General features: G+C 43.0%; 107 protein-coding genes and 3 pseudogenes (2 of these 110 only partly in view). 56 read left to right on the top strand and 54 right to left on the bottom strand.

Going from position 1 to position 115,343, the window contains the following annotated elements:
• Nucleotides 1–1,348: the 3' portion of a BCCT family transporter gene (locus tag GSF04_RS14965; protein ID WP_211857691.1), read on the top strand. It extends 227 nt beyond the left edge of the window; only the last 1,348 of its 1,575 coding nucleotides appear in the window; its start codon lies beyond the left edge, outside the window; it ends in the stop codon at nt 1,346–1,348.
• 61 nt (nt 1,349–1,409) lie between these two features.
• On the opposite strand, the gene GSF04_RS14970 is transcribed toward GSF04_RS14965, so the two are convergent.
• From GSF04_RS14970 to GSF04_RS14985, 4 genes are all read right to left on the bottom strand, one after another.
• The gene (locus GSF04_RS14970) at nt 1,410–2,096 is read right to left on the bottom strand and encodes a 3'-5' exonuclease (RefSeq protein WP_102057868.1); all 687 of its coding nucleotides are present in this window, start codon (nt 2,094–2,096) and stop codon (nt 1,410–1,412) included.
• Between the two features lie 24 nt (nt 2,097–2,120).
• Nucleotides 2,121–4,016, bottom strand: a complete 1,896-nt coding sequence (locus GSF04_RS14975) for a DUF294 nucleotidyltransferase-like domain-containing protein (protein WP_039497644.1) — start codon at nt 4,014–4,016, stop codon at nt 2,121–2,123.
• A 77-nt stretch (nt 4,017–4,093) separates the two neighbouring features.
• Entirely contained in the window at nt 4,094–4,672 is a 579-nt protein-coding gene (locus GSF04_RS14980; RefSeq protein ID WP_211857693.1) for a pyridoxal 5'-phosphate synthase, read from the bottom strand.
• The gene (locus GSF04_RS14985) at nt 4,665–5,159 is read right to left on the bottom strand and encodes a cupin domain-containing protein (protein ID WP_039497639.1); all 495 of its coding nucleotides are present in this window, start codon (nt 5,157–5,159) and stop codon (nt 4,665–4,667) included. Before GSF04_RS14985 ends, GSF04_RS14980 begins: the two co-directional genes overlap by 8 nt.
• Nucleotides 5,160–5,338: 179 nt before the next feature.
• Here GSF04_RS14985 and astB point away from each other — a divergent pair, with 179 nt between their 5' ends.
• Nucleotides 5,339–6,679, top strand: a complete 1,341-nt coding sequence (gene astB / locus GSF04_RS14990) for an N-succinylarginine dihydrolase (protein ID WP_039497635.1) — start codon at nt 5,339–5,341, stop codon at nt 6,677–6,679.
• Nucleotides 6,680–6,741: 62 nt separating this feature from the next.
• Here the strand turns inward: astB and GSF04_RS14995 are convergent, their stop codons facing one another.
• The gene (locus GSF04_RS14995; protein WP_211857695.1) at nt 6,742–7,728 is read right to left on the bottom strand and encodes a hypothetical protein; all 987 of its coding nucleotides are present in this window, start codon (nt 7,726–7,728) and stop codon (nt 6,742–6,744) included.
• 116 nt (nt 7,729–7,844) lie between these two features.
• Here GSF04_RS14995 and GSF04_RS15000 point away from each other — a divergent pair, with 116 nt between their 5' ends.
• Entirely contained in the window at nt 7,845–8,294 is a 450-nt protein-coding gene (locus tag GSF04_RS15000; protein ID WP_211857697.1) for a hypothetical protein, read from the top strand.
• Nucleotides 8,295–8,370: 76 nt separating this feature from the next.
• Here the strand turns inward: GSF04_RS15000 and GSF04_RS15005 are convergent, their stop codons facing one another.
• A complete protein-coding gene (locus tag GSF04_RS15005) occupies nt 8,371–10,641 on the bottom strand; it encodes an acyl-CoA dehydrogenase (protein WP_211857699.1) in 2,271 nt (756 codons plus the stop codon).
• 362 nt (nt 10,642–11,003) lie between these two features.
• Between GSF04_RS15005 and GSF04_RS15010 the strand changes: the two genes are divergently transcribed.
• The 3 genes from GSF04_RS15010 (at nt 11,004) to GSF04_RS15020 (ending at nt 14,696) form a co-directional block, all read left to right on the top strand.
• Nucleotides 11,004–12,824: a M2 family metallopeptidase gene (locus tag GSF04_RS15010; protein ID WP_211857701.1), complete on the top strand. Its 1,821-nt coding sequence runs from the start codon at nt 11,004–11,006 to the stop codon at nt 12,822–12,824.
• A 175-nt stretch (nt 12,825–12,999) separates the two neighbouring features.
• Nucleotides 13,000–13,806 carry an ABC transporter permease subunit gene (locus GSF04_RS15015; RefSeq protein ID WP_039497625.1) on the top strand — a complete coding sequence of 269 codons (807 nt, stop codon included), beginning with the start codon at nt 13,000–13,002 and terminating at the stop codon, nt 13,804–13,806.
• Nucleotides 13,803–14,696, top strand: coding sequence for an ABC transporter ATP-binding protein (locus GSF04_RS15020; protein WP_211857703.1), 894 nt, complete (start codon nt 13,803–13,805; stop codon nt 14,694–14,696). The genes GSF04_RS15015 and GSF04_RS15020 overlap by 4 nt, the downstream gene beginning before the upstream one ends.
• 58 nt (nt 14,697–14,754) lie before the next feature.
• Here the strand turns inward: GSF04_RS15020 and GSF04_RS15025 are convergent, their stop codons facing one another.
• The 4 genes from GSF04_RS15025 to GSF04_RS23380 all read right to left on the bottom strand — a co-directional run bounded on the left by GSF04_RS15025 (nt 14,755) and on the right by GSF04_RS23380 (nt 17,726).
• Complete coding sequence (locus tag GSF04_RS15025) at nt 14,755–16,368, bottom strand: M56 family metallopeptidase (RefSeq protein WP_211857705.1); 1,614 nt, start codon at nt 16,366–16,368, stop codon at nt 14,755–14,757.
• On the bottom strand, nt 16,368–16,760 hold the full coding sequence (locus tag GSF04_RS15030; protein WP_211857707.1) for a BlaI/MecI/CopY family transcriptional regulator: 393 nt from the start codon (nt 16,758–16,760) through the stop codon (nt 16,368–16,370). Before GSF04_RS15030 ends, GSF04_RS15025 begins: the two co-directional genes overlap by 1 nt.
• Before the next feature lie 369 nt (nt 16,761–17,129).
• The gene (locus GSF04_RS15035) at nt 17,130–17,477 is read right to left on the bottom strand and encodes a nuclear transport factor 2 family protein (RefSeq protein ID WP_249122384.1); all 348 of its coding nucleotides are present in this window, start codon (nt 17,475–17,477) and stop codon (nt 17,130–17,132) included.
• A 33-nt stretch (nt 17,478–17,510) separates the two neighbouring features.
• Nucleotides 17,511–17,726 carry a hypothetical protein gene (locus tag GSF04_RS23380; protein ID WP_249122385.1) on the bottom strand — a complete coding sequence of 72 codons (216 nt, stop codon included), beginning with the start codon at nt 17,724–17,726 and terminating at the stop codon, nt 17,511–17,513.
• 472 nt (nt 17,727–18,198) lie between these two features.
• Here GSF04_RS23380 and GSF04_RS15045 point away from each other — a divergent pair, with 472 nt between their 5' ends.
• On the top strand, nt 18,199–19,170 hold the full coding sequence (locus GSF04_RS15045) for a transposase (protein ID WP_211857709.1): 972 nt from the start codon (nt 18,199–18,201) through the stop codon (nt 19,168–19,170).
• A gap of 358 nt (nt 19,171–19,528) precedes the next feature.
• On the opposite strand, the gene GSF04_RS15050 is transcribed toward GSF04_RS15045, so the two are convergent.
• A complete protein-coding gene (locus tag GSF04_RS15050) occupies nt 19,529–21,463 on the bottom strand; it encodes a tetratricopeptide repeat-containing diguanylate cyclase (protein WP_211857711.1) in 1,935 nt (644 codons plus the stop codon).
• Between the two features lie 127 nt (nt 21,464–21,590).
• On the opposite strand from GSF04_RS15050, the pseudogene GSF04_RS15055 reads away from it, so the two are divergent.
• Nucleotides 21,591–21,836 (top strand): annotated as a pseudogene (locus GSF04_RS15055) (transposase family protein); the annotation flags it as partial.
• A 56-nt stretch (nt 21,837–21,892) separates the two neighbouring features.
• Here GSF04_RS15055 and GSF04_RS23385 read toward each other — a convergent pair.
• On the bottom strand, nt 21,893–22,108 hold the full coding sequence (locus tag GSF04_RS23385; RefSeq protein ID WP_249122386.1) for a hypothetical protein: 216 nt from the start codon (nt 22,106–22,108) through the stop codon (nt 21,893–21,895).
• 454 nt (nt 22,109–22,562) lie between these two features.
• Between GSF04_RS23385 and GSF04_RS15065 the strand changes: the two genes are divergently transcribed.
• Both GSF04_RS15065 and GSF04_RS15070 read left to right on the top strand, forming a co-directional pair.
• Nucleotides 22,563–23,534 (top strand): transposase, encoded by a 972-nt coding sequence (locus GSF04_RS15065; protein ID WP_211857713.1) that lies wholly within the window; start codon nt 22,563–22,565, stop codon nt 23,532–23,534.
• A 218-nt stretch (nt 23,535–23,752) separates the two neighbouring features.
• Nucleotides 23,753–24,241 (top strand): annotated as a pseudogene (locus GSF04_RS15070) (transposase); the annotation flags it as partial.
• 333 nt (nt 24,242–24,574) lie between these two features.
• Here GSF04_RS15070 and GSF04_RS15075 read toward each other — a convergent pair.
• The gene (locus GSF04_RS15075; protein WP_211857715.1) at nt 24,575–24,991 is read right to left on the bottom strand and encodes a MerR family transcriptional regulator; all 417 of its coding nucleotides are present in this window, start codon (nt 24,989–24,991) and stop codon (nt 24,575–24,577) included.
• 154 nt (nt 24,992–25,145) lie between these two features.
• Between GSF04_RS15075 and GSF04_RS15080 the strand changes: the two genes are divergently transcribed.
• Entirely contained in the window at nt 25,146–26,066 is a 921-nt protein-coding gene (locus GSF04_RS15080) for an NAD-dependent epimerase/dehydratase family protein (RefSeq protein ID WP_211857716.1), read from the top strand.
• A 137-nt stretch (nt 26,067–26,203) separates the two neighbouring features.
• On the opposite strand, the gene GSF04_RS15085 is transcribed toward GSF04_RS15080, so the two are convergent.
• The 3 genes from GSF04_RS15085 to GSF04_RS15095 all read right to left on the bottom strand — a co-directional run bounded on the left by GSF04_RS15085 (nt 26,204) and on the right by GSF04_RS15095 (nt 30,172).
• Nucleotides 26,204–26,512: a hypothetical protein gene (locus GSF04_RS15085; protein ID WP_211857718.1), complete on the bottom strand. Its 309-nt coding sequence runs from the start codon at nt 26,510–26,512 to the stop codon at nt 26,204–26,206.
• Between the two features lie 113 nt (nt 26,513–26,625).
• Nucleotides 26,626–27,639, bottom strand: a complete 1,014-nt coding sequence (gene sohB / locus GSF04_RS15090; RefSeq protein WP_211857720.1) for a protease SohB — start codon at nt 27,637–27,639, stop codon at nt 26,626–26,628.
• Between the two features lie 103 nt (nt 27,640–27,742).
• A complete protein-coding gene (locus tag GSF04_RS15095; protein WP_211857722.1) occupies nt 27,743–30,172 on the bottom strand; it encodes a VolA/Pla-1 family phospholipase in 2,430 nt (809 codons plus the stop codon).
• Between the two features lie 196 nt (nt 30,173–30,368).
• On the opposite strand from GSF04_RS15095, the gene GSF04_RS15100 reads away from it, so the two are divergent.
• Entirely contained in the window at nt 30,369–31,112 is a 744-nt protein-coding gene (locus GSF04_RS15100; RefSeq protein ID WP_017219153.1) for a YciK family oxidoreductase, read from the top strand.
• Nucleotides 31,113–31,366: 254 nt separating this feature from the next.
• Here GSF04_RS15100 and GSF04_RS15105 read toward each other — a convergent pair whose 3' ends face one another.
• From GSF04_RS15105 to GSF04_RS15130, 6 genes are all read right to left on the bottom strand, one after another.
• Nucleotides 31,367–31,771 carry a GFA family protein gene (locus tag GSF04_RS15105; protein ID WP_211857724.1) on the bottom strand — a complete coding sequence of 135 codons (405 nt, stop codon included), beginning with the start codon at nt 31,769–31,771 and terminating at the stop codon, nt 31,367–31,369.
• 63 nt (nt 31,772–31,834) lie between these two features.
• Complete coding sequence (gene rluB / locus GSF04_RS15110; protein ID WP_039497594.1) at nt 31,835–32,695, bottom strand: 23S rRNA pseudouridine(2605) synthase RluB; 861 nt, start codon at nt 32,693–32,695, stop codon at nt 31,835–31,837.
• A complete protein-coding gene (gene scpB / locus GSF04_RS15115) occupies nt 32,692–33,279 on the bottom strand; it encodes an SMC-Scp complex subunit ScpB (RefSeq protein ID WP_211857726.1) in 588 nt (195 codons plus the stop codon). Before scpB ends, rluB begins: the two co-directional genes overlap by 4 nt.
• A 53-nt stretch (nt 33,280–33,332) precedes the next feature.
• Nucleotides 33,333–34,127, bottom strand: a complete 795-nt coding sequence (locus GSF04_RS15120; RefSeq protein ID WP_039497593.1) for a segregation/condensation protein A — start codon at nt 34,125–34,127, stop codon at nt 33,333–33,335.
• Between the two features lie 11 nt (nt 34,128–34,138).
• A complete protein-coding gene (locus tag GSF04_RS15125) occupies nt 34,139–34,759 on the bottom strand; it encodes an L-threonylcarbamoyladenylate synthase (protein WP_010378577.1) in 621 nt (206 codons plus the stop codon).
• A 4-nt stretch (nt 34,760–34,763) separates the two neighbouring features.
• Nucleotides 34,764–35,609 carry a PHP domain-containing protein gene (locus tag GSF04_RS15130; protein WP_211857728.1) on the bottom strand — a complete coding sequence of 282 codons (846 nt, stop codon included), beginning with the start codon at nt 35,607–35,609 and terminating at the stop codon, nt 34,764–34,766.
• 436 nt (nt 35,610–36,045) lie between these two features.
• Here GSF04_RS15130 and GSF04_RS15135 point away from each other — a divergent pair, with 436 nt between their 5' ends.
• From GSF04_RS15135 to trpA, 6 genes are read left to right on the top strand one after another with little or no spacing between them, the layout of a single operon-like run.
• Nucleotides 36,046–37,623 (top strand): anthranilate synthase component 1, encoded by a 1,578-nt coding sequence (locus GSF04_RS15135; protein ID WP_039497589.1) that lies wholly within the window; start codon nt 36,046–36,048, stop codon nt 37,621–37,623.
• Nucleotides 37,616–38,197, top strand: a complete 582-nt coding sequence (locus GSF04_RS15140; protein WP_211857730.1) for an aminodeoxychorismate/anthranilate synthase component II — start codon at nt 37,616–37,618, stop codon at nt 38,195–38,197. The genes GSF04_RS15135 and GSF04_RS15140 overlap by 8 nt, the downstream gene beginning before the upstream one ends.
• A gap of 9 nt (nt 38,198–38,206) precedes the next feature.
• Nucleotides 38,207–39,211 (top strand): anthranilate phosphoribosyltransferase, encoded by a 1,005-nt coding sequence (gene trpD / locus GSF04_RS15145; protein WP_017219147.1) that lies wholly within the window; start codon nt 38,207–38,209, stop codon nt 39,209–39,211.
• Entirely contained in the window at nt 39,204–40,568 is a 1,365-nt protein-coding gene (trpCF, locus tag GSF04_RS15150; protein WP_211857732.1) for a bifunctional indole-3-glycerol-phosphate synthase TrpC/phosphoribosylanthranilate isomerase TrpF, read from the top strand. Before trpD ends, trpCF begins: the two co-directional genes overlap by 8 nt.
• 7 nt (nt 40,569–40,575) lie before the next feature.
• On the top strand, nt 40,576–41,760 hold the full coding sequence (gene trpB, locus GSF04_RS15155) for a tryptophan synthase subunit beta (protein ID WP_017219145.1): 1,185 nt from the start codon (nt 40,576–40,578) through the stop codon (nt 41,758–41,760).
• Nucleotides 41,757–42,563, top strand: a complete 807-nt coding sequence (trpA, locus tag GSF04_RS15160; protein WP_211857734.1) for a tryptophan synthase subunit alpha — start codon at nt 41,757–41,759, stop codon at nt 42,561–42,563. The genes trpB and trpA overlap by 4 nt, the downstream gene beginning before the upstream one ends.
• Nucleotides 42,564–42,605: 42 nt before the next feature.
• On the opposite strand, the gene GSF04_RS15165 is transcribed toward trpA, so the two are convergent.
• Nucleotides 42,606–42,878: an HU family DNA-binding protein gene (locus GSF04_RS15165; protein ID WP_010374071.1), complete on the bottom strand. Its 273-nt coding sequence runs from the start codon at nt 42,876–42,878 to the stop codon at nt 42,606–42,608.
• 122 nt (nt 42,879–43,000) lie between these two features.
• On the opposite strand from GSF04_RS15165, the gene GSF04_RS15170 reads away from it, so the two are divergent.
• Nucleotides 43,001–43,570: an inner membrane-spanning protein YciB gene (locus GSF04_RS15170; RefSeq protein ID WP_010374069.1), complete on the top strand. Its 570-nt coding sequence runs from the start codon at nt 43,001–43,003 to the stop codon at nt 43,568–43,570.
• Nucleotides 43,571–43,660: 90 nt separating this feature from the next.
• On the top strand, nt 43,661–44,302 hold the full coding sequence (locus tag GSF04_RS15175; RefSeq protein WP_039497574.1) for a CPBP family intramembrane glutamic endopeptidase: 642 nt from the start codon (nt 43,661–43,663) through the stop codon (nt 44,300–44,302).
• 72 nt (nt 44,303–44,374) lie between these two features.
• Here the strand turns inward: GSF04_RS15175 and GSF04_RS15180 are convergent, their stop codons facing one another.
• Nucleotides 44,375–45,799, bottom strand: coding sequence for a sodium-dependent transporter (locus GSF04_RS15180; RefSeq protein WP_211857736.1), 1,425 nt, complete (start codon nt 45,797–45,799; stop codon nt 44,375–44,377).
• Between the two features lie 221 nt (nt 45,800–46,020).
• Between GSF04_RS15180 and GSF04_RS15185 the strand changes: the two genes are divergently transcribed.
• From GSF04_RS15185 to GSF04_RS15205, 5 genes are all read left to right on the top strand, one after another.
• Entirely contained in the window at nt 46,021–46,320 is a 300-nt protein-coding gene (locus tag GSF04_RS15185; RefSeq protein WP_211857738.1) for a YciI family protein, read from the top strand.
• Between the two features lie 108 nt (nt 46,321–46,428).
• Nucleotides 46,429–46,686 (top strand): PepSY domain-containing protein, encoded by a 258-nt coding sequence (locus GSF04_RS15190; protein WP_017219141.1) that lies wholly within the window; start codon nt 46,429–46,431, stop codon nt 46,684–46,686.
• A 2-nt stretch (nt 46,687–46,688) separates the two neighbouring features.
• Entirely contained in the window at nt 46,689–47,363 is a 675-nt protein-coding gene (locus GSF04_RS15195) for a response regulator transcription factor (RefSeq protein WP_010374057.1), read from the top strand.
• A complete protein-coding gene (locus tag GSF04_RS15200) occupies nt 47,357–48,700 on the top strand; it encodes an ATP-binding protein (RefSeq protein ID WP_211857739.1) in 1,344 nt (447 codons plus the stop codon). Before GSF04_RS15195 ends, GSF04_RS15200 begins: the two co-directional genes overlap by 7 nt.
• A complete protein-coding gene (locus GSF04_RS15205; protein WP_010374053.1) occupies nt 48,684–49,118 on the top strand; it encodes a hypothetical protein in 435 nt (144 codons plus the stop codon). The genes GSF04_RS15200 and GSF04_RS15205 overlap by 17 nt, the downstream gene beginning before the upstream one ends.
• Before the next feature lie 124 nt (nt 49,119–49,242).
• On the opposite strand, the gene GSF04_RS15210 is transcribed toward GSF04_RS15205, so the two are convergent.
• Nucleotides 49,243–50,280, bottom strand: coding sequence for an AI-2E family transporter (locus tag GSF04_RS15210; protein WP_039497563.1), 1,038 nt, complete (start codon nt 50,278–50,280; stop codon nt 49,243–49,245).
• A gap of 115 nt (nt 50,281–50,395) precedes the next feature.
• Here GSF04_RS15210 and GSF04_RS15215 point away from each other — a divergent pair.
• Nucleotides 50,396–51,291 (top strand): annotated as a pseudogene (locus GSF04_RS15215) (TIGR01777 family oxidoreductase).
• Here GSF04_RS15215 and GSF04_RS15220 read toward each other — a convergent pair.
• On the bottom strand, nt 51,286–52,632 hold the full coding sequence (locus tag GSF04_RS15220; RefSeq protein ID WP_211857740.1) for a murein transglycosylase domain-containing protein: 1,347 nt from the start codon (nt 52,630–52,632) through the stop codon (nt 51,286–51,288). The pseudogene GSF04_RS15215 and the gene GSF04_RS15220 sit on opposite strands and share 6 nt — an antisense overlap.
• A gap of 41 nt (nt 52,633–52,673) precedes the next feature.
• Nucleotides 52,674–53,252: an LPP20 family lipoprotein gene (locus tag GSF04_RS15225; protein ID WP_039497557.1), complete on the bottom strand. Its 579-nt coding sequence runs from the start codon at nt 53,250–53,252 to the stop codon at nt 52,674–52,676.
• Nucleotides 53,253–53,428: 176 nt separating this feature from the next.
• Here GSF04_RS15225 and GSF04_RS15230 point away from each other — a divergent pair, with 176 nt between their 5' ends.
• The 3 genes from GSF04_RS15230 to GSF04_RS15240 are packed head-to-tail and all read left to right on the top strand — an operon-like array spanning nt 53,429 to nt 56,700.
• Entirely contained in the window at nt 53,429–55,090 is a 1,662-nt protein-coding gene (locus GSF04_RS15230; RefSeq protein WP_211857741.1) for a hypothetical protein, read from the top strand.
• A gap of 4 nt (nt 55,091–55,094) precedes the next feature.
• On the top strand, nt 55,095–55,712 hold the full coding sequence (locus tag GSF04_RS15235; RefSeq protein WP_017219134.1) for a penicillin-binding protein activator LpoB: 618 nt from the start codon (nt 55,095–55,097) through the stop codon (nt 55,710–55,712).
• Nucleotides 55,660–56,700: a hypothetical protein gene (locus tag GSF04_RS15240; protein WP_249122387.1), complete on the top strand. Its 1,041-nt coding sequence runs from the start codon at nt 55,660–55,662 to the stop codon at nt 56,698–56,700. The genes GSF04_RS15235 and GSF04_RS15240 overlap by 53 nt, the downstream gene beginning before the upstream one ends.
• A 36-nt stretch (nt 56,701–56,736) precedes the next feature.
• Here the strand turns inward: GSF04_RS15240 and GSF04_RS15245 are convergent, their stop codons facing one another.
• From GSF04_RS15245 to yejK, 3 genes are all read right to left on the bottom strand, one after another.
• Nucleotides 56,737–57,141 carry a phosphate ABC transporter substrate-binding protein gene (locus GSF04_RS15245; RefSeq protein WP_010374038.1) on the bottom strand — a complete coding sequence of 135 codons (405 nt, stop codon included), beginning with the start codon at nt 57,139–57,141 and terminating at the stop codon, nt 56,737–56,739.
• 10 nt (nt 57,142–57,151) lie between these two features.
• Nucleotides 57,152–58,228 (bottom strand): porin, encoded by a 1,077-nt coding sequence (locus GSF04_RS15250; protein WP_010604987.1) that lies wholly within the window; start codon nt 58,226–58,228, stop codon nt 57,152–57,154.
• 154 nt (nt 58,229–58,382) lie between these two features.
• On the bottom strand, nt 58,383–59,396 hold the full coding sequence (gene yejK, locus GSF04_RS15255; protein ID WP_039497545.1) for a nucleoid-associated protein YejK: 1,014 nt from the start codon (nt 59,394–59,396) through the stop codon (nt 58,383–58,385).
• A gap of 65 nt (nt 59,397–59,461) precedes the next feature.
• Here yejK and GSF04_RS15260 point away from each other — a divergent pair, with 65 nt between their 5' ends.
• The 7 genes from GSF04_RS15260 (at nt 59,462) to GSF04_RS15290 (ending at nt 65,793) form a co-directional block, all read left to right on the top strand.
• Nucleotides 59,462–59,674 carry a DUF1414 domain-containing protein gene (locus tag GSF04_RS15260; RefSeq protein WP_010374035.1) on the top strand — a complete coding sequence of 71 codons (213 nt, stop codon included), beginning with the start codon at nt 59,462–59,464 and terminating at the stop codon, nt 59,672–59,674.
• A 4-nt stretch (nt 59,675–59,678) separates the two neighbouring features.
• The gene (locus GSF04_RS15265; RefSeq protein WP_211857742.1) at nt 59,679–61,199 is read left to right on the top strand and encodes a DUF3413 domain-containing protein; all 1,521 of its coding nucleotides are present in this window, start codon (nt 59,679–59,681) and stop codon (nt 61,197–61,199) included.
• Nucleotides 61,200–61,264: 65 nt separating this feature from the next.
• On the top strand, nt 61,265–61,741 hold the full coding sequence (locus GSF04_RS15270; protein WP_010374033.1) for a hypothetical protein: 477 nt from the start codon (nt 61,265–61,267) through the stop codon (nt 61,739–61,741).
• A 162-nt stretch (nt 61,742–61,903) separates the two neighbouring features.
• Nucleotides 61,904–63,628: a bifunctional isocitrate dehydrogenase kinase/phosphatase gene (gene aceK / locus GSF04_RS15275; protein ID WP_211857743.1), complete on the top strand. Its 1,725-nt coding sequence runs from the start codon at nt 61,904–61,906 to the stop codon at nt 63,626–63,628.
• Between the two features lie 16 nt (nt 63,629–63,644).
• Nucleotides 63,645–64,583: a LysR family transcriptional regulator gene (locus tag GSF04_RS15280; protein ID WP_010374031.1), complete on the top strand. Its 939-nt coding sequence runs from the start codon at nt 63,645–63,647 to the stop codon at nt 64,581–64,583.
• 99 nt (nt 64,584–64,682) lie between these two features.
• Entirely contained in the window at nt 64,683–65,066 is a 384-nt protein-coding gene (locus GSF04_RS15285) for a hypothetical protein (RefSeq protein ID WP_211857744.1), read from the top strand.
• Nucleotides 65,067–65,184: 118 nt separating this feature from the next.
• Nucleotides 65,185–65,793, top strand: a complete 609-nt coding sequence (locus GSF04_RS15290) for a MarC family protein (RefSeq protein WP_039497532.1) — start codon at nt 65,185–65,187, stop codon at nt 65,791–65,793.
• 37 nt (nt 65,794–65,830) lie between these two features.
• Here GSF04_RS15290 and mltG read toward each other — a convergent pair whose 3' ends face one another.
• The 9 genes from mltG to yceD form a co-directional block, all read right to left on the bottom strand.
• A complete protein-coding gene (mltG, locus tag GSF04_RS15295) occupies nt 65,831–66,802 on the bottom strand; it encodes an endolytic transglycosylase MltG (protein WP_211857745.1) in 972 nt (323 codons plus the stop codon).
• Between the two features lie 5 nt (nt 66,803–66,807).
• Nucleotides 66,808–67,581, bottom strand: coding sequence for an aminodeoxychorismate lyase (pabC, locus tag GSF04_RS15300; protein WP_249122388.1), 774 nt, complete (start codon nt 67,579–67,581; stop codon nt 66,808–66,810).
• A gap of 100 nt (nt 67,582–67,681) precedes the next feature.
• On the bottom strand, nt 67,682–68,920 hold the full coding sequence (gene fabF, locus GSF04_RS15305; protein WP_211857747.1) for a beta-ketoacyl-ACP synthase II: 1,239 nt from the start codon (nt 68,918–68,920) through the stop codon (nt 67,682–67,684).
• Between the two features lie 86 nt (nt 68,921–69,006).
• Nucleotides 69,007–69,243: an acyl carrier protein gene (acpP, locus tag GSF04_RS15310; protein ID WP_010374019.1), complete on the bottom strand. Its 237-nt coding sequence runs from the start codon at nt 69,241–69,243 to the stop codon at nt 69,007–69,009.
• Between the two features lie 216 nt (nt 69,244–69,459).
• The gene (gene fabG / locus GSF04_RS15315; protein ID WP_130164254.1) at nt 69,460–70,206 is read right to left on the bottom strand and encodes a 3-oxoacyl-ACP reductase FabG; all 747 of its coding nucleotides are present in this window, start codon (nt 70,204–70,206) and stop codon (nt 69,460–69,462) included.
• Nucleotides 70,207–70,219: 13 nt separating this feature from the next.
• The gene (gene fabD, locus GSF04_RS15320) at nt 70,220–71,146 is read right to left on the bottom strand and encodes an ACP S-malonyltransferase (protein WP_211857749.1); all 927 of its coding nucleotides are present in this window, start codon (nt 71,144–71,146) and stop codon (nt 70,220–70,222) included.
• 53 nt (nt 71,147–71,199) lie between these two features.
• Nucleotides 71,200–72,246: a phosphate acyltransferase PlsX gene (plsX, locus tag GSF04_RS15325; protein ID WP_211857750.1), complete on the bottom strand. Its 1,047-nt coding sequence runs from the start codon at nt 72,244–72,246 to the stop codon at nt 71,200–71,202.
• 11 nt (nt 72,247–72,257) lie between these two features.
• Nucleotides 72,258–72,428, bottom strand: coding sequence for a 50S ribosomal protein L32 (gene rpmF, locus GSF04_RS15330; RefSeq protein ID WP_010374010.1), 171 nt, complete (start codon nt 72,426–72,428; stop codon nt 72,258–72,260).
• 10 nt (nt 72,429–72,438) lie between these two features.
• Nucleotides 72,439–72,963 (bottom strand): 23S rRNA accumulation protein YceD, encoded by a 525-nt coding sequence (yceD, locus tag GSF04_RS15335; RefSeq protein WP_010374009.1) that lies wholly within the window; start codon nt 72,961–72,963, stop codon nt 72,439–72,441.
• Between the two features lie 119 nt (nt 72,964–73,082).
• Between yceD and GSF04_RS15340 the strand changes: the two genes are divergently transcribed.
• On the top strand, nt 73,083–73,685 hold the full coding sequence (locus tag GSF04_RS15340) for a nucleoside triphosphate pyrophosphatase (protein WP_211857751.1): 603 nt from the start codon (nt 73,083–73,085) through the stop codon (nt 73,683–73,685).
• On the opposite strand, the gene GSF04_RS15345 is transcribed toward GSF04_RS15340, so the two are convergent.
• A complete protein-coding gene (locus GSF04_RS15345; protein ID WP_211857752.1) occupies nt 73,671–74,315 on the bottom strand; it encodes an HAD-IIIA family hydrolase in 645 nt (214 codons plus the stop codon). The genes GSF04_RS15340 and GSF04_RS15345 overlap by 15 nt on opposite strands.
• A gap of 1 nt (nt 74,316) precedes the next feature.
• Nucleotides 74,317–75,267 carry a 23S rRNA pseudouridine(955/2504/2580) synthase RluC gene (gene rluC / locus GSF04_RS15350; protein ID WP_010605003.1) on the bottom strand — a complete coding sequence of 317 codons (951 nt, stop codon included), beginning with the start codon at nt 75,265–75,267 and terminating at the stop codon, nt 74,317–74,319.
• A gap of 613 nt (nt 75,268–75,880) precedes the next feature.
• Here rluC and rne point away from each other — a divergent pair.
• Nucleotides 75,881–79,288, top strand: coding sequence for a ribonuclease E (gene rne / locus GSF04_RS15355; RefSeq protein ID WP_211857753.1), 3,408 nt, complete (start codon nt 75,881–75,883; stop codon nt 79,286–79,288).
• A gap of 148 nt (nt 79,289–79,436) precedes the next feature.
• Nucleotides 79,437–81,095, top strand: coding sequence for a SulP family inorganic anion transporter (locus GSF04_RS15360; RefSeq protein WP_211857754.1), 1,659 nt, complete (start codon nt 79,437–79,439; stop codon nt 81,093–81,095).
• Here GSF04_RS15360 and GSF04_RS15365 read toward each other — a convergent pair.
• Complete coding sequence (locus GSF04_RS15365) at nt 81,082–81,957, bottom strand: LysR substrate-binding domain-containing protein (RefSeq protein WP_211857755.1); 876 nt, start codon at nt 81,955–81,957, stop codon at nt 81,082–81,084. The genes GSF04_RS15360 and GSF04_RS15365 overlap by 14 nt on opposite strands.
• A 95-nt stretch (nt 81,958–82,052) precedes the next feature.
• Here GSF04_RS15365 and GSF04_RS15370 point away from each other — a divergent pair, with 95 nt between their 5' ends.
• Together GSF04_RS15370 and fghA are read left to right on the top strand one after the other, a co-directional pair.
• Complete coding sequence (locus GSF04_RS15370) at nt 82,053–83,174, top strand: S-(hydroxymethyl)glutathione dehydrogenase/class III alcohol dehydrogenase (RefSeq protein WP_069022378.1); 1,122 nt, start codon at nt 82,053–82,055, stop codon at nt 83,172–83,174.
• Nucleotides 83,175–83,230: 56 nt separating this feature from the next.
• A complete protein-coding gene (gene fghA / locus GSF04_RS15375) occupies nt 83,231–84,073 on the top strand; it encodes an S-formylglutathione hydrolase (RefSeq protein ID WP_211857757.1) in 843 nt (280 codons plus the stop codon).
• Nucleotides 84,074–84,158: 85 nt separating this feature from the next.
• On the opposite strand, the gene GSF04_RS15380 is transcribed toward fghA, so the two are convergent.
• Entirely contained in the window at nt 84,159–86,057 is a 1,899-nt protein-coding gene (locus tag GSF04_RS15380; protein ID WP_211857759.1) for a beta-ketoacyl synthase, read from the bottom strand.
• A 117-nt stretch (nt 86,058–86,174) separates the two neighbouring features.
• On the opposite strand from GSF04_RS15380, the gene GSF04_RS15385 reads away from it, so the two are divergent.
• Nucleotides 86,175–87,167 carry a helix-turn-helix domain-containing protein gene (locus tag GSF04_RS15385; protein ID WP_211857761.1) on the top strand — a complete coding sequence of 331 codons (993 nt, stop codon included), beginning with the start codon at nt 86,175–86,177 and terminating at the stop codon, nt 87,165–87,167.
• A 30-nt stretch (nt 87,168–87,197) separates the two neighbouring features.
• Here the strand turns inward: GSF04_RS15385 and GSF04_RS15390 are convergent, their stop codons facing one another.
• Nucleotides 87,198–87,674 carry a transcription elongation factor GreAB gene (locus GSF04_RS15390; protein ID WP_211857763.1) on the bottom strand — a complete coding sequence of 159 codons (477 nt, stop codon included), beginning with the start codon at nt 87,672–87,674 and terminating at the stop codon, nt 87,198–87,200.
• Entirely contained in the window at nt 87,671–88,105 is a 435-nt protein-coding gene (locus GSF04_RS15395) for a hypothetical protein (protein ID WP_211857764.1), read from the bottom strand. The genes GSF04_RS15390 and GSF04_RS15395 overlap by 4 nt, the downstream gene beginning before the upstream one ends.
• A 306-nt stretch (nt 88,106–88,411) precedes the next feature.
• Between GSF04_RS15395 and ccoN the strand changes: the two genes are divergently transcribed.
• From ccoN to uspE, 10 genes are all read left to right on the top strand, one after another.
• Nucleotides 88,412–89,845 (top strand): cytochrome-c oxidase, cbb3-type subunit I, encoded by a 1,434-nt coding sequence (gene ccoN, locus GSF04_RS15400; RefSeq protein ID WP_010373997.1) that lies wholly within the window; start codon nt 88,412–88,414, stop codon nt 89,843–89,845.
• Nucleotides 89,846–89,857: 12 nt separating this feature from the next.
• The gene (ccoO, locus tag GSF04_RS15405) at nt 89,858–90,532 is read left to right on the top strand and encodes a cytochrome-c oxidase, cbb3-type subunit II (protein ID WP_010373994.1); all 675 of its coding nucleotides are present in this window, start codon (nt 89,858–89,860) and stop codon (nt 90,530–90,532) included.
• A 5-nt stretch (nt 90,533–90,537) separates the two neighbouring features.
• A complete protein-coding gene (locus tag GSF04_RS15410) occupies nt 90,538–90,723 on the top strand; it encodes a cbb3-type cytochrome c oxidase subunit 3 (protein ID WP_010373992.1) in 186 nt (61 codons plus the stop codon).
• Nucleotides 90,720–91,685 (top strand): cytochrome-c oxidase, cbb3-type subunit III, encoded by a 966-nt coding sequence (ccoP, locus tag GSF04_RS15415; protein ID WP_211857765.1) that lies wholly within the window; start codon nt 90,720–90,722, stop codon nt 91,683–91,685. The genes GSF04_RS15410 and ccoP overlap by 4 nt, the downstream gene beginning before the upstream one ends.
• Before the next feature lie 118 nt (nt 91,686–91,803).
• Nucleotides 91,804–92,295 carry a FixH family protein gene (locus tag GSF04_RS15420; protein ID WP_010605013.1) on the top strand — a complete coding sequence of 164 codons (492 nt, stop codon included), beginning with the start codon at nt 91,804–91,806 and terminating at the stop codon, nt 92,293–92,295.
• 6 nt (nt 92,296–92,301) lie between these two features.
• Nucleotides 92,302–94,677: a heavy metal translocating P-type ATPase gene (locus GSF04_RS15425; protein ID WP_211857766.1), complete on the top strand. Its 2,376-nt coding sequence runs from the start codon at nt 92,302–92,304 to the stop codon at nt 94,675–94,677.
• Nucleotides 94,674–94,874, top strand: a complete 201-nt coding sequence (gene ccoS, locus GSF04_RS15430) for a cbb3-type cytochrome oxidase assembly protein CcoS (protein ID WP_010373983.1) — start codon at nt 94,674–94,676, stop codon at nt 94,872–94,874. Before GSF04_RS15425 ends, ccoS begins: the two co-directional genes overlap by 4 nt.
• Nucleotide 94,875: 1 nt before the next feature.
• Nucleotides 94,876–95,547, top strand: a complete 672-nt coding sequence (locus GSF04_RS15435) for a sulfite exporter TauE/SafE family protein (RefSeq protein WP_069022370.1) — start codon at nt 94,876–94,878, stop codon at nt 95,545–95,547.
• Nucleotides 95,548–95,732: 185 nt separating this feature from the next.
• Nucleotides 95,733–96,467, top strand: coding sequence for an FNR family transcription factor (locus GSF04_RS15440; RefSeq protein WP_010373979.1), 735 nt, complete (start codon nt 95,733–95,735; stop codon nt 96,465–96,467).
• 118 nt (nt 96,468–96,585) lie between these two features.
• On the top strand, nt 96,586–97,509 hold the full coding sequence (uspE, locus tag GSF04_RS15445; protein ID WP_010373977.1) for a universal stress protein UspE: 924 nt from the start codon (nt 96,586–96,588) through the stop codon (nt 97,507–97,509).
• 52 nt (nt 97,510–97,561) lie between these two features.
• Here uspE and GSF04_RS15450 read toward each other — a convergent pair whose 3' ends face one another.
• The 6 genes from GSF04_RS15450 to GSF04_RS15475 form a co-directional block, all read right to left on the bottom strand.
• The gene (locus tag GSF04_RS15450) at nt 97,562–98,758 is read right to left on the bottom strand and encodes a PepSY-associated TM helix domain-containing protein (RefSeq protein WP_211857767.1); all 1,197 of its coding nucleotides are present in this window, start codon (nt 98,756–98,758) and stop codon (nt 97,562–97,564) included.
• A 74-nt stretch (nt 98,759–98,832) separates the two neighbouring features.
• A complete protein-coding gene (locus GSF04_RS15455) occupies nt 98,833–100,986 on the bottom strand; it encodes a TonB-dependent siderophore receptor (protein WP_211857768.1) in 2,154 nt (717 codons plus the stop codon).
• 289 nt (nt 100,987–101,275) lie between these two features.
• On the bottom strand, nt 101,276–102,169 hold the full coding sequence (ttcA, locus tag GSF04_RS15460; RefSeq protein WP_010373971.1) for a tRNA 2-thiocytidine(32) synthetase TtcA: 894 nt from the start codon (nt 102,167–102,169) through the stop codon (nt 101,276–101,278).
• A gap of 163 nt (nt 102,170–102,332) precedes the next feature.
• A complete protein-coding gene (locus tag GSF04_RS15465) occupies nt 102,333–103,469 on the bottom strand; it encodes an ABC transporter permease (protein WP_211857770.1) in 1,137 nt (378 codons plus the stop codon).
• On the bottom strand, nt 103,466–104,200 hold the full coding sequence (locus GSF04_RS15470; protein ID WP_045990628.1) for an ATP-binding cassette domain-containing protein: 735 nt from the start codon (nt 104,198–104,200) through the stop codon (nt 103,466–103,468). Before GSF04_RS15470 ends, GSF04_RS15465 begins: the two co-directional genes overlap by 4 nt.
• A gap of 3 nt (nt 104,201–104,203) precedes the next feature.
• Nucleotides 104,204–105,688, bottom strand: coding sequence for an alpha/beta hydrolase (locus tag GSF04_RS15475; RefSeq protein ID WP_211857772.1), 1,485 nt, complete (start codon nt 105,686–105,688; stop codon nt 104,204–104,206).
• Nucleotides 105,689–105,777: 89 nt separating this feature from the next.
• Here GSF04_RS15475 and GSF04_RS15480 point away from each other — a divergent pair, with 89 nt between their 5' ends.
• From GSF04_RS15480 to GSF04_RS15490, 3 genes are read left to right on the top strand one after another with little or no spacing between them, the layout of a single operon-like run.
• Complete coding sequence (locus GSF04_RS15480) at nt 105,778–106,149, top strand: GntR family transcriptional regulator (RefSeq protein WP_211857773.1); 372 nt, start codon at nt 105,778–105,780, stop codon at nt 106,147–106,149.
• On the top strand, nt 106,149–106,982 hold the full coding sequence (locus tag GSF04_RS15485) for an ABC transporter ATP-binding protein (protein WP_211857774.1): 834 nt from the start codon (nt 106,149–106,151) through the stop codon (nt 106,980–106,982). Before GSF04_RS15480 ends, GSF04_RS15485 begins: the two co-directional genes overlap by 1 nt.
• Nucleotides 106,979–108,232 carry a hypothetical protein gene (locus tag GSF04_RS15490; RefSeq protein ID WP_211857775.1) on the top strand — a complete coding sequence of 418 codons (1,254 nt, stop codon included), beginning with the start codon at nt 106,979–106,981 and terminating at the stop codon, nt 108,230–108,232. Before GSF04_RS15485 ends, GSF04_RS15490 begins: the two co-directional genes overlap by 4 nt.
• A 282-nt stretch (nt 108,233–108,514) precedes the next feature.
• Here the strand turns inward: GSF04_RS15490 and GSF04_RS15495 are convergent, their stop codons facing one another.
• A complete protein-coding gene (locus GSF04_RS15495) occupies nt 108,515–109,075 on the bottom strand; it encodes a TIGR00645 family protein (RefSeq protein WP_017219099.1) in 561 nt (186 codons plus the stop codon).
• 173 nt (nt 109,076–109,248) lie between these two features.
• On the opposite strand from GSF04_RS15495, the gene GSF04_RS15500 reads away from it, so the two are divergent.
• Nucleotides 109,249–109,491, top strand: coding sequence for a hypothetical protein (locus GSF04_RS15500; protein WP_010373953.1), 243 nt, complete (start codon nt 109,249–109,251; stop codon nt 109,489–109,491).
• Between the two features lie 338 nt (nt 109,492–109,829).
• Here GSF04_RS15500 and topA read toward each other — a convergent pair whose 3' ends face one another.
• Both topA and GSF04_RS15510 read right to left on the bottom strand, forming a co-directional pair.
• Complete coding sequence (gene topA, locus GSF04_RS15505; protein ID WP_211857776.1) at nt 109,830–112,475, bottom strand: type I DNA topoisomerase; 2,646 nt, start codon at nt 112,473–112,475, stop codon at nt 109,830–109,832.
• Nucleotides 112,476–112,726: 251 nt separating this feature from the next.
• Nucleotides 112,727–115,343, bottom strand: the 3' portion of a protein-coding gene (locus tag GSF04_RS15510; RefSeq protein ID WP_249122389.1) for a hypothetical protein. Its footprint extends 347 nt past the window's final position; the window shows 2,617 of its 2,964 coding nt (coding positions 348–2,964); its start codon lies off the right edge, out of view; it ends in the stop codon at nt 112,727–112,729.

The following is a 115,343-nucleotide window of genomic DNA, read 5'->3' on the forward strand; positions in this document are numbered from 1 at the left end:
GTGGTCTGGTAATTTCTTTGTGCTATTTTGTTTGGTGCTCGTTTTATCGCCTTACGGTAAAATTCGTTTAGGTGGTGAAAACGCCAAACCAAGCTATACTCGGGCGTCATGGCTAGCAATGCTATTTGCAGCAGGTATGGGTATTGGTCTGATGTTTTGGGGTGTAGCGGAGCCTGTCGCCTACTACACTGGCTGGTATAAAACACCGTTAAATGTTGCTGCAAACACACCTGAAGCGGCTGAACTTGCTATGGGTGCGACCATGTACCATTGGGGTTTGCATCCTTGGGCTATTTACGCCGTTGTCGCGCTTTCTTTAGCATTCTTTGCCTACAATAAAGGCTTACCACTGTCGATCCGCTCAATCTTTTATCCTATTTTAGGAGACAGAGCTTGGGGTTGGCCGGGCCATATCATCGATATTCTCGCCGTTCTTGCTACCTTGTTTGGCCTTGCGACATCACTCGGTCTGGGCGCACAGCAAGCCGGTGCTGGGATCCAACATGTATTTGGTATAGAAGCAGGTCTCGGTCTAGAAATTGCAGTGATTGTGGGCGTTACTGCCCTTGCGATTATTTCGGTTGTTCGCGGTATTGATGGCGGTGTAAAGCTACTTAGTAACGTTAATATGTTAATTGCATTTGTGTTATTAGTATTCGTTGGTATCGCAGGTTTTGCGATTGCCATGGGTAACATTCCGACGACTTTAATGGCCTACCTTGAAAATATCGTTCCACTGAGTAATCCGCATGGCCGTGAAGATGAAGCATGGTTCCAAGGTTGGACCGTATTTTACTGGGCATGGTGGATTTCTTGGTCACCGTTTGTCGGTATGTTTATCGCACGCGTTTCTGAGGGTCGCACCATACGCGAGTTTATTACCGCAGTATTATTAATCCCGACATTGGTAACCGTGATCTGGATGTCAATCTATGGTGGCCTTGCTATCGATCAGGTAAAAAATGGCATTGGCGCTCTAGGTACTGATGGCTTGACTGAAGTGCCACTGGCGATGTTCCAAATGTTTGAAAACCTACCTATGAGCGATTTACTCTCGTTCACGGCGATTGTACTTGTACTGGTTTTCTTTATTACCTCGTCGGATTCTGGTTCTTTGGTTATCGATAGTATTACCGCTGGTGGTAAAATAGACGCTCCAGTACCACAACGTATATTCTGGGCGAGTATTGAGGGTGCAATTGCGGCAGCACTACTGTGGATCGGCGGTAAAGAAGCAATTGAAGCACTGCAAGCTGGTGCTATTTCAACAGGTTTACCGTTTACTTTTGTACTACTACTGATGTGTGTAAGTTTGATCCTCGGACTTAGAACTGAGCCTAAAAGCTAACGGTCGTTAATCTCATTACTGGCGGAGCTTGCTGTATGCTCCGCCTTTTTGTTATTTGGGTTTAGCTCCACCAGCGTTTCACCATGTCTGATGGGTCTAAACAATATTGAGCTTGAGCTTGGAATAGCTCCGCCGTTGCTAACGCATCGGACAAGGCATGATGTGGCTGATAATAAGGAAGCCCATAGCGCTTTCTGCAGTCAGCTAAGCGTACCGAAGGAATAGGTTTACGTTTGAGCTTATCAAGCCAGCTTCTAGCGTTGTTTATCGCTGACTTTTCAATTTCCATCGTATCGATCACTGGAAACTCAATACCCTCACCCAATCTCGCTTTTAGCGCAGAATCGAAAAATGACTTTTCGACAAACTGATAGTGCACCACAATGACTTTACCATGTAGTGAAGCAAACACTTCCTCAAGAATATCCTGCAGATCTGGCGCGCTTTCAACTTGTGAGTGTGTGATCCGGTGCAGTACCACAGACTCTTCAGCCAGCGGACTGGTTGGCTTCACTAACCAATGCTTCGCTTGAGCCAAGCGGATCCGTCGTAAGTCAAATGGCACGACGCCAACGCTCACAATATCATCGGTGTTTGGGTCGAGCCCTGTAGTTTCAAAATCAAGGGCAACAAACTCACACTGACTCAATTGCTGGTAAGGATCTACCACGCCTTGCTGGTAAAATGCTTGAATTCTCGGGTCTTTCGACGTTTCTACCAAATGCTGAAAGCGATTTGGCCATGACATAATCTCGCCTTGCATATTACACCACTACTTCATCATGGATTTGTTTTGATAGCGAAACTTTAAAAAGCTCTGTGCTTTGTCTAACACGCCAAAAGCTTCTTTAAGATTACGCTGTTCAAAATCAGAGAGTGTTTCAGGCGGCAAGCTGTTATCAGGCTTTTCGCCCTGCTCAATTTGCCATGCTTGATGACGAATACGCATGATGGCGATGTATTCAAGCGCAGCTTGCAGATCTAACACTTTGCCCTTTGGCAGTATATTTGCCTCATCAATATCTTCTAATCGTTCAAAGGAGTTTTGTTTTTTAGAGCCAACACCAAGGGCATGCACTCGAACCAAGTCTGAAAGCGGTGCTGTGCCACGGCGTTTAATGTTCATCGAACGCCTGTGCTCACCATCTTGCTCAAGGACAAAACCATTAAAAAAGCCCAAAGGCGGTGTTCTTCTTAGCGCATTATGTGCCATCGCAGCCAAAAATTTAGGGGTGCTTTTGGCCTTTTTACTGATAAAAGCAGTGAGTTTCTCAGCCCATTTTGTTTCACCCCATACGCCTTCCAGATCAAAGAAAATCGAACTATTAAGTAAAGCCTCAGGACTGGGGTTTTCTATCCAGTCTTCAAATTGTGCTAACCATTGACTGTAAGTTAGACGCCAAGCTGGGTTGCTTGCCATGATCCCACCATCGCAATATTTATAGCCGCAATTGGCTAGACCATCACACACAAACTTCGCCAACTTTTCGAAGTAAGCGCCATGCTCAGCGGGTTGATAACTGTCATCCAAGATCAGTGCATTATCCTGATCGGTCACAATTAATTGTTCGTCCCGAGCCATTGAACCAAGGGCAATAAAGCAGTATGGGATTGGTGGCGGACCTAATTTTGCTTCCGCGAGTTCGAGTAACTTGTGTTTAAACGTTTTGCCTATAATCGACATCGCAGAACCAATCATGTGTGAATTGGCGTCTTCATTCACCATCCGAGTAAAAATTGCAGGAAGTTGTTTGGCGTAACTACTCAAGTCTTCAACACTCTGCTGGTCCATTAGCCCTCTAACAAACAACAGGCTGCTTTGAGACTCATAGCGCAAAATATCGGATAGCGCGACTACTCCTATCGGTTTACGCTTATGAACAACGGGCAAATGATGCACATTGTCTCTTAGCATCAGCATCATGGCTTCGAAGACATAGGCATTGGAGTCAACAATAATAAGATCGGTCGACATAATCTCAGAGACCGGAGTTTGATAATTCAGCCCCTCAGCGACTACTTTTGTGCGAAGATCTCTGTCACTGATAAGGCCAACCACCTGACCATCATCTTCATCTGGATCTTCGACAACTGGTTTCTCGGGATCGTAGATAAGTAGTGATGATACATGCTCTTTTGCCATCACTTGAGCTGCCTGCTGTACCGTGGCGTTGCGTTCAACGTATACCACATCGCGTAGCAATAGTTTACGCACTTTGGCCGTGGTCAAATCGTTGCTGTCGGCTTGCTCAGAAACCGTGATTTTTAGTCTAGCATTATCGTCTGCTTCAAAATAATCAGCAAACGCTTCGTAAACGTCGCAATACTCATCAAAAATGCCTACAGGAATACAGTACACCAGCGTATCTTCAAGGCTTTGAGCGCCAAAACGAACTTTGCGATTCATCAATAAACCACGCTGGCCAAAGATCCCACCTGTGGAAATACGATTGTATAACTCACCTGAGCGCCGATAGAGCTCGACAGCACCAGATCGGATCACATACAAGTAAGTGATCTGCTCTCCATATTCCAAAATGCCGCTGCCCGCTCGGTAGTAACCTACTTCAACTTGGCTTGCGAGTTTATGTAGTGCCTCTTGAGGCAAATCCGAAAACGGCGGGTAAGCTACTAAAAAATTGGCAATTTCCTGATGTTCAACTTCCATGGTTTGCCTTGATATAAAAAGGAATTTAACCCTATTGTGGGCAACGAGGGATAAATTTGCAATGAAAGCAGGTTCAACTAAGGCTGCAGCAATTGTTTTTTCCACTGTTCGCCACTACGCTCATAAGACTCTCTAAGATGTAGCCGAGTCTCAGCAAAAGTGAGGAACTCTATGGAAATAGGGTTGATGCAATAGCCACCCCAATTTTCGGGCCTTGGAATTGGGTTCGTACTATATCTTAATTCCGCAATTCTTAATTTTTCAGTCAGCTCGCTTTGATTTCGCATAATTGCACTTTGGTTAAATGACGTTGTGGTTAGCTGAGCATCTCTAGAGCGCCCTTGCCAATAAGTATCTGCATCTTTATCTGAAATCTTCTTTGCTATGCCAACAATACGGACCTGATACCCGACATGATCCCACCAAACTGTCATCGCGATGTTAGGAACATTTTCTAAATGCTTGCCTTTCGCAGAATCGAAATATGAACAAAATACAAAGCCACCCTCATTAACCGCTTTCAAATCAACAAATCTACCTGTAGGAAACCCATTCTCATCAATTGTTGAGACACATACCGCATTGGGCTGATTTAATGGATTGTTTTTCAGAGCTTGCTGCCACCAGGATGTAAACTTTTCTATTGGATTATTCATTATTATTATCCTGATTATTTTTCATCGGTTCCATAATGTCATTAATATCTACCACATTCCACGGCAAACCTTTTTGCCTGTAGATCCGCTTACCTTGCTTTGTATAATCACCAACATCATGCGGTAAGCGCTGACCAACTACAATACAACGTAATGTAACATCGCTATTGTTTACTAGCTTATGAGGCTTACCGCAGGCTCTGTATCCTATGAAATCGCCTTCACCAACACCAATTACCTCGTCGCCAATGTACGCTTCAGCAGTGCCTTGCAATATATACACACATTCATCTTCGTGATAATGCATATGTGTTTCAGTCGAATCGAACCCTGGCTGGATTTCTACGATGTGAAAACCGAACCCTGTTATGCCAGTTAAGTCTCCGAGTGATTTATTGAGCCTCTGCGCATTTGGGTTCAGAAAATGAACTCTTTTTTCCCCTTTTAACGCTTCGATTTCAGCTTTACTAACAATATATTTTTCCATTTCTTCAAACTCCTTATGTTGGTCTTAACCTAAAGGTATGTGTTTAAGGGATATTAGCTTAAATTACAGCAATTGAACTGTTTTCAATTACATACATAATTTGACCTAGGTCACTTTAAAAACCAGCAAAACCGCCTCATACTAGTTATCTATAACTATTCGCAACAGGAACCGCACTCATGACTTATGAAGTCAATTTCGACGGCTTAGTAGGGCCAACACATAATTATGCCGGATTATCTTATGGTAATGTCGCATCACTTTCTAACGCTACCAGCGTCTCTAATCCAAAAGAAGCGGCATTGCAAGGTCTTGAAAAGATGAAAGCAATGCATGATATCGGCCTAAAACAAGGAATATTCGCACCTCACGCACGCCCGAGTTTAGCCCCACTGCGTCGCGTTGGCTTTTCGGGAACTGATGCACAAGTACTTGAAAAAGCATATAAACACGATCCTATATTGCTTCGAGCTTGTTACTCTGCCTCTGCAATGTGGACGGCAAATGCGGCGACTGTATCGCCTTCTATTGATTCCAGCGATGGCAAAGTACATTTCACAAGTGCCAATTTAAACTGCAAATTTCACCGTTCAATAGAGCCAGAAACCACCACAAATTTACTTCGTGCTATGTTCGCTAATGCGCAATATTTTGCACATCACCAGCATTTGCCTGAGCAGCCTTTTTTTGGCGATGAAGGTGCTGCAAACCACACTCGTCTCGCCGATAGCCATGGCAGTAAAGGTCTACAATTATTTGTGTACGGTTCAAGTGGCTTTAACAGCGATATAAAGGGTCCTACTAAATATCCTGCTCGGCAAACATTAGAAGCAAGTCAAGCGATTGCAAGGCTACATCAATTAGATGATAAGCAAGCAATTTTTATCCAGCAAAATCCAAATGTGATTGATCAAGGCGTGTTCCATAATGACGTCATTGCGGTGGGCAATGAGAATGTGCTGTTTTGCCATGATCAAGCCTTCATTGATCAAACCTCCAGTCTAACCAAAATTAGACAAGCGTATATCGGCGAAAAGCCTTTACATATTGTAGAAGTTCCGACGCATGCAGTGAGTGTTGAAGACGCAGTAAAAAGTTACCTATTTAACTCACAATTGATCACCTTGCCATCAGGCGAGATGATGCTGGTTGCACCGGAGGAATGTGCGAAGAATGATAACGTTGCCGCATACATCGAATATATGCTCGGTGCAAAAAATCCGATTTCGCAAGTACGCTTTTTTGACTTACGCCAAAGTATGCAAAATGGTGGTGGACCTGCATGTTTGCGATTACGTGTAGCACTCAATGAAGCTGAGCTAAAAGCGGTAAATCCAGAAGTGATGATGAGCGAAGACAAATTTATTCAACTAAGCGCGTGGGTCAATAAACATTATCGCGATAAAGTCACGGAGCAGGATTTAGCTGATCCGAGCCTACTGCAAGAGTCCTATGCTGCACTAGATGAACTCACCCAACTACTCAATCTTGGTAGCGTTTACGACTTCCAACGCGCCTAATTTCAAGTTTTGCTTGTCAAACTGCAATTAATCTGAGGTTTTAAGGGAGTGATTTCACTCCCTTACTTTTTAGCAAGTACATTAACCGCCCACGTCTCAAGCATGCCGTCGCTATTTAGCGTTACTAAGGTATCTGGGTTTGGGACATACATATCGACTACCGTTGCTCCCTCACTTTCAGTATGAATAGACCAAGTGCCTAATTCTTCCCCGCTCTCATAGCGCCAGATGGAGAGGTGAGATTTTGACGATGATGTCGCGAGTAAGCCTGAGTCAGAAATAAATTTAGCCTTTCTAAACATCTTAAAACGGGCCATATACTTTAGCTCACTGAGCTGTTTTCCAGACTCAAAGTCTAGTACATGTTGCGCATTCAACCCATCTGAGACGAATAAGTGCTTGCCATCATGACTCACTGTTAAACTGGTAACACGATGACTAAATTGATGCTCATATAAAGGTTCTGGTGAGGCAAATTGCCAAAGGGCAACCAACCCATCTTGCGCGCCTGTAACAAAATAGTCGCCACTATTATCAAACGCCAAATGCTCTATCGGCCGAGTATGTGGCATAAAACGATTGTTTAACTTCGTGAATAGATCCGCCATATTGAGTGAGCCATCATCCATCGCAACAAGCAAACGCTGGTTGTTATGGGAAAGCGCTAAAGCAGAGATTGAAGCAAGTGGACTCACCCCAGCAAAAGGTACGTTCGTTATCAACTTTTGCTTTGGAACAGACCAAATTGAGATAAGGTTTTCACCTGCCACGATGAGCATTTCCTTATCATCTGACAATAAAATTTCTTTGACTGGTGTTTTTATTTTGTCTTTGGGTACTGAGAATATGACAGACTGATTGGCATTGTCATAAATATGGATTTCAGCATTACTGTCTAATGTTACGCTCCACTTTCCATCTTTAGAAAAGTGTCCAAGTATTATGCCATTTTGCGTCAACTGGCTTGTTACCCCTTTACTAATTTCAGGCTGCGATCCACACCCTAGCAAAAATAAAGCGAACCAAGCTAGTGATATTAAACGAGACATCTTAAACCCTTAGCACATAATACATTTATTTCATTTACTGGCTTTACATATCGGCCATTAGCAGACAAACTTAACTTATTGTGAATAATTTTAGACTGCATATGATGTATTTTAGCATGACAAAGTCACTTATTAAGCAAACTTTCGTTGTCTTCGCCGCAATGATTTTACTTTCAGCGTGTGGCTCAGAGGATAATGTCAGTGGTGACAAGGACACTCCTGGATATGCCGCAACAATGTATTTTGACGCACTCTATAATCAAAAAGATTTAGACGCTGCAATAAAAATCGCCACTCCCCGTCACGCGCGTATCATGCGCTCTTACGGTACTGCGTCGCAATTCGCCAGAAATTTAGTGAATATGCAATACGATGAAGTCACCATAGAAGTTGATATGACCAATCAAAGTCTGCGCGAACAGTATGGCGACAGCGCAAAAATTAATTTAATTTTTACCGGTCAGCTCCACGGTGAGCAAGTAGACGACATGCGTAGTGTCAGTATGGTGCGCAAAAAAGGCAAATGGTACGTAGACAAGGTACTAGCTGACCCCTTTGCGCGTTAACTCAAGAATAAGAAAGGAAAGCCCCGTTGTCGGGGCTTTTTTAACAAATTAGCCAAAATCCCTCCGTCACAACAAACTAGTTGGGCGCTTTTGCATCAACAGCAATCGCTTTTGCAACCAGCGTTTCAATACAAAAGATGGTTTCAGAACTCTTATCATCAATCACCTTGTCGTCCATTGCGATACTGAGTTTTTCATTCAATGTCTTACCCACCAGTTTCACGCTATTTTGTTTACACCACTTACGATATTTTGCCATTAGTGGAGCATGCGCCTTTTCCAGTAAATAAGCATGTTCAACCGTATCTATCGCAGAGTGCTTTACCACGGCGCACAGATGCGAGATACGTTCGCGGGTCGAGTTGTGATCAGAAACATTGCTACATACCTGCACCGCCAATTTATCGCTCGGCGCTTTGAGCCACTTACCAACGGGAAACGCCAAACGTTTTAACAAAAATGCCAGAGGTGCTGCGGTAAAGTTATCGCAAAATGCATAAATAGCCTTACTTGCTTCGTTAAGACAGTGATCTAAGGCAAACTTTACCAGCGGTAAGTCCCCTTGCTGACGACCATCATCTTCGTATTTTTTTAATACACACGAGGCGATATAAAGAAAGCTCAGGACATCTCCCAATTTTGCAGAGAGCATTTCTCTACGTTTTAGTGAACCGCCTAGCTTTAACATAGCGATATCACTATACACAGAAAGCGCTTGGCTCAACCATGTAAGGCGTCGGTAATACGCCGCCACATCACCACTAACTGGCGCACGTTCGAAACGTGCAAGTGTGAAGCCATTAAAAAACGCCTTAAGCCCATTCACAGAGGTATGCTGCAAGTGTTTGCAAAGCACTTCATCAAACTCTTTCAATGCGATTAATTGATCTTCTTGCTGTACGATACTCATTTCTTTCAGTATGAAAGGATGGCAACGCGTTGCACCTTGACCAAAAATCATCAAGCTTCGAGTTAAGATATTGGCGCCCTCAACGGTAATAGAAATCGGCATCCCCATATAATTGTGGGCAAGATAATTCATTTCCCCCATTTGAATGGCTTTGCCGCCATGAATATCCATCGCATCATTTAATGCCACCCTTGCATGCTCCGTCAGATGATACTTGGCAATCGCAGTGACTACTGAAGGACTTTGCTTTAAATCAATTGCTAACGCAGTGGTTTGTCTCACCGCTTCAATGAGATAGCTATAGCCGTAAATTCTGGCTAACGCGCTTTGCACTCCCTCAAAGGCAGAGATAGGTACACCAAATTGACGACGGACACCGGCGTAAGCCGAAGTCGCTCTGGCACTTAACTGAACGGTTCCCGCGCTCAGTGCAGGTAAAGATATCCCCCGTCCAGCACTTAAACACGACACCAACATGCGCCACCCTTTGCCGATACCTGCCTGTTCGCCTATCACCCAAGTCATTGGAATAAAAACATCTTGACCACTGGTTGTACCATTCATAAAGGCTTGCCCCAGCGGGTTGTGTCTGTCTCCAGTTTTTACGCCTTCCTGTGCAGTCGGAATAAGTGCACAAGTGATCCCAAGTTCTACTTTATTTGAAAGCAATTGATCCGGATCGTAAACCTTAAACGCAAGTCCTAATACATCAGCGACGGGCGCCAGCGTGATGTATCGTTTTTGCCAAGTTACCGCAAGTCCAATTTGCTTTTCTCCCTCAAATTCACGCTCACACACAATCGCAAAGTCTTGAATACTACCGGCATCCGATCCCGCCTCTGGAGAGGTCAATGCAAAACAAGGTAGCGCCTCACCGGAGGCAAGCTTTGGCAGCCAAGTATTCTGCTGATCATTGGTACCGTAATGAAGTAGCAGCTCCGCAGGGCCTAAACTATTTGGCACCATCACGGTCACTGCCGTAGACAAACTACGGCTGGCTATTTTTGCAACGATGGTGGAGTTCGCCTGAGCACTAAATTCCCGACCACCAAAAGCCTTTGGAATAATAAAAGCAAAAAAACCCTTTTCTTTTAAAAATTGCCAAACTTCTTCAGGCAGGTCTTGAGCCTCAGATATTTTTTCTTCATCAAGCATTTTTAGCAGCGTATGTAATTCGTTATCTATAAATGCCTGTTCTTCATCGCTCAGTTTTGGCTTATCATTACTCAGCCACTTTCGCCAATTCGGTTTACCTGAAAACAACGCCCCATCCCACCAGATACTCCCCGCTTCCATCGCTTCTCGCTCGGTTTGGGAGAGTTCAGGTAATGATGTTTTGAAATAATTAAAGAGCGGTTTAGTGATCAACTTAACCCTGATATCACGGACACAAAATACCACCACAATTGCCAATATCACCAATAAAACTAAAGTCATATGCACTCCTTTTTGCAGGCTTCAAATACGGCCTTTTGATACAATTGACTGCCTTAATTATGGTTAATAATCACACTAACTCAACTTTTATCTGCGCTCGCATCTCATTGTTTGTCCATCGCAAAATTGTCGTTTTAAAGTCGTCCTGCTATTATTCTTGCCACCACAGCAAAAAATGATGCTTTGCTGCGCGAAAAAGCCGCGCTCAGTACGATTAGTTGTTCATACGACTAATACTAATTGGATTAATTTACTTGCTGATTTTTAGCAATTAACCCAATTAGTGTAGCTGGCTATAGATACTAAAATGCCGTCTAGCGTTAAGTCGGCTCGTGTATTAATTAAAACAACAAGTGAACCCTATGAAACCAAGATTTAAGTTAAGTGTTGGCGCACTCATCGTTGCCAGTACTTTTGCACTCTCTGCCTGTAAATCCACTGAAACTACAAATAAAGCGTTATCAGAAGCCGATGCAGTTGCATTTTTAGATAAGGCGTCAGAACAGCTGGTTGACCTTAACTTCCGCTCTAGCCGCTCAGCTTGGATTTATGCAAACTTTATTACTCACGACACCGCTTCACTTGCTGCGGACGTGAATGAGGAATACACCGCTGCGCTCGTAGAGCTTGCTAACCAAGCAGCACAATTTGATGGCTTGGCGTTAAGCGAAGATACCCGCCGTAAGCTTGACAAATTAAAGCTAAACCTGACATTACCTGCACCAAAAGATGCTGACAAAACAGCGGAACTTGCAAAGCTCACTGCAGAGCTTGATGGTATCTACGGCAAGGGCAAATACTGTAAAGATGATGGCACTTGCCTAAGCCTTGGCGACATGACGGCTAAGATGGCAAATAGTCGCGACTATGAAGAGCTTTTAGACATCTGGCAAGGTTGGCGTGAAGTGTCAAAGCCAATGCGTCCACTCTATGAAAAGCAAGTGGTACTTACCAACGAAGGTGCGAATGAGCTTGGCTACGCAGACACAGGCGCAATGTGGCGCAGTAAATACGACATGCCAGCGGACGACTTTGCAAAAGAACTTGACCGTACTTGGAATCAAGTAAAGCCGCTATATGATTCGTTGCACTGTCATGTTAGAGCTAAGCTTGGCGAGAAATACGGCGAAGATAAAGTGCCTCAAGACCAGCCTATTCCAGCACACTTGCTTGGCAATATGTGGGCACAAAGCTGGGGCAATATCTATGACTTAGTCGCGCCAGAAAACGCAGATCCGGGTTATGATGTAACGGCGCTACTGGCCAAACACAATTACGACGAAATCAAAATGGTAAAAGGTGCAGAAAAGTTCTTCACCTCTATGGGTTTTGCCCCATTACCTGAGACTTTCTACGAACGTTCTTTATTTATTAAACCACAAGATCGCGACGTACAATGTCATGCATCAGCTTGGAACTTAGATGCCAAAGACGACCTACGCATCAAAATGTGTATCCAACGCACAGGTGAAGAGTTCTCAGTTATCCACCATGAACTAGGCCATAACTTCTATCAACGCGCTTACAATCAGCAGCCTGTGTATTACCAAGAAAGCGCCAACGATGGCTTCCACGAAGCTATCGGCGACACTATCGCGCTATCTGTAACACCTGGCTACTTAAAGCAAATTGGTTTGTTGGATAACGTACCGGATGAGTCAAAAGATATTGGTCTATTGATGAAGATGGCACTTGATAAAGTTGCATTTATTCCATTCGGTCTACTTGTCGACCAATGGCGCTGGAAAGTATTCTCTGGTGAGATTTCTCCAGCAGAGTACAACCAAGCTTGGTGGGAATTAAGAGAGAAATATCAAGGTGTTAAAGCACCAATTTCACGTACAGAAAATGACTTTGATCCAGGTGCAAAATACCACGTACCTGGTAATGTACCTTACACTCGTTACTTCCTAGCGCATATTTTGCAGTTCCAATTCCACAAATCACTTTGTGAAATTGCTGGCAGCAAAGAAGCCATTCACCGCTGTTCTGTTTACAACTCGAAAGCAGCTGGTGAGCGTTTAAATGCCATGCTTGAAATGGGCAGCAGCAAACCTTGGCAACAAGCACTTAAAACGCTAACAGGTAAAGATGAAATGGATGCAACAGCAGTACTTGACTACTTTGCACCATTGCAAAAATACCTAGATGAGCAAAATAAAGGCCGTAATTGCGGCTGGTAATTGCTAGCAAATAGAGATTCAGAAACGGGCACACTCAATCGTGCCCGTTTTATATTGGTTTAATTTTGTTACAGTTCAGTAACTTCCTTTTTTAGCCCCAATCATATACGCTCAAATCAAAGTCAGCCTACCGCTCTAGTAGTGAAAGTCTGTGTTGTCACTTGCAAGGATCCTTATGAATATAAAAAGAATTGGCCTAATAGCCATCTTTGAATTGCAACGCTTGTTTGCAACGAAACGCGGATGGATAGCCATCGCCGCATTTGTTTTGGTTTGGTATGCTATTTTGCGCTACGCCATTGCAGAAGCGGTATCCATTGTCAGCGACCCCAACTTCAAAAATATGATCCAGAGTTTTTCCGGCGTCGTTGGTATGCATCGTATTGCCCAGTGGCCTGAAATGGAGCTTGCACTGTACTTAGTTTGGTCAATCTTTTTATTTCCTCTTTTTGTGATCTTTTCAAGTGCAGATCAAACCGTAGAAGATAGAACCCGCGGCACACTGAGATTTCTAACCCTGCGCACATCTCGCGCGGAAATTGTTGTTGGCCGTTTTGTTGGACAGGTATTCAATACGTTGCTGCTCATAGCGATTTCTGCTGTAGGTGCTTGGATATTAATGGTGGTGCGCGACCCAAGCTTATGGCTCACAGGCCTTACTCGAGCAACATTAATTGTTTTAGAGCTAACGCTTATTACTGCGCCATTTATTGCCCTGATGTCTGTTGCAAATCACTTTGCTAACTCAAGCAAAATGAGCATGATTTACGCAATTTTAACCTACTTAACGCTCGCCACTTTAGTCGCTTTTGCACTTGAGTACAGCGCTTACGCAGAGTACCTTTTTTATCTTTTTCCTGGATTCCAAGGCTCAGAAACCATCGCACAGAATATCAACCTCACTCGCTTTGCCACACCGGTGCTGCATAGCCTCGTGTTAATTGCAATTAGTTGTGAACTATTAAGAAGGCGCGCGCTATGAGTTGCATTATTGAAGTTAATAATTTAGTGAAAGCATATGGACGAAAGCGCGCACTAGATAATGTATCTTTTACCCTAAGCGCAGGTTCACCCATTGCGCTTGTTGGCCCGAATGGTGCGGGTAAAACCACTCTTTTTAGCACACTTTGCGGGTATCTAAATGCCGATGCAGGCAGTGTTCAAATTTTGGGCCATAAACCTGGCAGCGCTGCACTTTTTGGTCGCCTTGCCGCACTTCCACAGGATGCTCAGCTTGATCCAAGGTTTTCTGTCAGTAATCAGCTACGTTTATACGGACAACTTCAAGGTTTAGATGCGAGAGCGGCCGAGAGTGAAACGCATAGAGTGCTTGAGCTTGTCGACCTCAAAGATTGTTATCACGCCAAACCTCATGAGTTATCTCATGGCATGCGAAAACGTATCTGTATTGCCCAAACGCTACTTTCAAAGCCTGAAATTGTACTGCTTGACGAAGCCACGGCTGGATTAGATCCCGTGAATGCTCGTGAGATCAGAAACTTAGTAAAAAGGCTTCAATCTGAAACGACCTTTATTTTGAGTTCACACGATTTAGTAGAACTCGATGATTTGTGCGATCAGGTATTACATTTACAGCATGGTAAATTAACCGCTGTTGACCGCATCCAAGAAGCGGAACTTGCCACGCTGACTGTAAAACTTAAAGAGTCTGGCACCAGTAGTCACATAGCGCTTTTTAGGACCTTACAAGGCGTTGAAGAGGTGACGGTAAATGCCAGTGGCGCCCTGCTTATTGAGTATCGTAGCGGCCAACAGGTTGATATTGATGTACTCAGGCTTTGCCGTGAACAGGGCTGGCGTTACAAGTCTTTAGTTAACGGTAAAACACTGGAAGATGAACTGTTCGGCTAGCACACGGTTAGTTTAGTAAATTAAAAAAGCCTGCATCTTACAGGCTTTCTTAAATGATTTATAACTTCGCCAGTAACAAAGAACTTGGTCGAGGCAAGCGAGGTAATATTGCTGGCGTTTTCGCATAATCCGCAGGTAAACGCTCTTTCAACTCGTTCACCTTTGTTTGGTTATTCAGTTTTTCGTATGCATAGTATCTTAGGATATCTTGATATGTTTGATTTTCAGCGCTGGTTACAACATCACTGTTTAATACAGCTAATGCTTTATCGTAGTCTGCCATTTCAATGTAGGCGCGTGCCAAATCAGTAGCGCTACCGATTTGAAAGCGACTTTGCATTTTTTCAGATAGACTCTCTAGTTGCTCCGCTGCCTGCTGATATTGCCCAAGGTGCATATAAGCTGATGCCAATCTGTTTTTTAAAAATGGCGGTTGAGTAGAGCCTTCAGGAAACCAACTATCGTAAGCGGTCAAGATTGCTTCGTATTGACCTAGCTTATGATAGGTTTGGTCGAGCAAGGTAAAGCTTTTTACTTTTATATCCAGCTCTTCAAAACCATTTAACGAACCGCGGTTACTATGCCAATTTAAAATGTGTGAAACCGCTGCTTTAAGCTGTGTTTCATCATTCGATTTCGCGCCTTTCGCCCCAGCGAGTAGCTCCCTCAATTGCTGTTGATATCGCGCAGACTTTTCACTCTTTTGTTTACTGGCTCCTTGTGTTACCTGCTTTTCAGAGACGATTTGGTTAGCAGCTAAGGCACTACAAGACAGTGCTGCCGTGATAATCATTAAATGAGATAATTTCATTTTCTTTTCCTTGTTTAGTGTTTTAACTCTTTGAATATTGAAACTTTTCGAGTGAGATACGGCTAATACTGAATGACCTAATGATGCATGTTCATACCGGTATTGATGTTCGGACAACAGTAAGCTGGCCAAATCGTATCTATATTTATCACTCAGTTTTTCCATGCAGCTTTCATCGCAGCTGAGTTCGATTTGTTGTCGCGCCAAATTTGCTAACAACAAACAGAGTGGATTCCAAAAGAAGACGCTTTCAGTCGCACATATTAGCCATAACCAATATGTGTCCTTATGCTTGATATGCGTTAACTCATGCTCAATCACGGAATCGAGTTCTGGTCGACCTTTCATCTTAAAATCTAACCAAATGGTGTGCTGTAATGGGCCTGTCGTAATTGCTGGGGTACTCAATTCTGTAAATTTTACGGTGCAAAACGAGTATAGATATTGATGCACTTCACTGATGTAGGCACCTTTTTCTATGCCTCTTAGTAATCTTTTATACGACCACACTCTCGCTAAAAATAGTCCTCCACCTACCACTATCAGAAATACAAACAAATTTGAAAATACTTGGTTTATGGTATAGCCAGAAAGCCAGTTTGATTCGGTTTGCAAAGTGGTTTGCTTGATGCTGTTCGGTGGAGTTGACCCTGAATCTGAAATAGAACTCACCTCAATAGTGTAAAGCTCCAGATCTATTAAAAAAGGGGGTGGGGAAAGTTGCTGCCATGGAATTAGCCAACTCAATAACCCGACTACCAACACATAAAAGCGCGTTCGTGCAGGCGCAGTTTTCAGAAAATAGCAGCTAGTCAAACTAAACATGCTGAGCAAGCTTGCGGTGAGTAAGTAATCAAACATTAGTCGCTCTCTTTCTTCTGCTTTTTGCTCTTAAGTAGGTTTTGTAAAAACTCAATATCATCATCGTCTAAACTCTCTTCTTTAATGAAATGAGCTATCAAGCTGCGTGAACTACCTTTAAAAAAGCGATCCATAAAACGCGGTGTTGCCTGCTGTGAAAGCGCTTGCTGAGTCACTTTTGCTTGATAGACGATTGACCTCCCCTGCTGACCACAGCGCTCGACTGCACCTTTTTGCTCTAGTCGATCTACGATTGTTTTGACTGTGTTATAAGCCACTTTTTTTGCTCTTGTATCATCTGCAAGAAAATATTTATGAAGCTCACTGGCAGTACAGGCATTTTGTTGCCAAAGTAACTTCATCACGTCTAATTCAAATTCACTTAGTTTCACTTATAACCTCCATTACTACATTTGTAGTTTTCAACAACTACAAATGTAGTTTTTAGTACCCATGAAGTCAACTAGAAATTTTTGGTGAAAAAACAGAAGGTGAAGCTATACATGAAAGCTGCATTACCTTGGAGAAAAGTGAGGGTGTGCAACAACTCCCCCAAAAAGCGCATTTTGCGTTCCTTGGTTAAAGCCTTTGTATGGATCATAACAACTCAAATTAGGGTAAAGTGAGACTCAAGTTTAGCTACAACTAAAGCTCTCTATGTTGTAGTTCTATTGAACGCTAAAGGACGAATAGCTGATGATGGACGCTTGATGGACGCTGACACCCACCGCTAATGTATTAAAGCGTTTGTATGATATAGATTACCCGTGGTGTCGACGAATGTGCGTAATTAAGCCCTCTTTATTAAACTCAAGTGAAACAATATTGGTTTTACTATACTCAATCGCTTTATCTAAATGAGTAGGCTTTAATTTACCTGATTCGGTCATTTTTACAAAGACGACATCAGCGCCAACCATTACCTCATTTATTTCTATTGAACTATGGATGATTTCATCTTTTAATTTATTAATCATATCCTCTCGGAGTTTAGATTTATCTGTATAAGTAAATCTAAATTTGACGTGTTCATCGATAAAGTCGTCAGAAAGCAATGAGATATAGTTCTCTATTTCTTTAATTGTCGCTTGATGGACGCTGACACCCACCGCTAATGTATTAAAGCGTTTGTATGGTATAGATTACCCGTGGTGTCGACGAATGTGCGTAATTAAGCCTTCTTTATTAAACTCAAGTGAAACAATATTGGTTTTACTATACTCAATCGCTTTATCTAAATGAGTAGGCTTTACTTTACCTGATTCGGTCATTTTTACAAAGACGACATCAGCGCCAACCATTACCTCATTTATTTCTATTGAACTATGGATGATTTCATCTTTTAATTTATTAATCATATCCTCTCGGAGTTTAGATTTATCTGTATAAGTAAATCTAAATTTGACGTGTTCATCGATAAAGTCGTCAGAAAGCAATGAGATATAGTTCTCTATTTCTTTAATTGTTGAATTGGGTTGTTGACGCGCATTTTTTGCCGCTACAAATACTTTTGCTTTCTCTATTAGTTGCTCCGACGTGAAATTATCGTGTGCACTACTAGAAAACGAAAAAAGAAAAAAGAAAAAAGAAAAAAAATAACACTAATATAAATTTATTCACGGTTTTTTCCTTCCTGCTATACCTAGAAATAATGAATCCCACACGGTGCTAGTCTCCATTTCTGTGGGTTATCTTAAAGCCAGTGCCATAAAGCTAAATCGCTGACACCCACCACAAAGCTAAATCGCTGACACCCACCACTAATTTGCACCTTCCTAAGATACCGCCTAAGCTTTAACTCTGCACTCAAAGGATTGAGGAAACCAAACTATGGCAACTGCCCGTAAAAGACAAATCAGTCTAACCGACACCAAATACTACCACTGTATCTCCCGCTGCGTAAGGCGCGCCTTTCTGTGCGGTGAAGATAAATTTACTGGCAAATCATACGAACACCGCCGGGATTGGGTTGAAGAAAAGCTATTGATGTTGGGGTCTGTGTTTTGTATTGATGTTTGTGCTTATGCCGTGATGAGTAATCACACTCATATTGTTTTATATGTTGATGATACAAAGGCTAAGCGTCTGTCGGATGAAGCGATTTTGATACGGTGGCACAAGTTGTTTAAAGGTAATTGGATAAGCCGTAAATTTACAGAAGGTGAGCCACTCAATGAGTCGGAGCAATTGATACTCAACGAGCATGTCTCCAAGTACAGGGAAAGGCTCGCAGATATTAGCTGGTTTATGCGGGTACTTAACGAAGACATCGCCCGTCGAGCAAATAAAGAAGATAATTGTACAGGTCGGTTTTGGGAAGGACGATTCAAATCCCAAGCATTACTGGATGAAGCTGCACTGGCTGCTTGTTTGGCATATGTAGACTTAAACCCCATTAGAGCCAAAATCGCCGCAACGCCTGAAACCTCAGACTACACCAGTATCAAAAAACGCATAGACCACGCTAAGCTGGGCAAACAACCAAAAAGCCTACTACGCTTTGCAGGCAGCCCACGAAAACATATGCCTAAAGGCCTTCCTTTTGAACTCAAGTCCTATATTGACTTAGTTGAGCTCACGGGCCAGTGTATTCGAGCCGATAAACACGGTTATATCTTTGAGTCTCAGCCTATTCTCACTCGACTCAATATAGAACCTGAGAACTGGATAAAACTTACTACGCAATTTTCACGGGTATTCCACGGTGCAGTTGGTCGAGAGCGGACAATAACCGCTTACTGCGAAACACTTCAAAAACGACGACGGACAAACCTAACAAACTGCGAGCGTTTGTTGGCTTAGCAAAACTCACATTCTCAACGCTAGAATTTCTTACTGTTGTATTTACAGCGCTTTGTCGTGCGCGATAACTCAATTTTAGTGTAGCGATACGCTTACCGCCAAAGGTCACCCTATCTAAGAACGCTTTTGTCCATATTCTTTAAGTGTTTCCGCACGTTTTAATCTCACTTTGTCAGCTTAGATACAAATAACGTTGGGTGTCATCAATGATTTGTCATTATTTAGGGTGACTCAAAGTGACTGTTTATCAATACATACAAATAGTAAATGAGAGATAAATAAAAGAAGCAACAAGGCTGTTAAAACAACCTTGTTGGATGAGTATTACTTGACAGCAGCAGAGCGTCCATATATGTCATCAATGATTCGTTTGTACTTCAACCCTATCTCTGCCTAACTCTTTGGCACGATAGAGGCATTGGTCAGCAGCTTTAAAGGCGCTATCATCATCCAAATTTGCGATTGGTCGGCTAGCGCTCACACCGAATGATGCAGTGACAGAAATGCGCAGCTCACCTAATTCAAAAGGTTCAGAGCGCAGTGCTGAAGCCATCTCTTCAACAGCACCTTGAATATTTTCTCGGGCCTTTAACACCATCAAGAACTCTTCGCCTCCCCAGCGTATAAATAGCTCTTGAGGCTGAACAAAACGCTGTAAACGAGCGGCTGCTATCGCCAGTACAATGTCTCCTTTATCGTGTCCATAGGTATCATTGATACGCTTAAAATGATCCAGATCGATGATCACTAAGTGATACTCTGCTTTTTTGTCCAGTATACTGGGAGTGTGTACTTCTTGGTGATACAGACGGCGATTTGACGCTCCCGTTAATGGGTCTCGATAACTTAAGTCATGTAATCTGCGGTTATCTTTTCGCATCAATCTGGTATTTACTCCAAGCCAAATAAGTATGATCACGGCAGCAAACAACCACAAAGCAAGGAGCCTTAAGCGCTGCTTATCTACGAGTAACTCCAGCTTAGAAAGTTGATGTTTAGCACTCAATAGATCTCTTTCTTGTGCGATCTGCTGAATTTCTAATGCGCTATTTAATGCTGATAACTGTCCTATAATCATTGCCTTTTCTTCTGAATGAGCAGCTTTTAACACGTTTAGTGCATTGCTGGATTCCCCCAAACCTTCCAGTATTTGTGAGCGTGTAAATTGACTTCTAAGCAACCACCTTTGATGATTCAGCGTAGTAAATATTTGAGTCGCCTGGTTAATCGAAATGGCTGCTTCATCTAAGGTATTTTGCTGATAAAGCGCCTGTGCTTGAACAAGCGCACAGATCCCCTGCTGCTTGGCAAGTACTTCCTGTTTGGCAAGCTGTATACATAACTGAGCTTTTTCCATGGCAAGCCTAGCATCGCCTTCAAGTAACAGTAATCTCGCTTCATTTTTGAGTAATATTGCGTTGTAAAATTCACTTGTCTGTTCATTTTTGAAGGTCAGCGCTTGTTGGAACTTTTCTCTCGCGTCATTAAGTTGGCCAAGACGACCATACGCAAATGACTGATTTAACAAAATAAGCAGCATATAATTGGGATTATTATTTGGTGATAGTGCGTATAGTTTTTGTGCTTTCCCAAGATGTAATAACGCATTTTGCCATTGTTCTAAATGCACATATAGCAAACCCAAGTTGTTATTAAAAAGTGCATTAAAGTCACTTTCTGGGTATGTCTCCGCCAGCTTTAGACCATGTAAAAAATACTGCTGTGCCTTAATCAAATCATTTGTTGCATTATATGCAACACCAGCAGTATTATAAATCTCTAGCAATAAAAGCTCAGCTTGCGCGCTTTTTGCCAGATTAACACTGTGCTCAATGGCAAGTTGTGCTTGTGCCAACTCGCCGGCTCTGATCGCTCGCTTGGCGTCCTCCTGCGCACTCCATGCTGCCAACCAATCTAGCTGGTTTGTAACTGCAAAAGTGTCAATCTCACGCTTTATCTGTGCAAATTTAGTATCGTCTCCCATCTTTTGTGCCGCCCGTCTTTGCGTCCACAGCAGATAAACTTGCTCTATGTGTGATAAAGATTGACGACTTTCACGCCAAGCTGATAGTGCTTTAAGCGCCGTTGCAGGTTCAGTTTTTGCGCGCTCATAAATGCTCAACAGCGGGTGGTCAGGTGCAATACGTTTTAACTGTGCTTCAGGCGTCAGCCATTTTGCTGTGGCTGTGTTTGTTGCCTTGTCGGCTTGATGAAACCAAAATGTATCTAGCGTTGCAACGACGAGCAATAACAAAAGGGTAAGGAGCAGCGCTATAGATACTTTTTTGTACATATTGGATATTGATAATCAGAACTTATCTAAATTATACAATAATGTCACTGGCTTGCCATCAGGGCGGGATCGCACTTTTAGCTAATTTATGATCAAATAGCGCCAATCCCATTGCTAGCCGCAACCAATGAACCTGATTGAACACCTTACAGTTGTAGAAGAAACTCGCTCTGATATTAACAAAAAGCACGACTTAGTTGATGTCATTTTCCTTGTTATTAGCGCCATCATGGCAGGTGCTGAAGGTTGGCAAGACATCCAGCTCTATGGCGAGTCGAAGGAAGATTGGTTGCGACAGTATCGGCCATTTAAAAACGGGATCCCAAAGCGCCATACCATCGCTCGGATCCTCAAATCTGTGGTGGCAGAATCACCGTGATGAACGCAGACACCCACCGCTAATGTATTAAAGCGTTTGTATGGTATAGATTACCCGTGGTGTCGACGAATGTGCGTAACTAAGCCCTCTTTATTAAACTCAAGTGAAACAATATTGGTTTTACTATACTCAATAGTTTTATCTAAATGAGCAGGTTTTACTTTGCCTGATTCGGTCATTTTTACAATGACGACATTAGCGCCAACCATTACCTCATTTATTTCTATTGAACTATGAATGACTTCATCTTTTAATTTATTAATCATATCTTCTCGGAGTTTAGATTTATCTGTATAAGTAAATTTAAATTTGACGTGTTCATCGATAAAGTCATCAGAAAGTAATGAGATATAGTTTTCTATCTCTTTTATTGTTGTATTGGGTTGTTGACGCGCGTTTTTTGCTGCTACAAATACTTTTGCTTTCTCTATTAGTTGCTCCGACGTGAAATTATCGTGTGCACTACTAGAAAACGAAAAAAGAAAAAAGAAAAAAGAAAAAAAATAACACTAATATAAATTTATTCACGGTTTTTTCCTTCCTGCTATACCTAGAAATAATGAATCCCACACGGTGCTAGTCTCCATTTCTGTGGGTTATCTTAAAGCCAGTGCCATAAAGCTAAATCGCCAAATCGCTGACACCCACCACTAATTTGCACCTTCCTAAGATTCCGCCTACGCTTTAATTCTGCACTCAAAGGATTGAGGAAAACAAACTATGGCTACAGCCCGTAAAAAACAAATCAGTTTAACCGACACCAAATACTACCACTGTATCTCCCGTTGCGTAAGGCGCGCATTTCTGTGCGGTGAAGATAAATTTACGGGAAAGTCATATGAGCACCGCCGGGATTGGGTTGAAGAAAAGCTCCTGATGTTGGGTTCCGTGTTTTGTATTGATGTTTGTGCTTATGCCGTGATGAGTAATCACACTCATATTGTTTTATATGTTGATGATACAAAGGCTAAGCGTCTGTCGGATGAAGCGATTTTGATACGGTGGCACAAGTTGTTTAAAGGTAATTGGATAAGCCGTAAATTTACAGAAGGTGAGCCACTCAATGAGTCGGAGCAATTGATACTCAACGAGCATGTCTCCAAGTACAGGGAAAGGCTCGCAGATATTAGCTGGTTTATGCGGGTACTTAACGAAGACATCGCCCGTCGAGCAAATAAAGAAGATAATTGTACAGGTCGGTTTTGGGAAGGACGATTCAAATCCCAAGCATTACTGGATGAAGCTGCACTGGCTGCTTGTTTGGCATATGTAGACTTAAACCCCATTAGAGCCAAAATCGCCGCAACGCCTGAAACCTCAGACTACACCAGTATCAAAAAACGCATAGACCACGCTAAGCTGGGCAAACAACCAAAAAGCCTACTACGCTTTGCAGGCAGCCCACGAAAACATATGCCTAAAGGCCTTCCTTTTGAACTCAAGTCCTATATTGACTTAGTTGAGCTCACGGGCCAGTGTATTCGAGCCGATAAACACGGTTATATCTTTGAGTCTCAGCCTATTCTCACTCGACTCAATATAGAACCTGAGAACTGGATAAAACTTACTACGCAATTTTCACGGGTATTCCACGGTGCAGTTGGTCGAGAGCGGACAATAACCGCTTACTGCGAAACACTTCAAAAACGACGACGGACAAACCTAACAAACTGCGAGCGTTTGTTGGCTTAGCAAAACTCACATTCTCAACGCTAGAATTTCTTACTGTTGTATTTACAGCGCTTTGTCGTGCGCGATAACTCAATTTTAGTGTAGTGATACGCTTACCCGCCAAAGGTCACACTATCTAAGAACGCTTTTGTCCATATTCTTTAAGTGTTTCCGCACGTTTTAATCTCACTTTGCCAGCATAGATACAAATAATAGTGGGTGTCATCACTTCATCACGTTGGGAAGGACGATTCAAATCCCAAGCATTACTGGATGAAGCTGCACTGGCTGCTTGTTTGGCATATGTAGACTTAAACCCCATTAGAGCCAAAATCGCCGCAACGCCTGAAACCTCAGACTACACCAGTATCAAAAAACGCATAGACCACGCTAAGCTGGGCAAACAACCAAAAAGCCTACTACGCTTTGCAGGCAGCCCACGAAAACATATGCCAAAAGGTCTGCCTTTTGAACTCAAATCCTATATTGAATTAGTTGAACTCACAGGCCAATGTATTCGCGCCGACAAACGAGGCTATATCTTTGAGTCTCAACCCATTCTTACTCGATTAAATATCGAACCGGAGAACTGGATAAAACTCACTACGCAATTTTCTCGGGTATTCCACGGTGCAGTTGGACGAGAGCGAACAATAACCGCTTACTGCGAAACACTTCAAAAACGACGACGGACAAACCTAACAAACTGCAAGCGTTTGTTGGCTTAGCAAAACTCACATTCTCAACGCTAGAATTTCTTACTGTTGTATTTACAGCGCTTTGTCGTGCGCGATAACTCAATTTTAGTGTAGCGATACGCTTATCCGCCAAAGGTCACCCTATCTAAGAACGCTTTTTGTCCATATTCTTTAAGTGTTTCCGCACGTTTTAATCTCACTTTGCCAGCATAGATACAAATAATAGTGGGTGTCATCACTTCATCACACGGTATGTGAAGCTCACAGATTGGGGATTTGCTAATACTAAACGTGCTTTGTTATACACGCAGCATTAGAAATGGCTGTCCTTCTTTCTCTCCCTTCTTTCTCCTCCTTTTGCATCTACCTCCTCCTTTTACCCATCCCCATTTGTGATATCACTCGCTTGGCATTGTCGGCACACGCCATGTCACCCGGTTTGGCTTCTATGTCATTAAGGGTGGAGTTTAATTGTCGTTTGTTGTCTGCGAGCTTTTTCTCCATCAGTTCAATATCATCAAGTTTTTGACGTAAAGCGCTAAGTAACTGTTCATGTTTCCAGTCACTTAGATCACTCGGAAGTAATTTACTCAACTCATCTAAACTAAAGCCTGCCTTTTGACCATTTGAAATTAAATGCAATACAGTTTCAGCTTCAGGGGGATAGGTCCTATAACCATTGGCAGCGCGCTTAACTAATTTGAGTAGGCCAATATCCTCATAGAATCGAATTTTCGACGTCGCCAAACCTGTTCTTTTTGATAATTCACCAATTTTCATAAACTCAAGTTCCTACTGCGCTCAGTCTGCTAGCTTAAATGAAAAAGTCTGTGCTTATCCCAAACAATAGCAGATAACAGAAATTAAGTATTGACCTTCAAGTTTACTTTAACCTTATGCTTGCACAAAACAGATACAAATCAAGGTAATTTTTATGCAAACAATACTTGGAGCAAACGGTCAAATTGGTAGTGAGCTCGCCCGAGCTTTAAAGAAGGACTTTACCGATAACATTCGTCTTGTCAGCCGAACACCAAAAAAGATAAACAACACAGACGAATTACTCAGCGCTAATCTACTTGACGGCAGTCAAACGCAAAAAGCAGTAGCAGGCTCTGAAATTGTTTACTTAACCGCAGGACTGCCGATTGACACAAACATGTGGGTTGAGCAATTTCCTATTATGATGCGAAATGTCATCGATGCGTGCGCAAAACATAATGCCAAATTAGTGTATTTTGATAACACCTATATGTATCCGCAAAGCAATGAACGTCTCACAGAAGAAACACCTTTTTTGCCATATGGCGAAAAAGGCAAAGTTAGAGGACTAATAGCGAGTATGCTGCTCGATGCGATGAGTACAGGCCAAGTCAATGCGATGATTTGCCGCGCGCCTGAGTTTTATGGACCGGGTAAAACGCAAAGTATCACCAATACAGCGGTTCTTGATAAGCTGCGAGCAGGCGATGCTGCGAAAGTCTTTATCAGCGACAATACGTTACGTACCTTGATATACACGCCAGATGCTAGCAGAGCAATGGCGTTACTAGGCAATACCTCTGATGCGTATGGCCAGACATGGCATCTTCCGTGTGATGACAATCGACTCACTTACAAGCAAATCGTTAACTTAGCGAGCGAAATACTCGGAATTCAAGGCAAGTATTCAATATTAAAGAAATGGCAGCTATCACTGCTAAGCATTGTTAGCAAACCTATAAGAGAAACACGAGAACTGTTACCTCGATATGCAGTCGACAACATATTTGTATCAGATAAATTTAAGCAGCGCTTTACGGAGTTTGAAATTACCACTTACCGAGATGGACTAACAACAACTCTCAAGGAATGACGACGTTATTTGATACCTAGATCATTAGGCGTTAAGTTAAGTGCTACAACTAACATACGCTTTGGCGAGGAACAAACACTTAAATTGCTAAACTTGGACTCTGTACGGGAAATTGCACCGCACAGAGTTGATGCTTTTTATCTCATTCCTTTCAGAATTTCGACAATCTCTAGGGTGTTTTCGAGTACCCTGATGACTCTACCTTCAACGCTTATCGTTACCAAATCCCGTTCTCTGTCACGATAAATCACTTTGCCATGGTCGTAGATATCTGGATCTAAGCGCTCCCCAACTTGGAGCTTTTTTTGCCAACCTGGCGGAAGTGGCTTGCCCTGCTTCAACTTTTTTTCAAGGCCCGGCGGTAACTTCTCCGGTTTAGCATTCGCCTGATTTAAACCTATAGTCAGACTAAAGGTAAGTAGGGAAAGTACAATAACTTTATTCATAACAACCTCTCTTTTAGAGCGCGGCGTCATGCGTTTTGTGAACACAACGCCGTCTATAAAGTATTGTTAATAGTTTGAAATAAAGCTTATTGATATAAACTGAACAACAATCACTAATATTTAGATTGATTTAGCTTTGTTAACGCTTTAACGGAGAAACGTTCAATGGCGAGCCCCAACTGAAGTCCAAACTTCTCAGCAACGCCTTTTTTAGCCTTATAAGCCACCTTATAAAGCTGGTGACTTTCATTTAATGACATAAGTAAATCGTCACTGGTTGAGATTTCATCGACTAATTTAAGCTCTAACGCTTGTGTACCAAACCAATGTTCTCCAGTGGCGACTTTCTCAATATCAAGCTCGGTACGATTATCAGAGACAAAGTGCTTGAACAGACCGTGCGTTTCCTCAATCTCCTCTTTAAACTTTTCTCTGCCTTTATCCGTATTTTCACCAAACAGCGTGAGTGTACGCTTATACTCACCAGCGGTTACCATTTCAAAATCAACGTTATTCTTTTTCAATAAACGATTGAAGTTGGGGATCTGCGCAATCACACCGATTGAACCAATAATTGCAAATGGTGCTGCAATAATCTTATCTGCAACGCAGGCCATCATATATCCGCCACTTGCAGCAACCTTGTCCACACAGACGGTTAGAGGAATACCCGCTTGCTTGATACGCGTAAGCTGCGATGCACCAAGTCCATAACCGTGAACAACCCCACCACCACTTTCCACCGACACTACAACCTGATCCTTTTCTTTATCTGCAATCGTTAAAATAGCGTTGATCTCTTCTCTTAAACTCGCGACTTCGTGAGCGTCCATACTCCCGTTAAATTCAAGATAAAAAACGTTTTTATCTGCTTCTTTATCTTTATTTTTTTGCGCTTTTGATTGCGACTTATTTAGGGCTTTTAGCGCCTTTTTATCAAGTGTTTGCTGCAAAAACTGCTGCTTAGATTGCGCCAGACTGTCGCTTAAATCGGTAACTTCAATTTCACCCTTTTTCGATTTTGGTTTTGAGCTTGCTCCCACCATCAAAATAATGACGACTGCAATACCAAAGATAATGGTTACTGTCTTGGCTAGAAATAACCCATATTCAAACAAAAATGCCAAGTCGTTCTCCTCATTTAGCTCATAAAGGGGCCCATTTAACTCAATATTAAATAGACACAAAAAAGGCCGCTAGCAGCGGCCTTTTATAGTCTCGAAAAATGTCTTAGTTTGCAACAACATCCGGGTTAGATACTTGTAAAACCAAACCCTTTGACTTCAAGAAGCTCGCAACTTGTGTTTGCATTTCGATTGACGCAGCTGCGTGTCCTGCAGCTGTGCCACCGGCTTTTTCATCAAAGCCTGTCGTCAAGATTGAACTATGGTGACCTTGAGAGAACTTCACTACATAACTTCCAGGTGTTCCGTCTTGACTCATTTGCGTTTCACTTGCAGGCATTAATCCCATGAAACCAGCAAGTGGTAAGCTACCAGACAAGAAGCTACGTTCTGTTGTTGGAGGGATAACCAAGTCAGCTGCATTGCCATCAACACCACCCGTAACAACGCTCATATATACTGGCGTTTGTAGCGCTTTCACGGAAGCTGCATAGTTAAGTGGATCGGCACTACCTAATGCGGTTTGTGCTGCAAAACCAAACTGCGTCACCGTACCATCAATCAGTGCTAATGTCGCGGTGTCTCCAGCCGCTTCTAAATTCGCTCTAAATGTTCCATATGCACAAGAAACATATTTGCTTTGATCCGCAGCAAACGTACCACAGTCAGCAATTGCACCTTCTTGCAGATAGGCATTAAACGCTTGCGATGCTAGGTTACCTGCAGAGCTTAACACGGAGCCCTGAACAAACGGGCCAAATGATTTTGACTCAATCAAGAAATTAGCAATGCCCGAGCCACCACTTGCAAGTGCTGCTGACTCAACTTTAAAGAAGCCATCAATTGCTGGATTTAATGGTGCATTGGTTTGAGCGAGGAAGCTTGGGCCTACAACCGAACCAAGCGAGTGACCTAAGTAACTAACTTGCTGGGTATTAAAGTTAACTTGACCGCCAGATGCTAGATTGATGAAGTTTAAGCCTAAACGTAAACCCATTAAATCTGCTGCCGATTGCTTTAAGTTATCACGCGCAACTAACAACGATGTTAGGTTCATGTAGGACAACACGCTACCTGTCGAGGCATTAAAATCATCAGTGCCATCACCATCGATATCTAAACCGCGAGCACCGTGCATTGGGTGATCGATCGCAACTGTGGCAAATCCAGCTTGTGTTAATGACAACGTCAAGCCAAGCATGTCTTCTTTTTTACTCGTGATACCATGTTGCAAGATAACAACAGGCCAACCGCCTTCAGGGCGCTGAGACTCATCCGCAGGCATTGTGATTTGCACAGGAACATTAGCAAGCCACTGCTCTTTAGGAATTGGATTGTACTTAGTCAAGAACTTAGTACCATCTAAACCTAAATCTCTCAGTTTTCCACCCGAAAGTGTATTACAAGCGATATCATTTGGTTCTGTTGGCTCTGGTAAACCACCAGTTTGCGCCGCATATCCAGCGACAGCTACCGCGCTGTCGCAGCGTGCTTGCCAATAGGTATCAGCTAGCGCAGAGATATCTTTATTTTTTGGTTGTGATAAGTACTGAGGTAGTTGTATTTGACCTTGCAATAAACGCACGCTTCTAAAAGCAGGTAAAATAGCATCAGGCACTTTTCCTACAAGGGCATCAGCAACGGTGATCACCGGTTGTGCAGGTACAGCGACAACAGGGTTAGCACCGCCCTGTAATTTTGCGGCTAACAATTGCTTAGTCGCCGCCAATGCGTGACCTGTCGACTGTGTCGTCATTGCAGCTGTATATATAATCTCTTCTTTACTCACCGAGCCCGCAGCAGTTACCGCCCCTTCATAGCTACGAATCACAGCCTGTAGAGATTTCTGAGCATCAGTTACCAATGGCGCGTCTTGGCGCAACAACGTGTAAGTCGAAGAAGCATCTACACTTTGACCTTTTGAGTCTTTAAGACCTTTGGTCAAAACAGTAATATACGTAGTTTCAGGTTTGAATGGTTTAACTGGGATAATAACTAAACCGTTACCTGTGCTATTAGCCATGGTAACGAAATCACCATCCGGGCCAAATTGTAATTCAGCAATTGGCTTACAAGCGATACCTGAAGGCACCTGAGCACAGTCTTCGTCGGTTTGTAATGGTCCACCCATTGCAACTTCAAAAATTCGTACAGAGCCCGGAGTCATGACGCTTTGCGCATCAAGTGTCAAACCATTTGGTGTCGTCATGTCGATAACGTAAGGCATTTGTGTCGACCAACCATCTAAGGCGCCAATCACAATACTAGGGTTTGCATAGCTTGCACGCGTTACCAGAGGGTTACCTTCACCATCTTTCACTCCCAACATTTCGTCAGGTAGATTTAAGGTACCGTCTTGAGTGCCGGATAAAAGGATATCGTTTGGAACTGAGATCACACCGCCCGATGGATCAAATTTAACAGAAATCGTTGGAGAAACGGGTGTAGTATCATTTTTTACATCTTCTAACGTTTCACTGCCTCCACAGCCAGCGAGTGCTGCTGATACTGCGAGTGAGAGTAGCATTTTTTTCATTTTATAGGCTCCGACATAATCTTATTATTATTGTGATAATTCTCGTTAAATCTATGTAATAGCATTTTTAATAAGACATTAGACCAGTTAAACTTAACTCAAACTTTGTTATTTCGCCAGCCATATTTACAATAAATTCGCTAACTTGCTACTGCATTGTGATAAAATAGCCCAAACATCTTAATTGGAGTCCAGAATGCAGACTTATCAAGCTCCTGAAAACGCACTAGCGAATAAAACGATACTAGTAACAGGTGCTGGCGACGGCATCGGCCGTGTTGCGGCAATTAATTACGCCAAATATGGTGCAACGGTTATTTTATTGGGCAAAACCACCAGTAAACTAGAAGCCGTTTATGATGAAATTGTTAACGCCGGTTACCCACAGCCTGCAATTGTACCTTTAGATTTACGTGGTGCAACCAAACAACACTTCCGAGACTTGGCTGCCACTATTGAGCAGCAATTTGGGAAGCTTGATGGCTTGCTAAATAATGCTTCTATTTTAGGCTCTTTAGGTCCAATGGAACACTTTTGCGTTTCAACCTTTGAAAACATAATGAAGGTAAACGTAACAGCCCAAGCGGTGATCACTAAATCGCTATTCCCAGTAATGAGAAAAGCACCTCACGCTTCTATTGTCTTTACTTCATCGGGTGTAGGACGTAAAGGTCGCGAGTTTTGGGGAGCATATGCAATTTCTAAATTCGCAACCGAAGGTATGATGCAAACTTGGGCCGAAGAAGTGGGTAAAACCAATATTCGCATCAACTGCATTAACCCTGGTGCGACAAGAACAAGTATGCGTGCATCAGCATTCCCAGGTGAAGATAAAGATAAACTAAAAACACCTGAAGAATTAATGCCAACATACCTGTACTTGATGTCTGATGACTCAATCGGAGTTAATGGCCAATCTTTAGATGCCCAAACCTACTAACTAGTACTTTAAAGGCTGCAAATCCACAATTGCAGCCTTCTATATTAACCTGAGGTTTGGATAAGGAATGTTCCAACTCATTGTTGCTAAAGCACAACTTAATTTTTTCCTTGTCTAGCCAGAGAGTTTTAGGGAAAACAAGGCGAATTTACGCACCAATAGCTGGCTATTGGAAGTGAATTCAACGCAGTTAGCGCTAAAACTGGCTGCTAGAAAGGCATTAATTATCCGCAGCTCAGGTTATATTACCTAAGTTAATCTCTCGGCAAGGTTTCAAACGCCTGCACTTGCTCTAATTTTTCATCCCACTTAGCTTTACTCGCGATAAATAAGTGTGCGGTTGGCGTAAGGCTCGGTGCATCATCTAAGCTACCGGCAGGTACCACTAAACCAACAGGCTGCTGGTTTGGTAATGCAGAACCACAACAAGCGCAAAAGGCTTTAACGTGCTTAGTATTCGGTAAAGTAAAGCGGGTTATTAACTTTTCGCCCGTAAGCCAAGTTAACACTGCATTTTGAAAAAATAAATTCGCAGCATGTGCGGAGCCTGTGTCTTTTTGACAATATTCACAATGGCATAAATAAAAGCCCTGCGCGTTGCCCTCTACAAGATATTTAACCTGACCACACAGACAACTACCAGAAAACATCTCTTTCATTTGCATCTCCTTATCAAATACAAAAACACCAGCTCACTAGGCTGGTGTTTTAAAAAGCTTAAATTACTTTCTTCTTGGGGTTTTGACCCTTTGATTATGCTTTTTCACTGCTTTGCGGATCTTATTAATTTTCGCGCGCTTGTCTTTACGCTTTTCCGGCATGACCGACAACTTAGTTTGCTGCTCGGCTCTCATGCTTACCGATTTACGTAAGTAGTTAACATCTTCTAATTTTAATTCTTCCCATCCACCTTGTGGCAAGCGCTTGTTAAGCTCCAATTTACCATAACGGATACGGATCAAACGCGACACTTCAACCTCTTGCGACTGCCAAAGACGCCTGACTTCACGATTACGCCCTTCGGTCAGTGTTACGTTGAACCATTTATTCAGACCTTCACCACCAAGTGGCTTAATCTTAAGGAATTTTGCAGGACCATCTTCTAGCTCAACACCTTTGGTTAATGTACGCAACGTTTGATTTGTTACTTCACCAAATACCCGGGCAGAATATTCACGTTCGACTTCGTATTTTGGATGCATCAAGCGATTAGCTAGCTCACCATCATTGGTAAAGAGTAACAGGCCTGATGTATTGATATCTAATCGCCCAATAGCTATCCAGCGGTCACCATCTAACTTTGGTAGCCTATCGAATACAGTACGACGACCTTGAGGGTCGCGACGAGTACACAGCTCACCTTCTGGCTTATGATACATAAGTACGCGACAGATGCGCTCTTCTTGCTGTTCTATTTTAACAATATGTCCATCTACACGGATCACCGAAGTCTCTTCCACTCGGTCTCCTAGCTTGGCAACTTTTCCATCTACACTTACGCGGTTAGACTCAATATACTTTTCCATTTCGCGTCTTGAGCCAACGCCAGCTCTTGCCAATACTTTTTGTAGTTTTTCACTCATTTAGATGGTTCTCTCACAGAAGGATCGTTTAATAACTGTTCTATTTTCTCATTATGTTGCTCAGGTAACCGAGGTAATTCCCCAAGACCAGATAATGAGAAGTAATCTAAAAATTGTTTTGTCGTTGCATACAATGCAGGCTTACCCGGTACCTCTTTGTAACCCACCACTTTTATCCACTCGCGATCTATCAAGCTTTTGATAATATTAGAACTCACGGTAACCCCGCGAACTTGCTCGATTTCGCCTCGAGTGATTGGTTGTCGGTAAGCAATCAATGCCAAAGTCTCAAGTGTAGCACGTGAGTATTTTGGTGCTTTTTCCTGCCACAGTTTACTTAGCCAAGGGCTCAAGCTCGGGCAAGCTTGAAAACGGTATCCGGTACCAACCTCAACCAGCCTTACACCGCGAGTTTGATAATGATTTACCAGTGTTTCCAGTGCCTGATCAATACGCGGTGATGACACGCTGATATCTTCCAGCACAGTTTCTTTTAAGCGCTTTTTAGATAACGGCTTATCTGAAACGAAAATCGCTGCTTCAACCAATTCAACCAGTTGTTCATCGCTAACGCGTCTTTTCATATTTTATGCTTGAAGATAAAAATGCGGAGTATAGCAGAGGCTGCAGCCATCCCCTAGCCTTTTAAATGCAGGTAAATCGACGCTGCCGTTGCTGACTGAATATAGTCAACCAATTGCTCCTTAATGAGTTCGAGCATGGCAATAAAAGTAACCACCACACCACTGCGCCCTTCGTCCAAGGTAAAGAATCGCGCAAATTCTACCGGCTTATTCTGTTCTCGTAGCAATTGCAATATAAAACTCATACGCTCTCGAGTCGAAAGTGCTTCTGCGGATATATGATGGTGCTCAAAGGTCTTGGCTCTAGCCATCACTTCCGACAGCGCCAAAAGTAATTCCCTCAGTTCAATGTCTGGGAATTCTGGCTCATTGTCGGTACTACTGTCTACCAGCGCATGAGCGACAAAGATATCACGCTCAACACGAGGGATCTCATCTAAATTCTCAGCGGCTTGCTTAAATTGCTCGTATTCCTGCAAGCGTCTCACCAGCTCTGCTCTGGGGTCTTCCTCTTCCTCTAACTCTTCGTGTTTTGGTAGTAGCATTCTTGATTTTATTTGTGCCAGCAAAGCTGCCATCACTAAGTATTCACCCGCAAGTTCGAGCTGCATGTCCTTCATCATTTCAACGTACTGAACATACTGCTGAGTAATACTAAAAATCGGTAATTCTAGAATATCTAATTTATGTCTTTTAATAAGATAAAGCAGTAAGTCCAACGGGCCTTCAAAGGTCTCTAAGATAACTTCTAGGGCTTCGGGAGGAATATAAAGATCTTCCGGCTTTTCAATTACCGCTTCACCGTGTAAAAAAGCCAGCGGTAATTTCTGTTGGAGTGCTTCTGTCATCTCAACATGCGTTATTCAAAAGGCGATGTATCGCCACAGCCACGACGCAAAATTTCAATGGTGTCTTCAGACATATCAATAACTGTGGTTGCTTGCTCGATTAAATAGCCACCGTGAATTATTAAGTCTACGTGCTTCTCAAGACGCATGCGGATATCATCGGGGTCAGACTCAGTAAACTGCTCTCCTGGCAAAATCAAAGAACATGACATCAAAGGTTCACCTAGTGCTTCCAACAAGGCGCAAGTAATTGGGTTATCAGTCACACGGATCCCGATGGTTTTTTTCTTCTCATTGAGCAAACGACGAGGAACTTCTTTCGTCCCTTTAAAAATAAACGTGTACGGACCGGGCGTATTATTTTTAATCATCCTAAACATTTGATTATCGACACGGGCATAGGTCGAAAGCTCCGACAGATCACGACATAAAAGAGTGAAGTTATGGTGCTTTTCAATGCCGCGGATCCGCTCTATCCGCTCCTTAGCTTGCTTATTACCGAGGTTGCAACCAATGGCATAGCCGGAGTCGGTTGGAAACACCACCACGCCACCTTGTTCAATAATATCAGCCGCTTGGCGAATTAAACGCGTTTGCGGGTTATCTGGGTGAATATGAAAAAATTGGCTCATAAGCTTATTCCTCTTTGCCTCCCCAATGACGCCAAACTCCTTGACAATCTTTAGGTAAATACAAGTTACGACCAAGGTCGACCCAAGGCATTGGGAAGTGGAAATCTGACCCTTGGCTTGCTAACAATTCAAACTCTTGACTTAGTCGCCCCAAAAATTGGCGCTCAGTAGGCGCTTGCTGGGGCTGTGCAACTTCCATTGCAGCTCCCCCAACCGCTTTAAATTCAGCAATTAACTTTCTTAGCCACTTATTCGACATCTTATATCGAGCAGGGTGTGCCAGCACACTTACTCCACCCGCAGCGTGAATAGCAGAAACGGCCGTTTGTATATCGCACCACTGACTTGGCACATACCCAGTTTTGCCGCGTGCTAAAAATTTATTGAAAACGCTTTGCACGTTTTTAGCCACGCCCCGCTCAACCAGCACTTGAGCAAAATGCGCTCTGGTGATCTGCGCAGTTTGGGCAAGTGCAAGGGCATCTTCGTAGACATGCTCATAACCCTTTTTGGCTAATCGCTCGCCGATTTCTTTTGCTCTGGCTTCTCGCTTTTGCTGCTGTTCGTGCAGCAGCTTTGTTAATGCTTCATGCTCAGGGTCAAAATTTAGTCCAACAATATGGATCTCAAAGCTTTCCCACTTTGTGGAAATTTCAACACCATTAATAAGCTCTAAAGTGAGATTATTTTGGCTAATGTAGTCTCGGGCAGGCTGGATCGCATCTATCGTGTCATGATCTGTAATTGCAAGAATATCAACGCCTTTTTCCGTTGCTCGCTCAAGCAATTCAGCAACAGCTAAGCGGCCATCGGAAAAAGTAGTATGGCTGTGGAGGTCATATTTAATCAAAATGTATTAACTATCTCTATGAATTATCAACGTTTTGATTATATCACAAGTTAACTGATACGACCTTAGGTTATTTTCTGATATTTGCCCTTGACACTTGTAGCAAGAATAGGGTTTACTGTAGCTAATTTAGATTAAACAACGAAATATTCACAAATGAACAAACAAATTCAAAAAAACATTTGGTGGTGGCACTCGAACTAAGCGGGTGTGTTTCGTTATATCTACGATTTATCAACCCGCGCAATGTCGCGGGTTTTTTTATACTTTTTAGAGGCTTATATGAACAACAATATCACAGTAAACACAATTTGGTGGTGGTGGATGCCCTAGCGGGACGGTATTGTTGTGTCTGAACAATAACCCCCGCAGAGCTTAGCTTTCGGGGGTTTTTTATTTTCTAAACAGAATATCTAGAAATTAAGAGGAATGAGGTTTGATTTTTAGTCACATAACGACCACACCAGGTGAGGTCACCAGCATAAGACAAAGGCGCGATTATATTGCCAGCCCACTGTCTTTATACGCAGGTTTAAACAAAACAAACTCGTTACTGCTCGAATCAGCAGAAATAGAGTCTAAAGACAATGTGAAAAGCATCGTGCTTGTGGATAGTGCGATTCGATTCGAATGCAATGGCGCCCAAGTCATTGCCAAAGCCTTGTCTAACAATGGTGCTCAGTTGCTACCGTACCTTGCGCAAAAGGTCACAAATTGTGACGTGATCCTCAATGATAATACTTTAACGCTCACGTACAACGCATTGGAAAGTAACATTGATGAGCATACCAAACTAAAAGCGGATAACGCCTTTAGTGCGCTCAGAACCTGTATCAATGAAATTAAACGTAACTCAGATACGCCGTTTTCCGTCTTTTTAGGTGGAGTATTCGCCTATGATATGGTGGCAAACTTTGAGCAACTTCCTGAAGTGCCAGATGGGGACAACGACTGTCCCGACTATGTTTTCTATCTCGCTGAAACCTTAGTTGTGATCGATCATCAAGCACGAACTACTGAGCTCATTGGTAATGTTTTCAATGGCCCTGAGGTTCACGCCAATTGTTTTGAAGTAGGCAAACAGCTAGAAGAGCTAAACAGTCAGTGTGACCAAATCACTGAATTTCAGTTTGAGCCACAAAGTGGCAGTGCAGACGTCAAAGTCAATGTGAGTGACGACGAATATTGTCAACACGTTGAAAAGTTGAAAACCAACATTATCAACGGTGACATCTTTCAAGTCGTTCCCTCTCGCACTTTTTCACTTCCTTGCCATAACTCACTCGCCGCCTATAAACAGCTCAAACTACAAAATCCTAGTCCCTACATGTTTTATATGAAGGATGAACGTTTTGTACTATTTGGCGCATCTCCAGAGTCGGCGCTCAAATATTGTGAGCAGAGTAACCAAGTTGAAGTCTATCCCATCGCGGGGACGAGACCACGAGGTAAGTTTGCTGATGGTAGTATCAATCCAGATTTAGATAGTCGCATTGAGCTTGAGCTGCGCAACGATCAAAAAGAGCGTGCTGAGCACCTTATGCTGGTTGACCTTGCTCGTAACGATGTCGCACGGATCAGTATTGCAGGTACTCGACACGCAAAAGAATTATTGAAAGTGGACCGCTACTCACAAGTCATGCATTTAGTATCACGCGTCGTTGGCCAATTAAAGCCGGATTTAGATGCGCTTCACGCCTATCAGGCTTGTATGAATATGGGCACTCTCGTCGGCGCACCAAAAGTTAAAGCCGCAGAACTTGTTCGCCATACAGAAAAGCAGCGTCGTGGTAGTTACGGCGGAGCGGTAGGTTATTTGATGGGCAATGGCGCGATGGACAGCTGCATCGTAATTCGCTCCGCGTTTGTAAAAGATAATGTTGCTTACGTGCAAGCGGGTGCGGGTGTTGTGTTTGATTCAAATCCACAAAGTGAAGCAAATGAAACCAAAGCTAAAGCCATGGCAGTGATTAAAGCAGTACAGTCCACGTATGAAGGAGCAAACCATGACTAAGGTATACTTTTTAGATAATTTTGATTCTTTCAGTTATAACCTTGTGGATGAGCTTAGTTTGCTAGGGCTCGATTTGATCGTTTATCGTAACAATCTCTCTGCCGAAACCATTTTCAATAAAATGTGTGCAGAGGTTGATCCAGTGATATTAGTTTTATCACCTGGACCTGGCGCGCCATCGGAAGCAGGCTGTTTGCTCGCGTTAATTGAGCTATGTAAAGGTAAATTCCCCATGCTTGGGATTTGCCTCGGTCAACAAGCCCTAACCCAAAGTTATGGTGGTAAAGTTGGCAAAGCGGGTGAGACGGTACATGGCAAATCTTCTATTATTGAAGCGGATGAGCATCCGGTATTTGCCGGACTTGGGACGCAATTCCCTGTTGCGCGTTATCACTCTCTGATGGCAACAAGCGTACCACCAGCACTACAAGTGATCGCGAGATATCAGGCCATTCCGATGGCTATCTATCACAGTGAACACAAAGTAATTGGCTATCAATTTCACCCAGAATCAATATTGACCCCCAATGGCGCTCAGCTATTACAACAAAGTATCACGTACCTTAGCGCTTAGGAGAGCACGATGGAAAAGTTACAACCTCTATTACAGCAACAAGATTTATCGTTCGACGCCGCCAAATCCTTGTTTAGCGATATTATGGCTGGACAACTGAGCGACATCGAACTTACCGCAGCGCTGCTTGCGCTAAAGTTTAAAGGTGAAACAGCAGCGGAAATAGCCGGAGCAGCTCAGGCTATGCGTGATCATGCCACCGCATTTGACAAGCAAGACCTACTCGCAGCAGACAGCTGTGGTACGGGTGGCGATGGCACAAATACCATCAACGTGAGTACCACCGCCGCCATTGTCGCCGCAGCATGTGGTATTAATATGGTCAAACACGGTAATCGCAGCGTGAGCAGTAAATCAGGTTCCGCTGATTTACTAAAAGCACTTGGGATCAACATTGATATGACCCCCGCACTTGCAGAAAAATGCTTAGCAGAGACCGGCTTTACCTTTTTGTTTGCACCGCATTACCACGCTGGTGTAAAACATGCTATGCCGGTTCGCACGCAACTAAAAACACGCACGATATTTAATATTCTCGGGCCATTGGCAAACCCAGCTAAGCCTGAGGTGCAATTACTCGGCGTTTACGACCCTGCCCTTGTTTTACCCATGGCCGAAACGTTAAACCGCTTAGGTACGAAACGAGCGATGGTAGTTCACGGTAGTGGCACAGATGAAATTGCCCTACACGGCGAAACGCTAGTCGCAGAAGTAAAACATGGTGAAGTGACGCAGTACACCGTTACCCCAAGCGATTTTGGACTAGAAAACTATTCACTTGAATCTATTGCTGGTGATACGCCAGAATATAACGCGAAAGCGAGCCTTGCGATCTTAAATGGTGAAGGCGAAGCTGCACACAATGCAGCGATCATTGCAAACGTTGCAGCCTTGTTGGTATTAACCGATAAGGCCACAGATTTTAAAACCGCAAGCCAACAAGTACGCGAAGTGCTTGCAAGCAAAAAAGCCATGACAACCTTGGCTAACATTGTAGAGGTGAGTAATGGCTAATGTATTAGAAAAAATTGTTGCCGATAAAGTCGAAGAATTAAAAACGCGTAAGGCGCAGCGTCCGTTAAGTGACTTTATCGACGAAGTAACCCCCACCACGCTGAACTTCACCGCTGCGTTGGCGCAAGCTGGAACACAATTTATTTTAGAGTGCAAAAAGGCGTCACCTTCAAAAGGCCTTATTCGCTCACATTTTGATTTGACTGAAATTACCAGTGTTTATCGTAAGTACGCGACATGTATTAGTGTACTAACCGACGAAAAATACTTTCAAGGCAGTTATGAATACCTTGCCACGGTGAGAAAGCTGGTTGATCAGCCTCTGATCTGTAAAGACTTCTTTATTGATGAATATCAAGTTTATCTCGCCCGCCTACACGGTGGCGATGCCATTCTTTTGATGTTGTCTGTATTAAATGACGAAGAATATTTGGCACTAGCGAGCGTGGCCAAATCACTTAATATGTCGATTTTAACGGAAGTAAGCAACGAAGAAGAAGTGACAAGAGCGCTTGCGTTAGATGCTGAACTTATCGGTATTAACAACCGTGACCTCAGAGATTTATCAACGGATTTAGCAACAACAGAGAAACTAAGAAAGTTAATCCCAGAAGACAAAGTGGTGATTTCAGAGTCTGGCATATACACGCACCGCGATGTGAAACGCTTATCACCGATTTGTGACGGCTTTTTGGTCGGCAGTTCACTGATGGCTGAACAGGACTTAGAACTTGCTTGCAGACGCTTGATTTTGGGCGAAAACAAAGTGTGTGGTCTTACTCGAAGCCAAGATGCGCAAGCAGCTTATAAAGCTGGAGCGGTATACGGCGGTCTTATCTTTTATCCAAAATCGCCTCGTTATGTCGACATTGATTGTGCGAAGGCCGTTGCTGATAGTGCGCCGCTCAAGTACGTTGGTGTGTTCGTTAACGCACCGCTTGAGCAAGTTGCAGAGTATGCGCAAATATTAAAACTGAGTGCAGTGCAATTACATGGCAATGAAGATGAGCTGTACATCGATACTCTGCGAAAACAACTTCCAGTTACCTGTCAAATTTGGAAAGCACAAGGTGTGGACACAGCACTGCCAAGCCCCTTCGCTGGCGTAGACAAGCAATTGTACGATACCAAAACCGACACTGCATTTGGTGGCACGGGACAAGTGTTTGATTGGCAGCTATTAAATCGTAGTTCGAGCAATTATATGTTGGCTGGCGGCCTAAACCCCGACAATATTCACGGTGCCGTTAATATAGGTGCCGATGGTCTTGACCTAAATTCAGGCGTTGAGCAATCGCCTGGTAAAAAATGCGCTCAAAAAATCGCTAACGCGTTTACACAAATTCGAAAATATTGAGGTGGACATGAGTAATTCAGCTTATTTTGGTGACTTCGGAGGCATGTTTGTGCCCGAGTTACTCGTACCTGCGTTAAAGCAGTTAGAACAGGAATTTTATAAATCACAAAAAGACCCGGAATTTCAGCAGGAGTTTTATCAACTTTTGAATGAATTTGCGGGTCGCCCAACACCACTGACCAAGACACGCAACTTAGTTAAAAACCCTAAGGTCAAACTGTACTTAAAGCGTGAAGATTTACTTCACGGTGGTGCACACAAGACCAACCAAGTGTTAGGTCAAGCGCTCTTAACCAAACGTATGGGTAAAAAAGAAGTCATTGCTGAAACCGGCGCTGGACAACATGGTGTTGCAACCGCCCTAGCCTGCTCCTTACTCGGCTTGAAGTGCCGGGTATACATGGGCGCTAAAGATGTTGAGCGTCAGCAACCAAACGTATTTAGAATGCGTTTGATGGGTGCGGAAGTTATCCCTGTTACCGCTGGCTCAGGCACATTAAAAGACGCGGTAAATGAAGCATTACGTGACTGGTCTGCAAACTACAAAACGGCACATTATTTACTCGGAACGGCTGCAGGTCCTCACCCGTTCCCGACGATTGTCCGTGAGTTCCAAAAAATGATTGGTGAAGAGGCGAAACAACAAGTACTAAAAGCGGAAGGTCGTTTGCCTGATGCGGTTATCGCTTGTGTGGGCGGCGGCTCAAATGCTATTGGTATGTTCGCAGACTTTATTGACGAAAAAGACGTTAAATTAATCGGGGTGGAACCGGCTGGTAAAGGTCTAGATACCGATGAGCACGGCGCTGCACTATGTAAAGGAAGTAAAGGCATCTTGCACGGCGCCTATACCTATATCATGCAGAACAAAGATGGCCAAATTGAAGAATCTTACTCTGTTTCAGCAGGTCTTGACTACCCAGCTGTTGGTCCACAACACGCCTACCTTCATGAAACTGGCCGCGCGCAATATGTTGGCATTACCGACACTGAAGCATTAAATGCCTTTCAAGCGCTTGCTAAACACGAAGGTATTATTCCAGCCCTAGAGTCAAGCCATGCTCTGGCATACGCACTAAAATATGCAGAAGCGCAAACCGAAGAAACGGTGATTGTTGTTAACTTAAGTGGTCGCGGAGACAAAGACTTAGCTCACGTCCACCAGGTACTATCTGAGCGAGGTGAACTATGAGACGTTATGACGCGATGTTCGCGCACTTAAATGAAAAAAACCAAGGTGCATTTGTTCCTTTCGTGACGATTGGCGACCCCAATAAGGCTCTCAGTATTGAGATCATCAAAAGCCTGATTGACGGTGGAGCTGATGCATTGGAGCTCGGTATTCCATTTTCCGATCCCATCGCCGATGGTCCCGTTATCCAAGCTGCTAACATCCGTGCATTAGAGCAAGATGTTAATACGCAAGACTGTCTTGAGATCATCGCCGAAATTCGTCGTTACAACAGTGATATTCCAATTGGTTTGTTGCTTTACTCAAACTTGATTTTTGCTCGTGGTATTGAGCAGTTTTATCAAGACGCCAAAACTGCGGGTGTGGATTCTATCTTAGTTGCTGATGTGCCACTGCACGAAGCCAAACCGTTTAGGCTCACTGCAATGGCAAATGATATTGCGCCAATTTTCATTGCCACACCGAATGCCTGCGATGATACGTTACGAGAGTGCGCCACCCGAGGTCGTGGCTATACTTATTTACTTTCGCGTGCAGGCGTGACTGGTACAGAAACGACGGCACAAATGCCGGCAACAGAGATGATCACCAAACTTATCGAGTATCATGCTGCGCCGCCACTGCTAGGGTTTGGTATTTCTGAACCGGAGCATGTAAAGCATGCGATTAGCTCAGGTGCAGCAGGTGCGATAAGTGGCTCTGCGGTGGTGAAAATCATCGAAAAACACTTAGATGATCCTAGCACTATGTGCTTTGAGCTAAAAACCTTTGTTGCGCGAATGAAAGCTGCAACGCAAAAGTAATATTACTTTCAAGCCAGTGTTAAACACTGGCTTTTCTTAGAATTAACGCAAGTTATCTTTTAAGGCTTTAGCAGGCTTAAACAATACCTTGTTTTGTCCCTCAATGGTGATGGTCTCACCTGTTTGAGGATTACGTCCTTGCTTTGGGGGATGATAACTTAACGCGAATGTCCCAAGTCCATTAATTTGCATCTGATCGCCTTCTGACAAGCGCTTTTTAGTGGCCTGTAAAATGACATTTAACACCGCCTGTGAATCTTTCTTTGTTAATCCACTAATTTCCGCCATTTTTGTAACTAAATCGCTCTTATTCATGCAAATACCTCTGAACCATTGAATGAGCGCAGCAGGCTATGGGTTTCATCAAAGAAAGTCAATGTTGATGTTCTCGCCGTATCTTGGTAAAACCCTTACAACCAACTTTGTTAGGATAAAAAATGTCATTTTTAATTGAGTACTTACCGCTCATCTTATTTTTTGCGGTTTATAAGTTTGTCGATATTTTTTGGGCAACGGGTGTGCTAATCATTGCCTCTCTTATACAGGTCGCACACCAATACATCACTAAGCGCGAAGTCGCAAAACGTCATTGGGTATTCTTAGCGATTGCGTTGATCCTTGGTGGGATGACGATTTTCTTCCATGATGAGCAGTTTATTAAATGGAAAGCCACGATTATTTATGCCATTTTAGGTGCGGCACTACTCATATCTAGGTACCTGTTTAATAAAAACTTGGTAAAAGGCGCACTCGAAGGCGTGTTAAAGTCAGTTGCTGAGAAGGAGAAAAGCGAGATTGATATTGATTTACCAGCCAAAGACTGCGACCAATTAAATCTATTTTGGGCAGTATTACTTTTCTTCATCGCAGGCCTAAACCTTTACGTTGCGTACCACTTCTCTCTTGATTTTTGGGTGAACTTTAAAGTCTTTGGTTTAATTGGGATCACCTTCGTTGCACTCCTCTTTACCATGTTTAAAATTCAAAAATATTTACCTGAAGAGTAACCATTCAAGGTTCATCTGCAGCTGCTATAGTTAACGAGTGAGAGCTAACTATAGCGGCTTGTAGCCGCCAAATATTTTGGGGAACTAGCCTTGAACGCAAGCCAATACCGGTGGTGTGAACTCGTATTTGTATTCTTTGTCCTGCCCATTGTCGCTTATCAATTTCGTGATCACCTCAACAATTGGCTTTTTCCAGCACTGATCATTTTAATGGCAGTTTGTACCCATTTACTACTAACCGATCCCCATTTCAAACGCTTTAGATTAACCAGTTTGGGGGAGTTTTCGTCCGTCAAAAAGCGATTATTTACCACGTTTTTCGCAGGTGCAATGTTTTCAGCCATGCTCTATGGTTTAGTTAGTCAAGGAAATTGGTTTTCCCTACCGCTCAATTCCCCCAGCGACTGGTTATTATTATTAGTTGCTTACCCTATTCTTTCCGTCTTACCACAAGAGTTAATTTTTAGGAGCTACTTCTTTCATCGCTATAAAAGGATTTTACCAAATAAAAACAATCGAGTTTTGCTAAGTGCATTAGTGTTTGCGCTTGCGCACTGCATCTATGACAACTGGATAGCCGTGGCGTTATCTTTTGTTGGAGGGCTACTATTTTCTTATACCTACGCCCATAGTCGTTCGCTTGCGGTGTGTGTGTTAGAGCATAGCCTGTGGGGACTGTGGATGTTTACAATAGGAATTGGGCAGTACTTAGATTCGGGCGTAAAATTTTAGTGGCTTAGTGGAGAATAAACATCGGCGCATTAATACGCCGATGTCATCATGCCCAAAACGAATGTCTTGTCGCTAGAAGCCAAAGATACTGAATGCAAAATACTTAGTTGCAACGGTATTAATGAAAATAGCCAACAGGATCACTGGGATGAATGTAGATAGAGAGAAATTAATATATTTCTCAGTAAAGCTACCTACGTACCCCTCTGCGCCTTGCGCAAGTTCTTCATTCAAACCAGATTTTTTCCAGCGATAAGTAACGAATAGACACAACAGCAAACCATTCAACGGTAAAATAGTATCGTAAAACACGTCGTAGACTAGGTCAAAGAAGCTCTTCTGAGCATCGCCATATCTTACAAAACTTGTAAGCCAGTCCACCATTCCAAAAGACATCGTAGATAGCACAGTCAAAATACCTGTGGTCAACGCTAAGATAATCAGTGCCTTTTTACGTGAAATGCATTTTTCTTCCATCAAAGTCGAGGTAGGCACCTCGACAATTGACACAAGCGACGTTATCGCTGCAAAGAAAACCAACAAAAAGAAAGTACCTGCAACAATTGAAGCACCGACGTAGCCAATATCATCTTGTAAAGCCAATAACAATTTAGGTAAGTAATCGAAAATCATAGATACTGAAGAGTCCGATAACTTACTTGGATCTGTATTCGGATTAAAACTAAAGATAGCCGGAAGTACCATCAGACCGGCAATGAATGCCACTAATGAATCTGTAATAGCGACCATTTTAGAGCTACCGACAATGTCGTCTTTCTTAGAGATATAGGAAGCATAAGTGATCAATATACCCATACCTAAAGACAGTGAAAAGAAAGCCTGTGATAACGCGCCATTTAGCACACTTGCATTCATCTTTTCGAAGTCAGGAACGATGTAATAGCGTACACCTGCCATTGCGTTATCAAGGGTTAATACGTATGCGACAAGGCCAATTAACATGACAAATAACGCTGGCATGAGTAACTTAGCTGCTTTTTCGATCCCTTCTTTTACACCGCCAACCAAGATAAGATTAACGATCACACCCACTATCAACATATAGATGAAGACATTGGTATCGTTGATAAAAGTGCCAAAGTACTTCGGAGAGGCGAGTACATCTAAGTTACCTAAAGCTGTTTGCGCTAAGAAGCCAAAGATCCAAACGGTAATAACCATGTAGAAGACAGCAATCATAAACGGCGTGAGTACAGCCAAGAATCCAGCTATTGACCACTTTTTATCATGATTAGATAGCAGCTTATATGCGCCAAACGGGTCCTTTTGGGCTTTCCTACCCATAGCCATTTCGGCCATCATGACAGGTAAACAGATAAACACTACAAATAGTGCATAGATTAGTAAAAATGCCCCACCACCATTTTTTGCGGCGGAAACAGGAAAGCCGACTAAGTTACCAATACCAACAGCAGAACCTGCAGCGGCAAGGATAAACCCTAATCGGGAGCTAAAATGCTCACGGTTTGCACTCATTGCAATCAACCTTATTATTATTTTCTACAAATATCCGAAGGACTCTACCAGTCAAGCTGAGTGTTTTTCAAGTTTAAATGTCTAATCACTGAAAAACTCTGTGTACATTTACTTTTGCACTGAGGGCGTTTTATCATAGTATTGATAAACGGCCCTGAAAAGCCGACAAAATACGTAAAAATAACAATAATAACCTAGAAACTAATCTGGAACTAATACTTATGCTTTACATGATCTACTCAACCGACGCTGAAAACTCATTAGCAAAACGTCTTGCTGCGCGCCCTGCTCACTTAGCTCGTTTAGAAGAATTAAAACAACAAGGTCGATTGTTTGCAGCAGGCCCGTTACCAGCTATTGACTCGGAAGATCCTGGTGAAGCGGGTTTTACGGGTTCTTTGGTTATTGCTGAGTTTGAAAACTTAGAAAGTGCGCAGCAATGGGCGAGCGCCGATCCCTATATTGATGCTGGTGTCTATACTGCTAGTATTGTAAAACCGTACAAGCGAGTTCTGCCATAAAAGTTTACTGAACGTTAAGTTCAGCAAAGGTTAATTACAAAAGCACTAAATTTGTTTGAGATTTATGAAGTTTAGACACTTAGTATCTATGAAACTGTGGAGCTTAAAATGCGATTGCAACTCACTCTCTTAGCGTTGATCTTGGCGTTCGCTTCGAGTGTAGCAGACGCCAATAGCCGCAATGATAAGAATGTAAAGACAATTACAAAAAAAGAAGCTGTGTCTCTGGCGCTTGATAAGTACGCTGGAAGGACGCTTAAGATTTCTGAAGAAAATCAGTTTTTTGTGGTAAGAATTCTCCAACCAGATGGTCGAATTGTTGACTTAAAAGTAAACAAGAAGACAGGTGAAGTAAATAAGGACTAAGGATGCGTATTTTAGTTATCGAAGACGATATTCAACTAGCAGAAAACCTGCGAAATGCATTAGAGAAAGAAAAATATAGCGTTGACTTGTGTCATGATGGTGAATCTGGATTATTTCACCTTGAAGAATATCCGTTAGATATGGCAGTGATCGATCTCGGCTTGCCAAAACTTGACGGTATTGAAATTATCCGTAGAGCACGTGCTAACGGCGTAAAGATCCCTATTTTAATCTTAACAGCACGCGACCGCTGGCAAGATAAGGTAGAAGGCCTTGATGCAGGAGCTGATGACTACCTCACTAAACCGTTTCATGTTGAAGAACTGATTGCACGCTGTAATGCACTGATTAGACGTAGCGCTGGACAAGCAAATCCAGAGATTTGTATTGGTCCAATCAAAATCCACACTCGCTCACAGCAAGTCTGGGTTAACGATAACGAGCTATCACTAACGGCCTATGAATATAAAGTTTTAGAATACCTAATGGTTAACCCACAAAAAGTTATTTCTAAATCTGAACTCACAGAGCACATATACGATCAGGACTTTGACTTAGACTCTAACGTCATTGAAGTGTTTGTCTTAAGACTGCGTAAAAAGCTAGACCCTGATGGCACTCTGAACCCTGTTGAAACCCTTAGAGGACGTGGATATAGGTTCAAAAATCAGTGGTAAACAGCTCTCAAATTTCGCTTAAAATAAGGCAAGGATTTATCCTTGTCTTTGTGCTTATTATTGCCCTTCCCGCGCTGTTTTTCTCCGTGGGCAGGGCTTATTATTCTTCTTTAGTCGATGCGACTGAAAAAACATTGGAAGCCCACCTCTACTCACTTATCTCTGAAGTCGAATTTGTCTCTAACGGACTCGAAATGCCTCGCAGTATTCTTGCACCTGAGTTAAACAGACTGAATTCTGATACTTATGCACTGGTCTATCAAGATAACTCCCTCGTTTGGTATTCCGAGTCGGCTGTAAATCTCTCGATTTCACCTGACTTTTCAGAAAACCAGGCTGGAGCATCTGAGTTTAAACGAGTTGAATATAATGGTGTACTGTTTTGGCAACTTAGCCTGACCGTTATTCTCGGAAATGCAGAGCAATCGCAGCAAGCCCGCTTTGTACTTTTAAAGAAAAATGACGCGCTGATGGAGTTAATGTCAGGGTTTAGAAACACCTTGGTCAACTGGATGCTGGTTATGGGTGTGGTGATAGCAGGATTGATGGCATTTGGGTTTGTATGGAACGCAAGGCCGTTACAGCGATTGGATAAAGAAATTAAAGAGATTGAAGCTGGCGAGCGCGATAAGATCACGGGTCTTTACCCCGTCGAGCTTCTAACAATCAAATCCGACTTAAACCTACTATTGGAATCTCAAAAGCGTCAAAAAGAGAGATATAGAGCGTCACTTAGCGACCTTGCGCACGCGTTAAAAACGCCCCTTGCGGTGATCAAATCCAGTCCACTGGCAAAAGATGCAGACGCTCAGGAACAACTAGACAGAATCAATGCGATGATCGAACATCAATTGAAGCGTGCTGCAACGGGTGCATCCGATACATGGAAGAAACAAACATCAGTAAAACCTGTACTAGACTCAATACTCAACGCCATGACTAAAGTGTATCACGACAAGCACATTCAATTTTCCTCCGAATGTGGTGAGGAGGTTGCATTTCTTGGCGATAAAACGGACTTAATGGAAATTCTTGGTAATATTATAGATAACGCCTGTAAAGCATGTGGTTCCTTGGTCGATATAAAAGTAAGTGCTCCTAAAAAGCGCCTACTAATCATAGAAGTAGAAGATGATGGCCCAGGCATTCCAGAGCATCGCCGCTCAGAGCTACTGACCAGAGGTGCAAGATTAGACACCTATGAAGCTGGCCACGGCGTAGGAATGGCTATCGTATCTGATTTAGTTAAGTCATATCATGGCTTGATCCAAATCGGTACTTCCCAACATGGTGGCGCAAAATTTACGATAGAGTTTAACCATGAAAAGAATAATTAGCAGTCTACTAGTATCGGGATTAACCTTTTTTGTGATTGCAGACGACGATGTCACACTACAAGACTGTACGAAGTATGAGTCAACGCATCCGGAAAAAGCAAAAAAATTTCTCATGTGCCTGGATGGCAATATCAACTTACTTGAACGTCATCGTCAAACCTGGATCACTAAGTTATTGCTTGATACTAAAAAGTATCAAGCGGACACGGGTAATACTCAGATCTTGCCAATTATGGAACGTGCCCTTCGCAATCAGGAGGAATATATGGAAGATAGCTGCCGGTGGCGATACTTACTAGATATGCCAAACGCGACGCGCTCAGCGACGGCTTATAAAAATTGCAAAATTGCATTTTTAAAAGCCCACATCATTGAGCTGAAAAGCAGTAAAGTATTGAAAGAAGATTTGAATCTCTAGCCGCATTTTTGATTAGATTATTAGGTGGCAAGCCTTAATAACCTAAGCTTCAGATAATGACGAGTAAAACGCTTAGAGAAGGAGCTGTTTGTAGCTCCTTTTTATTTGCCTAATCTCAGTGTTGTTAAGATGGTCGATTATCGGGTTGTTCTGAACCGAGAAGGATTGCAAGCCATTTACCCTCTTCGCTGGTTTCAAGGGCTATTTTCACAACCATGGTAAGTGGCACAGAAAGCAGCATTCCCACAGTTCCGAGTAACCACCCCCAAAAGATTAACGAGAGAAACACGACTAAGGTCGATAAACCTAACCCTCGACCCATAAACCTCGGCTCAATAATGTTGCCCATTAAGGTATTAATACAAATGTAACCCACAGCAACAATGCCACTCACCAATGGTCCTTGTGTCACTAAGGCCAGTAAAACAGGCGGCACAGCCGCAATGATTGAACCTATGTTTGGAATATAGTTAAGCAAAAATGCAACTACGCCCCAAAGCACGAAGTAATCAACACCTAACGCCCATAAAAAAACGGCCGCTACGACACCTGTCGCCAATGACACCAGCGTTTTAATCGCCAAATAGCTATTGATAGAATCTAAAAATCTATCAATTTGCTGCATTTTCATCTCAGGATCGTCTAGGGCAAGATGCACTTTGTGGCCCAAAGAAGGTGCCTCAAAAAGCATGAAGACGACGATAAGCAAAATTAAAAAGCTATTTGCCATCACACCACCAAAGCCAGTCAGCATGTTGGTGGCCACATCGATTAGCTTATTTGGGTCTAGCATACTAATAAGTTGTTGTTTATCCAATAATATATTGTAGTTCGCGGCTGTACTAACCAACCAAACGAACTTTTCTTGTAAGTCTTCTTTATAAGTTGGCAGCTGCTTGGAGAAATCATTGACTGATTGCCCAACAAGCCCACCAATACTTGCACCGATTAAAATCACAAGTGCGATAATCACCAGAATGGCCAGCCCTTTTGGTATTTTAAAGCGAGCCAAAAACTTGAGCATGGGATTACAGATAATCGCAATGAATGCGGCTAATATAAACGGCACAACAATCTCAGACGCAAGCTTAATACCACCTAACACTAAAAATAGCGAGGCCAAAACCACCAGCGTTTTGTTAATTCCAGTCAGTGAAGACACAGTTCACTCCTTTTGCTTTTTTACCATTCTAAAACAAACCACCTATAATGAAAATGAGTGATCTAACTCCTTGCTAAAACGTAGGTTTATTTGATTACAATAAAGAGTATTGAGCATGAATATATTCATAACAGGCGCAACTGGATTAATTGGTAAAAAGTTATGCCAATTTTTAGTACACAAACATAATCTGATTGTATTGAGCCGTTCGCCTTCAAAAGCTGCAAACCTATTACCAAGTGGGGTTAGCTGCGTCACCGATACCGATGATGTCGACTTTAATGAGCTTGATGCGGTCATTAATCTTGCGGGTGAACCAATCGCCAATGGCCGGTGGAGCAAAGAGAAAAAACAAGAGATCTACAATAGCCGGATAAAAATCACTGAGCAAATCGTTGCAGCGATAAACACTGCGACGTCACCGCCCAAGGTGTTTATTTCAGGTAGTGCAATAGGTTTTTATGGACGCCAACCGGATAACTTGACCATTACTGAAGATTTCAAGGATTACCATGATGAATTCTCTCATAGGCTTTGCAAAGATTGGGAAGATGCCGCTTTTAGAGCCGAATCCAGCCATACTAGAGTCTGCATATTAAGAACAGGCATTGTGCTTTCAAAATCGGGGGAGCTTTAGATAAAATGTTACCGCCTTTTCGATTTGGTGTTGGCGGTCCGATTGGTTCAGGAAGACAAATGATGTCTTGGATCCATATCGACGATATGATTCAGGCGATACTTTATATCCTTAAACATGACGAGATCTGCGGTGTTATTAATGCAACAGCCCCTAATCCAGTCTCTAATAAGCAACTTTCTCAAGCCTTAGCACGCGCGATCTCACGCCCTTGCCTATTTACAGTACCACCATTTGTCCTCAAATTGGCATATGGTGAAATGTCAGAATTGCTATTGTACGGGCAACGCGTCGTGCCAAAAAAGCTTCTCGATGCAGGTTATCGATTCCGCCACGATCACATTGAAGGTGCCTTGAGCGCACTTAACTTATAACTTTTGTGCAATACCTTCTTCTGGCGCTATATAGAGCTTTTCTCGCGTTAAGACTTTGTCCAGATAATGTTTGGTTTCATCATACGGTAAACTATTGTCTAGCGCCGCTAGTACGTTTTCTGGCGAGAGTGAATTAATGATCTTTGCCGCTTTTGTGATGGATCTTGAGTCATCAGCATTAAACACACGGGCAACATTGCCAGCTCCCGTATTGTAAGCCGCAATGATGCAATACTTACGACTAAGTGGGTTATGTATTTTACTCAGGTAGCGTTTATCGAGAATATTCAGGTAAGCGGTCCCCGCTTCAATATTATTGTCCGTCACATATAAATAAGGCGCCGACATCGGTTCATCGCGATTGTACAACATACGATTCACATCAACACCCGCACTCGTGGGTACTATCTGCATCAAACCAAACGCAGGAATGTGTGACTTTGCCATTGGGTTAAAGTGGCTTTCGGTATGCATAACCGCAAAAATTAAACTTGGCTCAATGTCAAAGCGCTTCGCTTGTGCATTCACTTGGCTAACATAACGTTCTGCTCGATGCTTGGAAAGTTCAGTCTGTTTGGGTAGCTTAAGCACGATTTCAGATACGACTGTTGCTTCACTTTTACCGGTATTACTTGCAGTTTCTAATAGCTTTTTAAGACGTTTTTGCTTTAACAGTTCAAGCTTTTTCTGTTGCGCTTGTTGTTGAGCCTCTGCTAATTTTGTATCTTCGCCGTCAATGATGGCCTCATCCGTCTGGCGTTCTATATAACGTTGCTGTTGTTCGAATTGGCTGTCTATTTGCTTTTTCGCTGCGATCAACGCTTTTGCACGAGCAGCGTTATCCACTTCACGTTTTGTTGTTTCACTTTGGTTTACCGCGAGCGTATCAGCATTAAATACATCAATTACTGCACGGTCTTTCGCGATAAACTCTTTATATAGGGCTTGAAGTTGAGCCTGAGATACCTTTTCATCTGCCGCATGCCTAATGCTTACGACCAGCTCATTGGCTTCAAAGTCGACAACCATTCTGGATGATAAATCATCACTGTAGGTAACAAATGCAGCTTGATCAGAAACAGTTATATCTCCCCACTGTTGGATCACGTTATCACGAAAGGCATCGTACTCTTCAAAATGCTCTTCGACATAATCAGCAAACTCACTTAATTGTTGGCGTTTATATTGCTCAAACTCGCTCAGCTCTTCATCATTAGGCTCGGAGGTTTGCCAACGTGACATTTTCTCTGACAGCTCTTCAAAAAGCTGGGCTTGACTCGCCACCGCACTTGGAATGGCACTTAACGCCATGACTAAAAATGAGTATACCGATTTGCGCATAGAGCGTTCCTTTCAAAAAATTAAAGCGTGAAACTCACGCTTTAATTAGTTAGTCTTGCAATTTCCTTCTCAAGATCTTTTTCCGCTTTGTAAGCTTTAAACTCTTGATATAAAAACTTTTCATCCTGAGGGTTTACACTGCGCTTACTTTCTTTGATCAAATCTTTGAAAAGTTCTTTAGTCTGATCAGGTGATAACGTCGTCAATGCGCAGAAATAGTCTTTACCAGAAATATCGATAACATCGGCCTTAACGATACGAGAGCCATTTAATGTTTGTTTAGTAAGTTGTTTGGATACAGAGCTAAAGGTTGCGCCTACCGTTGTGTCCTCGTTTGCATCTGTACGGTTCGCGAATGTCTTATCAAGGCCTTCGATGCGTGTTTCAATCTGTTGAGCAAGAGCAAGACGTGCATTTGCAACCGCCATTTTTTGATCGATTGAAATATTGCCCGAGTATTTCACACAATCTGCTGCCGCTATACCATCTTCGATTGTTGGATTGAGAACCCACTCTGGAATATTAACTCTTGGACTTGAAGCCGCATCGTCTTTACTTGAACTACAAGCCGATAGTATCCCTATAACGGCCACTGATATAAGTAGTTGTTTTGCTTTCATGTTGGGTTCCTTAATTGCCCTGATTACGGAATAAAATTTATCAAAAAAATCATTGATTAACAGTAATAAATTGTAAAAACGATTTTTAACAATTTAGCACTTTCAATTCAATTTTTTACTATTTAATTTATTGTTATATGATTGAACACAACAACACTGCCATTATAAGAACAAGTATGCAAGGAATGCGATTCCAAATTGATTTATATAACTTCATGATAAAACTCTTGATCTTTACAGGTTGCTTGATGCTGAGCGGCTGTAACTTGACCCCTAAAGCTAACAAGCAGGCCATAGAATACGCGGAGCAAGGAGATTTTATCTCAGCCCAACAGCGTATTGACTATGCCTATAAAAACTCATCTCGTGACGAGCTATTGTATTATCTTGAATCAGGTATGTTAGCGCATTTACAACACCATTATGAATTAAGTAATCAACACCTTTCTCACGCAAAGGAAATCATTGAAGCCGCCTACACTGTCAGCATCAGCGACCAGCTTTTTTCTACTTTTACTGGCGCAAGTTACAAAAAATATACTGGTCGCGCTTTTCATAAACCCATGATCCATACATTAATGGCGCTTAATTATGTGTCGTTGGCAAACGCCTCGAAGGTAAACCGTGTTGCTTTGTATGACTCTGCACTGACAGAAATGCGCCAACTGGACTTATACCTATCTCAATTACAGCAACAAACCGGAGGCTACGTAAATCAACAAAAACCAGGAAGTGATATTGAACAAATTTTTAAAGCTATTTTTAATCAACCATTTATCAGCGGTGAACTTGAGTATAAAGATGATGCATTTGCACAGTATTTAAGTGGTGTCTTATATGAACAACAAGGCGAGCTAGATAGTGCTCGGATCCAATATGAGCGAGCGGTGAGCGCATACAAAAATGGCTTTAGTAAACAATACAAACTAGGTCAATATGCAGGCCAACAAGCACAGCAAGATCTCAACAGAATGGTTGCAGACAAGGAAGAAAACTACTTCACATTAGTTCAAAGCTTAGGTGTATCACCGCAGCGCAAAGAGTTTAACCTTTATCTTAGACCTGATGAAGAGGCACAAGCGATAGTGATTACGCCGATTTATTGGGGGACAAAAGAAGAACGCCAAGCCCAGTTCGCATGGTTTAATTTAATGTTTGCTGATACCAGTTTGTTTGATCTCATTCAAAACTATGCAACAGGTGACTTTAGTGATGTTGTCTTAGGCACTGTCACAAAACGCTTACCTCTCGGTGATAAATTATGGCAAAAAGCCGTAGACGAAGGGGTGATTGATGCACTCAAGTATGGCAGTAGAATCTCAGTTACTTACTTACAACCTCATAAAAACGATATCCAACATGTTGCGCTTTTCGCTAACGGACAAAAACTTACAGAATTACACCCCTTTTATTCGGTAAACTTACTCACACTGTATGACGCGCTAGGTAATGCCAATATGGAAATTTACACCGCTATTTCTCGAGAAGTGTTAAAAGCTGTCACAGCAAGTAAAGCTATAAAGCAAGTTGGCATCCAGCAGAACTCGCTGTTGGCAGGGCTTGCTCAGCTAACATCATCTGTCACCAACGCCATTACAGCAGCGGCAGATACTAGACAGTGGCAATCTTTACCAAGTGAAATTAGAGTGGCTCGAGTGAAATTACCCGAAAATACCACTCACTTGCAATTGCAAACCCAATTAAGGACTGGCAGAGTGATTGAACAGGATATACCGCTGAATCAAACAGCACCGTTGCTTAGCCACATTCGCACCTTCACCGGTGTAGCTGAACCAGAAAAACAAAATTATTTATCATCTTTAACTAACATGGACTGAATACATGAAGCCTAAATTTGCAGTTAAATTAGTTGTCCCAATGCTCATCGCGTCTAGCGCAGCGATGACGGGTTGTTCTTCAACAACCAAAGTGAGTCGCGTGGACACCAATGAAGAAATAGCGCTTTCAGATAAATGGAATGCCAAAGACTCTCAGTTAGTTGCTGAAGCAATGATAAGCGATATGCTCGGCTTCCCTTGGGTACGCGAACACCGTGCCAAAGAAGGTACTCGACCCGCTATCATTATCCAATCTGTTCGTAATAAGTCGCATCAGCATATTGCAGTTGACACCTTTTTGAATGACCTCAAGCGCGCCATATTGCGAAGCGGGCAAGCTGACTTCGTCGCAAACCGCTATGTACGAGATGAAATTCGTGAGGAAAGACGAGACCAAGAGCTTAATTCAAGCCTCGAAACTCGTAATGAGATCGGCCAAGAGCAAGGTGCTGATTATGCACTATCCGGCACGATTAACTCATTTGTTGATGAACAAGGTGGTAGTCGAGTCACTTTTTACCAAGTAGATCTTCGATTAATAGACATGACGACTAACCGAGAGGTGTGGAATGGACAGAAGAAAATTCAAAAACTTCAAGAGCGCAGCGGGTATGGTTTCTAAACGTCTAGCGTTACCTCTGTGTATTCTACTTAGTTTATCTGCCTGTCAGTCTACCAAGCAGGCTGTTGCAAAGGAAGAAAGTTTACCCATTTGGGCTACACAGCAACCGAGTTCCGATTATCTAGTGTATGGCGTTGGTTCAGCGAGTCATATTGTAGATAGGACGGAAGCCAAACTTGCCGCCCAAGAAGCAGCTAGATTGGCGATTGCCAAACAGTTAAATGTGGAAATTGAAGGAACGACACAAGTTGCTCAAAGTCAGGCTAATGGCGATTTTTCGTATCGAGTGGATGAGATTTTATATTCTCGAGTCCCAAGTATACAATTACAGGGGATCAATATTGAGCAGGAGTTTTACTCCACAGAGCAAAAAACGGCCTATGCCCTTGCCTCATTTAACAAAATTGAGTCAAGAATGCACGCTGAGCTTGATATTAGACAACTTGACGAAGAGATCAGTAACGCGACTATTTCGGCACTAACCAATTCAGAAAAATTAAAAGAAGCGATGGCAATTAAGCGACTAATTGCTAAAAGACGCAAAGCAAACGAATATCACAGGCAATTAGGTGGCGGCAGCATTGCCATACCAACCTCAGTGAGCAACAAAAACAAAATGCTGAATGATTTTATTCAGTCATTAACTTTTAGTATTTCATCAAAGTTTTGGGGACAGGAGTCTATCCGCAACCAGTTAGCCGAAAGCTTGACTAAGCAAGGTCTTACTGTTGTGGGTGAAAAACAAAGTGCAGACTTTCAAATTGACTTTCGCGTAGATTTCGAAGACGTAAAGAAAAACAGCACTTATTATGTTTTTGCCAACTCGAGTTTAACACTCATGGAAAACGATAAAGAAAAGGCGCATGTTTCTGCACAAATAAAAGCAGCGTCTAGTTTTGAGAATATGGCTAAGTCTAATGCTGAAGAAAAGTCAGCAAAAATGCTAAGCAAAAAGCTGACGATGTTAATCATTGATAGTAAAATCTAAAGTAAGGCCCTTTAATAGGGCCTTACTTATCTCTTCCTAGAATGACTTCACCACTTTAACGCTGCTATCTGCAGCTCCCGAAGACACAAACCCAATTAGGTTAGGGTTACTCGCAACGAGTTTAAGTACCTCAGCATCATCGGCGGCTTCTTTTGGTGGCGTCCCTTTTCCAGTAAATACTAATTTTGACCAATAAGCTTTAAGTTGACTTGATGACTTATTAAGTACCTTTTCATTAAACTCATCGGTTACCGTCGAGCCATCAGCCTGTGTTATCGGAAGTGCTTTAGAGCCATCGGAGAATGACTTTGATTTACCAATAAAAATTTGCTTAATTTCGTTTTCATCAAGTGTAGAAGTATTGGCAGGGTTGACAATGACATCCACGGCTAGGCAACTAAAAGCGCTGCAAAGTAGAGTAAGTAAAAATAATTTTTTCATGCTTCTCTCCTTAAAATACCATGTCGATGCCAATTGTAATGGCTTTACTATCACCTGCGACTGCTAAACCAACGGAGTTATCCTCTACCTCATCGTACTGGATCTTGAAAGCGGCGGAGGAATGGAAATCCCAACGTACTCCAAACGAAGTGGTTTCATGGCTTTCGGCATCGTCGCCCTCGCCTTCAAAATCTGCGTAAGATACGAATGGCGTGATATTGTCAAAGCGATAGCCCAGTGTCAGCATCTTAGTGTCTAAATTGCCGTCTAAGTCCAACCGATTTAGCTCAGATAAAATAAAGAAATTTCCCCAGTCTGCATTTACTGCTAAACCATAAAACTTACCATCGCGCTCATCACTCCCCTCCCATAAGACAGGCTCTCCAGAGCGATACCGCTGGTTGGTGTAACGCATGTGGGTTAAACGCACTTCAAGCCAATCATTACTGGTTTGAATTACGCCGCCTAGGATGTCTTTCCAGATTTCTCTAGTTGGCTCTTGAAAGAAAAACTCGCTCAACAGCTTATTGTCATCATCGTCTTCTTTACCAGCGTAAATATTCCCGCTTAATGACCAGTCGCCTATACTGCCGCTGTAGAGCATATTGATGCCATTATAATTAAAGATTTGCCAGGTGTAGTTGTCCGCGGGTGCACGCATCCAAATATAGGCGTAACCCACATCATAAAAGTCGGAATAATAAAATAGCGGTAAGCGCTTTTTACCTGCTTGGAAAGTCCAATTCTCATTAATCTCATAGGACAAATAAGCCCACTCAAACTTTGCATCAAAATCGTCTGCGCCGCGCGCAACAATCTGACCAGTAACACTTAAACCTTCGGTTAGATCAGCACTAAATTGAAGGCCCATCAATGTTTCAGGTTCAAATGAGATATCCTCGTCGTAAACACTGACGATAGGATAATCGGCGAGAAATATTGGATCGTTTATTCCGAATTGTGGAACACCACTTCCGCTCAGCACCTTACCAGCATTGATACTTGCAAATCCGGAAAAGTTAACCTCTGCATGCCCTGAAAAACAGGCAAGGCAAAGGGTACAACCTAAAGCTAGTTTCATCTTCATTGTGATTCATCCCAATTGCTTGTTCTACAAGTACTACATTGCAAGTATAGTTAAATTTAAAAAAATGCTAGCAAAAGCAGCAAATTGATAAAAATATTTGCATAAAAAGGGATGAAATAGGAACAAAAAAGCAGCTTACGCTGCTTTTTAACAATTAAGATTCGTCGTTATAATAACGTTCAATTTGGTCCTTCAAGTTAGGCGGTACACCTTTAATCGTAAGCGTATCAGTCGCAGCATCATAAATAACCCGCTCACCCAAATGCTTACGTTCAAAGCCAACGCTTACTCCACCGCCAAGCCCAGAAAATTTCACCATACTCGTTACTGTCTTTTTATCGACAGGAAAGCTTTCTTCCAGCTCATAGCCCTGCTCTTTATAAAAGTCTTCAAACTTTACGTCTGAAGACTTAGAAAGCGTCTCGGACAGTGTATTAACATCCGCATCCTCGCCGCTTGAAACACAGTCGTTACAGTAATCAAAAATCTCCTTGCGGATGTCGTCTTTTTCAGACTTTTCAAATTGCTGTGTAGACAAATAATCCTCAACCGCGTGTAACATAGTTTGCGATTGCTGCTTTGGATCGATCCCCTCTTCACAACCAAGAAAATCTAAAAAGAAATCAGCAACTTTTCGACCAGCACGCCCCTTAATGAAGGAAATATAACGGTTTTCTTCTGCGGCTGTATCCCAAGCATCTAAATCGATTCTAGCAGCCAATTGCATACGTGAAATATCTAAGTGTTTTGCTGCGGATAAGTCTAAGTCTGAGGTAATAGTGTAATGTTCTTTAATATTAATCAGTGCAATCATAATAAAATTGCTGGCAACATACTGATAATGACAAAACACTAAATACCCAGTTTCATGAAATGCATATTTATTAAGCTCTTCTTTAAGCACATTGGTTGCTTCTTGGGTTAAATTCCAAAAGTTAAGCTCATTATTTCTATAACTCTGCATCGCAGACGCGACCACACTGCTTTTTTCGCCGCTAAAAGCACAGAACCCTTTACCCGGTTTGCCATTGTAGGCATGATGCAATTGTTCAATGAAAACATTAACTTTGTCATTGATTTGCATTTCATCGTCACGTAGATGTATTTCGGTATCTTCGTCTTGTTTGTCTACATAGTGAACAACTAGTTTTTTTACCTCAACGCTCATCTTTGTTTTTCACGCCTCTAATGTTAAAATGTAAAAATTATTGCTTTTATAAATTGAACCAACTGATGCCTATCCAATCAAAGTATTCCAATAAACAAGTAGAAGAAATTGTTGACCAATTAGTTAATGTATTAAGCTCGCAAAACGCACCAGTTGATCTCAGCTTAATGTGTTTGGGTAATTCTATCACGCACATTCTAAAAGAACATGTTCCAGAGAGTAAGAGACAATCTGTTGCCGAAAATTTTGCCAAAGCACTTACACAATCAGTAAAGTAACGGAATGAATCTTACACCGCACAGCCCTTTTTCATCAAAAGCAAGTCAATTACTCAGCTGGGGACACTGGTTTACCTTTGCTAACATTGGCTTGGTTTTATTGATTAGCTCAGTTTATTTGTTCGCCGACAAAGCGCCAAGTACCTTTGTCGGTTGGTTTTATATGCTGATCACGTGGATAAGCCATACCAGCTTTATCACTTTTTGTGCGTTTGTATTAACTATCTTTCCGCTTAGTTTAATATTCCCTTACCCGCGACATATTCGCGGGATGGCTGCAATTATTGCCTCGGTTGGTATTGTTGTACTAACAGTGGATGCCTTTGTTTACCTACAACTTGGCTACCATATAAACCCAGCTTCGCTTTCCGATATTTTTGTTTTATTGTGGGAAACCTTAGTCGGATCATCCCTAGTTAATCTCATCATTACCATTGCAATGCTTGGACTGGTGCTTACTTTTGAACTACTCGCAGGCAATTATGCTTGGCGTCATTTGGCCGAGCTTAAATCCTATAAATTCCCTCGCTATGCAACGGGGACCATTGTTACCTGCTTTGCGCTCAGTCATAGCCTGCATATTTGGGCCGATGCTAATGCCTTTTTCGATATCACTAAGCAAGATAATGTATTACCTCTATCTTATCCTACAACCGCAAAGAGCTTACTCGCCAGACACGATTTACTTGATATCGAGCAGTATGAGGAAGCACACTCACTAAGCATTGGTGATACGCATTCAAAATACAAAGCCCCTGTAATTTCGGCCGTATGCAAAGAAAAGCAAGATACCACAGAGCAACCTATCAACGTTTATGCTTACACAGATGAGGCGCTGTTCCAAAAAACAGCAACAGCACTTCAGAGCAACGGTAAAAATAACGTGTTCCGAATGGATTCTGTTTTACGCGCAGGAAATAGCAGCGATGCACTATTCAGCCTGGTATACGGTCTACCGAGTTATTATAAAGAGTCTGTCCTGCTACAGCAGCAAGTTCCGGTATGGTCAATTAATAATGACTTAATGAGTGTTAATGCTAACGGCGAGTTCTCTTTTGTACCCTCTCATCAAGCAAGTAAATTAACAATCATTGAAGTACGTGACGAAATTGACATTGATAGTTCAAAGCCGTTCGTGGCAATTGATATTAGTGCACAGCAAGCGACGGTATTAACCAGTTCTGCGGTAACGAACATTGAGCTGTTTGCTCAGGCTTCTGGTCTTGTGCAGCCCAATGACATCACCTACACCCTATTAAGCTCTTATCTAGGCTGCGACCCCCTTGCTCAACAAAGTATGCTGGCATCGAACATTAAAACTCGCTCTCATGCAGAAGGCGTTAACTTTACGCAAGGTGTCTTAGTTGCCTTCAAAAAAGACAAAATCACCTTAGTCAATCAAGATGGTAGCTTCAAGCAGATGTCAGCAAAGGAAGGCTTTGTGTTAAACGGTAATTTAGATATTCCATTTTTAATACAAAGTATTAAAACATTAAAAAAATTCACGGCCCCTGAAGCGCAATAACCTTGAACAAAGTGGGATGTCATCTATCGTTAAGTAGATATTAACTGTTACAGCAAGGATGCCAGATGCAATTATATCTAAAACTACTCGTACTGATTTTTGTCTCTACTCATTGTTTCGCCACAACAACGGTAAAATACTTTAAATGCACGACCGACAGAGGCATCGTTTTTAGCCAATTTCCCTGCTCAGCCAATGCGACCCAGCATACGATAACAACATCCGACCCTAAAGCCTCGGCTCCCTCAGAGCAGCACTATAAAACGTTAAACAATTTGGAACGTAACCAAATTGCGAAAAGGACAAAGCGTGCGCTCAGAGCCAAACACCATGAAAAAGCCGTGCTCAATCGCAAAAGAGATACAGCGGTTAGAGAGCAACAGGATAAATTAACTAAACTGATGAATGAAGACAGGCGCAAAAAGGTCGTCAGGCAAGTTAAAAAGGAAATAAAGGCCATTAATAAGGCACATGCTAAAGCGATTAAAAGCCTAGAGAAAGAGATTTCAAAATTAGAAAAGCAACTCAAAGAATATGAGTGATATAGCCGCTCAATTACATTGATTGCTTTTTAAGAATCGCCCTTAGTTAATGAGCATTCGCTATAGTTATGCTAATACCTTAACTGGTATTACCAGATGACTTTTCGCACATTACCTTGTAAAGTGAAAGCACTCCGCGTGGATAATTTATGAGGGATGTAGATGCAAGCACAGCAGTTAGCAGAGCGAATTTTATCAGGTTTCCAAAACCACTATCACGCATTTGTAAAAATTACCAAACTGGCCCCCATCGCTTTTGCTGCTCAAAATTGGGGAGAGATAGAACGAATAAGTAAAGCGAGGATCAGCCAATATGATAGCAAAGTTGATGAAACTGCACAGAAGTTAATACAACTCTATAGCTCGACGCAACTGGATGAATCGCTATGGTATCAAGTAAAACAGGCTTACCTTGAGCGTCTTACCTTTCACCCTCAACCAGAGCTTGCTGAAACTTTCTATAATTCAGTTTTTTGTCGCCTCTTTCACCGCCGATATTACAATAGCGATTTCATTTTTGTTGAAACCCAGCTTGCTAACGCCACATCACTCCCTGTAGAAGCTGAGTATCGAAGTTATTTTCCAGTCGTCAGTGGCCTTAAGCCCACCATAAAAAGAATCATTGAACACATTGACTTCCATTGTGAATTTGAAGATTTAGATAGAGATATTCGACTACTCGTTAAGGCGTTTCTTAAACAAGCACCTAACACGCATCATCAGGCGCACTTAATGCGCTTCGATATCCTCAGCGCACCATTTTATCGTAATAAAGGTGCCTATATTGTCGGCCGAGTGGTATCTAGATCTGGTGTACAGCCGTTTATCATTTCAGTGTTACATGCACAAACTGGGGGCTTACTGATCGATGCGCTGCTTACCAATAGCTCACAAATGCGAGTGATTTTTGGCTTTGCGCGTGCTTACTTTTTAGTAGAGACTCATGCTCCATCTGCGCTAGTTAAGTTTTTAAATCAACTTATGCCAAATAAAACAAAGGCTGAGCTTTATAATGCCATCGGCTTTCATAAACAGGGGAAAACCGAATTTTATCGTGAGTTTTTACACCACTTAGCTAATTCCGAAGAACAATTTGAAGTCGCACCAGGTACACCGGGTATGGTGATGATGGTATTCACTCTGCCAAGCTTTCCCTATGTTTTTAAAGTGATCCGTGACCAATTTCCAGAAAGTAAGCCATTTACAAAGACAACCGTTTTAGAGCGCTACCAACTCGTAAAGCGCCACGATCGTGTGGGTAGAATGGCAGATACAATTGAATATTCCGATGTAGTGATCCCACTTGCACGTATTTCACCAGCCCTTTATCAGCTATTGCTGGATTCTATCTCTCAAAGTATACGTATTGAGGGGGACAATATAGTGATAAAGCACTTGTATATTGAGCGCCGCATGACACCGCTCAACCTCTTTGTACAGCAAGCCGATGAAGAAACGTGCGAGCAAGTCATTAGAGATTATGGCTATGCGCTCAAAGAAATGCTCGCTGTAAACATTTTTCCAGGAGACATGCTGTTAAAAAACTTTGGCGTAAGTAAACATCATAGAGTTATCTTCTATGACTATGATGAGGTGCAATATCTCACAGAAATGAACTTCAGAGCGCTGCCAAAACAAGGGCTTGATAATATGTACGACTCTGGCGATATTTCCAGTGCACCGCAAGACGTCTTTCCTGAACAGTTGTGTACATTTGTTCTGACAAATCCTACACTAAAGGAAATGTTTCTGCGCCATCATGCTGATTTGGCTGAGGTGTTGTTTTGGCAGCAAGCACAACGCGATATTCGTGAGAAAGTCGTAAGACATATTTACCCTTATCCACATGACAATCGCTTTCTCCAAGATGCCAAAAAAGAAGAATAATACAAAGGAAAACTGAGTGAACATTAGTAAAATTGACCTTAACCTGCTGGTTTACCTCGATACCTTACTTCGAGAGTGCAATGTAACACGTGCCGCAAATCAATTAAGTATTACCCAACCGGCAATGAGTAACGGTCTTAAGCGTCTCAGAAACCTCTTTAACGACCCTATTTTGGTACGTACCAGCGAAGGCATGGTGCCAACAGAGCGCGCGCTTGAGCTGCAGCCTGTGATCCGTGGCATACTCATGACCTTGGAAGAAACCTTAGCCCCTAACAGGGAGTTTGAAGCAGCGAGTAGTAATCGAGTATTTAGGATTATGGCCAGCGACTATGCTGCTAGTACACTTGCGCCGAAACTTCTAACTAAACTTCATGAAGAAGCCCCAGATACGACCCTTGATATTCTCACGCCGAGTGATGTTACTTTTCATGATGTAGAAAATGGCAAGGTAGACATGGCAATTAACCGCTTCGAAAATCTACCGCAATCGTTTCATCACAAACGAATTTGGAAGGATAGTTTTTGCTGTCTGGTGAAATCCGATAACCCGGTTATTACCAACTTTACGCTTGATGCCTATTTAAAATCTCGCCATATTTGGGTAAGTAAAACCGGATTTGGTGTTGGGGTCGGAATGGATCCCGCTGATGTACAGAAGCTTGGCTGGGTTGACGAGGCACTTGCACACTTTGGAAAACACAGAAACATCGCAACTTTTACACGTAATTATCACGTTGCAATTCATTTAGCAAAAGAGCAGAACTTAATCGCAACATTGCCGTCAAAAGCCGCGAATATCTATCGTGATGATCCGACCTTAGCGGTTCTGGAACCGCCATTCCCTATTCCGCCGTTTGAGTTAGATATGATTTGGAGCCCGCTATTACACCGCGATGCGAGCCACATTTGGTTGAGACAAAAAATTGCTGAGGTAGCTGAAGAGCTAGCATAGCGATATAACTAAGCTTTGCTTTGGTGCGCTTTTTGAAATTGGTATCGCCAGCTAATTGAACTATCCTTTTATCTATATGCATAAAAGGTGCAATAGAGCATGGCGAAATTCTCTTATAGAGCAACGGTTGATAGTAAAGAGAAACTTATCCACGCAGCCGCATACGGGGAATGCGTGGAAGCCAATATTATTGAGATGTACAAAAATTTAGGGCTTGCACTTAAATCGAATCAGCTAAAAAGTTTAGTTATCGACGTCTCTCAATTACATATCACCTACGACTATCCAAGCGTGCTAACCGTTTTACAAAAACTCAATCAATTTGTCGATGGGATTACTCTTGCCCGAGTAATCTCCCCCTCAGACACCAAAAGTGGATTAATTGAAGCATTTGCTGACAAGCACGGCTTAACGATTAAGAACTTCGAGAACTACAACGACGCAGTGGCTTGGGTGCATACTGTGAATGAAAAAAATATATAAAATTAAGTGAATATTCAGAATAAAGTCATGATATCAGTGATATTATCTGTCGATGGTCAATAACAACCGGCCAACCAGAAGCAATTTGTGAACAACCTTTATTTCATAATAGGGAACTATGGAACACTATATCTCAACGTTCATTTTTTTCTTTGCGGTCATCGACCCCATTGGCACTATACCGGTATTTATCGCAACCACCACAGGCTTTGATATTGCGACAAAACGAAAAATAGCGGTTAAAGCCACACTGGTTGCAGCCATTGTATTGCTGTTTTTTATTATTGCAGGCGAAATCATTTTAAACGCAATTGGTATTCCCCTACCTGCATTCGCGATTGCCGGAGGCATCGTACTATTCATCTTTGCCATGACAATGATTTTTGGCGAGGGTAAGCCAAGTGAAGAAATTAAGTTAGACAGTAAAGCATCCGATACCGCTATTTTCCCTTTAGCAATGCCTTCTATCGCAAGCCCAGGGGCAATGCTGGCAGCCGTTTTGCTGACTAAAAACAGCGAAAACAATGTATTTGAACAACTCCAAACCTCAATGATTATGCTCAGCGTATTGGCTATCGTGTTAATATTTTTACTAGTTGCGACAAAAATTCACCAATGGATTGGTGATAGTGGCGCAAGTATCGTCAGCCGAGTAATGGGACTTATTTTAGCTTCCGTTGCGGTATCTAGTGTATTGGCGGGTATTAAAGAATATTTTATGTTGTAATAGAGAGTAACGAGAGGGCTAGCCCTCTCTTTCGATGTCATTGTTTCAAAATAAATTTCTTCACTGCTTTATTATGCTCAGTCAGTGTTTTCGAAAAGTGATGCCCACCATCTCCTGACGCAACAAAGTAAAAGTATTCGGTTGTTGCTGGGTTAAGTGCCGCATGGATAGCAGCACGAGACGGCATTGCAATCGGTGTCGGTGGCAAGCCATCAATTCGATAAGTGTTATATGGCGTCTTTTCACGGATATCTTCACGTTTAATGTCACCATCAAAGTGCTCACCAATACCATAAATAATGGTTGGATCTGTCTGTAAACGCATACCTTTACGTAAGCGATTGATAAAAACCGAGGCTACCTTATCTCTTTCTGCAACTACGCCCGTTTCTTTCTCAATAATCGAAGCCAAGATCAAGGCTTCATAAGGCGTGTTTAAAGGAAGATCTGGCATTCTATTTTGCCATTCCTTTTCAAGCACACTCTGCATTTTGGTATGAGCACGTTTAAGTAAGCGTAGCGCTGAGTCATTTCCATGATAGTGGTAGGTATCGGGGTACAACCACCCTTCAGCTGAACTTTGCGATATATTCAGTTGTGATGTGAGCTTATCAATGTCTTGCCTTAAGTAGGGGGCGCTGAGGAGCTTGTTTTTGACTTCCCAAATGGGCATCCCTTCAATGATTGTAAAGCTAAAGTTGTGTTGATCCCCGCGACTAATTTTGCTGATGGCATCTAGCACGGTTAGCCCTTTAAGATCGTAAAAGCCCGCTTGTAACGCGAATAACTTAGGCTCTAACTTACTATAAAGTTGATAAGGAAAGCAGTTAGATAATGCCCCGCTACGCTGCCATAGATGACATAGCTGATTAAATGTTTGCCCAGCCTTTATCTCAACTAATGGCTCAGAGATATTAAGTGGCTCAAATTTAACCTTATTTATTTGCTGAGATAACCACCATGACGCTGCTGCTATCAAAAATGCGACTATGATAAACAGTTTTTTCATTTATATTACTTCCCTAAAAATCGCCTTTTCAATTCATGTAAGTCGGCGATATCGAAATGTTTATTCTCAATTCTTACTACAGGTACTAACTGCATTAAACTATTACAAATAAATACACCATCAGCTGCTTTTAACTCGTCAAAAGCAATATTTTTGACTCTAATATCGTGTTTACTTTCAAGTGCACTTAAAAACACCCCTTTAATGCCTGAGCCACTAAGATCTGGTGTATACAGCGTGTTGTCTTTAATCATGATGATATTTGCCGCTGATGCTTCAATCACCCTATCATTGATGTCCGTCACAATGACATCCTCGCAAACCAATGTCAGTGCATCTTGTTTAATAAGTACTTGTTCTAATCGATTCAGTGTCTTTAATCCAGCGAGTAACGGCTGAATACCCAGTTTAACTCGGCTTAATGCGACCTCAATCCCATTCTGCTGCCAAGTTGTATAGTATGAAGGAAAAGGTAATACCTGAATACTCACACTCAGCTGTGGCGTCTCAGGAGCTTGATAACCACGGCCTCCTTCCCCTCGAGTGATAAGGATCTTTAGCACCGCTTCCGCTTTATCTTTAACTTGCTCTTGAACCAAAAACTCGATTTCGTCTAGTCGTAACTCAGGAAAGCCCAAGCGCTGCTGACATTCCACCAGTCGGTTTCTGTGAAGTGGCCACAAATCAACATTTCCATCACGGACTAACGCAGTGGTAAAAAAGCCATCGCCATAGGCCAATCCTCTGTCAGTGTTAGAAAAAAGCTGTTGATTATCCACATCACTTTCCTTTTTAAGGGTATCAAAAACATAAAAAAACTCGGCAATGCCGAGCTTTTTTTATCATAACCTACTTTGCTATAAGATTACTAAGGCTGATCTACACCTTTTTAAATAGCAACGAACCGTTTGTTCCACCGAAACCAAACGAGTTACACAAAGTGTACTCTAGTTTCGCATCACGGGCAGTATGAGGCACATAATCTAAATCACAGCCTTCATCTGGGTTATCCAAGTTAATGGTCGGCGTTACTTTTTGGTCTTGCAGCGCAAGAATCGAAATAATTGATTCAACTGAGCCCGCAGCACCAAGTAAGTGACCCATCATTGATTTAGACGAGCTCACCATCACATTTTTTGCCGCAGAACCAAATACCGACTTAACAGCATGCGTCTCTGCAACGTCACCCGCTGGAGTAGAAGTACCGTGTGCGTTGATATAGCCAACCTGCTCTGCATTGATCCCTGCATCATTCAATGCATTAACCATAGCTTGTGCAGCACCTGCACCATTTTCTGGTGGTGATGTCATGTGATATGCATCACCACTCATACCAAAGCCAACCAGTTCAGCGTAGATTTTCGCACCACGAGCTTTCGCATGCTCATACTCTTCCAGTACGATCACACCAGCTCCATCAGCTAGCACAAAACCATCACGGTCTTTATCCCAAGGGCGAGAAGCCGCTTGCGGATCATCGTTACGCGTAGAAAGCGCACGAGCCGCGCTAAAACCACCCATACCAATTGGGGTTGACGCTTTTTCAGCACCGCCTGCTACCATCGCATCCGCATCGCCGTACGCAATCATACGTGCTGCATGGCCAATATTATGAAGGCCAGTTGTACATGCAGTAACAATCGAAATATTTGGACCTCTCAAGCCATGCATGATGGACAAGTGACCAGAGATCATATTGATAATGGTAGAGGGAACGTAAAACGGAGAAAGCTTGCGTGGACCGCTATTTAATAGCTTAACGTGGTTTTCTTCAATTAGCGTCAAGCCACCGATACCAGAGCCGATGGCTACACCAACTCTAGCGGCATTCTCTTCGTTAACTTCAAGACCTGAGTCTTTTAAAGCCTGTACACCTGCAGCGATACCATACTGGATGAAGACATCCATTTTTTTAGCATCTTTAGGGGAAATGTACTCAGTGACATCAAAATCGTTAACTAAACCAGCAAACTTAGTCCCGAAACCTTCTGTGTCAAAATGCGTGATATTGCGAATGCCACTACGGCCTTCTAATAAGCCCTGCCAGGTAGATGCAACATCATTACCCAGCGGCGTCAACATACCTAAGCCAGTTACTACGACTCGACGTTTAGCCACGGTGTCCTCCAAAAAGGGATTATTATAATAATTGGGGGGTCTAGAAAGAGTTAGGGCAGCGAGTGCTGCCCTAATAGAAAAGCTAGTTACTCAGCGTGAGCAGTAACGTAGTCGATAGCTGCCTGAACAGTAGTGATTTTCTCAGCTTCTTCATCAGGGATCTCTGTATCGAACTCTTCTTCTAGCGCCATTACAAGCTCAACAGTGTCTAGAGAGTCAGCACCTAAATCATCAACGAAAGACGCTTCTGATTTAACTTCTTCTTCTTTAACACCTAGTTGTTCAACAATAATTTTCTTTACGCGTTCTTGGATGTCGCTCATTCTTCTTTCCTTTATTTAAACGCTACTGCGTTAATTTTCAGATTGCGGCGCAGTTTACGACGCATCATTCTGGGATTCAAGGATTGACCCGTACTTTTTTTTCTGGTCAAACCTGTTACAAAGCTTTGGATCTTTTTATCGCCTATTTTCGCGACGATTTCAAGTACGTTGTCGACAAGATCACAAAAATTTCAATTGATTTGTGATCTTAGCGGGTTAAACCATGTACATCGCACCATTTACGTGCAAAGTTTCACCAGAAACATACGCTGCTGCATCTGATGCTAAATAAACCACAGCCGCTGCGATTTCTTCTGGCTGACCTAAACGACCTGCTGGTACATTTGCCAAAGTCGCTGCTTTTTGCTCATCAGTTAGCTCATCCGTCATATCTGTCTGAATGAAGCCAGGTGCTACAGTATTTACCGTAATACCACGAGATGCAACCTCACGCGCCAATGATTTTGTAAAACCAATTACACCCGCTTTTGCAGCTGCATAGTTAGCTTGACCCGCATTACCCATAGTGCCCACTACTGAACCAATGTTAATGATACGGCCATTTTTCTTCTTCATCATTGGGCGAAGTACCGCTTTTGATAAGCGGAAAATAGATGACAAGTTTGTATCGATGATGTCATCCCACTCTTGATCTTTCATGCGCATCAGCAAGTTATCACGAGTGATACCAGCATTGTTTACCAACACATCGATATCACCTAAGTCTGCTTTGATTGCATCCAAAGTTGCTGCGATTGAGTCGGCATTTGTCACGTTTAGCGCATAGCCTTTACCATTTTCGCCTAGATACTCAGAGATACGCTCTGCACCAGACTCACTCGTTGCGGTACCCGCAACTTTTGCACCTTGCGCCACTAAGGCGTTTGCGATTGCTTTACCAATACCACGGCTAGCACCCGTTACTAGTACAACTTTACCTTCTAAAGAAAATAAATTACTCATAATGCTCTCGTTATTATTCTGCAGCTGCAATGGCAGCTAAATCATTTACCGACACACACGACACTGAGCGGTCGATGCGTTTGACAAGACCCGAAATCACTTTACCAGGGCCGAACTCAAAAGTTGTTGTAACACCTTCTTTCGCAACCGCTTGTACAGTTTCAGTCCATCTTACTGGACTATAGAGCTGACGAATAAGCGCATCTTTTATTGCTGCAGCATCTTTTGCAACAACAACGTCAACATTGTTGATCACATCAAACTTTGGCTCTGAAAAAGCGAGTGCTTCAAGATCTTTGGCTAATTTATCAGCCGCAGGTTTCATTAATGCGCAATGAGATGGAACGCTAACTGCAAGTGGTAATGCGCGTTTAGCTCCTGCTTCTTTACACGCTTCAGAAGCTCGATTTACGGCTTCAACGTGACCAGCAATCACCACTTGACCCGGTGAGTTGTAGTTTACCGGCGAAACAACGTCACCCTGTGCAGATTCGGCACACACCTTGGCAATCACGTCATCATCTAAACCAATAATTGCCGCCATTGACCCGGTGCCAGCAGGAACTGCTTCTTGCATGTATAAACCACGTTTTTCAACTAACTTAACGGCATCTGCAAGGGTTAATACTTCTGCACATACCAATGCAGAGTATTCACCTAGACTATGGCCTGCTAGTGTCAGTTCAGCTTCAACACCTTTCTCTTGCCACGCTCTAAAGATAGCAACGCTTGCGGTTAATAATGCCGGTTGAGTACGGTGCGTTTGGTTTAATTCTTCTTCAGGACCGTTTAGCACAAGTTCGGCTAAATCGTAGCCTAGTGCTTCTGAGGCTTCAGCGAAAGTCGCTTTAACGATATCAGAAGATGCTAATAATTCAGATAACATGCCCACGCTTTGTGAGCCCTGTCCTGGGAAAAATAATGCGATTTTTTGTGACATATTGTGCTCTTATTTTCTCTGTTGTCGCCACGTCCTCATGTCACTTAGCAGTGTTAGGGATGCGGACCTGACGGTTGTTTTTCTGTGTCGACCTGAGCAAACACCGCTTGGATCTTTTCAGGGATCTTGCGTTGTACTTCTTGCGCAGCTTCTTCAATCGCGGCTAAAAATGCCTTCGTTGTGGCATTTCCGTGACTTTTCACAACAATACCGCGCAATCCTACCAGACTTGCGCCGTTATACTGGTCGGGGTTCACCCTTCTATACAATTTTTTTATAACGGGTCGAAGTAAAAAGGCCAACGCTTTATAAAAAAAGTGCTTTTTTAACGCTTTGCTAAACTTATGCATGATGAGTTTGGCAATCCCTTCACAGGTTTTCAAGGCGACGTTGCCGACAAATCCCTCACATACAATTACATCAGCTTTGCCAGTGAACATATCGCTCCCCTCACAATAGCCTTGATAATTAATAACAGATGAGGATTTCATTAATTTTGCAGCTTGCTTAATACCATCATGGCCTTTGATTTCTTCAGAGCCAATGTTTAGCAAACACACTTTAGGTGAAGGAATATTTAATGCCTCTCCAGCCACGATTGAGCCCATAATACCAAACTGATAGAGGGTTTCAGGGTCACAATGCACATTCGCACCAAGATCAAGCAAATAAACGGGTTGCTTTTTCTCTGTTGGAACGGCTGAAATTAACGCGGGACGCTTGATGCCAGGCAACATTTTTAACACATAGTGGGCCATAAAAAAGAGCGCACCTGTATTTCCTGAACTAACACAAGCCTGCGCTTCGCCAGATTTCACCAAATCAAGCGCAATACGCATTGAAGACTGCTTTTTATTTCTAAGTGCAGAGGCTGGTTCACAACCGTTAGTGACGACTTCTTTACAGTGTTTAATTTTGAGTCTTGGATGATCCAGCATACTTGCTTTAGTCAAAGCACTTTCAATAACTTGCTGATTACCACAGAGAATTAAATTTAGATTTGGGTGCTTAAGCACAGCAGCGATAGCTGCGGGGATAGATGAACGGGGGCCGTAATCGCCCCCCATCATATCTAACGCAATGGTTAGATCGGTCAGCATAAAGTAATCTCTTACTTAGAAATTACTTTAACGCCTTTGTAGTAACCGTCAGCAGTCACGTGGTGACGACGATGAGTCTCGCCAGAAACCTGATCTACAGTTAGAGCTGGTCCACTGATCGCATCGTGTGAACGACGCATACCACGACGTGCGCGTGACTTCTTGCTTTTTTGTACCGCCATTAGCCTTCTCCTAAGAATCTTTCTTAAGTTGTTTCAAAATTTCAAATGGATTTGGTTTGCTATCTTCTGCTTCAATTTCACCAAAGCTCTTTGGCTTATCAGAATAAGAGCATAGTGCTTCATCATGCGTCGGGACTATCGGAATTGCGAGTAATAGTTCATCTTCGACGATCTGTCTTAGATTAACCTCACCCTCTTCATCCAGTTCCAACACATCATAACGCTCGGGAAGATCATCCGACTCTGCACCTAATCCGACTGGCGAATACGCAAAGTCTTGTTCCAAATCCAACCCTAATTCATCATTACAACGCTGACATACAACGGTTAGATGGGCTCGGACTTTGCCTTGCACAACAACCAAACCTTGTTCGTCGATGTTGAAATGAATGTCTACCGCTATTTCACTATTTTGATCACGCACAACTTGCTGCAATCGAGAAAGTTCTTCAAGCATTACAACACCGTCATAAGATGCTCGACGTTGCGCTGCTCTGCATGGATCAATAGTGATGGGAATTTTCACCTTTTGCATAGGGGCTGCATCATATAGATAGTTACTGTGTTAGTCAAAGTAAAAATACACTTTCCCTTTGTTTTTCGCGTTATTGCGCATTATCCTGTTGGCAATGTTGTCACAAAGATAAAAATCTCATGAAAACGCCCCTTATTCTAGCCTCAAGTTCGCCATTTAGGCAGTCAATTTTGAAAAAATTAATGCTTCCTTTTGCATCTTTTTCACCGGATGTAGACGAGCAAGCACTCGAAGGTGAATCAGCACAGCAACTTGTTGCACGATTGAGCGAATCAAAAGCCAAAGCAGCAATAGCAAAATATCAACAAGGTGTGGTGATTGGTTCAGACCAAGTTGCGCTATTCAACGGTGAGATCCTAGGAAAGCCACATAATAAAGAAAACGCGATTAAGCAACTAAGCCTATTTAGCAATAATTGCGTGACTTTTTTGACTGGTTTAACCGTTTTCGACATTGAAAGCGGCAAAACGGTCACTGAAGTGGTACCGTTTCACGTTTACTTTCGCCAACTTACTCAAGCACAGATCAGTAACTATTGTGATGCAGAAACACCTTACAACTGTGCTGGAAGCTTTAAAAGCGAAGGATTAGGGATCTGTCTGTTTGATAAACTTGAAGGAGAAGACCCCAATACCCTGATTGGCCTTCCCCTTATTCAACTCACTAAAACACTGCTCGCGTTTGGTATTGATGTGCTCGCAGAGCAATCAGGCCAACAATAGGTTAGACAAGTCATGATAGTTATCGCAAATATGGGCAGCCGACGTTTGCGATAACTGCTCTCTTGTTGCAACACCCATAGTGACGCCGATCGCGTCAATGCCTGCATTTTTCGCTAAATTCATATCAATTATCGTATCGCCTATCATGACAGCCTCTGTAGCTTCCACATTTAGTTCAGCCAAAATCTGAAGCAACATATCGGGATGCGGTTTAGACTCCGCCTCACATGCTGTCCGTGTCGTAACGAAAATATCACCCAACCCACTTTCTGCCATCAGGCGGTCAAGTCCTATTCGGCTTTTTCCTGTTGCAACCGCAACTTTGATACCACTGCCATGTAATTGCTTTAAAAGCGTTTCAGCGCCTTCAAATAGAGGCGCTGGGGTTTTGTCTTGATGCTTATAGATATATTTATAAGCCGCAATTAAAGACGCTAATTTGTCTTCATGATTTGGAAAAAGTGTCAGTATCGCTTTATCGAGAGACAGGCCAATAATACTTTTCGCCGCTTCGTTACTGACGGGTGCAATTCCACAAGATTCAGCAGCCAAATGAATGGTATTTACGATTTTTGGCACAGAGTCCATGACGGTGCCATCCCAGTCGAAAATCACACACTTGTAGCGCATGTTACTTCCTTAATTTAACTAAGCATGCTTCCAAAGCCCCATCCAATGGTGCCTCTACATGGTGTGTCGTTTCTGTTTTTGGGTGTATAAATCTGAGTTCTTTGGCATGCAAAAACAGCCTATTTAATCCCACTTCACGCATTTTGGCATCAAACACCTGATCGCCATACTTATCATCACACGCAATCGGATGTCCTTTACATTGAGTATGCACTCGGATCTGGTGCGTTCTGCCTGTTACGGGTGACGCCTGCACTAAAGTTGCGGACTCAAAACGCTCGACGACTCTAAAACGAGTATGAGAAGGCTTGCCTTGCTCATGATCCACTCGCACCACACGCTCACCTGACTTTAAGGTATTTTTACGCAGCGGTTCGGTGACATTTTTATGTTTGGCATCCCATTGCCCTGAAACCAGTGCAAGGTAATTTTTCTCCATGGTCTTTTCTCTTAGCTGCTCATGAAGTCCTTTAAGCACAGCGCGGCGCTTTGAAATCAACAAACAACCCGATGTGTCGCGATCCAAACGGTGCACCAACTCCAAGCTTTGCTCTTGTGGGCGTAATGCTCTTAATGCTTCAATTAAGCCATAGCTTAAGCCGCTGCCACCATGTACCGCCATACCGGCGGGCTTATTTATAACTATCAGATACTTATCTTCATAAAGAATGGCATCTTCTAGGTTTGCGACTTTATCAAGGTTTTTAGGCACAAACTCTGTTTTCTCCGCAACACGCACAGGTGGGATACGGATTTCATCATTGATTTGTAGTTTATATACAGGCTTCACCCGCTTTTTGTTTACGCGCACTTCCCCTTTGCGAAGAATTTTATATACGGCGCTTTTTGGCACCCCTTTCAAATGCGTAACTAAAAAGTTATCGATCCTTTGACCTTCTTGGTCTTCAGTCACGGTAACGAAGCTAACTTGTAATGCGGGTTTCTCTGACATTGCCTAATCACTGATTTGAGTAATAATTTAGTTGCTATCTCGACATTATTAGTGGGATAATCAGGCCGCAAATTTTTGCGAGGTGCTTTTTATCGCAAAAACAATGTCGTGATGCACATCTTGGATGGCAGATCATACAGATTAGAGCTAATATTTCCAAAGCTTTTATCATGCATCTAAGATAAACACGTGCGAACAGTCAGTGCGAAGCGCGTAATATTTCGTTTAATGACTGGACACGATGAACAAACCAAAAAGCAAGAAATTAAAATTTGTCTGATACGTTTACCACAGTTGCAGTAATACCCGTGCATAGCAGGCCGCAACTCGTGAATAATCACAAAGCAATCAAGTCAAAAGATGGTGATAGCCAAGCTTGGCAAACCAAGCTCAACTTACCCCGTGCATGACTACTTTTTTGTGAAACGAATAAACGTGCAAAAAGCGAACGATGGATCAGTGATTTTACCCTGATTTAAAGCGGAAACTGTGAATATGTTCCCTTTCCCCCAGTCGTGAGACTGCATCATTTAATAGGAACATCCAAGGCGTAGCACGCTGTCGCTGGCAAGACGTATCAGGCGCTGTAAATAATTAAGTAGAGAATTACAATATGAAACGTATGCTGATCAATGCAACGCAGCAAGAAGAAATGCGCGTGGCACTGGTTGACGGCCAGCGTCTATACGATCTAGATATAGAAAGCCCTGGTCACGAACAGAAAAAAGCCAATATCTATAAGGGTAAAATTACCCGTATCGAACCATCCCTAGAAGCCGCATTTGTTGATTATGGCGCTGAGCGTCACGGATTCCTTCCTTTAAAAGAAATCGCTAAAACGTATTTCCCAGATGGCTATACATTCAACGGTCGCCCTAACATCAAAGACGTGATCAAAGAAGGTCAAGAAGTCATCGTTCAGGTTGATAAAGAAGAACGCGGTCAAAAAGGCGCGGCACTCACAACGTTTATCAGCGTCGCTGGTAGTTACTTGGTATTAATGCCAAATAACCCAAGAGCTGGCGGTATTTCACGTCGTATCGAAGGTGATGAGCGTATTGAGCTTAAAGAAGCATTGAGTCGCTTAAACGTACCTAAAGGTATGGGTCTTATCGTTCGCACCGCGGGCGTAGGTAAATCTTTCGAAGAACTAGAATACGACCTTAAGGCGCTACTTGTTCATTGGGACGCAATTCAAAATGCGGCAAATAGCGGTAAAGCACCTTTCTTAATTCACCAAGAAAGTAACGTGATCTTCCGTGCAATTCGCGATTATTTACGTCGTGATATCGGTGAGATCCTAATTGATAAACCGCGTGTTTTTGAAGAAGCGAAAGCGCATATCGAGCGTTTCCGTCCAGATTTCATCAATCGTGTTAAGCTTTATCAAAACGATGTGCCGTTATTCACGCATTATCAAATTGAGAGTCAGATTGAGTCAGCTTTCCAGCGTGAAGTGCGTTTGCCTTCAGGTGGTTCTATCGTTATTGATCCAACAGAAGCACTCACTTCTATCGATATCAACTCGTCAAAAGCGACGAAAGGTGGCGATATCGAAGAGACGGCGCTGAATACTAACCTAGAAGCAGCTGACGAGATTGCACGCCAGTTACGTTTACGTGACTTAGGTGGATTAATCGTTATCGACTTTATCGATATGACTCCGCCTCGCCATCAACGTGAAGTAGAAAACCGCTTGAAAGAAGCCGTTCGTACTGACCGTGCTCGCGTGCAAATCGGTAAGATTTCTCGTTTCGGCCTATTAGAAATGTCGCGTCAACGTTTACGTCCGTCTTTAGGTGAAGCGAGCCAGCATACGTGTCCACGCTGTGACGGCCAAGGCACCATTCGCTCAAACGAATCCATTGCTTTGTCTATCTTGCGTCTAATCGAAGAAGAAGCGATCAAAGATAATACCGCTCAGGTCAACGCCCAAGTGCCTGTCGCTGTTGGTGCTTATCTATTAAATGAAAAGCGTCGTTCTGTGCAACGCATCGAAAAGCGCCACGAGTGCCACGTTGTTATCATTCCTAACCAACACCTAGAAACACCGCACTATGAAGTGGTTAGATTGCGTAAAGATGAAACAACAGAAGCAGCTAGCTATGAGCAGATCACCGCGCCTGAGCCTGAAGTTGTTGAAATTGCTCGAGCTCAAGCAATTGTGAAAGAGGAGCCTGTGTTAAAAGGTGTCGTTATGCCTGATGCACCAGCACCAACGCCTGCCCCTACTCCAATTCAAGCTGCAAAACCACAAGCACGTAAGCCACAAGAAAAGCCAGCTCAAAACGGCACTAGCCTGTTTGCAAAGATTGGTCAGTGGTTCAAGAGCCTATTTGCTAGTGACAGCGATAACCAAGAAGAAAACAAATCTTCTGAAGAAAAATCATCACGCGATAACAACCGTGATAATCGCCGTCGCAATAATAACAATCGTCGTCGTAACAATAACCGCCGTCGTAACGATCAACAAAAAGACACAACGGTTGAATCGAAAGACGAAAACAACGGTAACGAGCAACGTGGTGATAACCGCAAACGCCGTCGTCCAAATAACAGAAAACGCCAAGATCAGGACAAAGCAAACCGTCCAGCTAAGGAATCTGTAAACGATAACGTTGAAGCGCTCGAGGCTAACGACGCGCCAGTTAAAGAAGCAATAGTAAAACCACGCAGACAAAGACGTAATCTTCGCAAGAAGGTACGTGTGGAAGAAACCAACGCACAGGATACTAACACCTCAGAGCAAGCTAGCACTGAAGAAGTGAAAGTAGAAGCAAAGCCGCTTGAACAACCAGCGAAAACAGCAGCTGAGCCTAAAGCTGAACAAAAGCCAAGGCAAAGAAAAGCGAAACCTGTCGCGGATAAGTCAGAACAAGAGTCTGCAACTAACGAACAAGTAGTAGCACCTTCTGAACAAGCTGACGTACACGCTCAAGCAAAACAGCAAGAAACTGCTAACACTGAGCGCCACGAACAAAACGATGTTACCGAGGTGGTATCTACTGAACTTTCAGAATCGCAAATTGATGACGAAAATAAAGAAGGCCGCACTCGCTCTAGACGTTCTCCGCGTCATCTGAGAGCGGCAGGTCAACGTCGCCGTCGTCAGGATACGCCTGAAAAAGGTCAAGCTGCAGCATTTGTGCCCGTAGCAGATCAAGCCGCTGCAGAATACGAAGCTGAGCTAAAAGCGAAATCTTCTTATGACAGTGAACCTCAAGCTGAAGTGCAGCAAGAAGCAAGTACAGTTGAGACTCAGTCGTCACCTGAAACGGTAGCTGAAGATAATACACCAGCTGCAGAAGCGACAGTTTCTGAGACGCACACTGATGCAGAGCAAGATGTAGAAGCTAAGCCAGCCGAAGCACCGGTTGACGAAAATGCAGCGCAAGAAGTGGAGCCTGAAAACGAAGTTGAAGCAGCCACTGCTGAAGCACCATTGCAACAAGCTGCACAGCCCGAAACGTCTGCAAGCGCTGACGAAGTAGTCGCAGAAGAAGTAGAAGCTGCACAGCCAGAAGAAGCAAAAGTGGTTAAAGCTGAGCCAATCGCTGACACAGTAGAGGCTGAACAAGTTGAATCGACAGAGGAAAAAGTTGAGGCTGAGGCTGAAACTGCAGTTGTAGAAGAAACTCAAGCTTCTGACGCTGAGGCAACACCTGAAGTTCAGGAGCCAGCAGCCGAGGCACAGGCAACAGAAGCGGTTGTGGAAACAACAGCAGTTGAAGCAGTTACTGAATCTTCAACTGAAGAGACTCCAGCCGCTAACGCTATTGAGGCACCTACTCAACAGGTAGTAAACGGCAACTCTGTACAAAGCCGTGTACGCTTCAACCAAACGGCTGCAGCGCCAATGACAAAAGCACAAAGCGTGATTGAGGATGTCGTGGTAGAAACACCGTCTGCGATGCCACATGAACAGCGTCAGGCTGTGGCGAATAGCGGCTTGGGTGTTGGCTCTAAGTCACCAACAGGCAGAGCAAGCGCCGACATGGCCTCTCCTGCTCAGGTTGACTAAGCAGTAATTGAAAAGCCAGTCTTTTTAGACTGGCTTTTTTGTGTCCGAATTTTACTGAGCAGACAGATGGTAATACCAGTCCTTCGTAGCACTCAGTGCTATTTATCAGTAGAATGCCGTCAATTCTTTGATCGTTAAAGTCAAAAGTATGATCACACTTAAGAGATTTAAAAACGCCTCTTTAAAAGGTGACCTATTCGGTGGTGTAACCACTGCAATTATTTCTTTACCACTCGCACTCGCTTTTGGTGTTGCCTCTGGTGCTGGCGCAGAAGCTGGGATGTGGGGCGCAATTTTGGTTGGCTTATTTGCCGCACTGTTCGGTGGTTCAACCTCCCTCATTTCTGAACCAACCGGCCCAATGACTGTTATCATGACAGCAGTACTCACCGCCATGATGAGCAAGTATCCCGAAAATGGTCTTGCGATGGGCTTTACTGTTGTCATGATGGCAGGTGCTTTTCAGGTTTTACTCGGTACGCTCAAGTTAGGTAAATACGTTACCTTGATGCCTTACAGCGTCATCTCCGGATTTATGTCTGGTATTGGTGTTATCCTCATTATTTTGCAGCTTGCTCCTTTACTTGGACACCAAGCGCCTGCAGGTGGTGTTGTTGGCACTTTGTCTAACTTGCCCAGCCTGCTGATGGACTTACACTTTTCTGAGTTGTTCCTCGGGGTGATCACACTTGCAATCTTATTCAAAATGCCAAGTAAGTGGCGCCAGTACGTCCCCGCTCAACTGGTCGCACTCGTCGCCGTTACACTGCTTTCAATTATTATCTTTGATACCGATAGTATTCGCCGCATCGGAGAAATTCCAAGTGGCCTACCAAGTATTGTGTTTCCAGTATTATCACCAGAGCTATTAATTGAAATGCTTATCGACGCATTGGTACTGGGCACCTTGGGTTGTATAGATACATTGCTAACAGCAGTAATAGCCGACAGTTTAACGCGAACCGAGCATGATTCTGATAAGGAGCTCAGAGGCCAAGGTATTGCCAATATGATAGCTGGGCTTTTTGGTGCATTGCCAGGTGCTGGCGCAACGATGGGAACTGTGGTCAATATTCAAGTCGGCGCTCGCTCGCCAATCGCTGGGATATTCAGGGCACTAATTTTGATGGCCGTAGTCTTTATCGCGGGCAGCCTGACCGAGCCAATCCCAATGGCGGTGCTTGCTGGTATTGCAGTGTATGTTGGTTTTAATATTCTGGATTGGAGTTTTATCCAGCGTGCTCATAAGCTTAGTGTCAGTCAAATGGCGATTATGTATGGCGTCATGCTACTTACCGTTTTTGTTGACCTTATTGTTGCCGTGGGCCTTGGCGTATTTATCTCCAATGTGATGATCATAGAGAGATTAAGCCGAGTGCAAGCTAATCACGTTAAAGCAATTAGCGACAGTGATAGCGATGAAGATGTGCCACTAACAAAAAAGGAAAGCGAGCTGTTAGATAAAGCCAACGGTAAACTATTATTCTTTTATCTTTCCGGGCCAATGATTTTTAGCGTCTCAAAAGCAATCGCAAGACAACACCGCAAGATTAGTGAATACAAAGCCATGGTATTAGATTTAAGCGACGTAGCTATGATTGATGTCACCGTGGGCTTAGCCATTGAAAATGCGATTACAGATGCGCTTGATGCTGACTGTAGCGTGTTTATCTATTCACCGAATTTGGAGACCACCGATAAGCTCAAGCGCTTAAACATTCATGACCGTCTAGGCGACCGTGCATTTTGTGATAGTCGTGAGATAGCGCTCAGCCAAGCCATTGATACTATGGCTAAAACTTATTAAAGTACGCACTTAAGTGATCCAGTAACAAGCGTAAACTGGTCGCGACAAATTGTCTGGGTGGATACAGCGCCCAGACCCCCTCTTCCTCAGGTCTAAAGTTGGTTAGTACCTCTGTTAACTCACCACTCTCTAGCGCCTCTTGCACGTAATAATGCGGTAACTGTACCAAACCTAAGCCTTGCTTTGCTGCTTCCAAGAGCCCCCAACCACTGTTGCAACGCAGTGGCCCCGCCACTTTAATTTGTCGCGCTTTACCGTGCTCAACAAAACGCCATTCGCTACTATTGCCAATTAAACATTTATGATTGCTAAGCTCAGCGAGCGTATGCGGTTGGCCAAATTGATTTAAATAGATATTTGCACCACACACCATGGTTTTACGTGTGGTTAGCCGTTTGGCGCGCAGTGATGAATCCTGTAACTTACCGAGGCGAATTGCCAAGTCAAAGCCCTTATCGAGCAAGTCGACTTGGTTGTTCGTCAAATGCATTTCTACCTCAACTTTGGGATACAAACGCATAAATTCAACCACGGCAGGCATGACATAAGATTCGCCGTACATTACCGGTGCGGTAAGCTTAAGTTTGCCTGTTGGCTGTCTGTCACGTTGACGGATTGCAGCAGTGGCGTCATCTAATCCATGCTGTAAATGCTTTGCGTGAGATAAAAACACTTCACCTTCCTGAGTCAGCGCTAGCTTTCGGGTAGTGCGCGTCAAAAGTTGTATGTTGAGCCGCTCCTCTAACATTTTCACTCGGCGACTAATTTGCGCAACCGAAGTATTTAACTGAGTTGCAGCTCCACTAAATGAGCCATTACTCGCGACCGCAACAAACTCATCAATGCCAATCCATCTATCCATTATTACATATACGTAAAAGTCTTTATAATTTTTATAGATTATCAAAAATCATAATGTAGTTATACTGCTATCAACTTTTAAGAAAGGAACAAACCATGTCTGAATTTATTAAATCTAAAGCAGCGATCGCTTGGGGCCCAGGTCAACCGCTTAGTATTGAAGAAGTTGATGTTATGCCACCGAAAAAAGGCGAAGTCTTAGTTAAAATCACCGCAACGGGCGTATGTCATACCGATGCTTTCACTTTGTCTGGCGACGATCCTGAAGGCGTATTCCCAGCAATCTTAGGTCATGAAGGCGCAGGTATTGTTGAAGCGATTGGTGAAGGCGTTACCAGCGTTGCCGTTGGCGACCACGTGATCCCATTGTACACACCGGAGTGTGGCGAATGTAAGTTCTGTAAGTCTGGTAAAACGAACCTTTGTCAGCAGATCCGTGAAACCCAAGGTAAAGGCTTGATGCCTGATGGCACAACCCGCTTTTATAAAGACGGCCAACCAATTTATCACTACATGGGCACGTCAACGTTCTCTGAGTACACTGTACTGCCAGAAATCTCTTTGGCTAAAGTAAACAAAGCAGCGCCTCTTGAGGAGATCTGTTTGCTTGGCTGTGGTGTCACCACGGGAATGGGCGCAGTAATGAATACCGCTAAAGTGCAAAAAGGCGATACCGTCGCCATTTTCGGCCTAGGTGGTATCGGCTTGTCCGCTATCATTGGCGCGGCAATGGCTGGCGCGAGTCGGATCATCGGTATCGACATCAATGAAGATAAGTTTGAGCTGGCGACAAAGCTTGGGGCAACCGATCTTATCAACCCGAAAAACTTCGATAAACCTATCCAAGAAGTGATCGTTGAAATGACCGATGGCGGTGTGGATTTCTCGTTCGAATGTATCGGTAACGTAGATGTCATGAGAAGTGCCCTTGAGTGCTGTCACAAAGGTTGGGGTGAGTCGGTGATCATCGGTGTTGCAGGCGCTGGACAAGAGATTTCAACACGCCCATTCCAATTGGTTACCGGTCGCGTATGGCGCGGTAGTGCTTTTGGTGGCGTAAAAGGTCGCTCAGAGCTTCCTGAGATTGTTGAACGCTATATGGCTGGTGAATTCAAGCTCAATGACTTTATCACTCATACCATGAAGCTCGAAGATATTAATGAAGCCTTTGATTTAATGCATGAAGGCAAGAGTATCCGCTCGGTGATCCATTACTAGTACCCGCTCAAGGACGCACAGGCTGCGTCCTATTTCACTTAATTAAGGAGCACTTGATGGAACTGATTTCCAGCAACAAAGTATCCGGCGGTTGGCATAAGCGCTACACACATACCAGCCAGTCGACGCAGTGTGAAATGACCTTCGCCATTTTCTTACCTGAAATCGTCAATGAGGGACAACAAGTCCCGGTTTTATATTGGCTCTCAGGGTTAACCTGCAGCGATGAAAACTTCATGCAAAAAGCAGGTGCGTTTAAAAAAGCCAACGAGCTTGGTATCGCTATTGTCGCACCAGATACAAGCCCGCGCGGAGAAGGCGTTGCAGATGACGAAAATGGCGCTTATGACTTTGGTTTAGGTGCGGGGTTTTACGTCAATGCGGCACAGGCTCCATATAGTCAACATTATCAAATGTATGACTACGTGACTGAAGAACTACCTCAATTAATCGAAGCCCACTTCCCGGTTAGCCCGCAAAAAGCCATTAGTGGTCACTCCATGGGTGGTCATGGTGCATTAATTATTGGGCTTAGAAACCCTGACGCCTATACGAGTATCTCAGCATTTAGTCCAATCGTTAACCCAAGTAACTGCCCTTGGGGTCAAAAAGCGCTAACAGGATATTTAGGGGACGACAAACAGCGTTGGCAACAATATGACGCGACCGAACTATTGTCGCACTATGTTAGTCCAACAAAACGTCCGATACTCATTGAGCAAGGTTTAAGTGACCAGTTTTTAGACGAGCAGCTAAAGCCTTGGTTATTCGAACAAGCTGCAGAAAAAGTAGGCTACCCTATCGCGCTAAACATGCATGAAGGTTACGATCATAGCTATTTCTTTATCTCGAGTTTTATTGAAAGTCATCTTGAGTTTCATGCTAACTATATGAGGTGAGCCTGACTGCCGTTTGCGCATTTAAGCACAGCACTAAGCTAAAAATAAAAAAGGCGTACTCCCTGTACGCCTTGCTTGCTTAACATTAGATTAAATCGCCGTATGGATTCGTTGGACAAAGCTGTATACTTTGCTCGAACCCAGGAATGGCTAACTCTTGCTGACTTAAATTCAATTCAGACTCATCAATCATGCCATTGCCAAAACGATAAATGAGCTCGTATTGACCATAATCGGCCGCTTGCTGATATGCAATTTGCCTTTGTGTTGTAGTGGCAAGTTGTTGCTCATAATTTGCAAACTCAGCTTGGCTATAACGCTTGCTTAGTAGCTGCTTCGTGAGCTTTGGAGAAAGTACCGTTGCCGTTGCATTGTTACCACCAAAGCCCTTTGAATTTATAAAGGCGATATCCATTGGCTCGCACTCATAGTGCTCAGTGCGAATATCTAAATGCTCGGCGTGAACATCTTCAGCTACTGCATTAATCGTGGTGATCCCTGGCATAATATTGTACTCGAACACCCCAAGTGCCATCGCAAGCTGATCGCCAGACGCTGGCGCTATAGTATGACCAACATATGCTTTTGGCGCCGCCACTTTCCAGCCATTAATCGCAAAAGCTTCTGCAATTTTGTGATAGATAAGCGACTCAGTAACCCGGTTTTGTGGTGTGCTTGAGCCATGTGCCAAAATAAAGCTGCGCTTTACTAAGGCCTCAGTGCCTGCGATTTGCTGAGCCAGCGCGACCGATTTTGCCATGGTAATATAGTTACCAGGTCCAGGTGCCGTAATCGACTTTTTCACGCCGTCTGCGTTGACATATACGTCGGCCACAGAGCCCATGATCTGCGCGCCAAGCTCCAGTGCTAAGGCATCATCCATCAAAATCGCCACTTGTGCCCCTTCACCAATTGTAAAGCCACAGTTTTCACCAAAAGGACGACTTGTTTTGCGATAGTCTACATGCTCAGTACCATCAAGTTTACGCAAACCTTCTTCATTTGCGAGTGCGCCCATATTACCGAAGCCTTCGATGATCTCTGGTGTTATAGCACACTCAACACTGGCTACAATCGCCACTCGAGTACGGCCAGCCTGAATATCATTCACTGCAGCGCGGAGGTTATATAGAAACGTCGCACAGGCACCTGATGTCGTAAACGTTGTGCCAACGCTGCCAGTAACATAAGCATTGATAAAGTCAGTGGACATGGTGTTGAGTCCTAGCGCCAACTGCTTAGTGCTTACTCGGTCGCCACGTAAACGACTACGTACTAATCCACCTAAGCCCTCATCATTCATTTGCCCTGCCACAGAGGCGGAGTAAGTGCCGATTTGGTCCGGTCGTACGCTGTTCATTACCTTATCCCACTCAAGACCCGTTGAGCGGATAGCGTCGGTTGCAGCAAAAATAGTTGCCTGAAGGCCGCGTGGTTGGTAACGGCTGTTATACATGAGTGACGGCTCAAAGCCTGTTGGTAATTGACCTGCGGCTTTAATTGGGTTGTCTCTGAAGCTATCGTGCTTAACTTCAATCTGGTCCGCAATGGTTACTTCAACCGTTTTTGGATCAAGCTCAATCACTTGCCAAGCTGCAGGAACTGGCTCTGGCAAGTCACGCTTACGACAACTAAATACTATCTTGCTGTCATCATTTGCTTTCATTGTGAGCTTTTGCTGCCAAGGGGTCGCATCTACATCAAAATGGTTTTTTTCGATTTTACGGATCAACGTTCCCGCTAAGATCTGCTCACCAAAACGCGACTCAATCTCCACCTCTTGAACGACTTGGTCGTTTTGGTCAATCAGCTGGCCATTTTCATAACGCACTAAGTTCATTAAACTCGCAAGGCCCAAATAGGTCTCTTGTCGGTCTTTAGCATTTAGCTTATCAAGTACAATACGTTTGTAGCCTTGATGGAAAGAGGTGCGCCCCGCGGCGTTAATACCCCCCATTCCTACAATAATTGGCAATGCTGTCATGTCGTTCCTACTTCTGAACTAAGATAATGACTTGATTTTAATTGCATTCGAATTTAAGTTTTTACAAAATACGCCACATATAAATCACTTTTCGCCAAATAAAAGAGGTCGGAGCAGATGAAATCCTGTACAAAGGTCGCCATTGTGCTTTACAAGCATATGCTCGTTACCAGTGTCACCTTACCGCTGGAAATGCTCAAAGCCGGACAAGCCTTTGCTAAAGTGCATCTAAAAGAGGCTTATGTTCCTTTAGAAGTTCTCCTTTGCAGCAGCCAAGGCGAGGCAGTTAACGCCGATAATTACATGACACTTGAAGCACAAAGTGACTTTAGCTCATTGCCTTTATATGACTACATTATTGTGCCAAGTATATGGCGAAATCCAAGACCACTTGTAAGACAAAACCAAGCGCTGAGTGAGTCACTTGCGGATGCATGGGGAGCTGGAAGCACACTGATAGGTGTTGGTACGGGTGTTTGCTTTTTAGCAAGTTCTGGCCTGCTTGACGGGCATTCAGCAACGACCCACTGGCATTTTGCCAAACAATTTTCTCAGCTATACCCCAATGTTGAATTAAAACCGGATTACTTTATCACTCAATCAGAGCGGATCTATACTGTAGCCAGCTTAAATGCGCTGGCTGATGTTATTGTTCACATTATTGAATTACTGTACGGGATAGATGCCGCACACCATGTGCAGCAAAATTTTTCTCATGAAATTCGTAAGCCTTACGAAGAACAGCGCTATTTAGAAGGTGCTGTGGACCGTCATGCTGATGAGCAAATTGCCGCAATTCAATTTTGGCTGAAAAATAATGCCGCATCGGAAATCTCTTTACCCACTGTCGCAGCACAATTTGATTTGAGCTATCGCACCTTTAACCGCCGCTTTAAACAAGCAACAGGACAAACCGCCGTTGCCTACTTACAACAGGTGCGTATTGAGATGTGCAAAGAGCTACTCGCGAGCAGTAATCTCTCCATTCAAGATATTGCCCTTGCTTCTGGATTTAATTCACAAGGGCAATTAAGCAGAGTATTTCGGCAATTAATGGGAAGATCACCAAGCACATATCGGGCAATAGTAAGAAAGAAATTGTTCTCGTAGCAACTCGTAGCAAAACGAGAGTAAACCACTCTACAGTATTTGCATCACGGTTAACATTTGTTGTTGGCCGTTGAAGAAAAATGAAATATCTTCGTCTACCGTTAACCCCTTTAACCGCTTGCCAAGGGGCGCATCAAACGTTAACACCAACACTGGTGTTTCTTTATATTGGATTTTTAGTCCGCCTTCGCAAGGCGCAAAATAAAACCAATGACAGTTGCCCTGCTCATCTTCAATTTCAACTAGTGCGTTATGTGTAATTGTATTGCTCACAGCTAGCGCCAACTGATTCAATATTGTTTGTTTCGCCAAATGCATGGCATCAATGCGCTCACTTTGCCCTTCTGCTAGGTAGCCATACTCGATACTCAACGAGTCGTATTGTGTTTCAGCAGCACTTTGTTCGTGAGTCGCGTCAGCACGAGCACTGTTTGCCGCTTCAGTGGCTTCAAGCAACTTTTGTTCAAGTGCAAACTTGAGATATTCGATAAAAACAGATTTATTCATTGGTAATTTACAGCTATTGGATGACTGGTAGTAACAGACTGGCCGTTAACGGTTAGCGTTAAACGTAAAATCCAACGCATAGATTTATCCGTACACACACCAACCATGGTTTTGGCTATCAGTGTGTTTTTGTCAAAGAACACGGGAATTCTCCCCATGTTCATATTTTCTCCCTCAAGCCATGCCGAAACGACCTCTACTTTAGTCGCACTTTTTAGCCCAATGGTAAATTCTGTTTCAGGTTGAACTTGCTCTGAGCCCAGATAAATCTGCACTTGTGGAGTTAAATCACAGGGCGTTGAAAAATTACAGACATTTCTTGTTACTGAACTTTCACTTTTTTCTGAACTTTCATGTATAATAATAGTCGGGTCTGAACAGGCCACGAGGAAAACACCTAGCAACCCGATTGTTAATTGCTTTGCAATCATGAGGGATTTACCGTCACTTCTGAATCCTGCGCAGTGTACGCAAGTTTCAGGGCAAATGCTAGGTTGCTTAAGAAGCGAACAAAAAGCGCGTGAAAACTTGATTGATGTCATAATTTTAGGCGTTTTAGGTATCTTTTCATAAGCAAAAAAATTATCATTTCCTCGCAAAAATAAAGGTTTCTCGGGCTGGTTAGGTTTTCACTCATCTTTTGAGTTAAAACATGACGGGCTTGAAGAAATATAACTAGGGCCTGTAATTCAGGTAATTCATTTCTAATCGCAATAAATTGCAGCGGAATCCAGAAAATGAGCCAAACAGTAGCATCACAAACTGAGTACAATTATAAAGTTGTACGCCAATTCGCTATCATGACAGTGATTTGGGGCATTGTTGGCATGGGTGTAGGTGTATTTATCGCAGCGCAACTTGCGTGGCCTGCGTTAAACTTCGACATTCCATGGTTAACTTACTCTAGACTTCGTCCGTTACACACGAACGCAGTAATCTTTGCATTTGGTACAAGTGCACTATTTGCAACCTCTTACTATGTTGTTCAGCGCACGTGTCAAACGCGCCTGTTCTCTGACAAACTTGCCGCATTTACCTTCTGGGGTTGGCAAGCCATCATCGTATCTGCGGCTATCACGCTTCCTCTGGGTATTACTTCTTCAAAAGAATACGCTGAACTAGAATGGCCGATTGATATCGCAATCGCGGTAGTATGGGTTACTTATGCTGTAGTATTCTTTGGTACTCTTATCAAGCGTAAAGTGTCACACATCTATGTAGCAAACTGGTTCTACGCTGGTTTCATTATCACTGTTGCAGTGCTTCATATTGTAAACAGTATGGCTATTCCTGTATCACTTACTAAATCTTATTCAATCTACGCAGGTGCAGTAGATGCGATGGTTCAGTGGTGGTATGGTCACAACGCTGTAGGTTTCCTACTTACCGCTGGTTTCTTAGGTATGATGTACTACTTCGTACCAAAACAAGCAGGTCGTCCAGTGTACTCTTACCGTCTATCGGTTGTTCACTTCTGGGCACTTGTTTCTCTATATATTTGGGCAGGTCCTCACCACCTTCACTACACAGCACTACCTGATTGGACACAGTCTCTAGGTATGGTGATGTCAGTTATCCTATTCGTTCCTTCTTGGGGCGGTATGATCAACGGTATCATGACGCTGTCTGGCGCTTGGCACAAACTACGTACTGACCCAGTACTGCGTTTCTTAGTTGTGTCTCTATCGTTCTACGGTATGTCTACGTTCGAAGGCCCAATGATGGCTATTAAGTCTGTAAATGCGCTTTCACACTACACAGACTGGACAGTAGGTCACGTACACTCTGGTGCACTAGGTTGGGTTGCGATGATTTCTATCGGTGCAATTTACCACCTAATCCCTGCCCTATTTGGTCACGGTAACATGTACAGCATCAAGCTAGTTAACACACATTTCTGGCTACACACAGTTGGTGTTGTGCTTTATATCGTTGCAATGTGGATCTCTGGTGTTATGCAAGGCCTAATGTGGCGCGCAGTAAATGCTGACGGTACATTAATGTACAGCTTTGTTCAGTCACTAGAAGCTTCTAAGCCTTTCTACATCATGCGATTCCTAGGCGGTGTATTCATCGTAGTTGGTATGCTGGTAATGGCTTACAACGTATTCCGTACGGTTACTGCAAAAAGTGGTCAACTTGCCACTGATGCAAACCCGCAAGTGGCTTAAGGGGTATTGAGTATGAGCAACAATAACTCAACAAACAAACACGAAATCGTTGAAAAGAACGTTGGCCTGATGGCTATCCTAACGGTATTCGCGATTAGCTTCGGTGCACTAGTTGAAATTACTCCACTAATGTTCCAAAAAGATACCACTCAGCCAGTAGAAGGCTTACGCCCGCTTACCGCGCTTGAAATGGAAGGTCGTGACATCTTCGTACGTGAAGGTTGTTACAACTGTCACTCACAGATGGTTCGTCCATTCCGTGATGAAGTTGAGCGCTACGGTCACTACTCTGTAGCCGGTGAGTCGGTATGGGATCACCCATTCCAGTGGGGTTCTAAGCGTACAGGTCCAGATTTGGCACGTGTTGGTCAGCGTTATTCTGACGACTGGCACTATGCGCACTTAATGGATCCTCGCTCGGTGGTACCTGAGTCAAACATGCCAGGCTACCCTTGGCTTGATAGCACTAAAGTAGATACCACTTATACTCTGAAAAAATTACAAGTGTTCCGTGATGCATTTGGTATTGATAAGTCGTCAGACCGCTACAATGGCAAAGGCTACGGTGATGATGCTGAACTACAAGCGCAAGTGGATGAAATTCACGCGATGAACGGTGGTGAAGGTGCAACAGAAATGCAAGCACTTATCGCTTACTTACAACAACTTGGCACACATTTGAAGTAATTGTTATGGATTACGGCACATACAGAGGCATTTTGACTCTGGTAATTTTGGTACTGTTTATAGTGATTGTTGTGTGGGCATATAGCAAGCGGTCTAAGCGCCGTTTCGACGACGCTGCTAATGCCATTTTTGAAGATGAGAAAAAACATAACAACACTATCTCTAACGAGGAAAAGGAGTCTGAAAAATGACTAGCTTTTGGAGTATTTGGGTTATCGTACTAACCCTAGCGTGTCTAGCTCTGATTTTCGGCCTGCTAATTTGGAACCTGAAAAACTACACAGGTGTCAAAGAAGGCGAAAGCTGTGGTCACGAGTTCGACGGAATTGAGGAATTAAATAATCCACTACCAAAGTGGTGGACTTACATGTTCTTCGCGACTTTTGTTTGGTCAGTATATTATCTTGCTGCTTACCCAGGTCTTGGTAACTTTAAAGGTTTCTTAAACTGGACGAGCTCTAACCAAGGCATTACTACCTTGGCAGAGTCTAAGAAAGCAGTCGCTGAAGCACATGAAAATGGCCAGTGGGTACAACTTGATAAAGAAGTTGAAGCAGCACAAGACCGTTTTGGTCCTATCTTCCAAGAATTTGCAAAGCAAGACGTACTTACGCTTGCAAAGAACGAAGAAGCACTTGAAATCGGTCAACGTTTATTCTCGCAAAACTGTGCTCAGTGTCATGGCTCTGATGCTCGTGGTGGCGCAGGCTTCCCTAACCTAACTGATAAAGACTGGTTATATGGTGGCACGCCTGACAAGATCAAAGAAACACTGCTTAACGGTCGTGTTGCAGCGATGCCAGCTTGGCAAGATGCACTTGGTGATCAAGGCGTAAAAGAAATGACTGCTTATGTACTAAGCCTTTCTGGACGTACTGTTAACCAAAAAGATGCTGATGCAGGTAAAGCTAAGTTTGCAATGTGTGCGGCTTGTCATGGTATGGATGGTAAAGGTTCTGTTGCACATAACCTTCCGTTCGGTGCACCAAACTTAACCGATAATATCTGGCTATACGGTGGTTCTCAACGCGCAGTTGAAGACACACTTCGCCACGGTCGTGCGGGTGTAATGCCAGCATGGAAAGATATCTTAGGTGAAGATAAAGTACACCTTCTAACAGCGTATGTTTATAGCTTGTCACAAGGCCAATAAGCTTAGCTTTTAGAACATTATTTGAGATCAAAAAAGCCTCCATTTGGAGGCTTTTTTTTAGGTATTTACCGCAACTTACGGTAGAATACGAGCAAGTTTTATAGCCATGTGAGCAACTATGAACCCTACCCCTTGGTATAAGAATTTTTGGCCTTGGTTTTTAATTTTTTTCCCACTCGTTACTGTCGTTGCCTGTGTTTTTCTCATCACGTTTGCAGTCGGTAATGGTCCTGATATGGTCGTTGATGACTACTACAAAAAAGGTAAAGCAATCAACCTAGAGCTGAGTAAGTTTGATAAAGCAAAAGCGCTCTATTTACATGGTGACCTGCAAGTAGCAGAGCAAAAAGTCACCTTTAAATTTACCAAGGGCGACGCTTCTAAAGTTCATGCATTAAAGCTCTCGTTTTACCACCGCACTATTGAGAAATACGATTTTGCAGTCACGCTGACTAAAAACGCCAGCGGCGAGTTTACTGGCTTATTTGATGAACCACATAGCGGTGTGTTCACGGTATTTATAGAGCCTATGGACAACAGTTGGAAAATGAAAGAAAAAATCCAACTGCCACATGATGGTATTATCGCGGTCACTCCACAGTATAAGTAAGCTGCCATGGCAAATTCGTGTTTTCATTGTTTGGAGCCTATTCCTAAAGGGTTTGTAGGCTCGGTTACCTTTGAGGGTAGCGCACAACCGGTTTGCTGTATTGGCTGCCAGGCCGTTGCCGAAACCATTATTTCTCAAGGTATGAGTGACTACTATACTTACCGCACAGAAAGTGCAGGTAAAGTTGAAGAGCTTGTACCTGAACAACTCAAAATGCTACTCAGCTATGATAACGACGAGATCCAAGAGGACTTCGTCGAAATTAGCGGTGAGCACAAAGAGGTGCTGCTCAGTGTTGAAGGAATAAGCTGCGCCGCTTGTGCTTGGCTTATCGAAAAACAACTGCTGGCGCTCGGCGGTATCGTTCGAGTTGATGTTAACACCTCCACCCATCGCGCCATGATTGTATGGCAAGATAAACACGTAAAGTTAAGCGATATCATCAAATCCTTGATGGAAATCGGCTATAAGGCCTACCCATTTCAAGCCGATGAAGAAGCTGCACAAAAGCAAGCCGTAGCGAAAGCATACATCCGTCGTTTAGGCGTTGCTGGCCTCATGACTATGCAAGTGATGATGTTTGCATTTGCCATGTACTTTGGCATGTTTTCAGGCATGGAAGAGGACTTTGAACAGTACTTTCGTTGGATAAGCCTCGTGCTTGCCTCTCCTGTTATTCTGTATTCAGCGATGCCATTTTTAACGAATGCGGTTAAAGGGCTGAAAGCTAAACAACTGAATATGGATCTCCCTGTTTCACTTGCCATATTCGGAGCCTACGGCGCCAGCACTTACGCTACTTTTATGGAAGTCGGCGAAGTCTATTTTGAATCCATCTGTATGTTTACCTTCTTGCTGTTGTTAGGTAAATACCTTGAGTTCAGGGCCAGACTAAAAGCCAGCGAGTTTACTGCAAACCTGCAAAAGCTGCTGCCATTGACCGCCAGAAAGGTTGATGAGAATAACAATGAACAACATATTGCCGCCAAAAAGCTAAAATTGAACGATCTGATATTAGTTAAGGCTGGAGAAACTATCCCTGCGGATGGATTAGTGCTCAAAGGCCATACCACCGTTGATGAGTCGATGATGACAGGCGAACATTTGCCTGTTAAGAAATATCAAGGCCATCAAGTGTATGCTGGAACCGTGAATCATGACGGTGTAATTACGTTAGAGATCAATAAAATTGGGCAAAATACCCTGCTCAACCAAATTATTCGACTGCAGCATAACGCACTTACCAAACGCCCTAAGTTGGTGGAAATCACCGATAAAGTCGCCCAGTGGTTTGTTGCCTGTCTATTAATTTTTGCCTCAATTACCGCCATCGGCTGGTACCCTATTTCACCAGATAAGGCTTTTTGGGTCACGATTTCAGTGCTAGTAGCAACCTGCCCTTGTGCGTTAAGCCTTGCGATACCAACCGCGCTTACCTGCGCCGTTGCGTCACTTACGAAAAAAGGGATCTTGATTAAAGAAGCCCATGTATTAGAAACGGCAACCAAATTAACGCGTGTTGCCTTTGACAAAACAGGCACACTGACCGAAGGACGTTTCTCAATTAAACACATTGAGTTTCTGCAAACGGAATACAACGAGCAACAAGTCTTGGATTTCGCAGCAGCGTTAGAGCGCTTTTCTGAGCACCCAATCGCTCGCGCATTTGCACATATCACCCCAACCGAAAACCTAGTCCAAGATGTTGAAGTTGTGGCTGGTTCAGGGATCCGTGGTCACTGGCAGGGAGTCACTATTGCCCTTGGGAAGAGCCATTGGTTTGATAACCACGCGTCATTTGCTCAAGCTACCTTGTTCATTAACAACAACGCAGTTGCAGATTTTTACTTCAATGACAAAGTAAAAAGCAATGCTGAAACAGTTGTTGAACAGCTACAACAAGCGGGCCTTACATGCCACATGCTAACTGGGGATAGCTCCAATGCAGGCAAAGAGTTATCGCAGCAGTTAGCATTAGATAGCTACCAAAGCGCTTGCACACCAGAGGTTAAGCAACAAGCCGTTGAAACTTGGTCCAAACAAGGCGAGATTGTCGCTATGGTTGGTGATGGCATCAACGATAGCCCAGTATTCAATAGCGCTCACTTGTCAGTTGCGATGGATACCGGCGCTGATATCTCAAAGAATACCGCTGATGTGGTGTTGTTAAATAGCGATTTGAATGCCATTCTAGCCCTTCAGCAAGTAGCGAAACAAACGCGCAGAATAGTAAAGCAAAACTTAACCATATCACTTTTGTATAACGGCTCCATTTTGCCACTCGCTGCACTTGGCCTCATTCCACCTTGGATAGCAGTTATTGGTATGTCAGCTAGCTCGATCATCGTGATCGGTAATTCATTAAGGTTATTAAAGCTATGAGTATCATCTACGTATTAATACCTATCGCCATTTTATTCGTCATTATTGCTATTGGTATTTTCTTTTGGGCAGTAAAAAGCGAACAATTTTCAGATTTGAATAAACAGGGCCACAGCATCTTATTCGATGATGATAAAGCGCAAACGGGTGATAAGTCCGTAAAACCATCAAATAATAAGAGTAATAACGACAACTAGCATGAATGAGATAAGCTTGCTAAGTGCATTTGTGATGGGGCTTGCAGGAAGTGGTCACTGTTTGGTGATGTGTGGCGGTATTGCCAGTTCGCTACAACTGGCGAGTAAGCAGCTTTCTGCAGTGGTTGTTACCCTGTTGTATAATATCGGACGTATCTCCAGCTATGCGCTTGCTGGCAGCCTTGTTGCCCTACTCGGGGCAAGTCTCGCCAAGCAAAACACGTCACTCGCCATTATATTACAATTGATGAGTGGTATTTTTATGGTGCTTGTCGCTATCTACGTAATGCGCTTAGCCAGCACCTTAAAATGGCTAGAGTCGTTTGCTAAAAGCTTAATTTGGCAACATATTGTTAAGCTCAATCGCTACTTAGTCCCGGTCAATACAAAAACCAAAGCGTTTTGCTACGGGGCCTTATGGGGATGGCTACCCTGTGGCCTAGTTTATTCGGCTTTAACATGGACATTACAAGCAAAATCAGCAACTGAAGGCGCACTCATTATGCTCGCCTTTGGTATCGGCACAATGCCTGCGCTGATTGTAATAGGACAATCGGCTCAGCTGCTACAAAAGTTTATAAATCATTTAGTTACACGTATTATTATGGGTAATTTATTGATTTGGTATGGTGTTTATTTAATTATTATTGCAACTGATAAGTTAGTACATTAACCTATCCTTATCTAAGCAAACTCATCATTTAAGATTATTGGTTAGCGCTTTGAGATTAGGAGCTCCAATTGATAACCAAATTTTCTTTTGCGTGTCATATGAGTTTGTGGCGATCTGTAGTACCAAAGCCGTTATGCTTTGATACTAGGTTGCCTTCACGTGCGTCATAGACTTATGGAAATTTTATGGACTTAAGTAATCAAAACCGCTCAAAGAGCCAATGCACAATCAGCTGCAATAATTGCAGTATCAGTCAACTTTGCCTCCCATTTTCGCTCAATGGCAGCGAAATGGACAAGCTAGATGAGATCATTGAACGTAAAAAGCCGCTTCATAAAGGGGATTTTCTTTTCGAGTCAGGTGCGCCATTAAATGCTATCTTTGCCGTTCGTTCCGGCTCATTTAAAAGCTACACACTGTCTGAGCAAGGCGACGAGCAAATCACAGGATTTCACCTTGCGGGCGATCTTGTGGGTTTTGATGCCATCAATAAAATGCAGCACCAAAGCTTCGCACAAGCGTTAGAAACCTCTATGGTGTGCGAAATCCCTTTTGACACCCTAGATGAATTAGCCGGTAAACTGCCTAAGCTACGCCAACAGATCATGCGATTAATGAGCAGTGAAATCAATTACGACCAAGAGATGTTGTTATTATTGAATAAAAAGACTGCTGAAGAACGTTTAGCAACTTTTATTTATAATCTTTCAAATCGCTTTGGCGAGCGAGGTTTTTCTCGTAAAGAATTCCGCTTTACGATGACGCGCGGTGAAATTGGTAACTACTTGGGTCTTACCGTAGAAACCATTAGCCGTTTACTCAGCCGTTTCCAAAAAGCCGGAACAATCAAGGTCGAAGGTAAGTTTATTACTATAATTGATGCTGCAGCCTTAGCAGAAACAGCCGCGATTGCATCTTGATTTAGAACAAACTATTTATCGTTAAGACTTTATCCTTAGATAGGATCGGTTACACTCAATAAGGTCAGAGGTGAAAAAGCTTCTGATCTTATTTGAATACCGTTTTAAGGAGATAGTCGTGGATAAAATCAAAAGTATACTCACCGTCATTGATCCAACCAAAGAGCGCCAAAATAGCTTAGAACGCTCTATCAATCTTGCCAAGCGTACCGGTGCAGCCATCACTGCATTTATGTCTATTTATGACTTCTCCTATGAAATGACCACGATGTTGTCTAAAGACGAACGTGAAGCAATGCGTGAGGCAGTAATTAAAGACAGAGAAGCATGGCTTGCCGATATGGTTAAGGGCTTTTCTGATGTGAGTATCCAAACTAAAGTGTTGTGGCACAATCGCCCCTACGAAGCGATCATCAAAACCGTGCTTGCACATGACTATGATTTGGTCATTAAATCCACCCATCAGCACGATACCCTAAAGTCAGTTATCTTCACCCCAACCGACTGGCATTTAATTCGCAAATGCCCTGCGCCACTATTACTGGTTAAAGATCACGCTTGGCCAGATCAAGGCAACATTATTGCAGCGGTAAACTCTGTCAGCGATAACGAACAACATCAAGAACTCAATAAACGTATCATTACAGATGCTCAGTTTTTATGTGAATTAGCCAATGCTAAATTGAGCTTGGTAAACACCTATCCAGCAACGCCTGTTAATATTGCGATAGAAATTCCCGAGTTTAACCCATCGCAATACAATGAAGCCGTGAAAAAACATCATGAAGACGAGACATTTGCACTCGCAGAAACTTATTCAATAGATAAAAGCGATTGCATCATCAAAGAAGGTCTACCAGAGGACGTTATCCCCTACGTTGCTAAAGAAAAAGACGCTGAATTAGTGGTCATTGGCACGGTCGGTCGCACTGGACTGAGTGCAGCGCTTGTTGGCAATACTGCTGAGCACGTGATTGATAGCTTAGACTGTGATGTCTTAGCACTAAAGCCAGATGGCTATAAATCCCCATTAGAAGACTAACTCAGCGCTCAAGTTAATTAAATGTGCGGTAAATACACAGCCGCACATCCCTTTATGTGTATCTGGCGAGCCAGAAATAAAAGTAAAATGCTGATAAACAAAATATCGGCAACGTTGCCAACTGTGCACCCGTTATACTTTTAGACTTAGTGCGCTTGTATGTCATCATCACGCCGGTAAACGACAGTCCGGTTAACGCAAGACCAAACACAAACCATATAAGCTTAGAGGTGATCCCTGCAAAATAACCAAAGTGTAATGGATCTGCATATTCGTTAAGATAATTGCCCCACGCCATATTTTCAGGTTGCTGTATTGCTAAAACCTCTAGCGTTGTTGGGTCCATATAAACCTTGTGCGCTCTATCCCGAAGTACAGGGTTTGTACTCATTCCTTGAAAACGCAGCACCGCAGTATCTGCTCTTGGCAGTTGTACGGTTGTTATCGTCCAATTGGGAATGGCAAGCTGCGCTTTCTCAAAAGCGCTTTCAAACCTATTTACAGACAGCATGTTGGCGTCTTTTACCGCTGTAACATACTCAACTTTTGGAGCTGGAGGCTCCAAACTAAAACCGGCTACCCGTGCAGAAAACTCAAACAGATACCAAATACCTGTGATAATAATAAGTGTACTAAACCACAGTCCCCATAAGCCAAAAACCTTATGCAAGTCACTCAAAAATACTCTTGTACCTTGTGCTACTCTCAAACGCCACAGCGCAACTTTCCAATTTCGTGTGGTTTTCAGTCCGGTATAAACAGAGATCAGTAAAATGAATGCAAAAGCAGTGACAATTGGCAGCCCGGGCATTACAGGCATAAATAGGTAGCGATGCAAATCTCTAAAAAATCGTTGAATTGTGAGTAATGGTATATCGCCCGTTACTTCATAAGTCCATTGATCGACGTGCACATACCTATCATTTTTAGCCTCGAAAGCCACCCGTGCTCGATAGGTAAAGTAGTCGCTCCCCATTGTACCTAAAGTAATAACACGACCTTCTGGATAGCGTTCAGCTATCGACGCATACATATTTCTCCAAGATGCAGCCGTTTGCTCTTTTACCTCTTTGGGCTTTTGGCTTGCACGCATTTGCTCAAAAACAAGCCAATCTAATTCATTTGAAACAGTTGCGATTGTGCCCGTTGCGAGGATCACAAACATAACGGCCGCTAATTGAAAGCCTACCCAGGCATGTAAATCATATAACTTGCGTAGCCGCTTTCTTTGTCTAGCTTTGTCAGCCATCTTGACCCTCATAAAGGTAGACTTTTATTTCCACAAGCTCGGATAACTCACCGAGCCTCAGATTAACTTAAACATTACCAGTTGTAGGTAAACTCAAGAAAAGCATTTCTTGGATCGCCCGGAAAGTGTCCCGTGCGGTCTAAAAAGCCCGACTCTGCATATTCTTTATCAAGTACGTTCTCAACTCTGAATAGCACACTATAGTTATCTAATTCCCAAATAATTGAGGTGTCAGCGACGAAATAGGAATTTAGTGTTTGGCCAGATAAACTAAGCTGCTCATCCACATAGTTACCGCCAACTGCGAAAGCCAGATTCCACTCAGGGATCTGATATCGAGTCCACACCCCAAACTGATTTTCAGGGGCGTTGGCAAATTTATCGCCAACACTATTGCGGATCCCACCAGCGCCATTGTCAGCGGTGATAGTCGCATCATTATAGGCATAGGCTAGGCTTACTACCCAGTCAGGTGTCACGTCGGTGATCAACTCGATTTCTAGGCCTTTACTCGTGATTTCTCCGATTGGCGCTAAATTATCAACACCATCTTGCTCGGGATCTGTACCTGTATTTTGTAGCAAGTTTTGCCTTGTTATCTGATAACCAGCCACTTTTAGCAATGTACTTCCGTTAAATAACTCTGCGTTAAGCCCAACTTCAATGATATCACCCGTCGTTGGCTCAAATGGACCACCCGCTTTTTCGTCCTGACTGGATACGCCTTGGGGTTCGTAAGAGTCAGCCCACTGTGAATACAATGAGATATCATCAGATAGCTTGTAGATACCACCAATTCTGAAGCTAACATTGGTATCATCAAACTTACTGCCATTGGCATCGTCTTCAAACTGGTCATAACGTATGCCTGCTACAAACGTTACTTTCTCCCAAGCGAGTTCGTTGAGTACATAGGTGCCATTACGCTGTTGTTTCGTTGTACTTTCTGGCGCAAACTTCACATTGTATTGATTTGGCTGCGTTTCTCCATAGTTAGGGTTGTGGAGAGACAAAGGCAAAATATCCGAGTCTAACGACGTACCATTTAGATAACGAGTGACAAAGTCATTAGATGCTGACGCTCGACCTAATAACGCATCTTCTTCACCAGAATATATATCTAATCCAAACGCGGTACGCTGCTCAGCACCAAACATCTGTGTTTCATAAACAAAGTTAGCCGCAAAAGAGAGTTGAGACTGGGCTCTTAGTTGATCTCGGAACTCACGTGCGACCAAATCGATTTGACCATCTTTATTGCTATCGATGAGTGCTCTTGGTTCATGATAATTCTGTTCTTGCTCATTATCTATGTAGCGAAGCGCAACGTTGTAACTTAGCGATGGACTTAAATCCCCTACAACACTTGCTTGCAATACATCTGAGGTTAGATTTAAAAAGTCTGTAGGCTCATTATGATTCCACGATGGTGTCGTTAGAAACTCACCGTCATCGCCAGCGGGGACACCGCGTAAGCGATTCGCGTCCAAGTCCTGTTTGTAGTGCGTGTATTGCAAAATCAAACGAGCATCATCAAAATCATAAGCGTAACCTGCATCCATAATTGCCACTTCGCTTGCACTATTATCGCGGTAGGTATCTTGTTGTTCGTAAAACGCCCCCAAGCGAATGCTTTGTGCTTGTGCTACTTCACCAGTCGCCTCACCAGAAGCACCATAGCGGCTATCTGTGCCCGCGATAATACGAGTATTGGCACTAAACTCAGATTGCGGCTTTTTAGTTATATAGTTGAATAATCCACCAGGTGCCCCGGGTCCATACAGCATACCGGCGGGACCTTTCAAAAAGTCGACACGCTCGACATTAAATAGCTGTGGGACATTAAACCCAACATATGGGTCGCCTCTTAGACCATCAAAATAGATTTCTTCTTGACGAAAGCCACGTGCAGTCACCCCCGCGTAGCTAAATTGGCTGACCCCCGCGATATTACGATAGAGATCTTTGGCATCTCTTGCGGCTAAATCACGGATCAGATTTGCATTGAGAGAGGTTACCATTTGGGTCGAGTTAAGTGGGTCAACCGCAAGCTTTCCCGTTGAAGATTCACCATTACGATATAAATTTAATGTTCGGCTAACGACGGTTATTTTTTCTATGTCTTGGTCTTTAAGCTTATCTTCTGACACTTGCTGCTGAGCTGATGCATGCAAAGAGGGATACATAATCGCTAAAGCGATAAGGGATAGTTTTGATACTGTTTTCATTAAGAGCCACAATTTAGTTATTATTAAAGCACAGGCAAATGATAACAATTATTAATTGCATTTAAAATAACTAACCTACATTTAATTGCATTTTTTGCAAAACTAAGAACAAAAATATCTCATGCAGAGATCATTTTCCCGACAGCATGAATAAGTTAGGTACGTAGAGTTAACAGGTAATTTAAAGTGAAAGATGTTGGGGAGTAAAAGTAGTTAAGTTATAGAGTACCAATTATTGAGTTTTAGACTAGGCCTATCAGACCTAGCCTGGAAAAATCATTGTTGAGAATTAAATATTAGTTACATCAATAAACAATGATTCATCAATGTTTGTCGAGGAAACCACTGCTTCATTAAAGTCATAAGCCTCACGCTCACCGTCTCTATCTAGAGGTAAACTTTCAAAATCAAAGAGTTCCGTGTCAGCCAGTTGGCTTGGACTAACATTTTGAATTGATTTAAAAATATTCTCTACTCGACCCGGTGTTTTCTTATCCCACTCTACCAACATAGATTTAATGTTTTGACGTTGCAGGTTTTCTTGCGAGCCACATAGGTTGCACGGAATAATAGGAAAATCCTTATGTTCAGCGTATTGAATAAGATCTTTTTCACGCGCATAAGTGAGCGGGCGGATCACCACATTACGACCATCATCAGAGCGCAGCTTTGGCGGCATCGCTTTCATTCTTGCGCCGTAGAACATGTTTAAAAACAGCGTTTCAACGATATCGTCTAAATGATGACCCAGTGCGATTTTAGTTGCGCCAATCTTTTCCGCAAATGAGTACAAAGTACCACGACGCAAGCGTGAACAAAGGCCACAAGTCGTTTTGCCCTCTGGTACTTTCTCTTTTACGACTGAGTAAGTATCTTTATCAATGATGTAATAAGGAATGTCTAATGTCTCGAAGTACTCAGGCAAAATATGCTCTGGGAACCCAGGCTGCTTTTGATCCAGATTGACCGCCACCACATCAAAGTGAATTGGTGCTGCCTTTTTTAGGCTAAGTAAAATATCCAGCATGGCGAATGAATCCTTACCACCGCTGATACAAGCCATCACCACATCGCCTTCTTCGATCATATTGTAATCTTTGATGGCATTGCCGACATTACGGCGCAGACGCTTTTGCAGCTTATTAAACTCTAAAACTTCTTTGCGATTATCTTGCTCTGTCATGGTGTTAGGTGCCGTATTCATACTTACTCAACTGTGTACTGTGGGCGTTATCGCGCTAGTACATTACTACATCAATTATGGGGCGCCGATTATACGTGAAATTGAGATGAGGTAAAATACAAAAATGGCGCCGCTTTGGGCGCCATTGTTGGGAACTAATAAATTAAAGGCCGAACACTACCTTTTCACTTTTTAGCATGCGACTGCTTAGGTAGGTGAAAATAGCAAACAACCCCAGCGTTACAGCGCTCGACAACAATAGTTGTGGTACCGGTATCGCATTGCCTTTAATGATTTCAATCATTGCGTTTTGCTGCGCTGCGATCGGCATCCACTGCATAATGTCGGTAGCAATATCATAGGTCGTTGCCATACTCATCATTACCGGAATGAACAGCGCCATCGCTACATAAGATTGCGCCTCTTTAAATGATTTAGCTAAGAAAGAGATGAATATCAATAAACTGGCTGACATTAGCGCAATAGGCAGGCCAATGATAATTGCCGAAATAATGAATTTAGGACCAATAATCACCGTAAAGCCCATCATTTCCCAAGGCACCATATTATACGCAAACTTTGATACTATGGTGGTTAACACTAAAGCAATGATAGAGAAACCTGCAATTGCCCCCACTTTAGCTAACACAATATGCATAGTACTTATCGGATGGCTAAGTAATAGCTGTAAAGAGTTGCGTTCACGCTCCCCTGCACTACTGTCAATTGCCATACCCATCGCCGCATAAAATAGTGAAATAATAATAGATAACGTTGCAATACCTAATACGAAGCCCCCTTTAGAGGTTGGTGTCGCTTGGTCATGAGTTTGAACATCTATCGCACGTGCAATTGTCGGATCGATACCACGAGCGACTAACCGCAATGAAGCAACTTCGCTGTTGTATAACATGAGGTTACGCTCTAGTCGATTAATTGATGAACGTAACTTTTGCTCCGATTTATCAGCGATGATAAATACCGTCGCGCTCTTACCTTGCATCATATTCTCTTGGTAATCATCGCTGATCTCCAAGGTAATGCCCTTAACCTCTTCGCCTTCACCATGTTCAATTTCTTTACTCGCTAAAAATTGCACTAAGTTAGGCGCATTCTCTGCGTTATTAATGGTGATTTTGAGTGCATCAGGCGAAGCCATTTGCTTAAACATGACGGTAAATAATACACACATTAGAATAGGTGCACCGATGCAATAGTAAAGGCCAGCCATCACCGAACGTTTGTCACGGCTTGCGTCTAACACTTCTTTTTTAAATAAAACTGAGATTAATTTCATCATGCTGCAATTCCTTCATCCGTACCGATTAGGGTAATGAAAGCTTCCTCAAGCGATGCTTTACCTGTTTGTTCACATAGAGCTTGTGGAGAACCTTCCGCGACCACTTTGCCTTTCGCCATGACCACAACATGGTCGCAAAGTGCTGCAACTTCTTGCATCACGTGGCTAGAAAACAAGACACAGTGACCTTGCGCCTTAAGCATCAACAACAAATCCCGTAATACTCTGGTACTCATTACATCTAAACCACGTGTTGGCTCATCAAGTACAATATTCGTTGGTTTATGCACGATTGCCTGCGCCAACGCCGTTTTCATTCTTTGGCCTTGTGAAAAGCCTTTACAGCGTCTATCCGCGATATCCAACATTTGTAGCTTTTCTAACACTTCTTGTGTCGCGGCAGCGGCCGATTTTGCGTCCATGCCACTTAGTTCAGCGTAAAACTGGGTATATTCACGCGGTGTCATGCGCTCGTAGAGTCCACATGGGTCTGGGAACAACCCTAATTGTTGTTTTGCCCTGGTTGGCTCTTTGGCAACATCAATACTATCGATAGAAGCCGTACCTTGATCAGCTTGGAGCAGGCCAAATACGGTCCGTAAACAAGTCGTTTTACCTGCTCCATTTGGTCCCAATAGTCCCGTAATTTGACCATCTCGAGCGGTAAATGACAGCCCGTCTAGCGCGTTCACTTCACCAATCTTTTTATATAAGTTATCTACTTGGATCACGAGTTACTCCTTATTAGCAGTTGCTGGGCCATTGATGTTCATAAAGAATTGTTTGCGTGTATCTTCTTCAAGACAGCTAGTATCAAAGTCTCCCACTGTCTTTTCATCGTAAAACTTAGCAATAAGCTTATTAGCACAGCTTTGCCCTGCGACAATATGTGTAGCCGTTGGCGCAACTAAGTGCGTGGCATTGCTTAGTTTTTCCATCGCAACTTCTGCCCACTTAGCTGGCGTTGCTGGATCTAATCCGCCAGAAAGCAGTAAGGTTGGAATATCTGACGCAACGGGTTCATAGTAACTACTTGGCACCGGGCTCACATTCCAAATTGGGCACGTCGCATCTAGTCCTGTGATCATCATCTCACCCATATAGTTTTCACTATATTTGGCTTTGTCCGCAGCCGTTAATCGTGGCCAATCTTCCCCACATACAATCGCCTGATGCATCCCCATGGCCAATCCCAGACCGTCTTCACTTGGTGCCATCATGCCAACAAGTGGAGCAAGGTTACCGTTAGTCGCTTCACTAATCGCAAGCGGCACCAATGCACGGAAGGAATGAGAGTAAAGCGCCATCCTAATCGCGCTAAATAGCTTCATTTTGGTCATCGTCATTGCAAGCGGTTTGCTGGTTCTTGGGTGAAGTACAGAAACTTCTATCGGCGTTTGCTCTACTTGATTAAGCAAGCTTTGCCATTGCTGCTTTAAATTCGGATAACTATTTGCACACTTTTTATCGGCCTCACATTGTGCAAAAAGGGCGTTCAATGAATCTTCTATCGCGCCACCAATCGCCATTAAACTTTGGTTATTGGGCGCAAGACCATCTAATACGGCCGATGCAACACTATCAGGGAACTGTCTCATATACTCAAGTGCGATGCGTGTTCCATATGAGCCACCATATAGGTGTAATTTGCTATAACCAAGCGCGACTCTTACCGCATCAAAATCTTTTGCAGCTGCAACCGTCGTATAGTCGGAAAGATCTGTGTCTAGTTTTTCTTTACACTTAAGGGCATCTTCTTTGTAAAAATCGAGGCCCAATAAGGTATCATTTAGCGCAAACTGTTGCTCAAGATTATCCATATCGCATTGCAATAGATTGGACTTTCCAGTTCCCCGTTGATCAACAAGTATAATGTCTCTATTTTCTCTCGCGTATTTAAGAATTCTTTCAAAGTTTGCTGCAATTTCGGTGGCAGATTGTCCAGGTCCCCCTGCAAACGCAATAATCGCTTCTTGTGGGTAAAGCGGCTTTATTGCAGGAATAACCATAAAATGAATATCAATTTTTTGTTCTGTTTTGGTTTCACTTAATGGTTGCGAGATTTTTCCGCATTGCGCTCTGTCACTCAGGCCTTTTGCATAACAAGCGGATAATTCAGCGGTTGATGTTGCCGCTTGTAATGGCAGCACAGTTCCTAAAACGAGAGGAAGCAGCGCTAGCTTTACTAAGCTTTTCTTAAACTTAAATGGCTTTTTCATAGTTATTTCCTTGTTGACTCACGGTCAGTATGCTAACTTTAAGTGAGTGTATCAGTGTATTATTGTATTAATACAGTAGAATTAGAGTAATGCTAGATCTTATTCATGTCAACCCCAACAGCGCAGAGCCGATTTATAAGCAGCTATTTGATCAGATAGTGCGTTTAATTGTGTCTGGTAAAGCACAAGCCGGAGAAGAGCTACCTTCTGTAAGAAAGCTAGCTGAACACTTCTCGGTAAATCCGATGACCGTCTCTCGGGCTATCGGGCAACTTGTCGATCAAGGTTGGCTTGAACGAAGACGCGGCCAGCCGACACGCGTTGTACAGCAGCAAACAACACAACAGACCGATAATCTACTCCATAAAAACCTAGATATTTTAATTAGTGATGCGAAACAGCTTGGGATCAGTAAGACTGAATTGATATCATTGATTGATAAAAATTGGGGACAAGAATAATGACAAGCCCACTACTACAATTCACTAAAATCCATAAACAATTTACCGACAAGCCGGTTCTTGAAGACATAAATCTTATTATTGAACCTGGCATGGTTATGGGTTTACTAGGACGAAACGGGGCCGGTAAAACGACACTTCTGCGGATTGCACTTGGGTTAATCGAACAAAATAGTGGTGAGGTTAGCTGCCTCAATAGTAGCAACCTCGAGCTGAGCCCTACGTGCAAAAGCCAAATTGGCTATGTGCCACAACAGCCCTGTGGCTATCAAGGCTTTAAAGTCAAAGATGCCCTCGCACTGCACCGCAGCTTTTATCCAAATTGGGATATTACACTTGAGCAAGAATGGCTTTCTCGCTTCGAGTTAGACGAAAACAAGCTAGTAAGTAACCTTTCTGTTGGCCAACAACAAAGCTTAGCGCTGATAATGGCGATGTCGTACCGACCTAAGTTACTGATCCTTGACGAGCCAGTGTCAAGTCTCGACCCCATTGCACGCCGAGAATTTATGTCGGACTTATTCGAGTTAGCACTTGAGTCCGGCTCTGGTGTACTTTTCTCCTCGCATATTACATCTGACGTTGAGCGCGTTGCGAGTCACATTGCCATTATTAAAGATGGTAAGGTTTTGGTTACTGGCGAATTAGATACACTAAAAGAACAAATTAGGCTTGTACCACATCATCTTACAAGCAAACTGCCATCCGGAAACGTACTTCATCAATCTGAACGTTTTAGCATTTATCAAGCTCACGACAGTGCAAACTGGTCAGCAGACCTACAGCAAAGCCATAGCAACCTTGAGCAGCTCTTTGTGGAGCTACACGCATGAGTACATTAACTCAGCGCAATTGGTGGACCGGATTTTCCGGGTTTTGGCTGCGAGAGTGCGGCTCAGCAAATTTTTTCATTCCAGGGGCCTTAGCGTCTATCGCTTCACCTTTGTTAACCTTGATAGAAGATCAAAATATACAAGCATTTAGTTTGGTCTTTTCAATCAGCGCTTTTTGGATGGCTTTTTGTTGGCAACTAGTGAAGTTGCAAGCACAGGAAAGCGCCTTACTGTTCCCAGCAATTAAACAGCACATATACTTGCAAGGTTTGGTAATTCTGATCATTGGCTACCTACTCAATGCCCTTGCTCTTTTCAACCGCCCCGCATCTGAAGTTGCCTATGCCATGTTATTTGCAACGAGTTTTGGCGGTAGCTTCTTTTTGCTATGTCTTCGAAATAGTGTGTATTTCAGACATAATAGTTACATTTTTATGCTCGTACTCGTGCTCGCTATGTTTTTTGGCGATACCCCCCAAATTTTAGCACTGCTTGCTATCCCCCTTATAGTAATGGGAACTTACCTGTTAGTGACACGAACCCATCACTGCCAATGGCATCATTTGGCATATCAAACCTACATAAATAATATTCAAACGGGGTGGCTTCCGAGCAATACCTTCGCACCAGATTTCCTCACTCAGGGGTTTAGACAATTTTTTATGCCAATGAGCTATTTTGCGGGTAATCTGTTGATACAAACCTGTCAGATATTGCTTGTCTCTGGGCTATTAGCCATTGTCGCAAGTGGCTTTTTTGGTGTCACACTCCATTTTGTTATCGGCTTTACCGATATGCTTGTTCTGATGGTCGCTATTTTTGTCTGTTGGTCCAAACTACAAACAAAAATGACATGGGATCAACTATACCTACTCCCTATCTATTCAAGCCTTAAAGCAATAAAGCAGGCTTACCACGCCTCTGCGGTTAAACTTGGGTTTTGCCTATCCTTGTTTCAACTTTTAATATTGCTAGCTTGTAGCTTCTTTTCCACATTCGAGACTGTGGCTTTCTACTTAGTGATATTTACAGGCTCTATCGCGGGATTTGTTCTTTGCATAGCGCTAGGAAGCATGATTAAAAGCGCCCTTACATTGTCGCTTTCCTGCATGTTCGTAGTTATTTTGCATAGTGCATTTAAATCTTACCTGTTAAATCACGAACAATCAGCAACCACCGTATATCTATTATTAGGTTACGTTGCGATAGCAACCTCACTGCTTGTTTACAGTAATAAGAAGTTTGATTAATACCAGTTGTATTAAGTAAATGATCTATCTTGAAGCGGGGAAATAGCTTTAGTAGCAAGGCAAAAATTTTACTATTTAGTTGTTCTAAATGAGAAATTTTTAACGAAGCTAATATGCTATTTCACCCTTCAAATTGATTAGAGAATTAATTCAATTGGTATAAGAAAGGGCTCGCTCGTAGAGGCGTAGCGCTAGCGCTTGGACCACCGGTGACTGTGCTGGTTAGAATAGAGGAGTGATAGTGAGCTAAGTCGATTATCACTCCTTTTACAGCTACTCTATTTAATGTGAGTGGGTTCGACTATTAATAAAATCGGTGACCGAAAACAACACCCCAGAGATCACGAAAGTAATATGTATGCCTACTTTCCAAGCAAGCTGCTCACTGGTTAAATCTTGAGAATGAATAAAGACCTTGAGCAACTCTACCGCAGATATCGCTACGATGGCGCTGATCAGCTTGATTTTAAGCCCTGAGAAGCCAACTTTCCCCATCCAAGTCGGTTTGTCTTCTTGTGGTTCGACATTAAGCTTGGAAACAAAGTTTTCATAGCCACTAAAAATGATGATGATCAACAACCCAGCCAGTAAAGCCGTATCAACCAATGTTAAGATACCAATGAGTAATTCTTGATTTGTCGCGGTAAGCGCACTGATGGTCATCACATAAAGCTGTTTAAAGAACTTCAGTAACAGCAACACAATCGCGAGTAGTAGGCCAACAAAGAACGGCGCTAACAACCATCTTCCTTTAAATAAGGTTCTTTCTAAGAGATGTTCATAACGATTAAATTGCTCATTCTCGGACTTAGTTTCTTGCTCCATGTTTTTGATTTTCACCATCTTTAGTTAGTTTAACTGAACCTATAAATGTAGCATCAACGCTTATATTTCTCACTATTTATTGACGTAAATTTGAATCAATTTTCTGCTCTTTAAGAGAAAATAAATTCGTTTTCCTTATTTTAAATTTTGCTTTAAAACATGCTTGTTCTTTCAACTAACAGGTAACACGAATGAAAACCTTAGTTTCATCATTAATCGCTCTATCTCTTTTTGCTTGTGTACAAGTACAAGCCGATGAAGAGTTACCAGTCGCGCCTGCAGATTTGGTTCAAGAGTTAACTCAAATGTGCCTTGATTGGGCAAAAGATGATGATGTACAAGCATCTGAGATGAAAAAATATGTTTTGAATTGCGTTAACGACGAGCTAGAAGCAACTGGCTATCAAAAAGTCAAAGACGTAAACATTAAATAATACCAGTTCGCTTATTTAACCTGAGCTGCGGATAATTAATGCCTTTCTAGCAGCCAGTTTTAGCGCTAACTGCGTTGAATTCACTTCCAATAGCCAGCTATTGGTGCGTAAATTCGCCTTGTTTTCCCTAAAACTCTCTGGCTAGACAAGGAGAAAACTAAGTTGTGCTTTAGCAACAATGAGTTGGAACATTCCTTATCCAAACCTCAGGTTATTTAAGTGATGGCATTCATGATGAAAAAGGCCGCTCAATGTGTTGAGCGGCCTTTTATTTTCAATAACATTCTAGACAAAATATCCATAGCATCTGAAGACACCTATCGATGTTTGGCTAGTCGTTAAGCTTTCCTTTTCTTGGTAGTTTTCTCTTCTTCTACCCATTTACCATTGCTATATGTCGCTTTCCAACCCGTCGCTTTACCATCCACTTCTGTCATCACATATTGTGTCTTGGTTTTTCTAGAGTAGCGAACAATCGCAGGGTTACCATCTGAGTCTTGCTCAGGCGCATCAGCCAGATAATAGAATTTAGGTGAAATTCTATCTCTGAAGCGTTTTAGCTCTGATACTTTCGGGGCTCTTGTCTCACGTGATTTCGGGAATGTGTGCGCCGCTAAGAAAATACCTGAAGCGCCATCTCGAAGCACAAAATGCGCATCTGACTTTTCGCATTCTAGTTCCGGAAGCGGAACTGGATCTTCTTTCGGTGGCGCAGCTTCACCGTTTTTCAATAGCTTACGTGTATTTTTACAGTCTTCATTTGTACAACCAAAATACTTACCAAAACGGCCAGATTTAAGCTGCATATCCGAACCACACTTGTCACACTCAATTAGTGGTCCATCGTAGCCTTTGATCTTAAATGCGCCTGTTTCAATGACATAGCCCTTACACGCGGGATTATTACCACATACATGGAGCTTTTTCGTTTCATCGATAAGGTATGAGTCCATTGCCGTTTCGCAAATTGGACAACGTTTCATATGACGCAGCGATTCAGCTTCCGCCTCTTCATCCGCATCCGCGGCAACCGCTTCATCACCAGACACTAGATTAATTGTGGTGGTACAACGCTCTTTTGGCGGCAAATTATAGCCTGTACAGCCAAGGAATACCCCTGTAGAAGCAGTACGAATACCCATTTTGCGTGAACATGTGGGACAATCGATGTCTGTTTCAACCATCACATTTTGTCGCATGCCGCCTTCACTTTCATCGCCAGCGGCTATTTCTAGCTGGTTAGAAAAGTCGGCGTAAAACTTATCAAGTACCTGCGTCCACAAACGTTCGCCTTCTGCGATGTCATCAAGGCGACCTTCCATTTTGGCGGTAAAGTCAAAGTCCATTAAATCGTTGAAATTCTCAACGAGTCTGTCAGTTACGATCTCGCCCATTTTTTCAGCGTAAAAACGGCGGTTTTCAACTCGAACATAACCACGGTCCTGAATCGTTGAAATGATAGCTGCATAGGTAGATGGACGACCAATACCACGCTTTTCTAATTCCTTAACTAAGCTTGCTTCGCTGAAACGTGCTGGTGGTTTAGTAAAGTGCTGCTTAGGATCAATCGCAATAAGATCAAGCTTGTCGCCAACTGAAACACTAGGAAGCGCCTGCTCTTCTTCATTCTTCTTACGCACAGCCGGTTGTACACGTGTCCAACCATCAAAACGTAGCACGCGCCCTTTCGCTTTTAACGTGTAATCTTCCGCGGCGACGGTCAGCGTCGTTAGGTCATACTCTGCGGGCATCATTTGACACGCCACAAACTGACGCCAAATAAGCTCATAGAGCTTCTTAGCATCTGCCTCTACGCCGTCTAAATGACCTGATAAGATCGTCACATCAGAAGGACGAATTGCCTCGTGCGCTTCTTGTGCGTTGCCTTTTGCGGAATAACGCAGTGGTGATTCTGGAAGATACTTACTACCAAATTCACTATCGATATAGCCACGACACATTTCTAACGCATCGTTTGATAGGTTCGTCGAGTCCGTACGCATATAGGTGATGTAACCCGCTTCGTATAGACGCTGCGCTAACATCATGGTTTTCTTTACGCCATAGCCTAAACGAGTACTTGCCGCTTGCTGCATTGTCGAGGTAATAAATGGCGCACTTGGCTTACTCTTACTTGGCTTTTCTTCAACCTTGACTACTTCGTAAGCACTGTTTTCAAGCACTTGTACGGCAGTATCAGCCTGCGCTTTATTTACTGGCTTAAATGCTTCGCCTTTAAACTTAGTAACCGCTAGACGAATATCATCTTTTGTTGCTTTAACATCGGCGTGAATATCCCAAAACTCTTCTGGAATAAACGCTTTAATCTCACGCTCTCGCTCAACAAGTAATCTCACAGCAACAGATTGCACGCGACCTGCCGATAGCCCTCTTGCTACTTTTTGCCAAAGCAGCGGGGACACCATAAAGCCAACAACTCGGTCAAGGAATCGTCTCGCCTGCTGCGCATATACCATGTCGGTGTTAAGGTCGCCAGGCGCTTCAAACGCTTGGGTTATCGCGTTTTTGGTGATCTCGTTAAAGACCACACGCTTATATTTGCTCTCATCGCCACCGATGATCTGTTCAAGGTGCCAAGCAATGGCTTCCCCTTCTCTATCCAAATCGGTTGCGAGATAGATATGGTCAGCATCCTCAGCAAGTTTCTGTAGTTCTTGAACTACTTTTTCTTTACCCGGCAAAATTTCGTAATGCGGTTCCCAACCCTTCTCAGGATCAATCCCCATCCTCGCAACTAAATTTGCATAATCTTTTTGCTTTTTATATTGCGCTTTTTCTTCAGGTGACATTTTACGTACTTCAGCTGGCGACTTAGTTGCCAAGCCTTTCGTCTTACCTGCCCCTGAGGTAGGAAGATCTCGAACATGGCCTACACTGGATTTAACAATGTAATCCTTGCCGAGGTATTTATTGATTGTTTTTGCCTTCGCGGGAGACTCTACAATTACTAGCGATTTGCCCATAGCTGCCTATTTTTGACCGATTCTGTCTGATGTTTGCCCTTACTTGGGCGTTAAATTACTTATAGGTATATCTACAAACACCTATTGTTACAAGCTAAAAATACTAACTTTTCCCTGATCACCGAATTATTATCCAATTTATGTACAATATTCAGCCAATTTAGGGACGCATTCATATATATAAGGTTAAGGCACGGGAATATAAAGGAATAGAAACAAAAATGCCAACCCGAAAGTTGGCATTTGTTGAATTATCCAGCGTCTGTAACGCTTATTCCGATTGATTGTGTCTTTCGTTCGTCATCATCATCTCCCAAAGCTGGGAAAGTAAATTTGATCCCTAATACGCCAGAAAGTTTGTTGTTTGGCTCAGCTTCCCTCGCCAAAGTAACGTTGAAGAAGTTTGGCTTATCACTTGTATAGTTCCCTAAGGTGCCAGACACACTTCCACTGGTTAGCTCACCGTTATTTGTTGAAATCTCGACTTCTGTACCCGCTGGAAGTGGATTACCAAACTCATCAGTGAAATAAATTGTAATAGGAACGGCTGATGGGCTGCCTGCCGCCGTGAAATCTACACTGGCGAGGTCGCACACACCGTCTACTCCAGATGGTTCAAGCACTAAGCCATTCCCACTTGGACACGAATTAGAACCAGCAAGCGAAGCCGGCACTGTAAACCGCACAAAAGCATTATCGCCAGACATTATCAATTCAAATTGTCTGTAAACATTAACTAGCTCTTTAGTACATTCTCCTGCGGCTTCGGCGGCTTCTGAACAAAGCAAACCATTATATTTGCCGTCCCCTTCATAAATATTGTTGCCATCGATATCAAAATCAAAGCGACCATTGTTATTGCTATCCACCCACCAATCGTCATGACCGCCATTTACAGTTCCCGTTGGAGAACAAGGTCCTGTGTTTGCAGCAGAATCACAATTCTCTTTATCAAAACGACCATTTTCATTGGTATCTAGGAATGCTTCTGTAAGGTCAAACTCTTGGCGATATTCGCCAATGTCGAACCGACCATTACGGCGCTCTACTCCACCGCTAGATTGCTCATCTCTGAAATTTTCTTGGCCTTTAACAAAAGCCAACACACTTACACGCCCACCCATAACAATTCGTCTAAGTGCAGTTGTAGCGCCATCGTTCGACGAAGCGTCTTTTTGTCTTAGCATGCCATTAATACATGGTGCAGCACTACCAAAATATGGGTCACAGTTCCAATTAGCTGAGCTTTGCTTTTGAGTATTTGATAATGTAGCTGCTAGTCTAGGAGCTACCGCTTCAAAGGTATTCACATTACCGTCTATATCACCAATGCGGTTACCCCAACGATATTCATAGAAAGGTCTATCTCCTTGGCTACGCCACACCACAGTACAAGCAGCATTATTCGTTCTACAATCGTAAGTGTCCTCAGACTCAGTACTACCAATAGCACCGGCTTCAGCAATCACAGTTGCAGCAACGCCATCAGCATTAAACTGATTGAATTGATCACCAAAGAACAAGGTAATATTTGTTGTTACCCCATTATAATTAAGCGAGTTGGTATTGAATGTAACAGGGGAAGCGTCAAAGGTATCCTGATCGGTGACACCTGAGCTTAAAATTAATCCTGACGATACACCAAATATCTGCTCACTTAATGGGATTGTATGCATAACACCTGCGGGACAGCGGACATCGTCGTTTGATGCATCTGCATCATTACATGCTTTGGCGATATCCGTCCAACAGGTAATCGCATCACCCTCAGGTAAATTCACGTAAGATTCTTCTGGGATGTAACACGCACTAACAACGAGCGGACCTGGCACAATACCAGACTTAACCGTTGTTCTTACAATACCATTTGCATTGGTGTTTCCGGTAATTTGTGTAAGCGAGGCTAGACCTTGCTCATCCGACAATCTAAAGTCGACTCGCGCTCGTGGAATTGCAAGGTTATCTTCATCTACCAGTTTAAAGCTCACAACAGATTGGGTTGGTAAACCGCCTTCGCCAGGGGGTAAAGCAATAAACTGATTAAACCCATCTTCTTCAGGTAAAAACTGTACCGCTTGTGCAAGCGCGCTATCCACTTCAATAATCGTTTCTTGGTTTATTGGAGAGCTGCCGTTTTGGATAGTAACAGAAATTCTATCTTCGCCTTGGCAACCTTTAGCACGGTATGTAGAGCGGGCGATACCATTGGAGGTATTTACCGTTTCATCTAATTCTGCAAGCGCAGGGGTCGCTACGGAACAAGCTGAGCTAAATGCAACTTCAACAGCACTATTGATTAATGCCCCATTCTGATCCTTCAACGTCACAGTAATAACCGTACTTCCACCTGCGGAAAGCTTTTGTTGAACTCCATTACTATCAACCAAACCATTGTCAATCGTAACATTCAACTGAGCAACACCAACATTAAAGTTGATAGCCTGAGTGACATCAACATAGTCTGGAGAGTTTACGGTAATAGTACCTGCGCCACCTTGGTTACCAGGCTGAAACTTTAGGATTGCAATACCAAAAGAATCCGTTAACGCGGTGCCTGTCGATGGTAAGATAGCCCCTAAAGTAGTCTCAGCGCTAATTAACGCGTTGGCAATAGCATCACCAGTTTGGCTAGATGTCATTTTGATGAATATATCAGCCGTCTCGTTTGACGATACTTGATTGACGCGAGTACACCCAGCAGCAATTGGATCTATCATTGCCTGATTTCGGCTATCATCCCAACCTGCAGGACATTTACTTAATAACATGACCTCAAGTTTTGCTGACGCGGTCACATTGCCGTCATCACCACCACCTTGAGAGGTAAAATCAAAAGATCTCGTTGCACTATTATCACCTTGAGTGTAA

The sequence above is a fragment of the Pseudoalteromonas sp. A22 genome, assembly GCF_018141345.1.
GTDB classification, from domain to species: domain Bacteria; phylum Pseudomonadota; class Gammaproteobacteria; order Enterobacterales; family Alteromonadaceae; genus Pseudoalteromonas; species Pseudoalteromonas maricaloris.

What these genes read in the sequence shown, in the direction of transcription:
- GSF04_RS14970 (WP_102057868.1), bottom strand. Translation starts at nt 2,096, where the DNA reads ATGTCATGGCCAAATCGCTTTCAGCATTTGGTAGAAACGTCGAAAGAC.
- GSF04_RS14975 (WP_039497644.1), bottom strand. Translation starts at nt 4,016, where the DNA reads ATGGAAGTTGAACATCAGGAAATTGCCAATTTTTTAGTAGCTTACCCG.
- GSF04_RS14980 (WP_211857693.1), bottom strand. Translation starts at nt 4,672, where the DNA reads ATGAATAATCCAATAGAAAAGTTTACATCCTGGTGGCAGCAAGCTCTG.
- GSF04_RS14985 (WP_039497639.1), bottom strand. Translation starts at nt 5,159, where the DNA reads ATGGAAAAATATATTGTTAGTAAAGCTGAAATCGAAGCGTTAAAAGGG.
- astB (WP_039497635.1), top strand. Translation starts at nt 5,339, where the DNA reads ATGACTTATGAAGTCAATTTCGACGGCTTAGTAGGGCCAACACATAAT.
- GSF04_RS14995 (WP_211857695.1), bottom strand. Translation starts at nt 7,728, where the DNA reads ATGTCTCGTTTAATATCACTAGCTTGGTTCGCTTTATTTTTGCTAGGG.
- GSF04_RS15000 (WP_211857697.1), top strand. Translation starts at nt 7,845, where the DNA reads ATGACAAAGTCACTTATTAAGCAAACTTTCGTTGTCTTCGCCGCAATG.
- GSF04_RS15005 (WP_211857699.1), bottom strand. Translation starts at nt 10,641, where the DNA reads ATGACTTTAGTTTTATTGGTGATATTGGCAATTGTGGTGGTATTTTGT.
- GSF04_RS15010 (WP_211857701.1), top strand. Translation starts at nt 11,004, where the DNA reads ATGAAACCAAGATTTAAGTTAAGTGTTGGCGCACTCATCGTTGCCAGT.
- GSF04_RS15015 (WP_039497625.1), top strand. Translation starts at nt 13,000, where the DNA reads ATGAATATAAAAAGAATTGGCCTAATAGCCATCTTTGAATTGCAACGC.
- GSF04_RS15020 (WP_211857703.1), top strand. Translation starts at nt 13,803, where the DNA reads ATGAGTTGCATTATTGAAGTTAATAATTTAGTGAAAGCATATGGACGA.
- GSF04_RS15025 (WP_211857705.1), bottom strand. Translation starts at nt 16,368, where the DNA reads ATGTTTGATTACTTACTCACCGCAAGCTTGCTCAGCATGTTTAGTTTG.
- GSF04_RS23380 (WP_249122385.1), bottom strand. Translation starts at nt 17,726, where the DNA reads ATGATTAATAAATTAAAAGATGAAATCATCCATAGTTCAATAGAAATA.
- GSF04_RS15045 (WP_211857709.1), top strand. Translation starts at nt 18,199, where the DNA reads ATGGCAACTGCCCGTAAAAGACAAATCAGTCTAACCGACACCAAATAC.
- GSF04_RS15050 (WP_211857711.1), bottom strand. Translation starts at nt 21,463, where the DNA reads ATGTACAAAAAAGTATCTATAGCGCTGCTCCTTACCCTTTTGTTATTG.
- GSF04_RS23385 (WP_249122386.1), bottom strand. Translation starts at nt 22,108, where the DNA reads ATGATTAATAAATTAAAAGATGAAGTCATTCATAGTTCAATAGAAATA.
- GSF04_RS15065 (WP_211857713.1), top strand. Translation starts at nt 22,563, where the DNA reads ATGGCTACAGCCCGTAAAAAACAAATCAGTTTAACCGACACCAAATAC.
- GSF04_RS15075 (WP_211857715.1), bottom strand. Translation starts at nt 24,991, where the DNA reads ATGAAAATTGGTGAATTATCAAAAAGAACAGGTTTGGCGACGTCGAAA.
- GSF04_RS15080 (WP_211857716.1), top strand. Translation starts at nt 25,146, where the DNA reads ATGCAAACAATACTTGGAGCAAACGGTCAAATTGGTAGTGAGCTCGCC.
- GSF04_RS15085 (WP_211857718.1), bottom strand. Translation starts at nt 26,512, where the DNA reads ATGAATAAAGTTATTGTACTTTCCCTACTTACCTTTAGTCTGACTATA.
- GSF04_RS15095 (WP_211857722.1), bottom strand. Translation starts at nt 30,172, where the DNA reads ATGAAAAAAATGCTACTCTCACTCGCAGTATCAGCAGCACTCGCTGGC.
- GSF04_RS15100 (WP_017219153.1), top strand. Translation starts at nt 30,369, where the DNA reads ATGCAGACTTATCAAGCTCCTGAAAACGCACTAGCGAATAAAACGATA.
- GSF04_RS15105 (WP_211857724.1), bottom strand. Translation starts at nt 31,771, where the DNA reads ATGAAAGAGATGTTTTCTGGTAGTTGTCTGTGTGGTCAGGTTAAATAT.
- rluB (WP_039497594.1), bottom strand. Translation starts at nt 32,695, where the DNA reads ATGAGTGAAAAACTACAAAAAGTATTGGCAAGAGCTGGCGTTGGCTCA.
- scpB (WP_211857726.1), bottom strand. Translation starts at nt 33,279, where the DNA reads ATGAAAAGACGCGTTAGCGATGAACAACTGGTTGAATTGGTTGAAGCA.
- GSF04_RS15120 (WP_039497593.1), bottom strand. Translation starts at nt 34,127, where the DNA reads ATGACAGAAGCACTCCAACAGAAATTACCGCTGGCTTTTTTACACGGT.
- GSF04_RS15125 (WP_010378577.1), bottom strand. Translation starts at nt 34,759, where the DNA reads ATGAGCCAATTTTTTCATATTCACCCAGATAACCCGCAAACGCGTTTA.
- GSF04_RS15140 (WP_211857730.1), top strand. Translation starts at nt 37,616, where the DNA reads ATGACTAAGGTATACTTTTTAGATAATTTTGATTCTTTCAGTTATAAC.
- trpD (WP_017219147.1), top strand. Translation starts at nt 38,207, where the DNA reads ATGGAAAAGTTACAACCTCTATTACAGCAACAAGATTTATCGTTCGAC.
- trpCF (WP_211857732.1), top strand. Translation starts at nt 39,204, where the DNA reads ATGGCTAATGTATTAGAAAAAATTGTTGCCGATAAAGTCGAAGAATTA.
- trpB (WP_017219145.1), top strand. Translation starts at nt 40,576, where the DNA reads ATGAGTAATTCAGCTTATTTTGGTGACTTCGGAGGCATGTTTGTGCCC.
- trpA (WP_211857734.1), top strand. Translation starts at nt 41,757, where the DNA reads ATGAGACGTTATGACGCGATGTTCGCGCACTTAAATGAAAAAAACCAA.
- GSF04_RS15165 (WP_010374071.1), bottom strand. Translation starts at nt 42,878, where the DNA reads ATGAATAAGAGCGATTTAGTTACAAAAATGGCGGAAATTAGTGGATTA.
- GSF04_RS15170 (WP_010374069.1), top strand. Translation starts at nt 43,001, where the DNA reads ATGTCATTTTTAATTGAGTACTTACCGCTCATCTTATTTTTTGCGGTT.
- GSF04_RS15180 (WP_211857736.1), bottom strand. Translation starts at nt 45,799, where the DNA reads ATGAGTGCAAACCGTGAGCATTTTAGCTCCCGATTAGGGTTTATCCTT.
- GSF04_RS15185 (WP_211857738.1), top strand. Translation starts at nt 46,021, where the DNA reads ATGCTTTACATGATCTACTCAACCGACGCTGAAAACTCATTAGCAAAA.
- GSF04_RS15190 (WP_017219141.1), top strand. Translation starts at nt 46,429, where the DNA reads ATGCGATTGCAACTCACTCTCTTAGCGTTGATCTTGGCGTTCGCTTCG.
- GSF04_RS15195 (WP_010374057.1), top strand. Translation starts at nt 46,689, where the DNA reads ATGCGTATTTTAGTTATCGAAGACGATATTCAACTAGCAGAAAACCTG.
- GSF04_RS15205 (WP_010374053.1), top strand. Translation starts at nt 48,684, where the DNA reads ATGAAAAGAATAATTAGCAGTCTACTAGTATCGGGATTAACCTTTTTT.
- GSF04_RS15220 (WP_211857740.1), bottom strand. Translation starts at nt 52,632, where the DNA reads ATGCGCAAATCGGTATACTCATTTTTAGTCATGGCGTTAAGTGCCATT.
- GSF04_RS15225 (WP_039497557.1), bottom strand. Translation starts at nt 53,252, where the DNA reads ATGAAAGCAAAACAACTACTTATATCAGTGGCCGTTATAGGGATACTA.
- GSF04_RS15230 (WP_211857741.1), top strand. Translation starts at nt 53,429, where the DNA reads ATGCAAGGAATGCGATTCCAAATTGATTTATATAACTTCATGATAAAA.
- GSF04_RS15235 (WP_017219134.1), top strand. Translation starts at nt 55,095, where the DNA reads ATGAAGCCTAAATTTGCAGTTAAATTAGTTGTCCCAATGCTCATCGCG.
- GSF04_RS15240 (WP_249122387.1), top strand. Translation starts at nt 55,660, where the DNA reads ATGGACAGAAGAAAATTCAAAAACTTCAAGAGCGCAGCGGGTATGGTT.
- GSF04_RS15245 (WP_010374038.1), bottom strand. Translation starts at nt 57,141, where the DNA reads ATGAAAAAATTATTTTTACTTACTCTACTTTGCAGCGCTTTTAGTTGC.
- GSF04_RS15250 (WP_010604987.1), bottom strand. Translation starts at nt 58,228, where the DNA reads ATGAAGATGAAACTAGCTTTAGGTTGTACCCTTTGCCTTGCCTGTTTT.
- yejK (WP_039497545.1), bottom strand. Translation starts at nt 59,396, where the DNA reads ATGAGCGTTGAGGTAAAAAAACTAGTTGTTCACTATGTAGACAAACAA.
- GSF04_RS15260 (WP_010374035.1), top strand. Translation starts at nt 59,462, where the DNA reads ATGCCTATCCAATCAAAGTATTCCAATAAACAAGTAGAAGAAATTGTT.
- GSF04_RS15265 (WP_211857742.1), top strand. Translation starts at nt 59,679, where the DNA reads ATGAATCTTACACCGCACAGCCCTTTTTCATCAAAAGCAAGTCAATTA.
- GSF04_RS15270 (WP_010374033.1), top strand. Translation starts at nt 61,265, where the DNA reads ATGCAATTATATCTAAAACTACTCGTACTGATTTTTGTCTCTACTCAT.
- aceK (WP_211857743.1), top strand. Translation starts at nt 61,904, where the DNA reads ATGCAAGCACAGCAGTTAGCAGAGCGAATTTTATCAGGTTTCCAAAAC.
- GSF04_RS15285 (WP_211857744.1), top strand. Translation starts at nt 64,683, where the DNA reads ATGGCGAAATTCTCTTATAGAGCAACGGTTGATAGTAAAGAGAAACTT.
- GSF04_RS15290 (WP_039497532.1), top strand. Translation starts at nt 65,185, where the DNA reads ATGGAACACTATATCTCAACGTTCATTTTTTTCTTTGCGGTCATCGAC.
- mltG (WP_211857745.1), bottom strand. Translation starts at nt 66,802, where the DNA reads ATGAAAAAACTGTTTATCATAGTCGCATTTTTGATAGCAGCAGCGTCA.
- acpP (WP_010374019.1), bottom strand. Translation starts at nt 69,243, where the DNA reads ATGAGCGACATCCAAGAACGCGTAAAGAAAATTATTGTTGAACAACTA.
- fabG (WP_130164254.1), bottom strand. Translation starts at nt 70,206, where the DNA reads ATGAGTAATTTATTTTCTTTAGAAGGTAAAGTTGTACTAGTAACGGGT.
- fabD (WP_211857749.1), bottom strand. Translation starts at nt 71,146, where the DNA reads ATGTCACAAAAAATCGCATTATTTTTCCCAGGACAGGGCTCACAAAGC.
- plsX (WP_211857750.1), bottom strand. Translation starts at nt 72,246, where the DNA reads ATGCTGACCGATCTAACCATTGCGTTAGATATGATGGGGGGCGATTAC.
- rpmF (WP_010374010.1), bottom strand. Translation starts at nt 72,428, where the DNA reads ATGGCGGTACAAAAAAGCAAGAAGTCACGCGCACGTCGTGGTATGCGT.
- yceD (WP_010374009.1), bottom strand. Translation starts at nt 72,963, where the DNA reads ATGCAAAAGGTGAAAATTCCCATCACTATTGATCCATGCAGAGCAGCG.
- GSF04_RS15340 (WP_211857751.1), top strand. Translation starts at nt 73,083, where the DNA reads ATGAAAACGCCCCTTATTCTAGCCTCAAGTTCGCCATTTAGGCAGTCA.
- GSF04_RS15345 (WP_211857752.1), bottom strand. Translation starts at nt 74,315, where the DNA reads ATGCGCTACAAGTGTGTGATTTTCGACTGGGATGGCACCGTCATGGAC.
- rluC (WP_010605003.1), bottom strand. Translation starts at nt 75,267, where the DNA reads ATGTCAGAGAAACCCGCATTACAAGTTAGCTTCGTTACCGTGACTGAA.
- rne (WP_211857753.1), top strand. Translation starts at nt 75,881, where the DNA reads ATGAAACGTATGCTGATCAATGCAACGCAGCAAGAAGAAATGCGCGTG.
- GSF04_RS15360 (WP_211857754.1), top strand. Translation starts at nt 79,437, where the DNA reads ATGATCACACTTAAGAGATTTAAAAACGCCTCTTTAAAAGGTGACCTA.
- GSF04_RS15365 (WP_211857755.1), bottom strand. Translation starts at nt 81,957, where the DNA reads ATGGATAGATGGATTGGCATTGATGAGTTTGTTGCGGTCGCGAGTAAT.
- GSF04_RS15370 (WP_069022378.1), top strand. Translation starts at nt 82,053, where the DNA reads ATGTCTGAATTTATTAAATCTAAAGCAGCGATCGCTTGGGGCCCAGGT.
- fghA (WP_211857757.1), top strand. Translation starts at nt 83,231, where the DNA reads ATGGAACTGATTTCCAGCAACAAAGTATCCGGCGGTTGGCATAAGCGC.
- GSF04_RS15380 (WP_211857759.1), bottom strand. Translation starts at nt 86,057, where the DNA reads ATGACAGCATTGCCAATTATTGTAGGAATGGGGGGTATTAACGCCGCG.
- GSF04_RS15385 (WP_211857761.1), top strand. Translation starts at nt 86,175, where the DNA reads ATGAAATCCTGTACAAAGGTCGCCATTGTGCTTTACAAGCATATGCTC.
- GSF04_RS15390 (WP_211857763.1), bottom strand. Translation starts at nt 87,674, where the DNA reads ATGAATAAATCTGTTTTTATCGAATATCTCAAGTTTGCACTTGAACAA.
- GSF04_RS15395 (WP_211857764.1), bottom strand. Translation starts at nt 88,105, where the DNA reads ATGATTGCAAAGCAATTAACAATCGGGTTGCTAGGTGTTTTCCTCGTG.
- ccoN (WP_010373997.1), top strand. Translation starts at nt 88,412, where the DNA reads ATGAGCCAAACAGTAGCATCACAAACTGAGTACAATTATAAAGTTGTA.
- ccoO (WP_010373994.1), top strand. Translation starts at nt 89,858, where the DNA reads ATGAGCAACAATAACTCAACAAACAAACACGAAATCGTTGAAAAGAAC.
- GSF04_RS15410 (WP_010373992.1), top strand. Translation starts at nt 90,538, where the DNA reads ATGGATTACGGCACATACAGAGGCATTTTGACTCTGGTAATTTTGGTA.
- ccoP (WP_211857765.1), top strand. Translation starts at nt 90,720, where the DNA reads ATGACTAGCTTTTGGAGTATTTGGGTTATCGTACTAACCCTAGCGTGT.
- GSF04_RS15420 (WP_010605013.1), top strand. Translation starts at nt 91,804, where the DNA reads ATGAACCCTACCCCTTGGTATAAGAATTTTTGGCCTTGGTTTTTAATT.
- GSF04_RS15425 (WP_211857766.1), top strand. Translation starts at nt 92,302, where the DNA reads ATGGCAAATTCGTGTTTTCATTGTTTGGAGCCTATTCCTAAAGGGTTT.
- ccoS (WP_010373983.1), top strand. Translation starts at nt 94,674, where the DNA reads ATGAGTATCATCTACGTATTAATACCTATCGCCATTTTATTCGTCATT.
- GSF04_RS15435 (WP_069022370.1), top strand. Translation starts at nt 94,876, where the DNA reads ATGAATGAGATAAGCTTGCTAAGTGCATTTGTGATGGGGCTTGCAGGA.
- GSF04_RS15440 (WP_010373979.1), top strand. Translation starts at nt 95,733, where the DNA reads ATGGACTTAAGTAATCAAAACCGCTCAAAGAGCCAATGCACAATCAGC.
- GSF04_RS15450 (WP_211857767.1), bottom strand. Translation starts at nt 98,758, where the DNA reads ATGGCTGACAAAGCTAGACAAAGAAAGCGGCTACGCAAGTTATATGAT.
- GSF04_RS15455 (WP_211857768.1), bottom strand. Translation starts at nt 100,986, where the DNA reads ATGAAAACAGTATCAAAACTATCCCTTATCGCTTTAGCGATTATGTAT.
- ttcA (WP_010373971.1), bottom strand. Translation starts at nt 102,169, where the DNA reads ATGACAGAGCAAGATAATCGCAAAGAAGTTTTAGAGTTTAATAAGCTG.
- GSF04_RS15465 (WP_211857770.1), bottom strand. Translation starts at nt 103,469, where the DNA reads ATGATGAAATTAATCTCAGTTTTATTTAAAAAAGAAGTGTTAGACGCA.
- GSF04_RS15475 (WP_211857772.1), bottom strand. Translation starts at nt 105,688, where the DNA reads ATGAAAAAGCCATTTAAGTTTAAGAAAAGCTTAGTAAAGCTAGCGCTG.
- GSF04_RS15480 (WP_211857773.1), top strand. Translation starts at nt 105,778, where the DNA reads ATGCTAGATCTTATTCATGTCAACCCCAACAGCGCAGAGCCGATTTAT.
- GSF04_RS15485 (WP_211857774.1), top strand. Translation starts at nt 106,149, where the DNA reads ATGACAAGCCCACTACTACAATTCACTAAAATCCATAAACAATTTACC.
- GSF04_RS15490 (WP_211857775.1), top strand. Translation starts at nt 106,979, where the DNA reads ATGAGTACATTAACTCAGCGCAATTGGTGGACCGGATTTTCCGGGTTT.
- GSF04_RS15495 (WP_017219099.1), bottom strand. Translation starts at nt 109,075, where the DNA reads ATGGTGAAAATCAAAAACATGGAGCAAGAAACTAAGTCCGAGAATGAG.
- GSF04_RS15500 (WP_010373953.1), top strand. Translation starts at nt 109,249, where the DNA reads ATGAAAACCTTAGTTTCATCATTAATCGCTCTATCTCTTTTTGCTTGT.
- topA (WP_211857776.1), bottom strand. Translation starts at nt 112,475, where the DNA reads ATGGGCAAATCGCTAGTAATTGTAGAGTCTCCCGCGAAGGCAAAAACA.